Annotated in this window: 110 protein-coding genes, 2 tRNA genes and 3 pseudogenes (1 of these 115 cut by a window edge); 63 read left to right on the forward strand and 52 right to left on the reverse strand. The window is 68.8% G+C overall.

The window, feature by feature from the left end:
- The first annotated feature begins 1 nt into the window (after position 1).
- From LG380_RS13640 to LG380_RS13650, 3 genes are read left to right on the forward strand one after another with little or no spacing between them, the layout of a single operon-like run.
- A complete protein-coding gene (locus LG380_RS13640; protein WP_225765818.1) occupies positions 2 to 1,510 on the forward strand; it encodes an alpha/beta hydrolase in 1,509 nt (502 codons plus the stop codon).
- A 34-nt stretch (positions 1,511 to 1,544) separates the two neighbouring features.
- Positions 1,545 to 2,291: an ATP-binding cassette domain-containing protein gene (locus LG380_RS13645; RefSeq protein ID WP_225765819.1), complete on the forward strand. Its 747-nt coding sequence runs from the start codon at positions 1,545 to 1,547 to the stop codon at positions 2,289 to 2,291.
- Entirely contained in the window at positions 2,288 to 3,469 is a 1,182-nt protein-coding gene (locus LG380_RS13650) for an ABC transporter permease (RefSeq protein ID WP_225765820.1), read from the forward strand. Before LG380_RS13645 ends, LG380_RS13650 begins: the two co-directional genes overlap by 4 nt.
- 281 nt (positions 3,470 to 3,750) lie before the next feature.
- Here the strand turns inward: LG380_RS13650 and LG380_RS13655 are convergent, their stop codons facing one another.
- The gene (locus tag LG380_RS13655; protein WP_225766633.1) at positions 3,751 to 4,743 is read right to left on the reverse strand and encodes an energy transducer TonB; all 993 of its coding nucleotides are present in this window, start codon (positions 4,741 to 4,743) and stop codon (positions 3,751 to 3,753) included.
- A 186-nt stretch (positions 4,744 to 4,929) separates the two neighbouring features.
- Positions 4,930 to 5,541, reverse strand: coding sequence for a TIGR00645 family protein (locus LG380_RS13660; RefSeq protein ID WP_225765821.1), 612 nt, complete (start codon positions 5,539 to 5,541; stop codon positions 4,930 to 4,932).
- Between the two features lie 141 nt (positions 5,542 to 5,682).
- Between LG380_RS13660 and LG380_RS13665 the strand changes: the two genes are divergently transcribed.
- Together LG380_RS13665 and LG380_RS13670 are read left to right on the forward strand one after the other, a co-directional pair.
- Positions 5,683 to 6,378 (forward strand): glutathione binding-like protein, encoded by a 696-nt coding sequence (locus tag LG380_RS13665; RefSeq protein WP_225765822.1) that lies wholly within the window; start codon positions 5,683 to 5,685, stop codon positions 6,376 to 6,378.
- A gap of 81 nt (positions 6,379 to 6,459) precedes the next feature.
- Entirely contained in the window at positions 6,460 to 8,691 is a 2,232-nt protein-coding gene (locus LG380_RS13670; RefSeq protein WP_225765823.1) for a S9 family peptidase, read from the forward strand.
- A gap of 66 nt (positions 8,692 to 8,757) precedes the next feature.
- Here the strand turns inward: LG380_RS13670 and LG380_RS13675 are convergent, their stop codons facing one another.
- Positions 8,758 to 9,198: a hypothetical protein gene (locus LG380_RS13675; RefSeq protein WP_225765824.1), complete on the reverse strand. Its 441-nt coding sequence runs from the start codon at positions 9,196 to 9,198 to the stop codon at positions 8,758 to 8,760.
- Between the two features lie 179 nt (positions 9,199 to 9,377).
- On the opposite strand from LG380_RS13675, the gene LG380_RS13680 reads away from it, so the two are divergent.
- From LG380_RS13680 to LG380_RS13690, 3 genes are all read left to right on the forward strand, one after another.
- Complete coding sequence (locus LG380_RS13680) at positions 9,378 to 9,620, forward strand: hypothetical protein (RefSeq protein WP_225766635.1); 243 nt, start codon at positions 9,378 to 9,380, stop codon at positions 9,618 to 9,620.
- A 217-nt stretch (positions 9,621 to 9,837) separates the two neighbouring features.
- The gene (gene hemB / locus LG380_RS13685) at positions 9,838 to 10,827 is read left to right on the forward strand and encodes a porphobilinogen synthase (RefSeq protein ID WP_225765825.1); all 990 of its coding nucleotides are present in this window, start codon (positions 9,838 to 9,840) and stop codon (positions 10,825 to 10,827) included.
- A 2-nt stretch (positions 10,828 to 10,829) separates the two neighbouring features.
- A complete protein-coding gene (locus LG380_RS13690) occupies positions 10,830 to 11,102 on the forward strand; it encodes an SHOCT domain-containing protein (protein ID WP_225765826.1) in 273 nt (90 codons plus the stop codon).
- A gap of 2 nt (positions 11,103 to 11,104) precedes the next feature.
- On the opposite strand, the gene LG380_RS13695 is transcribed toward LG380_RS13690, so the two are convergent.
- Positions 11,105 to 11,989: a TolB-like protein gene (locus LG380_RS13695; protein ID WP_225765828.1), complete on the reverse strand. Its 885-nt coding sequence runs from the start codon at positions 11,987 to 11,989 to the stop codon at positions 11,105 to 11,107.
- A 52-nt stretch (positions 11,990 to 12,041) separates the two neighbouring features.
- Here LG380_RS13695 and aroE point away from each other — a divergent pair, with 52 nt between their 5' ends.
- The 4 genes from aroE to LG380_RS13715 all read left to right on the forward strand — a co-directional run bounded on the left by aroE (position 12,042) and on the right by LG380_RS13715 (position 15,945).
- Entirely contained in the window at positions 12,042 to 12,887 is an 846-nt protein-coding gene (gene aroE / locus LG380_RS13700; protein ID WP_225765830.1) for a shikimate dehydrogenase, read from the forward strand.
- A gap of 9 nt (positions 12,888 to 12,896) precedes the next feature.
- Positions 12,897 to 13,250: a hypothetical protein gene (locus LG380_RS13705; RefSeq protein WP_225765831.1), complete on the forward strand. Its 354-nt coding sequence runs from the start codon at positions 12,897 to 12,899 to the stop codon at positions 13,248 to 13,250.
- 35 nt (positions 13,251 to 13,285) lie between these two features.
- Positions 13,286 to 15,424, forward strand: coding sequence for an ATP-dependent DNA helicase DinG (dinG, locus tag LG380_RS13710; protein WP_225765833.1), 2,139 nt, complete (start codon positions 13,286 to 13,288; stop codon positions 15,422 to 15,424).
- A gap of 77 nt (positions 15,425 to 15,501) precedes the next feature.
- The gene (locus tag LG380_RS13715) at positions 15,502 to 15,945 is read left to right on the forward strand and encodes a hypothetical protein (RefSeq protein WP_225765834.1); all 444 of its coding nucleotides are present in this window, start codon (positions 15,502 to 15,504) and stop codon (positions 15,943 to 15,945) included.
- 8 nt (positions 15,946 to 15,953) lie between these two features.
- Here the strand turns inward: LG380_RS13715 and LG380_RS13720 are convergent, their stop codons facing one another.
- The 8 genes from LG380_RS13720 to LG380_RS13755 all read right to left on the reverse strand — a co-directional run bounded on the left by LG380_RS13720 (position 15,954) and on the right by LG380_RS13755 (position 26,932).
- Positions 15,954 to 16,403, reverse strand: a complete 450-nt coding sequence (locus LG380_RS13720) for a DUF1761 domain-containing protein (RefSeq protein ID WP_318780087.1) — start codon at positions 16,401 to 16,403, stop codon at positions 15,954 to 15,956.
- 43 nt (positions 16,404 to 16,446) lie between these two features.
- On the reverse strand, positions 16,447 to 17,631 hold the full coding sequence (hmpA, locus tag LG380_RS13725) for an NO-inducible flavohemoprotein (protein ID WP_225765838.1): 1,185 nt from the start codon (positions 17,629 to 17,631) through the stop codon (positions 16,447 to 16,449).
- A 146-nt stretch (positions 17,632 to 17,777) separates the two neighbouring features.
- Entirely contained in the window at positions 17,778 to 19,151 is a 1,374-nt protein-coding gene (locus LG380_RS13730) for an amino acid permease (protein ID WP_225765839.1), read from the reverse strand.
- A 156-nt stretch (positions 19,152 to 19,307) separates the two neighbouring features.
- Positions 19,308 to 20,699 carry a dihydrolipoamide acetyltransferase family protein gene (locus LG380_RS13735; protein ID WP_225765841.1) on the reverse strand — a complete coding sequence of 464 codons (1,392 nt, stop codon included), beginning with the start codon at positions 20,697 to 20,699 and terminating at the stop codon, positions 19,308 to 19,310.
- Entirely contained in the window at positions 20,696 to 21,049 is a 354-nt protein-coding gene (locus LG380_RS13740; RefSeq protein WP_225765843.1) for an SH3 domain-containing protein, read from the reverse strand. Before LG380_RS13740 ends, LG380_RS13735 begins: the two co-directional genes overlap by 4 nt.
- 1 nt (position 21,050) lies before the next feature.
- Positions 21,051 to 22,121, reverse strand: coding sequence for an alpha-ketoacid dehydrogenase subunit beta (locus LG380_RS13745; RefSeq protein ID WP_225765844.1), 1,071 nt, complete (start codon positions 22,119 to 22,121; stop codon positions 21,051 to 21,053).
- Positions 22,114 to 23,202, reverse strand: coding sequence for a pyruvate dehydrogenase (acetyl-transferring) E1 component subunit alpha (gene pdhA, locus LG380_RS13750; protein WP_225765845.1), 1,089 nt, complete (start codon positions 23,200 to 23,202; stop codon positions 22,114 to 22,116). Before pdhA ends, LG380_RS13745 begins: the two co-directional genes overlap by 8 nt.
- A gap of 154 nt (positions 23,203 to 23,356) precedes the next feature.
- On the reverse strand, positions 23,357 to 26,932 hold the full coding sequence (locus LG380_RS13755; RefSeq protein WP_225765846.1) for a lamin tail domain-containing protein: 3,576 nt from the start codon (positions 26,930 to 26,932) through the stop codon (positions 23,357 to 23,359).
- A 146-nt stretch (positions 26,933 to 27,078) separates the two neighbouring features.
- Here LG380_RS13755 and LG380_RS13760 point away from each other — a divergent pair, with 146 nt between their 5' ends.
- The 4 genes from LG380_RS13760 (at position 27,079) to LG380_RS13775 (ending at position 31,520) form a co-directional block, all read left to right on the forward strand.
- The gene (locus tag LG380_RS13760) at positions 27,079 to 27,945 is read left to right on the forward strand and encodes a tryptophan 2,3-dioxygenase family protein (RefSeq protein ID WP_225765847.1); all 867 of its coding nucleotides are present in this window, start codon (positions 27,079 to 27,081) and stop codon (positions 27,943 to 27,945) included.
- Between the two features lie 151 nt (positions 27,946 to 28,096).
- On the forward strand, positions 28,097 to 29,608 hold the full coding sequence (locus tag LG380_RS13765; protein ID WP_225765848.1) for an oligopeptide:H+ symporter: 1,512 nt from the start codon (positions 28,097 to 28,099) through the stop codon (positions 29,606 to 29,608).
- Between the two features lie 10 nt (positions 29,609 to 29,618).
- On the forward strand, positions 29,619 to 30,206 hold the full coding sequence (locus LG380_RS13770) for a thioredoxin family protein (RefSeq protein ID WP_225765849.1): 588 nt from the start codon (positions 29,619 to 29,621) through the stop codon (positions 30,204 to 30,206).
- 168 nt (positions 30,207 to 30,374) lie between these two features.
- Positions 30,375 to 31,520 carry a hypothetical protein gene (locus LG380_RS13775; protein WP_225765850.1) on the forward strand — a complete coding sequence of 382 codons (1,146 nt, stop codon included), beginning with the start codon at positions 30,375 to 30,377 and terminating at the stop codon, positions 31,518 to 31,520.
- A gap of 10 nt (positions 31,521 to 31,530) precedes the next feature.
- On the opposite strand, the gene LG380_RS13780 is transcribed toward LG380_RS13775, so the two are convergent.
- Positions 31,531 to 32,025, reverse strand: a complete 495-nt coding sequence (locus LG380_RS13780; RefSeq protein ID WP_225765851.1) for a MarR family transcriptional regulator — start codon at positions 32,023 to 32,025, stop codon at positions 31,531 to 31,533.
- Between the two features lie 134 nt (positions 32,026 to 32,159).
- On the opposite strand from LG380_RS13780, the gene hppD reads away from it, so the two are divergent.
- From hppD to LG380_RS13800, 4 genes are all read left to right on the forward strand, one after another.
- On the forward strand, positions 32,160 to 33,275 hold the full coding sequence (hppD, locus tag LG380_RS13785) for a 4-hydroxyphenylpyruvate dioxygenase (protein WP_225765853.1): 1,116 nt from the start codon (positions 32,160 to 32,162) through the stop codon (positions 33,273 to 33,275).
- Between the two features lie 34 nt (positions 33,276 to 33,309).
- The gene (gene hmgA / locus LG380_RS13790; RefSeq protein ID WP_225765854.1) at positions 33,310 to 34,608 is read left to right on the forward strand and encodes a homogentisate 1,2-dioxygenase; all 1,299 of its coding nucleotides are present in this window, start codon (positions 33,310 to 33,312) and stop codon (positions 34,606 to 34,608) included.
- Positions 34,609 to 34,717: 109 nt separating this feature from the next.
- A complete protein-coding gene (locus tag LG380_RS13795; protein ID WP_225765856.1) occupies positions 34,718 to 35,335 on the forward strand; it encodes a lectin in 618 nt (205 codons plus the stop codon).
- 48 nt (positions 35,336 to 35,383) lie between these two features.
- Complete coding sequence (locus LG380_RS13800; RefSeq protein WP_225765858.1) at positions 35,384 to 36,334, forward strand: calcium/sodium antiporter; 951 nt, start codon at positions 35,384 to 35,386, stop codon at positions 36,332 to 36,334.
- A gap of 19 nt (positions 36,335 to 36,353) precedes the next feature.
- On the opposite strand, the gene LG380_RS13805 is transcribed toward LG380_RS13800, so the two are convergent.
- From LG380_RS13805 to LG380_RS13835, 7 genes are all read right to left on the reverse strand, one after another.
- A complete protein-coding gene (locus tag LG380_RS13805) occupies positions 36,354 to 36,767 on the reverse strand; it encodes a Na+/H+ antiporter subunit G (protein ID WP_225765860.1) in 414 nt (137 codons plus the stop codon).
- Positions 36,764 to 37,048, reverse strand: coding sequence for a K+/H+ antiporter subunit F (locus LG380_RS13810; protein WP_225765862.1), 285 nt, complete (start codon positions 37,046 to 37,048; stop codon positions 36,764 to 36,766). The genes LG380_RS13805 and LG380_RS13810 overlap by 4 nt, the downstream gene beginning before the upstream one ends.
- On the reverse strand, positions 37,045 to 37,551 hold the full coding sequence (locus LG380_RS13815; protein WP_225765863.1) for a Na+/H+ antiporter subunit E: 507 nt from the start codon (positions 37,549 to 37,551) through the stop codon (positions 37,045 to 37,047). The genes LG380_RS13810 and LG380_RS13815 overlap by 4 nt, the downstream gene beginning before the upstream one ends.
- A complete protein-coding gene (locus tag LG380_RS13820; RefSeq protein WP_225765864.1) occupies positions 37,548 to 39,086 on the reverse strand; it encodes a monovalent cation/H+ antiporter subunit D in 1,539 nt (512 codons plus the stop codon). Before LG380_RS13820 ends, LG380_RS13815 begins: the two co-directional genes overlap by 4 nt.
- Complete coding sequence (locus tag LG380_RS13825; protein ID WP_225765865.1) at positions 39,083 to 39,460, reverse strand: Na+/H+ antiporter subunit C; 378 nt, start codon at positions 39,458 to 39,460, stop codon at positions 39,083 to 39,085. Before LG380_RS13825 ends, LG380_RS13820 begins: the two co-directional genes overlap by 4 nt.
- The gene (locus tag LG380_RS13830) at positions 39,460 to 42,288 is read right to left on the reverse strand and encodes a monovalent cation/H+ antiporter subunit A (RefSeq protein WP_225765866.1); all 2,829 of its coding nucleotides are present in this window, start codon (positions 42,286 to 42,288) and stop codon (positions 39,460 to 39,462) included. Before LG380_RS13830 ends, LG380_RS13825 begins: the two co-directional genes overlap by 1 nt.
- A gap of 101 nt (positions 42,289 to 42,389) precedes the next feature.
- Complete coding sequence (locus LG380_RS13835; RefSeq protein WP_225765867.1) at positions 42,390 to 43,292, reverse strand: universal stress protein; 903 nt, start codon at positions 43,290 to 43,292, stop codon at positions 42,390 to 42,392.
- A 127-nt stretch (positions 43,293 to 43,419) separates the two neighbouring features.
- Between LG380_RS13835 and LG380_RS13840 the strand changes: the two genes are divergently transcribed.
- Entirely contained in the window at positions 43,420 to 44,337 is a 918-nt protein-coding gene (locus LG380_RS13840) for an NAD-dependent epimerase/dehydratase family protein (RefSeq protein WP_225765868.1), read from the forward strand.
- On the opposite strand, the gene LG380_RS13845 is transcribed toward LG380_RS13840, so the two are convergent.
- Together LG380_RS13845 and LG380_RS13850 are read right to left on the reverse strand one after the other, a co-directional pair.
- A complete protein-coding gene (locus LG380_RS13845; RefSeq protein WP_225765869.1) occupies positions 44,331 to 44,810 on the reverse strand; it encodes an Mpo1-like protein in 480 nt (159 codons plus the stop codon). The genes LG380_RS13840 and LG380_RS13845 overlap by 7 nt on opposite strands.
- A 60-nt stretch (positions 44,811 to 44,870) precedes the next feature.
- A complete protein-coding gene (locus LG380_RS13850) occupies positions 44,871 to 45,797 on the reverse strand; it encodes a phosphoribosylaminoimidazolesuccinocarboxamide synthase (protein ID WP_225765870.1) in 927 nt (308 codons plus the stop codon).
- Positions 45,798 to 45,941: 144 nt separating this feature from the next.
- Here LG380_RS13850 and LG380_RS15910 point away from each other — a divergent pair, with 144 nt between their 5' ends.
- The 10 genes from LG380_RS15910 (at position 45,942) to LG380_RS13900 (ending at position 54,042) form a co-directional block, all read left to right on the forward strand.
- The gene (locus LG380_RS15910; protein ID WP_318780088.1) at positions 45,942 to 46,274 is read left to right on the forward strand and encodes a DnaJ domain-containing protein; all 333 of its coding nucleotides are present in this window, start codon (positions 45,942 to 45,944) and stop codon (positions 46,272 to 46,274) included.
- Between the two features lie 11 nt (positions 46,275 to 46,285).
- Entirely contained in the window at positions 46,286 to 46,960 is a 675-nt protein-coding gene (rpe, locus tag LG380_RS13860) for a ribulose-phosphate 3-epimerase (RefSeq protein WP_225765871.1), read from the forward strand.
- A 10-nt stretch (positions 46,961 to 46,970) separates the two neighbouring features.
- Positions 46,971 to 47,453 (forward strand): GNAT family N-acetyltransferase, encoded by a 483-nt coding sequence (locus LG380_RS13865; protein ID WP_225765872.1) that lies wholly within the window; start codon positions 46,971 to 46,973, stop codon positions 47,451 to 47,453.
- 186 nt (positions 47,454 to 47,639) lie between these two features.
- Positions 47,640 to 48,566: a lipid kinase YegS gene (gene yegS / locus LG380_RS13870; RefSeq protein ID WP_225765873.1), complete on the forward strand. Its 927-nt coding sequence runs from the start codon at positions 47,640 to 47,642 to the stop codon at positions 48,564 to 48,566.
- Positions 48,567 to 48,725: 159 nt separating this feature from the next.
- Positions 48,726 to 50,201: an anthranilate synthase component I gene (gene trpE, locus LG380_RS13875; RefSeq protein WP_225765874.1), complete on the forward strand. Its 1,476-nt coding sequence runs from the start codon at positions 48,726 to 48,728 to the stop codon at positions 50,199 to 50,201.
- A 98-nt stretch (positions 50,202 to 50,299) separates the two neighbouring features.
- The gene (locus tag LG380_RS13880; RefSeq protein WP_225765875.1) at positions 50,300 to 50,881 is read left to right on the forward strand and encodes an aminodeoxychorismate/anthranilate synthase component II; all 582 of its coding nucleotides are present in this window, start codon (positions 50,300 to 50,302) and stop codon (positions 50,879 to 50,881) included.
- Positions 50,878 to 51,414 (forward strand): DUF1543 domain-containing protein, encoded by a 537-nt coding sequence (locus LG380_RS13885; protein ID WP_225765876.1) that lies wholly within the window; start codon positions 50,878 to 50,880, stop codon positions 51,412 to 51,414. Before LG380_RS13880 ends, LG380_RS13885 begins: the two co-directional genes overlap by 4 nt.
- A gap of 20 nt (positions 51,415 to 51,434) precedes the next feature.
- Positions 51,435 to 52,472 (forward strand): anthranilate phosphoribosyltransferase, encoded by a 1,038-nt coding sequence (gene trpD, locus LG380_RS13890; protein ID WP_225765877.1) that lies wholly within the window; start codon positions 51,435 to 51,437, stop codon positions 52,470 to 52,472.
- A gap of 60 nt (positions 52,473 to 52,532) precedes the next feature.
- Entirely contained in the window at positions 52,533 to 53,330 is a 798-nt protein-coding gene (gene trpC, locus LG380_RS13895) for an indole-3-glycerol phosphate synthase TrpC (RefSeq protein WP_225765878.1), read from the forward strand.
- Entirely contained in the window at positions 53,323 to 54,042 is a 720-nt protein-coding gene (locus LG380_RS13900) for a haloacid dehalogenase-like hydrolase (RefSeq protein ID WP_225765879.1), read from the forward strand. The genes trpC and LG380_RS13900 overlap by 8 nt, the downstream gene beginning before the upstream one ends.
- A gap of 109 nt (positions 54,043 to 54,151) precedes the next feature.
- Here the strand turns inward: LG380_RS13900 and crp are convergent, their stop codons facing one another.
- The gene (crp, locus tag LG380_RS13905) at positions 54,152 to 54,841 is read right to left on the reverse strand and encodes a cAMP-activated global transcriptional regulator CRP (protein ID WP_225765881.1); all 690 of its coding nucleotides are present in this window, start codon (positions 54,839 to 54,841) and stop codon (positions 54,152 to 54,154) included.
- 135 nt (positions 54,842 to 54,976) lie between these two features.
- On the opposite strand from crp, the gene speD reads away from it, so the two are divergent.
- The gene (gene speD / locus LG380_RS13910; RefSeq protein WP_057638124.1) at positions 54,977 to 55,771 is read left to right on the forward strand and encodes an adenosylmethionine decarboxylase; all 795 of its coding nucleotides are present in this window, start codon (positions 54,977 to 54,979) and stop codon (positions 55,769 to 55,771) included.
- A gap of 152 nt (positions 55,772 to 55,923) precedes the next feature.
- Positions 55,924 to 56,238, forward strand: coding sequence for a quaternary ammonium compound efflux SMR transporter SugE (gene sugE, locus LG380_RS13915; protein WP_225765883.1), 315 nt, complete (start codon positions 55,924 to 55,926; stop codon positions 56,236 to 56,238).
- A gap of 22 nt (positions 56,239 to 56,260) precedes the next feature.
- Here sugE and coq7 read toward each other — a convergent pair whose 3' ends face one another.
- Entirely contained in the window at positions 56,261 to 56,905 is a 645-nt protein-coding gene (coq7, locus tag LG380_RS13920; protein WP_225765885.1) for a 2-polyprenyl-3-methyl-6-methoxy-1,4-benzoquinone monooxygenase, read from the reverse strand.
- A 191-nt stretch (positions 56,906 to 57,096) separates the two neighbouring features.
- Here coq7 and rplM point away from each other — a divergent pair, with 191 nt between their 5' ends.
- The gene (gene rplM / locus LG380_RS13925; protein ID WP_225765887.1) at positions 57,097 to 57,525 is read left to right on the forward strand and encodes a 50S ribosomal protein L13; all 429 of its coding nucleotides are present in this window, start codon (positions 57,097 to 57,099) and stop codon (positions 57,523 to 57,525) included.
- A 2-nt stretch (positions 57,526 to 57,527) separates the two neighbouring features.
- Entirely contained in the window at positions 57,528 to 57,920 is a 393-nt protein-coding gene (gene rpsI / locus LG380_RS13930; RefSeq protein WP_225765889.1) for a 30S ribosomal protein S9, read from the forward strand.
- Positions 57,921 to 58,142: 222 nt separating this feature from the next.
- Here rpsI and LG380_RS13935 read toward each other — a convergent pair.
- Together LG380_RS13935 and LG380_RS13940 are read right to left on the reverse strand one after the other, a co-directional pair.
- Positions 58,143 to 58,217: transfer RNA gene (locus LG380_RS13935), tRNA-Gln, on the reverse strand.
- Positions 58,218 to 58,248: 31 nt separating this feature from the next.
- Positions 58,249 to 58,325 (reverse strand) — tRNA-Met (locus LG380_RS13940).
- 119 nt (positions 58,326 to 58,444) lie between these two features.
- Between LG380_RS13940 and LG380_RS13945 the strand changes: the two genes are divergently transcribed.
- From LG380_RS13945 to bfr, 3 genes are all read left to right on the forward strand, one after another.
- The gene (locus LG380_RS13945; protein ID WP_225765891.1) at positions 58,445 to 59,065 is read left to right on the forward strand and encodes an RNA pyrophosphohydrolase; all 621 of its coding nucleotides are present in this window, start codon (positions 58,445 to 58,447) and stop codon (positions 59,063 to 59,065) included.
- A gap of 63 nt (positions 59,066 to 59,128) precedes the next feature.
- Complete coding sequence (locus tag LG380_RS13950) at positions 59,129 to 59,332, forward strand: (2Fe-2S)-binding protein (protein WP_225765893.1); 204 nt, start codon at positions 59,129 to 59,131, stop codon at positions 59,330 to 59,332.
- A 113-nt stretch (positions 59,333 to 59,445) separates the two neighbouring features.
- Entirely contained in the window at positions 59,446 to 59,916 is a 471-nt protein-coding gene (bfr, locus tag LG380_RS13955; RefSeq protein WP_225765894.1) for a bacterioferritin, read from the forward strand.
- A gap of 93 nt (positions 59,917 to 60,009) precedes the next feature.
- Here bfr and LG380_RS13960 read toward each other — a convergent pair whose 3' ends face one another.
- From LG380_RS13960 to LG380_RS13970, 3 genes are read right to left on the reverse strand one after another with little or no spacing between them, the layout of a single operon-like run.
- The gene (locus tag LG380_RS13960) at positions 60,010 to 62,397 is read right to left on the reverse strand and encodes a hybrid sensor histidine kinase/response regulator (RefSeq protein WP_225765896.1); all 2,388 of its coding nucleotides are present in this window, start codon (positions 62,395 to 62,397) and stop codon (positions 60,010 to 60,012) included.
- A 2-nt stretch (positions 62,398 to 62,399) separates the two neighbouring features.
- Positions 62,400 to 64,208: an EAL domain-containing response regulator gene (locus tag LG380_RS13965; protein ID WP_225765898.1), complete on the reverse strand. Its 1,809-nt coding sequence runs from the start codon at positions 64,206 to 64,208 to the stop codon at positions 62,400 to 62,402.
- Positions 64,209 to 64,245: 37 nt separating this feature from the next.
- Positions 64,246 to 64,872, reverse strand: a complete 627-nt coding sequence (locus tag LG380_RS13970) for a DUF4126 domain-containing protein (protein ID WP_225765900.1) — start codon at positions 64,870 to 64,872, stop codon at positions 64,246 to 64,248.
- 163 nt (positions 64,873 to 65,035) lie between these two features.
- Here LG380_RS13970 and LG380_RS13975 point away from each other — a divergent pair, with 163 nt between their 5' ends.
- From LG380_RS13975 to ampE, 5 genes and pseudogenes are all read left to right on the forward strand, one after another.
- Complete coding sequence (locus LG380_RS13975; protein WP_225765902.1) at positions 65,036 to 65,767, forward strand: DUF6776 family protein; 732 nt, start codon at positions 65,036 to 65,038, stop codon at positions 65,765 to 65,767.
- A 2-nt stretch (positions 65,768 to 65,769) separates the two neighbouring features.
- Positions 65,770 to 66,129, forward strand: a pseudogene (locus tag LG380_RS13980) (polymer-forming cytoskeletal protein); the annotation flags it as partial.
- Between the two features lie 112 nt (positions 66,130 to 66,241).
- On the forward strand, positions 66,242 to 66,631 hold the full coding sequence (gene erpA / locus LG380_RS13985; protein ID WP_225765905.1) for an iron-sulfur cluster insertion protein ErpA: 390 nt from the start codon (positions 66,242 to 66,244) through the stop codon (positions 66,629 to 66,631).
- 109 nt (positions 66,632 to 66,740) lie between these two features.
- Positions 66,741 to 67,646, forward strand: coding sequence for an NAD(+) diphosphatase (gene nudC, locus LG380_RS13990; protein ID WP_225765906.1), 906 nt, complete (start codon positions 66,741 to 66,743; stop codon positions 67,644 to 67,646).
- Between the two features lie 78 nt (positions 67,647 to 67,724).
- Entirely contained in the window at positions 67,725 to 68,618 is an 894-nt protein-coding gene (gene ampE / locus LG380_RS13995) for a regulatory signaling modulator protein AmpE (RefSeq protein ID WP_225765907.1), read from the forward strand.
- A gap of 39 nt (positions 68,619 to 68,657) precedes the next feature.
- On the opposite strand, the gene LG380_RS14000 is transcribed toward ampE, so the two are convergent.
- The 5 genes from LG380_RS14000 to yccS form a co-directional block, all read right to left on the reverse strand.
- On the reverse strand, positions 68,658 to 69,071 hold the full coding sequence (locus LG380_RS14000; RefSeq protein ID WP_225765908.1) for a DUF2752 domain-containing protein: 414 nt from the start codon (positions 69,069 to 69,071) through the stop codon (positions 68,658 to 68,660).
- Between the two features lie 4 nt (positions 69,072 to 69,075).
- Positions 69,076 to 69,396 carry a CD225/dispanin family protein gene (locus LG380_RS14005; protein WP_225765909.1) on the reverse strand — a complete coding sequence of 107 codons (321 nt, stop codon included), beginning with the start codon at positions 69,394 to 69,396 and terminating at the stop codon, positions 69,076 to 69,078.
- Positions 69,397 to 69,427: 31 nt separating this feature from the next.
- Positions 69,428 to 69,763 carry a hypothetical protein gene (locus LG380_RS14010; RefSeq protein WP_225765910.1) on the reverse strand — a complete coding sequence of 112 codons (336 nt, stop codon included), beginning with the start codon at positions 69,761 to 69,763 and terminating at the stop codon, positions 69,428 to 69,430.
- A 114-nt stretch (positions 69,764 to 69,877) separates the two neighbouring features.
- Positions 69,878 to 71,767, reverse strand: a complete 1,890-nt coding sequence (locus tag LG380_RS14015) for an MFS transporter (RefSeq protein ID WP_225765911.1) — start codon at positions 71,765 to 71,767, stop codon at positions 69,878 to 69,880.
- Positions 71,768 to 71,819: 52 nt separating this feature from the next.
- The gene (gene yccS, locus LG380_RS14020; RefSeq protein WP_225766641.1) at positions 71,820 to 74,024 is read right to left on the reverse strand and encodes a YccS family putative transporter; all 2,205 of its coding nucleotides are present in this window, start codon (positions 74,022 to 74,024) and stop codon (positions 71,820 to 71,822) included.
- Positions 74,025 to 74,147: 123 nt separating this feature from the next.
- Here yccS and LG380_RS14025 point away from each other — a divergent pair, with 123 nt between their 5' ends.
- From LG380_RS14025 to LG380_RS14045, 5 genes and pseudogenes are all read left to right on the forward strand, one after another.
- Positions 74,148 to 75,041 carry a pirin family protein gene (locus tag LG380_RS14025; protein WP_225765912.1) on the forward strand — a complete coding sequence of 298 codons (894 nt, stop codon included), beginning with the start codon at positions 74,148 to 74,150 and terminating at the stop codon, positions 75,039 to 75,041.
- 64 nt (positions 75,042 to 75,105) lie between these two features.
- Positions 75,106 to 76,406: pseudogene (locus LG380_RS14030) on the forward strand (amidohydrolase).
- Positions 76,407 to 77,052: 646 nt separating this feature from the next.
- Positions 77,053 to 77,364 (forward strand): helix-turn-helix transcriptional regulator, encoded by a 312-nt coding sequence (locus tag LG380_RS14035; protein ID WP_225765913.1) that lies wholly within the window; start codon positions 77,053 to 77,055, stop codon positions 77,362 to 77,364.
- Positions 77,330 to 78,334, forward strand: a complete 1,005-nt coding sequence (locus LG380_RS14040; protein WP_225765914.1) for a reverse transcriptase family protein — start codon at positions 77,330 to 77,332, stop codon at positions 78,332 to 78,334. The genes LG380_RS14035 and LG380_RS14040 overlap by 35 nt, the downstream gene beginning before the upstream one ends.
- 71 nt (positions 78,335 to 78,405) lie before the next feature.
- Positions 78,406 to 79,038: a DUF4145 domain-containing protein gene (locus tag LG380_RS14045; protein WP_225765915.1), complete on the forward strand. Its 633-nt coding sequence runs from the start codon at positions 78,406 to 78,408 to the stop codon at positions 79,036 to 79,038.
- 200 nt (positions 79,039 to 79,238) lie between these two features.
- Here LG380_RS14045 and purD read toward each other — a convergent pair whose 3' ends face one another.
- The 6 genes from purD to prmA all read right to left on the reverse strand — a co-directional run bounded on the left by purD (position 79,239) and on the right by prmA (position 84,936).
- On the reverse strand, positions 79,239 to 80,543 hold the full coding sequence (purD, locus tag LG380_RS14050; RefSeq protein WP_225765917.1) for a phosphoribosylamine--glycine ligase: 1,305 nt from the start codon (positions 80,541 to 80,543) through the stop codon (positions 79,239 to 79,241).
- Positions 80,544 to 80,564: 21 nt separating this feature from the next.
- Entirely contained in the window at positions 80,565 to 80,936 is a 372-nt protein-coding gene (locus LG380_RS14055; protein WP_225765918.1) for a hypothetical protein, read from the reverse strand.
- 112 nt (positions 80,937 to 81,048) lie between these two features.
- Positions 81,049 to 82,629 carry a bifunctional phosphoribosylaminoimidazolecarboxamide formyltransferase/IMP cyclohydrolase gene (gene purH, locus LG380_RS14060; RefSeq protein WP_225765920.1) on the reverse strand — a complete coding sequence of 527 codons (1,581 nt, stop codon included), beginning with the start codon at positions 82,627 to 82,629 and terminating at the stop codon, positions 81,049 to 81,051.
- Positions 82,630 to 82,729: 100 nt separating this feature from the next.
- Positions 82,730 to 83,002, reverse strand: coding sequence for a DNA-binding transcriptional regulator Fis (gene fis, locus LG380_RS14065; RefSeq protein WP_225765922.1), 273 nt, complete (start codon positions 83,000 to 83,002; stop codon positions 82,730 to 82,732).
- A 99-nt stretch (positions 83,003 to 83,101) separates the two neighbouring features.
- Positions 83,102 to 83,992, reverse strand: a complete 891-nt coding sequence (locus tag LG380_RS14070) for a DUF3426 domain-containing protein (protein ID WP_225765924.1) — start codon at positions 83,990 to 83,992, stop codon at positions 83,102 to 83,104.
- 29 nt (positions 83,993 to 84,021) lie between these two features.
- Complete coding sequence (prmA, locus tag LG380_RS14075) at positions 84,022 to 84,936, reverse strand: 50S ribosomal protein L11 methyltransferase (protein WP_225765926.1); 915 nt, start codon at positions 84,934 to 84,936, stop codon at positions 84,022 to 84,024.
- A 130-nt stretch (positions 84,937 to 85,066) separates the two neighbouring features.
- Between prmA and LG380_RS14080 the strand changes: the two genes are divergently transcribed.
- Complete coding sequence (locus LG380_RS14080) at positions 85,067 to 86,023, forward strand: hypothetical protein (RefSeq protein ID WP_225765928.1); 957 nt, start codon at positions 85,067 to 85,069, stop codon at positions 86,021 to 86,023.
- Entirely contained in the window at positions 86,020 to 86,376 is a 357-nt protein-coding gene (locus LG380_RS14085) for a hypothetical protein (RefSeq protein ID WP_225765930.1), read from the forward strand. Before LG380_RS14080 ends, LG380_RS14085 begins: the two co-directional genes overlap by 4 nt.
- Positions 86,377 to 86,477: 101 nt before the next feature.
- Here the strand turns inward: LG380_RS14085 and accC are convergent, their stop codons facing one another.
- The 3 genes from accC to aroQ form a co-directional block, all read right to left on the reverse strand.
- On the reverse strand, positions 86,478 to 87,845 hold the full coding sequence (accC, locus tag LG380_RS14090; protein WP_225765932.1) for an acetyl-CoA carboxylase biotin carboxylase subunit: 1,368 nt from the start codon (positions 87,843 to 87,845) through the stop codon (positions 86,478 to 86,480).
- Between the two features lie 11 nt (positions 87,846 to 87,856).
- The gene (gene accB / locus LG380_RS14095; RefSeq protein WP_225765934.1) at positions 87,857 to 88,336 is read right to left on the reverse strand and encodes an acetyl-CoA carboxylase biotin carboxyl carrier protein; all 480 of its coding nucleotides are present in this window, start codon (positions 88,334 to 88,336) and stop codon (positions 87,857 to 87,859) included.
- A 67-nt stretch (positions 88,337 to 88,403) separates the two neighbouring features.
- Positions 88,404 to 88,853: a type II 3-dehydroquinate dehydratase gene (gene aroQ, locus LG380_RS14100; protein ID WP_225765936.1), complete on the reverse strand. Its 450-nt coding sequence runs from the start codon at positions 88,851 to 88,853 to the stop codon at positions 88,404 to 88,406.
- Between aroQ and LG380_RS14105 the strand changes: the two genes are divergently transcribed.
- From LG380_RS14105 to LG380_RS14115, 3 genes are read left to right on the forward strand one after another with little or no spacing between them, the layout of a single operon-like run.
- Complete coding sequence (locus LG380_RS14105) at positions 88,830 to 89,123, forward strand: hypothetical protein (protein ID WP_225765937.1); 294 nt, start codon at positions 88,830 to 88,832, stop codon at positions 89,121 to 89,123. The two genes, aroQ and LG380_RS14105, sit on opposite strands and share 24 nt — an antisense overlap.
- Positions 89,124 to 89,163: 40 nt before the next feature.
- Positions 89,164 to 89,577 (forward strand): response regulator, encoded by a 414-nt coding sequence (locus LG380_RS14110; protein ID WP_225765938.1) that lies wholly within the window; start codon positions 89,164 to 89,166, stop codon positions 89,575 to 89,577.
- A 20-nt stretch (positions 89,578 to 89,597) separates the two neighbouring features.
- Complete coding sequence (locus LG380_RS14115) at positions 89,598 to 92,003, forward strand: PAS domain S-box protein (protein WP_318780089.1); 2,406 nt, start codon at positions 89,598 to 89,600, stop codon at positions 92,001 to 92,003.
- Between the two features lie 6 nt (positions 92,004 to 92,009).
- Here the strand turns inward: LG380_RS14115 and LG380_RS14120 are convergent, their stop codons facing one another.
- The 3 genes from LG380_RS14120 to cutA are packed head-to-tail and all read right to left on the reverse strand — an operon-like array spanning position 92,010 to position 95,252.
- Positions 92,010 to 92,570 (reverse strand): TlpA disulfide reductase family protein, encoded by a 561-nt coding sequence (locus LG380_RS14120; protein WP_225765939.1) that lies wholly within the window; start codon positions 92,568 to 92,570, stop codon positions 92,010 to 92,012.
- Positions 92,567 to 94,912, reverse strand: coding sequence for a protein-disulfide reductase DsbD (locus LG380_RS14125; RefSeq protein ID WP_225765940.1), 2,346 nt, complete (start codon positions 94,910 to 94,912; stop codon positions 92,567 to 92,569). Before LG380_RS14125 ends, LG380_RS14120 begins: the two co-directional genes overlap by 4 nt.
- A gap of 7 nt (positions 94,913 to 94,919) precedes the next feature.
- Positions 94,920 to 95,252 carry a divalent-cation tolerance protein CutA gene (gene cutA, locus LG380_RS14130; protein ID WP_225765941.1) on the reverse strand — a complete coding sequence of 111 codons (333 nt, stop codon included), beginning with the start codon at positions 95,250 to 95,252 and terminating at the stop codon, positions 94,920 to 94,922.
- A gap of 264 nt (positions 95,253 to 95,516) precedes the next feature.
- Between cutA and LG380_RS14135 the strand changes: the two genes are divergently transcribed.
- The 5 genes from LG380_RS14135 to LG380_RS14155 all read left to right on the forward strand — a co-directional run bounded on the left by LG380_RS14135 (position 95,517) and on the right by LG380_RS14155 (position 100,473).
- Complete coding sequence (locus LG380_RS14135) at positions 95,517 to 95,804, forward strand: co-chaperone GroES (RefSeq protein WP_225765942.1); 288 nt, start codon at positions 95,517 to 95,519, stop codon at positions 95,802 to 95,804.
- 55 nt (positions 95,805 to 95,859) lie between these two features.
- Positions 95,860 to 97,506 (forward strand): chaperonin GroEL, encoded by a 1,647-nt coding sequence (gene groL, locus LG380_RS14140; RefSeq protein ID WP_225765943.1) that lies wholly within the window; start codon positions 95,860 to 95,862, stop codon positions 97,504 to 97,506.
- A 719-nt stretch (positions 97,507 to 98,225) separates the two neighbouring features.
- The gene (locus LG380_RS14145) at positions 98,226 to 98,762 is read left to right on the forward strand and encodes a hypothetical protein (RefSeq protein ID WP_225765944.1); all 537 of its coding nucleotides are present in this window, start codon (positions 98,226 to 98,228) and stop codon (positions 98,760 to 98,762) included.
- 335 nt (positions 98,763 to 99,097) lie between these two features.
- The gene (locus LG380_RS14150; RefSeq protein ID WP_225765945.1) at positions 99,098 to 100,171 is read left to right on the forward strand and encodes a 3-deoxy-7-phosphoheptulonate synthase; all 1,074 of its coding nucleotides are present in this window, start codon (positions 99,098 to 99,100) and stop codon (positions 100,169 to 100,171) included.
- A 26-nt stretch (positions 100,172 to 100,197) separates the two neighbouring features.
- Entirely contained in the window at positions 100,198 to 100,473 is a 276-nt protein-coding gene (locus LG380_RS14155; protein WP_225765946.1) for a GIY-YIG nuclease family protein, read from the forward strand.
- Here the strand turns inward: LG380_RS14155 and LG380_RS14160 are convergent.
- Positions 100,458 to 100,817: a carboxymuconolactone decarboxylase family protein gene (locus tag LG380_RS14160; protein WP_225765948.1), complete on the reverse strand. Its 360-nt coding sequence runs from the start codon at positions 100,815 to 100,817 to the stop codon at positions 100,458 to 100,460. The two genes, LG380_RS14155 and LG380_RS14160, sit on opposite strands and share 16 nt — an antisense overlap.
- A 97-nt stretch (positions 100,818 to 100,914) precedes the next feature.
- On the opposite strand from LG380_RS14160, the gene LG380_RS14165 reads away from it, so the two are divergent.
- Together LG380_RS14165 and LG380_RS14170 are read left to right on the forward strand one after the other, a co-directional pair.
- Positions 100,915 to 101,220: a metalloregulator ArsR/SmtB family transcription factor gene (locus LG380_RS14165; RefSeq protein ID WP_225765949.1), complete on the forward strand. Its 306-nt coding sequence runs from the start codon at positions 100,915 to 100,917 to the stop codon at positions 101,218 to 101,220.
- Positions 101,217 to 101,750, forward strand: a complete 534-nt coding sequence (locus LG380_RS14170; protein ID WP_343237795.1) for a rhodanese family protein — start codon at positions 101,217 to 101,219, stop codon at positions 101,748 to 101,750. The genes LG380_RS14165 and LG380_RS14170 overlap by 4 nt, the downstream gene beginning before the upstream one ends.
- Positions 101,751 to 101,817: 67 nt before the next feature.
- On the opposite strand, the gene LG380_RS14175 is transcribed toward LG380_RS14170, so the two are convergent.
- Complete coding sequence (locus LG380_RS14175) at positions 101,818 to 103,332, reverse strand: acetyl-CoA hydrolase/transferase family protein (protein ID WP_225765952.1); 1,515 nt, start codon at positions 103,330 to 103,332, stop codon at positions 101,818 to 101,820.
- A 294-nt stretch (positions 103,333 to 103,626) separates the two neighbouring features.
- On the opposite strand from LG380_RS14175, the gene glnE reads away from it, so the two are divergent.
- On the forward strand, positions 103,627 to 106,452 hold the full coding sequence (gene glnE / locus LG380_RS14180) for a bifunctional [glutamate--ammonia ligase]-adenylyl-L-tyrosine phosphorylase/[glutamate--ammonia-ligase] adenylyltransferase (RefSeq protein WP_225765953.1): 2,826 nt from the start codon (positions 103,627 to 103,629) through the stop codon (positions 106,450 to 106,452).
- Positions 106,453 to 106,494: 42 nt separating this feature from the next.
- On the opposite strand, the gene LG380_RS14185 is transcribed toward glnE, so the two are convergent.
- On the reverse strand, positions 106,495 to 107,055 hold the full coding sequence (locus LG380_RS14185) for a VUT family protein (RefSeq protein WP_225765954.1): 561 nt from the start codon (positions 107,053 to 107,055) through the stop codon (positions 106,495 to 106,497).
- Positions 107,056 to 107,152: 97 nt separating this feature from the next.
- Positions 107,153 to 108,124 (reverse strand): mitochondrial fission ELM1 family protein, encoded by a 972-nt coding sequence (locus LG380_RS14190; RefSeq protein WP_225765955.1) that lies wholly within the window; start codon positions 108,122 to 108,124, stop codon positions 107,153 to 107,155.
- Between the two features lie 129 nt (positions 108,125 to 108,253).
- On the opposite strand from LG380_RS14190, the gene LG380_RS14195 reads away from it, so the two are divergent.
- A complete protein-coding gene (locus tag LG380_RS14195) occupies positions 108,254 to 108,844 on the forward strand; it encodes a malonic semialdehyde reductase (RefSeq protein ID WP_225765956.1) in 591 nt (196 codons plus the stop codon).
- A gap of 80 nt (positions 108,845 to 108,924) precedes the next feature.
- A complete protein-coding gene (locus tag LG380_RS14200) occupies positions 108,925 to 109,623 on the forward strand; it encodes a YceI family protein (protein ID WP_225765957.1) in 699 nt (232 codons plus the stop codon).
- A gap of 79 nt (positions 109,624 to 109,702) precedes the next feature.
- Here the strand turns inward: LG380_RS14200 and LG380_RS14205 are convergent.
- Positions 109,703 to 110,492, reverse strand: a pseudogene (locus LG380_RS14205) (siderophore-interacting protein).
- Between the two features lie 65 nt (positions 110,493 to 110,557).
- Positions 110,558 to 110,828, reverse strand: the 3' portion of a protein-coding gene (locus LG380_RS14210) for a PadR family transcriptional regulator (RefSeq protein WP_225765958.1). 155 nt of this gene lie beyond the right edge of the window; 271 of the gene's 426 nt are visible here — the last part of the coding sequence; the start codon falls outside the window, past its right edge; the stop codon is at positions 110,558 to 110,560.

Here is a 110,828-nt window from a genome sequence, read left to right on the forward strand (position 1 = left end):
CATGATCTCCGGCATTACCCGAAAACTACTGGCCGTCTCCGCGGCGGCCGCCCTGCTGGGCGGCTGCCACGCCGAGCCGGAAACGCCCGCCGCTGCCGACGCGACCCGTCACTACGGCAGCATCGGTTTCGAGCCGTGCACCCTGTCCAGCGCCATGGGCGGCAACGTGCAGGCGCAGTGCGCCACCTTCGAGGTGCCGGAGAACCGTGCCGAACCCGAAGGCCGCAGGATCAGCCTCAACCTGGCCTGGCTGCCGGCCGGCAACGAGGCCGCGGCCGACGAGGATCCGGTGTTCTTCCTGGCCGGCGGCCCGGGGCAGTCGGCGGTGGACGTGTGGCCGCAGCTCGATGCCGCCTTCTCCCAGGTCCGCAGGCAACGCCATGTGGTGCTGGTCGACCAGCGTGGCACCGGCAAGTCCAACCTGCTGCAGTGCGAGCCGCCGGAGGACTTCGACGAATCGGCCGCCCCGGCTGCGGAGCAGATCGCCGCGTTTGCCGCCGCCTGCGCCGCGCAGGTGGCCGATCGCGCCGATACCCGCCACTACACCACCGCCGAGGCCATCGCTGATCTGGACGACGTGCGCCAGGCGCTGGGCGTGGAGAAGATCGACCTGGTCGGTGGCTCCTACGGCACCCGCGTCGCCCAGCAGTACGCCGGGAAGTATCCGCAGCACGTGCGCGCCATCGTGCTCGATGGGGTGGCGCCCAACGACCTGGTGGTCGGTGGCGAGTTCGCGCACACCTTCGAGGACGCGCTGAAACTGCAGTCCGAGGGTTGCCGTGCGCTGCCGGCCTGTGCCCGGCGTTTCCCGCAGGATCCACGCGCGCAGCTGGAAACGCTGGTGACGCGCCTGCGCCAGGCGCCGGTGGAAGTCGAGTACCGGCATCCGGTCAGCGGCGAGAGCCGCACCGGCAAGGTCAGCGCCGACACCGTCACCAGCCTGGCCTTCATGTTCTCGTACATGCCGCAGACCGCCTCGCTGCTGCCGCTGGTGCTCGACGAGGCCGCGCAGGGCCGCTATGCACCGCTGATGTCGCTGCATGAACTGATCGGCGGCAGCATGGGCGCGTCGATGGCGCGCGGCATGCAGTGGTCGGTGATCTGCGCCGAGGATGCCGACCGCTACCAGGAGGACGCGGCCACCGCCAACACCCTGCTCGGCGCCGAGGTCGCGCGCATGTTCTTCGCCGCCTGCCCGGGCTGGCCGCATGGCAGCCGTGCCGCCGACTTCACCGCGCCGCTGCGCAGCGACGTGCCGGTGCTGCTGCTGTCCGGCGAGCTGGATCCGGTGACCCCGCCGCGTTACGCCGAGCGCGTCCTAGAGGGCCTGCCCAACGGCCGCCACCTGGTCCTGCGCGGGCAGGGCCACGGCACCCTGGGCCGCGGCTGCATGCCGCGCCTGCTGGCCCAGTTCCTCGAGTCAGCCGATGCCAAGGCGCTCGATGCCACCTGCCTGGATTCGATGGCCTACGTGCCGCCCTTCACCAGTTTCAACGGATGGGAACCCTGATGCGCCCTGCCTACTTCGCGAACGGAGCCGCGCCATGATCCGCGCCCACGACCTGCACAAGACATTCAAGACCAAGACCGGCGTGGTCAACGCCGTGTCCGGGGTCAGCTTCGAGGCCCATGACGGCCAGATCACCGGCCTGCTCGGGCCCAACGGTGCCGGCAAGACCACCACGCTGCGCATGCTCTACACCCTGATGCGACCGGAACGCGGCCACATCGAGGTCGACGGCATCGATCCGGGCAACGACCCGATGGCGGTGCGCCGCGCGCTCGGCGTGTTGCCCGACGCCCGCGGCGTGTACAAGCGCCTGACCGCACGCGAGAACATCGAGTACTTCGCGCGTCTGCACGGCATGCCCGCCGGGCTGACCCGGCAGCGCATCGCCGCGCTGTCCGAGGCACTGGACATGGGCGAGATCCTCGATCGCCAGACCGAAGGCTTCTCGCAGGGGCAGCGCACCAAGACCGCGATTGCCCGCGCGCTGGTGCACGACCCGCGCAACGTGATCCTGGACGAGCCGACCAACGGCCTGGACGTGATGACCACCCGCGCGATGCGCGAATTCCTGCGCAGGCTGCGCGACGAGGGCCGCTGCGTGATCTTCTCCAGCCACATCATGCAGGAGGTGGCCGCGCTGTGTGACCGCATCGTCATCATCGCCAAGGGCCAGGTGGTTGCCTCGGGCAGCGCCGACCAGCTGCGCGAGCAGACCGGCGAGGCGAACCTGGAAGACGCCTTCGTCAAGGCGATCGGCTCGGAGGAGGGCCTGCACGCATGAGCACACTGGCAACGATGTGGACCGTGCTGTGCAAGGAGCTTCGCGACATCAGCCGCGACCGCCGTACCTTGGCACTGACCCTGTTCCTGGGGCCGATCCTGTTCCCGGCCCTGATCCTGGGCTCCGGCTCGCTGGCCGAGAAACGCGCACGTACCCAGCAGCAACAGGTGCTGGAAGTGCCGACCATCGGTCGCGAGCACGCGCCCAACCTGGTGGGTTACCTGGCCACCCGCGGGATCAAGGTGGTCGAGGCACCGGAGGACCTGGCCGATGCGCTGCGCGAGCAGCGCGTGGACGTGGGCCTGCGCATTTCCGACAGCTACGCCGAGGACTGGCGCAATGGTCGCCCGGCCCTGGTCGAGGTGATGCTCGACAGCAGCCAGCGCGATGCCAGCATCCCGGCCGGGCGCCTGACCTCGGCCCTGGCCGCCTACGGCGGCGAGGTCGGCTCGCTGCGCCTGCTGGCCCGCGGCATCGACGCCTCGGTCGCCTCGCCGCTGAGCATCGGCTCGCTGGACGTGGTCACGCCCGATGCCAAGCGCGGCCTGATGCTGTCGCTGCTGCTGCCGTACTTCCTGATCATTACCGCCTTCCTTGGCGGCGCGGCGCTGGTGCTCGATGCCACCGCCGGCGAGCGCGAGCGGCAATCGCTGGAGCCGTTGCTGGCCACGCCGGCACCGCGCGGCGCCATCGTCAGCGGCAAGATCGCCGCGGCCTGCGCGCTGGGCCTGGTCAGCCTGCTGCTGTCGCTGCTGGCGATCAAGTTCAGCGCCATGCTCGGCCCGGCCTCGGCACGCAACCTGGACATCTCGATGCTGACCATCGGCAAGCTGCTGTTCGTGCTGCTGCCGATGCTGTTCATCGGCACCGCACTGCTCACGCTGCTGGCCGCCTCGGCCAAGAGCCTGAAGGAAGCCCAGAGCCACATGTCCTGGCTGATGCTGCTGCCGATGGTGCCGACCATCATGCTGATGGTGAGCCCGGTGAAGACCCAGCTGTGGCAGTTCTCGGTGCCGTTCCTGGCGCAGAACCAGCTGCTGCTGAAGGTGATCCGCCACGAGCCGATCAGCGCCCAGGTGTGGGCGGTCTACCTCGGCGCGGGCCTGGGCCTGGCGGCGCTGCTGTGGTTCGGCGCGGTACGCCGCTACCACCAGGAGAAGCTGGCGATCTCGGGCTGAGTCCCGGCATCGATCAGAGTCGTGCAACAGGCGCCCTCCGGGGCGCTTGTTGTTTGTGGAGCCCGGAAGCCGGCGGTCAGGGTGATGCCGGCGATGCGTCCAGAGCACCAGCGTATGGCGACGTCGACGACTGTGGCTGCAGGGAGACCGGCTGCCATCGGCTTCTGGACTAACGCGTGCGCCGCCGCAGCCCTTGCCCGCCCGCGGTGGATGACCGGTCGGCATCCACGCAAAAAAAAGCCCCGGACCATGCCGGGGCTTTCCGTATGCGTTGGATCGGATCAGCTGCCCGGGGCGAAGGCCAGGGTGCGGCGGGTGGTGACCGACTCGCTGACCGGCTCGAACTTCCAGCGCTTGACCGCGGCCAGGGCCTCGCGGTCGAACACGCGGGCCGGGGTGGCACGCAGCACGCGGGCATTGACCACCGAGCCGTCGGTGCCGACGGTGATCTCCACCAGCACCTCGCCCGAGATGCCGGCGCGCAGGGCTTCGGCCGGGTAACGCGGGGCCGGGGTGCTGACCGGACGCAGGCTCGGGGCGGTCGCGGCCGGGCGTGCGGCGGCCTGCTGGGCAGCTTGCTGCGCGGCGCGCTGCTCGGCCTCGCGGCGGGCGGCGGCCTGGCGCTCGGCTTCCTGGCGCTCGGATTCGCGGCGGGCCGCTTCCTGCTGCGCGGCGATCTGCTGCGCGGCCTGGCGCTCGGCTTCCTGCTGCTGGGCCAGGCGCTGCTGGTCGGCCAGCTGCTTGGCGCGGGTCTCGGCTTCCTTCTTGACCTTGTCGGTCTCTTCCTGGGTCCGCTTGACCACGGCCTGCATGCCGTTGGTGATGCCCGACTTCAGGCGCGGCAGGGCCGGGGCGGTGTCGTCGACCTTCTCGATCAGGGCGACCAGGCGCTGGGCTTCGTTGAAGTCCTCGCGGGCCAGGCCCTGCTCGGCGGCGATCAGGGTGTAGGGCAGCAGGTCGGTCAGCGCCTGGCGCACCGACGCGTCTTCGGGCAGCTTGTCGCGCAGGGCCAGGTAATACTCCATCGCGTTGTCGCCGGCCGGCGCGTACATGCGGTTGTCGCGCAGGGCCGCCGAGGCCATGTCGCGCAGCTCGCCGGTATCCATGGACTGGACCTTGGCCGAGACCGCCGGTTCGGCCGGCGCTGCCGGTGCGGCGGCGTTGTTGGCGGCGCCCGGCGCGGCGGCCGGTGCGGCCGGCTCGTCCTTCGAGCAGGCGGCCAGCAGGCCCAGCAGCAATGCGGGCGCGAGCAGGTGCACCCTTCCCTTGGTCATGACGTGCGACATCTAACTCCCCCTTGGAACCGAAGATGCGTGTGGAATTTGCGACCAGGCCGTTTCCGGCGACGTTTCCCGACGACGCCGGGGCCTGGGGGCAGGAGGGCAATCTAGCATTGCCACCCCTGCATGGACGAGGTGCCAGCGCCATCAACCTTGAAAGGTGATGGCGGTCACGATTCGTCAGTGGTGGGCGTGGTGCGCCTTGTGCGAACCGTTGGCCATCAGCTTGTCGGTCCAGGCGATGCCGATGGCCGAGGCGATGAACACCACATGGATGATGGTCTGCCACAGCACGCCGTCGGTGGTCAGCGCCGAACAGCGGGCCGCGCCGATGTTGGAGGCGGCCGTGGCGATCAGTTCCGGCGGGCAGAACGGCAGGCCGGTGAGGGTGCCGGCGGCAATGAAGGTCTTGAGCAGGTGGATCGAGGAGATGCCGATGATCGCCATCGCCAGCTTGACCTTGAGCACCGAGGCGTTGACGTGGCTCAGCCACTCCGGCTGGTCCGGGTGGCCTTCCAGGCCCAGGCGCGAGACGAAGGTCTCATAGCCACCGACGATCACCATCACCAGCAGGTTGGAGATCATCACCACGTCGATCAGGCCCAGCACGATCAGCATGATCTGCTGCTCGCCCATCGCCGGGGCGTCGTGGATCAGGTGCCACAGTTCCTTGCCGAACAGGAACACGTAGACGCACTGCGCCAGGATCAGGCCCAGGTACAGCGGCAGCTGCAGCCAGCGCGAGGCGAAGATCAGGGTGGACAGCGGGCTCAGGGGCTTGGGTAGGGACATGGGGATGCTGCGCTGCGAAAGGGTGCGCGCAGGGTAACGGCCGGCCGGGGGCCTGCCAAGAAGCACCGTTCCAGCAACCGGGCATGGGACCCGGGACGGCTCGCATACACTGCAATACCGTGTCTGGACGGAGCGTTCCTGATGATCGACCTGTACTACTGGCCCACCCCCAATGGCCACAAGATCACCCTGTTCCTTGAGGAAACCGGGCTGCCCTACACGCTCAAGCCGGTGAACATCGGCAAGGGCGACCAGTTCGAGCCCGGCTTCCTGTCCATCGCCCCGAACAACAAGATGCCGGCCATCGTCGACCACGCCCCGGCCGATGGCGGCGAGCCGATCAGCGTGTTCGAGTCCGGCGCGATCCTGGTCTACCTGGCCAACAAGACCGGGCGCTTCTTCGGCAGCGACCTGCGGCAGAAGGTGCAGGTCAACCAGTGGCTGATGTGGCAGATGGCCGGGCTGGGGCCGATGAGCGGGCAGATGGGCCATTTCAACGTCTACGCGCCCGAGCGCATTCCCTATGCCATCGAGCGCTACGACAGCGAGGTGCGGCGCCTGCACCGGGTGATGGACAAGCGCCTGTCCGAGGCAGAGTTCCTGGGCGGCGACGAATACAGCATCGCCGACATGGCCAGCTATCCGTGGATCGGCGCCTACGACAAGCTGCCGGTGGACTTCGACGCCTTCCCGCACCTCAGGCGCTGGCACCAGGCCATCGCCGCGCGTCCGGCCACCCAGCGCGCGTATGCGCTGACCAGGCAGGTCAATCCCAACGCCGGCAAGCCGCTGACCGAGGAAGAGCGCAGGCAGCTGTTCGGCACCGGCAAGCGCTGAGCGCGGCTGTACCGCGCGGCTGGCTTGGTTAGGATGGCGGGCCCCGGCACGGCCGGGTCCGCGTCCTCGCCGGGAGTTTCCATGCGCCACCTGTTTGCCTCGATCCTGCTCATGCTCGCCACCAGTACCGCCGCCCACGCCGAGAAACTCACGCTCGAGGCCATCACCGGCAGCGCGCCGCTGTCCGGCCCGACCCTGATGAAGCCCAAGGTGGCGCCCGACGGTTCGCGGGTGACCTTCCTGCGTGGCAAGGACGCCGACCGCAACCAGCTGGACCTGTGGGAATACGACATCGCCAGCGGCCAGACGCGGGTGCTGGTCGACTCCAAGGTGGTGATGCCGGGCGAGGAAACCCTCAGCGACGAGGAGAAGGCGCGGCGCGAGCGCCAGCGCATTGCCGCGCTCAGCGGCATCGTCGATTACCAGTGGGCGCCGGACGCGCGCCGCCTGCTGTTCCCGCTCGGCGGCGAGTTGTACCTGTATGACCTGGACAGGAGCGGCCGTGAGGCAGTGCGCCAGCTCACCCACGGCGAGGGCTTTGCCACCGACGCCAAGCTCTCGCCCAAGGGCGGTTTCGTCAGCTTCGTGCGCGGCCGCAACCTGTGGGTGATCGAGCTGGCCAGCGGCCGGCAACTGCAGCTGACCGACGACGGCAGCGCGACCATCGGCAACGGCGTGGCCGAGTTCGTCGCCGACGAGGAGATGGACCGCCACACCGGCTACTGGTGGGCGCCGGATGATTCGGCCATCGCCTTTGCCCGCATCGACGAATCGCCGGTGCCGGTGCAGAAGCGCTACGAGATGTATGCCGACCGCGTCGAGGTGATCGAACAGCGGTACCCCGCTGCCGGCGATGCGAACGTACTGGTGAAGCTGGGCGTGATCGCCCCGCGCGAGGGTGCGACCCCGGCCTGGATCGATCTGGGCAAGGAAACCGACATCTACCTGGCCCGCGTCGACTGGCGCGGCCCGCAGCGGCTGACCTTCCAGCGCCAGAGCCGCGACCAGAAGCGCCTGGAACTGGTGGAAACCAGCCTGGCCACTGGCGCCCAGCGCGTGCTGGCCACCGAGACCAGCAGGACCTGGGTGCCGCTGCACAACAGCCTGCGCTTCCTCGACGATGGCCGCTTCGTCTGGTCGTCCGAGCGCAGCGGCTTCCAGCACCTGTACCTGGCCAGCGAGGACGGCCGCAAGCTGGTGCCGCTGACCTCGGGCAACTGGCCGGTGGACGAACTGCTGGCCGTGGACGAGGCCGCGGGCAAGGTCTACTTCCGCGCCGGCATCGATACCCCGCTGGAGAGCCAGATCCTGGCCGTGGACCTGTCCGGCAAGGGCGGCATCCAGCGCCTGTCCACGCAGCCGGGCATGCATTCGGCCAGCTTCGCGCGCAACGCCAGCGTCTACGTCGACAGCTGGTCCAACGCGACCACGCCGCCGCAGATCGAGCTGTACCGCGCCAATGGCGAAAAGATCGCCACCCTCGTCGACAATGACCTGGCCGATCCCAAGCACCCGTATGCGCGCTACCGCGACGCGCAGCGCCCGGTCGAGTTCGGCACCCTCACCGCCGCCGATGGCCGCACCGAACTGCACTACAGCCTGACCCGCCCGGCCGGCTTCGACCCGGCGCGCAAGTACCCGGTGGTGGTCTATGTCTACGGCGGCCCGGCCTCGCAGACCGTGAGCAATGCCTGGCCCGGCCGTGGCGACCACCTGTTCAACCAGTACCTGGCGCAGCAGGGCTACGTGGTGTTCTCGCTGGACAACCGCGGCACGCCGCGCCGCGGCCGTGACTTCGGCGGCGCGCTGTACGGCGTGCAGGGCACGGTGGAGGTGGCCGACCAGCTCAAGGGCGTGGAATGGCTCAAGGGCCAGCCGTGGGTGGACCCGGCGCGGATCGGCGTGCACGGCTGGTCCAACGGCGGCTACATGACCCTGATGCTGCTGGCCAAGGCCTCGGACCACTACGCCTGCGGCGTGGCCGGCGCACCGGTCACCGACTGGGGGCTGTACGACACCCATTACACCGAGCGCTACATGGGCCTGCCGGCCGGCAACGAGGCCGGCTACCGCGAGGCGCGCATCGAGACCCACTTGGACGGCCTGCGCAGCCGCCTGCTGCTGATCCACGGCATGGCCGACGACAACGTGCTGTTCTCCAACTCCACCGCGCTGATGAGCGGGCTGCAGAAGCGCGGCCACCCGTTCGAGCTGATGACCTACCCGGGCGCCAAGCACGGCCTGTCCGGCGCCAACGCGCTGCACCGCTACCGCGTGGCCGAGGAATTCCTGGGGCGCTGCCTCAAGCCCTGAGCCGGTGCTGTCACCACGGAAGAAGAAAGGGCGCCCGCGGGCGCCCTTTCACTTTTCCTGTCCGGCTCAGTCGGCCGGCTGGGGTTCGGCCCGTGCGCCCGGCGGCACCCAGATCGCGATGCCGGCCGCGCGCTTCTGCTGGGTCGGGATACCCACGCTGAGCCCGCCGCCGCCGTGGCGGCCATAGCTGCCACCGCCCACGCCGAGGCTGACGGGAGAGCCGCCCGAGCCCACGCCCATCAGCACCACGCCATTGGCGCCCAGTGCGGCGGCCTCGCGCTTGAGCCGCGCCACCGCGGCATCGGTCTGGCCCTGGGTGCCAAAGCCCACGCCGCTGGCCGATTCGAGCTGGGCAATCTCGATGCTGCCGGCCGGCGGCGTCGAATAGACCTGCACCACGGCCGGGTCGACCGGCGCACGCGCCTGCCCGAGCATGACCTTGGAGGTACTGGCACACCCGCTGGCGACCAGCGCCAGTCCCAGGACAGCTGCAATTCGGAACTCCATGGCACACCCCTCGCCAGCGGACGGAAGCGGATCATCCCGGGTGGCCACTGAATCGCCGGCCAACCCGCGCGGCGATGGTAGCGCGGGCCTCCGTGATGGCGATGCCGTGAAACCGCGTGCACACCGTGACGGGCAAGCTGTGCGGCATTTCGACAAGGACAGGGAGACACGTCATGGGGCTGATCAGCCTGTTGTGGGGCATCGTGGCACTGCTGTGGATGGTGCTGGCCTTCATCCCGTTGCTGGGCTGGGGCAACTGGTTCCTGATTCCGTTTGCCGCGGTCGGCGCGCTGCTGGGCGCCATCGCCATGCTGTTCACCCACGAGCAGCGTCGTGGCCGCGCCAAGGCAGGCCTGCTGCTCAACGTGGTGGTGATCGTGGTCGGCGTGATCCGCCTGAGCCTGGGCGGCGGCATCATCTGAGCCCTGACCGGCAGGCGGGAGGACTGCCTTGCCGGCGGCACGATCAGGGATGGTTTCGCCCCGGGGCGTAGAATGGCCGGGTCGGGATGACCTCCCGTTGGCCTGCACCGCCGCCCTGATCCGTCCTGCTGGCACCACGCTCCCGCTCCGCGGGCCGGGCCGCCGCTCCGGCCGGGAGAGGCGCCGCTGGCCGCCCTTCCCGAATCCGGAGCGTTCCATGATCCATCCCCACTACCGTCCGCGGCGCATGCGCCATGACGAGTTCTCGCGCCGGCTGATGCGCGAGAACACCTTCACCACCGACGACCTGATCTGGCCGGTGTTCGTCCACGAGCTGCCTGGCCGCACGCCGGTGGCCTCGATGCCGGGCGTGGACCGCATGTCAATCGACGAGCTGCTGCGCGAGGCCGAGCAGGCGCTGGAACTGGGCGTGCCGGTGATCGACCTGTTCCCGGTGATCGACCCGACCGGAAAGTCGCTCGACGCCGCCGCGGCCTGGGACGACAACGGTCTGGCGCAGCGTGCGGTGCGCGCGCTGAAGTCGCGCTTCCCCGAGCTGGGGGTGATGACCGACGTGGCGCTGGATCCTTACACCACCCACGGCCAGGACGGGATCATCGACGAGCGCGGCTACGTGCTCAACGACATCACCGTCGAGGCGCTGGTCAGGCAGTCGCTGAGCCATGCCGCCGCCGGCGTGGACATCGTCTCGCCCTCGGACATGATGGACGGCCGTATCGGCGCCATCCGCCAGGCGCTGGATGACGCCGGCCACATCAACGTGCGGATCATGGCCTACTCGGCCAAGTACGCCTCGGCGTTCTACGGCCCGTTCCGCGATGCGGTGGGCAGCGCCGGCAACCTCGGCAAGGCCGACAAGAAGACCTACCAGATGGATCCGGCCAACTCCGACGAGGCGATGCGCGAGATCGCGCTGGACCTGGAGGAGGGCGCGGACATGGTCATGGTCAAGCCGGGCATGCCGTACCTGGACGTGGTGCGCCGGGTGAAGACCGAGTTCGGCGTACCGACCTTCGCCTACCACGTCAGTGGCGAGTACGCGATGCTCAAGGCCGCGGCCGCCAATGGCTGGCTGGACGAGAAGAAGTGCGTGATGGAAACCATGATCGGTTTCAAGCGGGCCGGTGCCGATGGCGTGCTGACCTACTACGCACCGCAGATCGCGCGCTGGCTGCGCGGGGGCTGAGCGTGGGCAGCCTGAGCCTGTACCACTTCACCGTGGTGGTGATCGGCCTGTCGGCCTTCGTGATCGTGGTCGGCGGCGTGATCTACGCCATCGTCCGTGCCTCGCGCCGTCCTGCGCCGCTGCATTCGGCCGCGGCGCGGCTGCGCGAGCAGTCGCCGCTGCCGCCCCAGGTCGAGGCCGCGCTGCACGAGCTGGACCAGCTCAAGGGCCGCGGCGTGGTCAGCGAGGCCGAATACGCGCAGCGCCGCCAGGCGCTGCTGCAGTCCCAGCGCTGAGCTCAGCGGCAGTCGTCACTGCCGCTGGCAGCCGGGGCCCGCATCCGGTACAGGTCCAGCCCGCCGGCCCTGGGCGCGCGGGCACTGCCGGCGACCAGCAGCTCGGTTGGCCTGGAGGCATCGACCACGGGGCCGGTGGTGCGGCCTTCGGCGGTGTTGAACGACAGCGCCAGCGGCTGCGCCCCGGCGTACCCGCCGTCGGCGCACTGCGCCAGCCACAGCTGCGGGGCCGCCTGCTGCCCGCCGGTGGCGCGGGCCACGACCAGCGCCCGGCCGTTGCCCAACCATGCCGCATCAATCTCGTCGTCGGCGGTATTGATCCCGGCGACGGCCACCGGCGCGGCGAAGGCCGTGCCCTGCCAGCGTGACTGGAGCAGGTCATGGCCGCCTGCGCCGCCGTGGCCATTGCTGGCGAACAGCAGACGCTGGCCGTCCAGGTCCAGGCTCGGCGCGCGTTCGTCGCCGCGGCTGTTGACCGCCCTCCCCAGTGACTGCACCGGCCCGTAGTCGCGGCCATCGAACGCGGCGCGGTACAGGTCGCTGCCGCCCTGGCCGCCACGGCGGTTGGAGGCGAAGTACAGCCAGCGGCCATCGGCACTGAGGAACGGGTCGAACTCGTCGGCGGCCGAATTCAACGGCAACGCCCTGGGCTCGCTCCAGCGGCCATCGCGCAGCGTGGCTTGCCACAGGTCCCAGCCGCCGGCACCGCCCTCGCGGTCGCTGGCCCAGACAATGCGCTGGCCGTCGGCCGAAATGCTGGCGCGGCTTTCGTTGGCACGGGTGGAAACCACGCCCATGCCCTCGATGCCGTACTCGGACAGCGCCGAGGCCACCGGGGCAGGGAGTAGACTCGCTGAAAGCGCGAGCAGCAGCGATGGGGTCCGCATCCGGGGCTCCATTGGCGGGAGCGCGTCAGTCTAGGACATGCGGAGGAGCAACATGAGTGCAGCACGCCATGCGGTGTTTGGCCAGCCGATCGCCCATTCGCAATCGCCGCGGATCCACGCCGCGTTCGGCGCCGCCGAAGGCATCGCGGTGGACTACCGCGCCATCGAGGTGGCGCCGGACGGTTTCGCCGCCGCGCTCGAGGCGTTTGCCGCCGATGGTGGGGTCGGTGCCAACGTGACCCTGCCGCACAAGCAGGCCGCCTTCGCCCTGTGTTCGAGCACCACTTCGCGCGCGCAGCGGGCCGGTGCGGTCAACACCCTGCTGCGCAAGGGCGACCGCTGGCACGGCGACAACACCGATGGCGCCGGCCTGGTACGCGACCTCACTGGCCGCCACGGCCTGGACCTGCGCGGGCGCCGCGTGCTGCTGCTGGGCGCCGGTGGTGCCGCGCGCGGCGTGGCCCCGGCCCTGCTCGATGCCGGCATCCTGGAGATGGTCGTGGTCAACCGCACGCCGGAAAAGGCCGACGCGCTGGTCGATGCGATGGGCGAGCCGGGCCGCGTCACCTCGCAGTACTGGGATGACCTGCGCAACCAGGGCGACTTTGAGCTGATCGTCAACGCCACCTCCAGCGCTCGCCAGGGGGGTGCATTCAACCTGCCGCTGTCGCTGGTCAACAGCATGACCACGGCGGTGGACCTGAATTACGGCGACGCGGCGATCCCGTTCCTGGCCTGGGCGCGCGCGGCCAGCTGCCGCAACAGCGTCGATGGCCTGGGCATGCTGGTCGAGCAGGCCGCCGAGAGCTTCCAGCAGTGGCACGGCGTGCGCCCGCAGACCGATGCGGTCTACGCGATGCTGCGCGAGCGCGACGCGGTGCTGGTCGGCGCGGACTGAGGCGGATCGATGGGCAATACGACGACGGTGAGCCTGCTGGTGGCAGTGGGCTACCACCTGCCGACGATGATCGCGCTGGCAATCGCGCTGGCCATGCTGATGGGCGGACCGCGCAGCCGGCCGCGCAGCGTGGCGATGGCCGGGCTGGCGATCCTGATGCTGTGCACCGTGCTGGACGCGGTGATGACCGTGCTGCCGGTGCTGTTCGTGGGCACCGGCCGGATGGAGATGCTGCGTACGCTCAACAGCGCGGTGCTGGGCGTGCACGCCATGGTGGCGCTGGGCCGGGCGCTGGCCTTCGTGATGCTGGGCTGGGCGCTGGTGCGTGCGCTGCGGGCCGTGCCGGGCGATCGCCCTGTCTGAACCGGTTGCCGTGAAGGCGCGGCGGGCATGAGAAAATGGCCGCCGATGAACGATGCAGGCAGTACACCGGCGTGACCGAGAAAGTCGAAGCACCGCGGCAGCTGGATGACGCGCTCAAGGCCGGCATCCGCGAGGCCTACGCCGCCCTGCAGGCAAACACGCCCGGTTTCAGCACCCGCCGCTCGCAGAGCCAGATGATCGGCGTGGTCTCGCGCGCGCTGGCCCGCAGCGGCGGCGTCGGTGTGGTCGAGGCACCGACCGGCGTCGGCAAGAGCCTGGGCTACCTGACCGCCGGCGTGCCGATCGCGCTGGCGACGAAGAAGAAGCTGTTGATCAGCACCGGCACCGTGGCCCTGCAGTCGCAGCTGTTCGAGCGCGACATCCCCAACTTCCTCAAGGCCACCGGGCTGCAGGCCACCGTGGCCCTGGCCAAGGGCCGCACCCGCTACCTGTGCACGCGCAACGCCGCCGAGGCGCAGGGCGAGGGCGCGCAGGGCGGCATGTTCGAGGACGAGGCGCCGCTGTACGACCGCCCGCTGGCGCCGATCGAGATGGACGTCGCCCAGCGCCTGAGCCAGGCCTTCACCTCGGGCAAGTGGGATGGCGACCTGGACAACGCCCCGGAGCAGGTGAGCCCGGCCCTGCGCAGTCGCATCACCACCCCGGCCTCGGGCTGTGCCGGCCGCCGCTGCGCATACTCGGCGCAGTGCGCGGTGCTGCGCTCGCGCAACAGCGTGCGCGATGCGCAGATCGTGGTGACCAACCACGCGCTGCTGCTGTCGGCCCTGTCGATCGGCGACAGCGACAACGGCCAGCCGCTGATCGCCCCGCCCGGGGACATGCTGGTGGTGCTGGACGAAGGCCACCACATTGGCAACGTCGCCATCGACCAGGGCGCGGCCAGCCTGGCGCTGGACGAGATGGCCAAGCGCACCGGGCGCCTGCAGATCCTGATCGCCGGCGCCTACCGCGCGGTGGACAAGGAGCGCATCGGCAACCTGCATCCGAACGAGGCGATCGACTGCGCGACGCGAATCAGCAAGCTGCTCAAGGCGTTCCGCCTGGAAATCGAGCGGGCATGGCGACCGGACCCTTCCGAGCGCGAGCCGCTGTGGCGCGCCGCCAACGGCCGCCTGCCCGACGACTGGATGCCGGCGATCGAGGAACTGGGCGAGGAAACCCGCACCCTGCTCAACTGGGCCACCGCCGCGGCCTCGGCCGTGGCCAAGGGCAAGCCGGACGATCCGGCGCGCGAGCGGCTGCAGCGCAACCTCGGCATGGCGCTGGAAATGATCGAGCAGCAGTACGCGCTGTGGGCCGGCTGGCGGCGCGAGGACAAGGAGGGGCAGCCGCCGATGGCGCGCTGGATCACCCTCTCGCGCGACGGCGACCTGGTGCTGCACTGCTCGCCGGTGTCGGCCGCACAGGTGCTGCGCAGGCTGCTGTGGGACGAGGTCGACTCGGTGGTGATGACCTCGGCCACGCTGACCGGCGGTGGTGACTTCCAGTCGCTGGCCATCGACAACGGCCTGCCCGACGACGCGGAGATGGTATCGCTGGCCTCGCCGTTCGACCTGCCCAACCAGGCCGAGCTGGTGGTGCCGCCATTCCCGGTGACGCCGGACGACCGCGAGCGCCATCCGCTCGAGGTGGCCAAGTACCTCGAGCGCGAGCTGGACTGGGACAAGGGCTCGATGGTGCTGTTCACCTCGCGCTGGAAGATGGAGAAGGTGGCCTCGCTGCTGCCCTCGCGCCGGCGCGAGCGCGTGCTGGTGCAGGGCGAGGGGGCGAAGCAGAGGATGATCGACGAGCACATCCGCCGCACCACGGCGGGCGAGGGCTCGGTGCTGTTCGGGCTCAACTCCTTCGGCGAGGGCCTGGACCTGCCGGGCGAGGCCTGCACCACCGTGGTCATCACCCAGGTGCCGTTCGCGGTGCCGACCGATCCGCAGACCTCGACCCTGAGCGAATGGTTCGAAAGCCGCGGACTGAACCCGTTCAACCTGATCGCGATCCCGCACGCGCTGCGCACGCTGACCCAGTTCGCCGGGCGCCTGATCCGCACCTCCACCGATACCGGGCGGGTGGTGATCCTGGACTCGCGCCTGCTCACCCGCCGCTACGGCAAGCGCATCATCGACGCGCTGCCACCGTTCAAGCGGGTCATTGGCTGAGAGCACCTCGGCGGGACTAGGTGACGCGGCCCGGGTCGCCGCGTACAGTGCGCGGCCTCCTTCCCGTGGTGCCCGACATGCAGACTCCTGCCGCTTTCGCCCATGCCGGCTTCCTGGCGCAGCTGCAGGCCGCCGATCCGGCGGCGTCGACGCTGGCCGGGCTGGAACTGCTGCAGACGGCGGGCGGTGGTCATGCACCTACAGCTGCCGGCAATGCATTGCTGGCCCTGCTGCAGGCGCGGCAACGGGTCGATGCGACCAGCGTGGACGTGGGCCTGGTGGCCGACGAGCTGCGCCGTTACCAGAAGTTCGCGGCGCCCGGCCGGCCGTCACTGCAGATCGTGCAGCTGCGCCGCCAGCAGTCCACGGTGCAGCAGGCCCAGCGCGTGGCACGGCAGGAGTTCATCCGCTGCGCCGACGCCTTTGCCCGCGCGGCGGCCTTGACCGTGCCGGCCAGGCTGGGCGTGACCACGACGGTCGAGCGCTGGCTGGCGGCGAACCTGCCGGCCGATCCGGCCTGACCGTCAGCTCAGTGCCACAGGCCCAGGACCAGGCCGAACAGCAGGAACTGCACCGTGTGGTACCCGCCGTCGATCAGCCACAGCACGATGCTGCGCTGGGCGAACTGGTAGTTGATGCCGAAGCTGGCGGCGACCAGGCCGAAGCCGGCCACCGCGCCGCTGGCCAGCGCCGTGGGCAGTGAGGGTGCCGGACCCAGCCACCAGGCAAAGGAAAACGCGGCCACCAGCGAGAACACGAGGCTAACCCGAACACCCGCGCCGGGTGGCCTTGCTGGATCGCGCCGCCGTTTTCGGCCACCCAGTGCGGACCGAACAGGGCCGGTGAATACCAAAGCCCGCCGAGCAGGAAGCTGCAGACGGCGGCGGCGAGGACGGCAAGGATGTTCATGGGGGATGGGGCCCGGTCCGGGTGCGGCGAGTATCCGTACATGGAGCACGGCCCGCCAGTGGCGCCGCACACGAAGATGCCGGCGCGGTTGCCCGCGCCGGCATCGTCAGGACTCAGGCCGCGTCCAGCGCCGCGGCCGGGCCGAAGAACTCGTAGCGGCTCTGCGCCTCGGGCACGCCCAGTTCGCGCAGCAGCCTCCTGGTCGCGGCCATGAACGGCTTGGGACCGAGGAAGTAGGCGTCGACGTCGCGCGTGGCCGGCAGCCACTGTTCCAGCAGCTCGCGACGGATGAAGCCGGTGGCCGGGGCGTCGTCATTGCCGGCCGGCTCGCTGTAGCACACGTGGCTGCGCAACTGCGGGTGGGCCTGCTGGTGGCGCTCGATCAGCTCGCGGAAGGCGTGCACCTGGCCGTTGCGGGCGAAGTGGATGAAGTGCACCGGGCGACCGCTGGCCAGCGCGTGGTCGAGCATCGGCAGGGTCGGGGTTATGCCGACGCCGGCGCTGATCAGCACCAGCGGCTTGTCGCCGGGCTGCAGCACGAAATCGCCGGCCGGGGCGAACAGCTCCAGCGTATCGCCGACCTGGACCTGGTCATGCAGGTGGTTGGAGACGCGGCCACCGGCTTCGCGCTTGACGCTGATGCGGTAGCTGCGGCCGTTGGGCGCCTGCGACAGCGAATAGTTGCGGCGCTCCTCCTTGCCATCGAGCACCAGCCGCAGGCCGATGTACTGGCCGGGGAGGAAGTCCACCACCGCGCCGCCATCGGCCGGGCGCAGGTGGAAGGAGATGATCTCCGCGCTCTCGCGCACCTTGTCGCTGACCAGGAATTCGCGGCCGCCGCGCCAGCCGCCCGGCGCGCGCTCATTGGCGGCGTAGACCTGTTCCTCGGCGCCGATCAGCAGGTCGGCCAGCATCTGGTAGGCGGCGGCCCAGGCATCGATGATCTCGTCGGTGGCCACGTCCGGGCCCAGTACCTCGCGGATCGCACGTAGCAGGCAACTGCCGACGATCGGATAATGCTCGGGCAGCACCTGCAGGGCGACGTGCTTGGCCACGATCTGGCCGACCAGCGGGCCCAAGGCCTCCAGCCGGTCGATGTGCTTGGCGTACATCAGCACCGCATTGGCCAGCGCCCGGGCCTGGTTGCCGCTGGCCTGGTGGGCCTGGTTGAACAGCGCCCGCACCTCGGCGTGCTCGCCGAGCATGATCCCGTAGAAATGCCGGGTGAGAGTCTCGCCGCCGGTTTCCAGCAGCGGAATGGTGGCCTTGACCAGGTCGCGTTGTGCAGCAGTCAACATCGTGGGGTTCCTCGCAGCATCGTGTTTCGACACGGCGATGGTCCGGCAGCGCCCACGTGGACGACATGACATAGGTCAAGCGCGGCGCAGAAAGCCCCTGCGCCCGGGTATTTCCGTGACCGCGGGCCGGTTTCCCGGCCGCCGGCTCAGGGCCTGCGCAGGCGGCGGGCGACGGCGCTGATGGTGGCGATCACCGCGGTCAGCGCGGCCATCGACAGGAACTGCAGGCGGGTCTCCGGCGCGGACAGCAGCAGGGCGAAGATCAGGCCCAGGATCGCCAGCGCGATCACCGTCAGGTACGGATAGCCGGCCATCCGGAACGGCAGCGGGGTGCCGTCGCGGTTCGCGCGGTTGCGCAGGATCAGCTGCGCCAGCAGCGAGATCGTCCACACCAGCAGGCAGGTCGAGCCGACGATGTTCAGCAGCACCGGCAGCACGCGGTTGGGGAAGCGCAGCTCCAGCGCGGTGGCGACGAAGCCGAACAGCACGCTGGCCAGCACCGCCATCACCGGCACCAGGTGGCGGTTGGTGGCGCCGAGCAGGCGCGGCGCCTCGCCGCGCTGGGCCAGCGAGAAGATCATGCGCGAGGCGCCGTACAGGTTGGCATTGAGCGCCGAGAGCAGGGCGATGACCGCCACCAGGGTGATCGCGGTGGCCGCGCCGGGGATGTTGGCCACCTGCAGCACCGCGGCGAACGGCGACTTCAGCGCCTCGCTGGTCCACGGCACCACGGCGATGATCACGCTGATCGAACCGATGTAGAACACCAGGATGCGCCAGGCCACGGTGCGGATCGCGCGGGCGATGCTGCGCTCCGGGTCCTGGGTTTCGGCCGCGGCCACGGCCACGATCTCGGTGCCACCGAACGCGAACACCACCACCAGCAGCGCCGCGCCGATGCCGGCCAGCCCCTTGGGCGCGAAGCCGCCGTGGTCGAACACGTTGGACAGGCCCGGCGAGGTCACGTTGGGCAGCAGGCCCAGCAGCAGCGCGATGCCGATCAGGATGAAGGCAATGATCGCCACCACCTTGAGGATGGCGAACCAGAACTCGAACTCGCCGAAGTTGCGCACGCCCAGCAGGTTGATCGCGGTGAACACGACCATGAAGGTCAGCGAGATCGCCGGCACCGAGAGCTGCGGCCACACCGTGGCCAGCAACCCGGCCGCGCCCACCGCCTCGGCGGCGATCACGATCACCAGCTGTACCCACCACAGCCAGCCGACGGTGGCGCCGGCAGTCGGGCCCATCGCATCGGCGGCGTACACCGAGAACGCGCCGCTGGCCGGCTTGGCCGCGGCCATTTCGCCCAGGGCATTCATCACGATGATCACCAGCGCGCCGGCGACCAGGTAGGAAATGAGCACCGCCGGACCGGCGGCCTGCACCCCCACGCCCGAGCCCAGGAACAGGCCGGCGCCGATCGCGCTGCCCAGGCCCATCATGATCAGCTGGCGGGGCTTGAGCGCGTGGCCGAGCTGGGTGGCCGATGGATCTGGAGCGATGGGATTGGCGGGCATCGGTGCGGTCAATGCGGAGCGGGCCAACACAATAACCCGTCAGTGAAGGCGAGGGTTACGGGTCGGGCGCAGGTGGCGGGGAGGCGTGCCGCTGCCGGCGCGCACGAACAAAAAAGGCCCGGCCTTCAATCGAAAGCCGGGCCCGGTGCGGGTCGATCAGCGCGCCAGCGCGAGGTCGTCGAGCATCGCGCGCAGGAAGCGCGCGGCCTCGCCGCCGGTGCAGGCGCGGTGGTCGAAGGTCACCGAAAGCGGGATCACCTTGTGCGTTTCCACCCCGCCCATCACCGGCGTGAGCTGGAAGCGCGCACGCCCGGCGCCAACGATGGCCACGCACGGCGGGACCACCACCGGGGTGGCGTAGCGGCCGGCGAACATGCCGAAGTTGGACAGGCTGATGGTGTAGCCGGCCAGTTCGGACGGGGCGATCGAGCGGTCCTCGACCTGCTGGCGCAGGCGATTGACCCCCTCGCGCACGCCGCGGGCATCGAGCATGTCGGCATTGCGCAGCGCCGGCACGAACAGGCCATCGTCGGTGTCCACGGCGATGCCCACGTCGACCTGCGCGTGCAGGGTGCGGGTGAGGTTGTCGCCGTCGAACCAGGCGTTCATCGCCGGTACCGCCTGGCAGGCGCGCACGATGGCACGGACCAGGCGCGCGGTGACGTCGTTGCCCGGTTCCCAGGCATGGATGTCGGCATCGTCGTTGAGCGTGGTCGGCACCACCTTGCTGTGCGCATCGGCCATCACCCGTGCCATGTTGCGGCGCACGCCCTTGAGCGCTTCCGGCTGGCCCTTGGCGACCACGCCCGGCGGCTGGGTGCGCATCGGCTTGCCGGCGGCCGACAGCGGCGTACGCGTGGCTTCCTGGCGGGCTGATGCTGGTGCCGGTGCGGCGGCAACGCTGGCCGCGGCCGGGGCGGTAGCACGCGCCGGGGCACTGCCAATGCGGGCGCTGCCATTGGCGGCGGCCTGCTTGACGTCGTTCATGGTCACCGCGCCGTCGGCGCCGGTGGCGCGCACCAGTGCCAGGTCCACGCCGAGCTTGCGCGCCATCGCACGCACCGCCGGCATCGCCTTGACCCCGCCCACGGCGACGGCCTGTTCGGCGTGCACGGCGTTGGAGCTGACCATCGCCCCGACCACGGTGCCTTCATCCTCGCGCTCGCCGGCCGGCTTGGCGATCTCGCCGCCCTCGTCCGAAGCAACAACCTTCTCCGGTTGCGCGGCGGCCGTCTCACCGGTGCTCGGGGTGGCGCCGTGGTGGTGGCCGGTGTCCTGGCCCTCGGCGCGCTGCGGCAGGTTCGGGTCGATCTCGAACTGCGCCAGCATGTGCCCGGTGACGACGATGTCGCCCGCCGCGCCGGCCAGTTTCAGCACCTTGCCCGAGACCGGCGAGGGCACCTCGACCACGGCCTTGGCCGTTTCCATCGACACCAGCGGCTCGTCGAGCCTGATCACATCGCCTTCCTTGACGAACCACTCGACGATGGTCGCGTCCGGCAGGCCTTCGCCCAGGTCGGGCAGGTTGAAGTTCTTGGTCTGGCTCATTTGCAGTTCTCTTCCAGCAATTCAAGGTCGCGTGCCGGCAGCCAGCCCTGCGCCCCATCGGCGCGTTCGGACCACCACCAGCCGCCATGTTCATGGTGCAGCTTGACCATCTCGCCACTGTCCACGTCCAGCTCGCGCGCGGTGTAGTCGCGCAGTGCCTCGGCGCGGCCGTCGTCGAGCAGGCGCAGCCAGGCCACCGGGGCCCAGCCGGCGCTGTTGTCGGCGGTGCGTACCCAGGCGAAGGCCGGCCATTCCTCGTCGCGCACGCCCAGCTCGACGATCTGGCCGGTGCGGAAGTGGAGCGGGTTGGGGTACTGGCTGCGGTAGGGACTCAGCAGTCGTGCACGCATCTCAGCCCGCCGCCACCGCACGCCTGGCCGCCGCGACGATCCGCTCCACGCTGGGCAGGTACTTCATTTCCAGGCGGAACAGCGGGATGTGGGTGTCGTAGCCGGTGACGCGCTCGACCGGGGCGACCAGGTCGTACATCGACTGTTCGGCCAGGCGCGCGGCGATCTCGGCCCCGAAACCAGCGGTCTTGGGCGCTTCCTGCACGATCACGCAGCGGCCGGTCTTGGCCACCGACTCGGCAATGGTGTCGAAGTCCAGCGGACGCAGCGTGGCCACGTCGATGACTTCGGCGCTGATGCCTTCGCCGGCCAGCTTGTCGGCCGCTTCCAGTGCTTCCTTCACCTGCGCGCCCCAGGTCACCAGGGTCACGTCGGTGCCGTCGCGCAGCACGAAGCACACGTCCAGCGGCAGTGCCTCGCCGTCATTGGCGACCACTTCCTTGTACTGGCGGTAGATGCGCTTGGGCTCCATGTAGATCACCGGATCCGGTTCGCGGATCGCGGCCAGCAGCAGGCCGTAGGCGCGCTGCGGGCTGGACGGCAGCACCACGCGCAGGCCCGGGACGTTGGTGAAGATCGCCTCGTTGGCCTCGCTGTGGTGTTCCGGCGCACGGATGCCACCACCCCACGGCACGCGCAGCACCATCGGGCAGTGCAGGCGGCCACGGGTGCGGTAACGCAGGCGCGCGGCGTGGCAGATGATGTGGTCGACCATCGGGTAGACGAAGCCGTCGAACTGCGCTTCGGCCACCGGCTTCATGCCCTGCGCGGCCAGGCCGATGGTCAGGCCGGCGATGGTCGTTTCATCCAGCGGGGTATCGAGCACGCGCTGCGCCCCGAACTTCTGCTGCAGGCCGGCGGTGGCGCGGAACACGCCGCCGTTGACGCCGACGTCCTCGCCCAGCACCAGCACCGACGGGTCGTGTTCCATTTCCCAGGCCAGGGCCTGGGTCACGGCTTCGATCAGGGTGATGGGCGTAGCGGTCATGGTTTCTTCTCCGCGCGCATGGGCGGCGTGGTGGGCCGCGTCCACGGCCTGCGGTTCGGTATTGCTGCGCTTGATGTCATCCATGGCGCTGCTCCAGGGCAAGGGCCTCGGCGCGCTGGGCCAGCAGGTCCGGCGGCGGGTCGGCGTAGAGGAAGTCGAACATCGCTTCGACCGGCTGCACCGGCGTGTTGAGGTAGGCGTTGACCTCCTCGTCCACGCGCGCGGAGCACTCGGCGTTCCACGCCTTCTCCTCGTCCTCGCTCCACACGCCCTGGTCGACCAGGTACTTGCGCAGGCGCAGCATCGGCTCGCGCTGCCAGGCGTCCTTGACCTCGGCATCGTCGCGGTAGCGGCGCGCGTCGTCGGCGGTGGTGTGGTCGCTCAGGCGGTAGGTCAGCAGTTCCAGCACGGTGCCGCCGTTGCCGGCCAGGGCGCGCTCGCGCGCCTCGTTCATGGCCGCCAGTACCGCGACCAGGTCGTTGCCGTCGACCTGCAGGCAGTGCAGGCCGCCGGCCAGGCCCTTCTGGGCCAGGGTTTCGGCACCGGTCTGGGCCGAACGCGGCACCGAGATCGCCCAGCCGTTGTTCACCACGCACAGGATCAGCGGCAGTTTGTAGGCGCCGGCCGAGTTCACTGCGGCGTAGAAGTCGGTCTTGGAGCTGCCGCCGTCGCCGCAAACGGCCACGGCCACCTGGTCCATGCCGCGCAGCTTGAATGACAGCGCCGAACCGGCCGCATGCAGGCACTGGGTGGAGATCGGCACGCAGATCGGGAAATCGTTGGCGGCATCGCTGGCGCGGTCGTAGTCGCTGCCGCGCTCGTCGCCGCCCCAGTACATCAGCACGTCACGCGGGCGCACCCCGCGCATGAACATCGCACCGTACTCGCGATAGCTGGGGGCCAGCACGTCGCCGTGCTTCATCGCCGCGCCGATGCCGACGTGGGCGGCCTCGTGGCCGAGGCAGGAGGCGAAGGTGCCGAGCTTGCCGGTGCGCTGCAGGGCCACGGCCTTGCTGTCGAAAACGCGGGTCAGCAGCATCTGCTTGAACATCGGCAGCAGGGCGCGCGGATCGCGCAGCGCCTGCGGCAGGTCATCGCGTACGAGGGTGCCGCCGGGCCCCAGGTACTGCAGGTATTCGATTTGGAACTGAGCGGAAACCGTCATTGCCGACTGCACCTTCTACAGATGGTTTCAAATGATAAGAATTGGCATGGTAAGTAACCTCGCCCGAAAAGCCGTCCTGCGCCGCAACACGAAAACGCGCAAAAAAGGACGCGGCCGAAGCCGCGTCCCGGTTGAAGCCAGTAACTGTACGTATTCAGCAACCGCGGCCGGTGCATGCCGCCTGCGTCCTGAAGCTGGCCTGGTTGTCGCTGGGGTCGGCGTCGGCGCTGGCCGAGCCGGCCGCCGCCTCGACCACGATCACCCCGCCGGCCGGGGCCGGACGGGTGTTGGCCCTGAGCGCGAACACCGCCTGGCCCCCGGCGGCCAGCGGCTGGCGGCTGCTGCAGGTGAAGCCGACCTCGCGCGCACCGCCATTGGCCGCCTGCTTCCGGCACTGCCAGCCGTCCGGGGCGGTGACGCTGGCGGTCGCGGCCAGGGTGTTGCCGTCCAGCCGCACCACCGGCGAGAGCGCGGCCGCGTTGCCGCGGTTGGCCACGGTGACCTGGTACTGGGCGCTGATCTGGGTGGCCGGCACGCTGGCCGGGCCGTCGATCGCCACGGCCAGGTTGGCTGCCGGCACGGCGGTGATGACCACCTCGGCTTCGGCGGTGTCGTTGCCCGGCTGCGGATCGTCGGTCTGCGAACGCACCGACACCGCCAGCGGCAGCTCGCTGCCGGCCAGCGCCACGTCGGTCGGCACGCGCAGGGTGAAGCGCGCGCTGCCGCCACTGGCCAGGCCGGGCGTGGTGCAGCTGAACACCGTGCGGGTATCGACCTGCGGCGCTTCGCAATCCCAGCCCGCCGCGGCGGCCACTTCCACGTCCACCACTGCGTCCAGCGCAAAGCCCACGGCTGCATGGGCGGCGGCATCCGGGCCGTGGTTGTCCACGTCCACCACGAACACCGCATCCTGCCCGGCCGCCACTTCGTACACGTCGGCATTGGCGGCCACGCCGAGGTCGGCCAGGCGGCGCACCTGCAGCTTCAGGAGCACCACGGTCGGATCATGGTCGGACAGGCGGTTCGGGGTGCTGGCATCGTTGCGCGCGATCTCCGGGAAGTCGGCGTTGATGCGGGCATGGCCAATGGCCAGGTCCTGCAGCAGCGGCGAGCGCATCAGCGCCTGGCTGGCCAGGATGTGGTCCAGCGACTGCACGTTGCCGTCGTAGGCGTAGGAGTAGCTCTGGTCCGGCGGCAGCAGCCAGGTCAGGTTGTCGTAGTCCGGATCGACCCGGTCCACGCCGTCGCCGGCGACCACGGTCTGCGCGTCGGGGCTGGGCAGGCCGGTGACCGTGCCCATCGCATCGACGTAGCCGTCGTTGAACTCGAAGGCATTGAAGTCGCCCATCACCAGCACGTGCTCGCCCGGATTGGCGAGCTGGCGCTGCTGCAGCACGCCGGCCAGGAAATCGGCCTGGGCCTGGCGCTTGGCGCGGATGCGGGCGCCGGAGGCGTCGTCGGTCTCGGCACCGTTGAGCGAGCGCTGGTGCACGACGATGGCGGTCAGCGGCAGCTGGCGACCGTCGGCGAAGTTCACCACCACCTCGGCCAGCAGCGGTGGGCGGTCGTTGAGCAGGCTGGTGCCGCCACCCGGCTCGGTCCAGGTGGTGGCCTTGCCGATCTGCTGGGCCTGCTGCACCTGCACGCGCGGCAGCCCGGCGCCGACCTCGGCGCTCTTGATCAGGAAGCCGACGTCGATGCCGCCCACGTCATTGCCCTCGACCAGGAAGGCGGCGTAGGCCGGATCCGGCTGGCCGTTGGCTACCGCATCGGTGCTGATGCGCGCGGCCAGGGTCTGCAGCACCGCCAGGTTCTCGATCTCGACCACGCCGAGGATGTCGGGCAGGTGCAGGTAGTCGCGCACCGCCAGCGAGGCCTTGTTGAGGCGGGCCTGGTAGGCGGCGCTGGTCAGCACCGGCTCGCCGATGGCCGGATCGTTCTGGTCATCGAAGAAGCGCTGCAGGTTGTAGGTGGCCACGCTCACGTCGTCGGCCTGCGGCACCGGTGCCGGGCGCGGCGCGGTGGAGGCATCGCATTCCACCTGCGGGGCGGCTTCGGGATAGATGGTGTAGCGGCGGAAGCTGTAGTCCAGCGGGCCGGTGACGCCGCGCACCACGCAGCCGGCGGCCACGTCGATGCGCTCGCCACCGAGTCCGGCGCTGCCCACGGCCAGCACCTGCGGGTTGGTGTTCCAGCGCGGCACGTCGCTGGGCGAGCCGGCCGGCAGCGGGTCGGGCATCTGCACGCCGGGGCGGCGGTAGCCACGGTCCACGCCGGTCACCACCACGTGGAACACGCCGTTGCTGCTGCCCGTGCCGCTGGCCTCGCTGACGTTGCCCAGGGTGGGCGTGTTGACGGTCAGGCTGTCGGCGGTGACGCGCATGCCTTCCAGTGCCTCGAGCTGGTCGTAGGCCCCGTCCGGATCCGGGAACTGCGGGGTCAGCAGCACCGGGGCGGGCAGCGGATTGCCGGTGGATTCCAGGTTCACCACCGGGGAGACGATTTCGGTCAGCGGCGGCTGGGCCGGATCGGCGCTGGGCACGTATTCGGCCACGGTGCCGCGCACGGTGACGCGGTTGCCGACCGCGGCCACCGCCGGCGGCGCGCTGCCGGTATAGACGTAGATGCCCTCGGAGGTGCGCGGATCGCCATCGGCCTCGGCATCGGGCATCTGCACGAAGAAGCCTGCGCTGCGGCGTGCGGTGACGATGCCGCTGGTGGCCACGACCTGGTCCACATACGGCGAGCGCGCACCACTGCCCTGGATGGCATGGATCGGCAGCACGTTGAAGTCGTCATCGACGATGGTCACCGTTGCCCGGGTGGTGCCGAGGATCGCCCCGCGCACATTGCTGAAATCAACGTGGAAGGTCTCGTTGCCCTCGGCCGCGGCATCGTCGACCAGGCTGACCTGCAACAGGAAGCCGGCCACGCCTTCGGGCAGGGTCAGCGTGCCGGAGCGGGCCACGTAGTCGCTGCCGGCGGTGGCCGTGCCATCGACCGTGGTGTAGTCGACGCTGACGCCCCCCGGGCCGGCCGGCTGGGTCAGCGAGACCTGCAGCAGCACGGCGGGCGAGCGCTCGTCCGCTGAACCATCGGCCACGCTCAGCACCGGCTGGCCGTTGCCGCCGCAGACGAACGCCGCGGACGCGCTGTTGCGCGGCGCCGGCTGGGCGGTGGCGAAGTCGGCCCCGTTGTTGTTGCTGTCGGTGCAGCCGCTGTCCTTGCGCAGCACTGCCAGGGTGTTGCTCGGCGCCGGCGTCGGCGCGTTGCCCTCGGCGCAGTTGGCGCTGCTGCCGAAACCGACCAAGTCCACCACCGTGGCGGTGGGGCAGGTGCCGGTGAGCGCGGTGGTGCTGTTGCTCAGCGCGACCTTGCCGGCGGTACCGCTCATGGCGATGGTGCCGTTGGCATCGGGCGTGGGCAGGTCGACCGTGCCGCCGCTGCCGTCGGCCTGCTTGACCAGGTAATAGCCACCGGGCGCGATGCTGCCGCCCAGTGGCGTCACCTGCCAGCTGCTGCCGGCGGCCGAGGCGTACTGCACCGACCAGCCGGACAGGCTGACGGCGCTGGTACCGTTGTTGTGCAGTTCGATGAAATCACTGCGGTAGGCGGCGCCGGAATTGCCGCCGCCTCCGTACACCTGGCTGACGACGACCTGGGCCCGGGCCTGCCCGGTCAACACCAGCGCCAAGGAAACCACTGCACCTGCAAGCTGCAAGACGCGCATAGGAAGAACTCCCCAGTCCTGTGGTTGAGCGCCCCCCTGGGCCGGCAGTGGTGCCGGCAGCGCGACCCGATTCTGCCGCAGATCCGCGTCCGCCGCGTGACACGGGTGCGCTACCCTTGCCGCCCTCGCCACAGCGGCCCTGGCCCATGACCGTCGAAAAGAACCAGCGCGAACTCGAAGCCGGCATCCATACCGACCTGCAGGGACGGCTGACCTATGGCGGCTACCTGCGGCTGGACCAGCTGCTGACCGCACAGCAGCCGCTGTCCAGTCCGCCGCACCACGACGAGATGCTGTTCATCATCCAGCACCAGACCTCGGAGCTGTGGCTGAAGCTGCTGGCCCACGAGCTGCGCGCGGCGATCGTGCACCTGCGCGCCGACGAGGTCTGGCAGTGCCGCAAGGTGCTGGCCCGCAGCAAGCAGGTGCTGCGCCTGCTCACCGAGCAGTGGGCGGTGCTGGAAACGCTGACCCCGTCCGAATACATGGGCTTCCGCGACGTGCTCGGTCCGGCCTCGGGCTTCCAGTCGCTGCAGTACCGCTACATCGAGTTCCTGATGGGCAACAAGAACGCGGACATGCTCAAGGTGTTCGGCCACGACCCGCAGGGCCAGGCCACGCTGCAGTCCACGCTGGAGGCGCCGAGCCTGTACGAGGAGTTCCTGCTGTACCTGTCGCGCTTTGGCCACGCGATCCCCGGGCACTATGCCGGCCGCGACTGGACCCAGCCGCACGTGTCCGATGCCGCGCTGCGCCCGGTGTTCGAGCGTATCTACGAGAACACCGATCGCTACTGGCGCGAGTACGCGCTGGCCGAGGACCTGGTGGACCTGGAGACCCAGTTCCAGCTGTGGCGCTTCCGCCACATGCGCACGGTGATGCGGGTGATCGGATTCAAGCGCGGCACCGGCGGCTCCAGCGGCGTGGGCTTCCTGCGGCAGGCGCTGGAGCTGACCTTCTTCCCCGAGCTGTTCGAGGTGCGCACCAGCATCGGCCTGCCGCCGGCCGGCTGAGCGCGCAGGGCCCCGCGCATGAACAGGGCGCGCGCAGGCTGCTGAAAAATAGTGGGATTTGACGCCGGCGGCGGCCGTCGGTAATCCTCCCCCGGCCCCGGCTTCCGCCGGGGTCCGTCTTTCCACGAATGATTCCCAGGGGGATTCCCGCATGAGCGCTGCTGCGCCGAACTCCGAACCCACTCCGGCGCACGTGCCCGAGTTCAAGACCCTGCTCGGCCATCCCAAGCCGTTGTGGATGCTGTTCATGACCGAGTTCTGGGAACGCTTCGCGTTCTACGGCATGCGCTGGGCCCTGGCCCTGTACATCGTCGCCCAGTTCTACAACGGTGACGCCGCCGGCGAGGCGCCGGCCAGCAAGCTCTACGGTGCCTACCTGGCCCTGGTGTACGCCGCGGCGCTGTTCGGCGGCTATGTCGCCGACAAGGTGATCGGTTACCAGCGCTCGATCCTGCTCGGGGCGGTGATCATGGCCGCCGGCCTGTTCATGATCGTCCTGCCCAACGAGGCCCTGTTCAAGCTGGGCCTGGCCACGATCGTGGTCGGCAACGGCCTGTTCAAGCCCAACATCTCGACCATGGTCGGCCAGCTCTACCGGCAGGGCGACGAGCGCCGTGATTCGGGCTTCACCCTGTTCTACATGGGCATCAATGCCGGTGCGATGGTCGCCCCGATCATCACTGGCTGGCTGGCCGAGCGCATGTTCGGCGGCTCGCCGGAAATGCCGGCCTACAAGGTCGTGTTCATCGCCTCGGGCGTGGGCATGCTGGTGTCCCTGGTGTGGTTCTGGTTCGGCCGCGCCCAGCTGCAGAGCGTTGGCCGTCCGGCCGCCGGCACCGAAGGCAAGGCGCGCGTGCTGTACACCCTGCTCGGCGCGCTGGTGATGATCCCGGTGGTCTACGCGCTGCTGGCCATCGACGCCAGCACCCTGGGCTGGCTGCTGGGCGCGCTGTTCGTCGGCCTGTGCGTGCTGATCCTGCGCGAAGGCTTCAAGGACGGCGCGGTGCGTCGCGACATGGCCATCGCCATGTTGATCATCTTCGCCTTCAATGTGCTGTTCTGGTGCTTCTTCGAGCAGGCCGGCAGCTCGTTCAACTTCCTGGCGCAGAACATCGTCAACCGCGACTTCGGCGGCTGGGTGTTCCCGGTGGGCTGGTTCCAGTCGGTGAACTCGATCGCCATCATCACCATGGCCCCGATCATTGCCTGGCTGTGGGTCAAGATGGGCAGCGCCAATCCGTCGATCCCGCGCAAGTTCGGCCTGGGCCTGTTGTTCAACGCGCTGGCGTTCCTGCTGCTGATGTTCGCCCTGTCCTCGCTGGTCGACCCGCAGAGCCTGAAGATCCCGTTCTGGACCCTGTTCGCGGTGTACTGGATCCAGTCCATCGGTGAGCTGTGCCTGTCGCCGATTGGCCTGTCGATGGTGACCAAGCTGGCCCCGGTGCGCCTGGTCGGCTTCGGCATGGGCGGCTGGTTCCTGTCCACGGCCATCGGCAACAACCTGTCGGGCATCTTCGCCAGCCATGTCAGCGGCGAAGGCGGCATGACCGTGGCCTCGGCGCAGAGCGGCTATACCTTCGGCTTCTGGGCGCTACTGATCCCGGGCGTGCTGCTGTTCGTGATCGCCCCGCTGATCCAGAAGCTGATGCACGGCGTGAAGTGAGGAAAGCACGATGAAGCGACTGTTCGGGGGATGGCTGGTCGGCGTGGCACTGGTGGCCTGCACCCAGCAGCAGGCGCAGGCACCGCAGCCGGTGCAGCCACTGGACACCTCCGAACAGAAGGCGCCGGTGGCTGATCCCAGCCAGCCGGTCGCCTCGGGCAACACCCCCACCGCGGCGGACATCGCCGCGGTGGCCGGGCTCAACGCCCGCTTCGATCCGTCGCGCAACCCGGCCGATGACCTGGAAACGGCCATGGTCGAGGCCCAGCGCGGCGGCAAGCGCATCGTCCTGCACGTCGGCAGCGAAGGCTGCGAGCCGTGCGCGGCACTGGACGGGGTGATTGCCGGCGATGCCGACATCCGTCGCTTACGCGATGCCAACTACGTCTGGATCAAGGTCAACGCCAGCCCGGAGAACGACAACGCCGGCTTCCTGGCCGCCTATCCGGAAGTGACCGGGCAACCGCAGTTGTTCGTGCTCGACGCCCGGGGCGAGCTGCTGCATTCGCAGCCGGCCGACGGGCTGGACGCTGGCCGTGGCATCGACCGGGCCCGGGTGAAGGCCTTCCTCGAACAATGGGCGCCGCCGCAGTCCTGAGCGGCCTCCACGGTCAAACCCACGACGGCGCCCACGGGCGCCGCCGTGCTGTCCGGGCCCGGGTGGGGATCGGGCGGCTTCATTTCCCGGCCTGGCGGCCGCTATTTCCAGACAGGACGACCGTGGCAACTGCCGCGGCCGGCCCCTCCCTTTCCCCGCGTGATTCCCATGGCCGCCCAGGACAGTCCCTCCACCGCCCCGCAGACCGACCTCCAGCAGGTGACCCTGCCCACGGTCGAGGAACTGATGGACGAGAACGCGCCGGCCGACCCGGAAGCCGCCGACGCTGACGCCGACGCGGCTGCCGAGGAACTGCTCAGGCAGCGTTACCGGCTGCCGATGGCCGCCATCCCCGACAACGCGATGCTGCAGTCCGCCGCGGTAAGCCTGGTGGTGCAGAAGGAAAAGATCGACCTGCTGGTGCGCGACGGCGGCCTGCTCGGGCTGCTGCCGGACGAGTGGTCCGTGGGCAGCCGCCCGGTGGACCTGAAGGCCTTCGTGCTGGCGGTGGTGCCGTTCGTGCCCAGCGTGTCGCAGGCCGAAGCCGCGCCGGCGCGGGTGCCGCTGAAGTACCTGCTGGGCGATTCCACCCGCTGGCGCGTGGACGATGTCGCCGTGCCCAAGGCCAGCGCGGCCTACCTGGCCAGCGACGACCGCGGCCTGGTGGGCAGCGCCGACCACGCCGAGGTATTCCTGCTCACGCCGCTGGGCGTGTGCTGGGCACACGAGGGCAAGAGCCGGGTCGGCTTCCTGCGCTCGATGCAGGTCGAGACCATGGCCGCACGGGTCACCGCGCTGCCGTACCCGCCAGCCGCGCAGCTGGCGCTGTACAACGTGGTGATCGATGGCGTGGCCCGGGTCTGGTGCGTGCTGGAGGGGCGCAAGCTGCGCCAGCTGGTCGCACCGTGGCTGACCCTGCCGCTGCTGTCGGCCTACGGCGTGGCCAGCCCGCAGGCGTGGCCGGCGCGCTGGCCGCCGGTGGAGGAAGTGGCCGCAGAGCTGGCATCCCAGCGCGGTGGCGGCGCGATGCCGGAGGCCGACCTGGTCAAGGTCGCGGCCAAGGTCGCCCGCGATACCTCGGCCGAGGGCTGGCTCAGCACCAACCTGCTGCAGATGAACACCTGGGTGCCGCGCTGGCGGTTCTTCCTGGGTTCGTTCATCGGCCTGCCGGCCGGCCTGCTGATCCTGGCCGCGCTGGCCCTGCCCGGGAACGTGGAAGCCGCGGCGGTGGCCGCGGCGCTCGGGTTTGCCGGCGGCGCGATCGCCGCGCTGGCCGCGCCGTGGGTCTACGTACGGCGCAAGCACCTGAACTGAGCCGACCGGCTCAGTCGGGCATCGTCATCTGCGGCAGTCCCGCCTCGGCCAGGCGGGTGATCAGCCGCTCGAGCGTCTGCTCCTCTTCCTCGGTCAGTACCGACATCAGCTTGCGGGTGATCTCCATCACCAGCGGCGCGATCGTCTCGTAGACCTCGAAGCCGGCCGCCGACAGCGCCAGCACCGAACGCCGGCGGTCATCGCCGTGGGTTTCGCGGCGGATGAAGCCGCGCTCCAGCAGCCGGGCCACGGCGCGGCTCACCGCCACCTTGTCCATCGCCGTGCGCTCGGACACCTCGCTGGCCGACGAGCCCGGGTACAGCGCCAGGATCGTGATCACCCGCCACTCGGGGATCGACAGGCCATAGCGCTCGCCATAGAGCCGGGCGATGTTGCCGCTGACGCGGTTGGACAACACGCTGATGCGGTAGGGCAGGAACTGCTCCAGATCGAGCAGGACGTGCGAGGCGCGGATGCTGGTCGAACGCGGGCCGTGCGAGCTCATGTTGCAGTGCACCTTGATGGTGGTTTCATATGTAACTATAACCCTCGATCCTGGCCCGGTCATTCTCGCGGGTCTTTCTTCCGGCCGCACCTGGTTCTGGATCCCTGGGTGCGGCATCGCTGCTGGAGGCGCTCATGAACACCCAACCCCATTCCGTATCGCACGCACCCGATCCGGGCATGCAGGTCACGACCTTCGAGAACCCGATGGGCATCGATGGTTTCGAGTTCGTGGAATTCGCCGCCCCGGCCGGCCGCGGCGGCGAACTGCACGACTACTTCCGCAAGATGGGCTTTACCGCGGTGCTGCGCCACAAGTCGCGCGCGATCACCGTCTACCGCCAGGGCGGGGTGAACTTCCTGGTCAACGAGGAACCGGACTCCTTCGCCGCCGAATTCGCCGCCAAGCATGGCCCGTGCGCCTGCGGCTTTGCGATCCGCTTCCAGAAGCCGGCGGCCGAGGTGCTGGCCGCCGCGGTGTCCAATGGCGCCGAGGAAGCCAGCCACCTTGCCGATACCCGCGCGGTGCAGGCGCCGGTGATCAAGGGCATCGGCGACTGCATGCTGTACCTGGTCGACCGCTATGGCGCCAGCGGCAGTGTCTACGACGCCGACTACGAGGCCATCGAGGGTGCTGACCAGAACCCGGCCGGCTTCGGCCTGACCTTCATCGACCACCTGACCCACAACCTGTACCTGGGCAACATGCAGCAGTGGTCGGACTACTACGAGCGGCTGTTCAACTTCCGCGAGATCCGCTACTTCGACATCAAGGGCGCCAAGACCGGCCTGAAGTCCAAGGCGATGACCGCCCCGGACGGCATCGTGCGCATCCCGCTCAACGAGTCCTCCGACCCGAAGAGCCAGATCAACGAGTACCTGGAGGCCTACAACGGCGAAGGCATCCAGCACATCGCCTGCTTCACCAACAACATCTACGACACGGTCGAGGCGATGCGCGCGCAGGGCATCGAGTTCCTGGATACGCCGGACACCTACTTCGACGTGGTCGATGCGCGCATCCCCGGCAACGGCGAGGACGTGGAGCGGCTGCGCCGCAACAAGATCCTGATCGACGCCGACCCGGAGACCAAGCAGCGCAAGCTGCTGCAGATCTTCACCCAGAACTGCATTGGCCCGATCTTCTTCGAGATCATCCAGCGCAAGGGCAACGAGGGCTTCGGCGAAGGCAACTTCCAGGCGCTGTTCGAGTCGATCGAGCGCGACCAGATGAAGCGCGGCGTGCTGTAAGCACGCCTGCAACCGAGCACAAACGGGGCCCGCCATGCGCAGCAACGGATACCAGACTGGTTTCGGCAACGAATTCGCCACCGAGGCGCTTCCCGGCACGCTACCGGTCGGGCGCAATTCGCCACAGCGCGTGGCGCACGGGCTGTACGCCGAACAGCTCACCGGCACCGCCTTCACCGCGCCGCGCGGTGCCAACCGCCGCAGCTGGCTGTACCGCATCCGCCCGGCGGTGGCACATGGTGGGTTCACTCCGTTCAACGGGGCGCCGGCCTTCCACAACGATTTCGGCACCGGCCCGGTGGCCCCGGAGCAGCTGCGCTGGAATCCGCTGCCGCTGCCCGGATCGCCCACCGACTTCGTGCAGGGCCTGTACACGATGGGCGGCAACGGTGGCCCGGACGCACATGCCGGCGTGGCCATCCACCTGTACACGGCCAATGCCGACATGCAGGGCCGCTACTTCTACGACGCCGACGGCGAGCTGGTGATCGTGCCGCAGCAGGGCCGCCTGTGCCTGCTCACCGAGCTGGGCGTGGTCGAGGTCGAGCCGCAGCAGATCGCGGTGGTGCCGCGTGGCGTGCGCTTCCGCGTCGAGCTGCCCGATGGGCCCTCGCGCGGTTACGTGTGCGAGAACTTCGGTGCGCTGCTCAAGCTGCCGGACCTGGGCCCGATCGGCAGCAACGGCCTGGCCAACCCGCGCGATTTCGAAACCCCGCACGCCGCGTTCGAGGACCTCGCTGGCCAGTTCGAGCTGGTCGCAAAGTTCCAGGGTCATCTGTGGCGCGCCGACATCGACCACTCGCCGCTGGATGTGGTCGGCTGGCACGGCAACTACGCGCCGTACCGCTACGACCTGCGCCGCTTCAACACCATCGGCTCGATCAGCTTCGACCACCCCGACCCGTCGATCTTCCTGGTGCTGCATTCGCCCAGCGACACCCCGGGCACCAGCAACATGGACTTTGCGATCTTCCCGCCGCGCTGGCTGGTGGCACAGGACACGTTCCGTCCGCCGTGGTTCCACCGCAACATCGCCAGCGAGTTCATGGGCCTGGTGCACGGTGCCTACGACGCCAAGGCCGAGGGCTTCGTGCCCGGCGGTGCCTCGCTGCACAACTGCATGAGCGGGCATGGTCCGGATGCGGCCACGTTCGAGAAGGCCTCGGCCGCTGACCTGTCCAGGCCCGACGTCATCGCCGACACCATGGCCTTCATGTTCGAGACCCGCGGCGTGATCCGCCCGACCGCACAGGCGCTGGACGCCGCGCACCGCCAGCGCGACTACCGGCAGTGCTGGCACGGTCTGGCCGCGCACTTCCAGCCGCCGGCCTGACCGGGCAATGGCGATGGCCACGGCCATCGCCACGCCTGTGGTGACCCGTGTACTGGAGCCAACGGGCCGCCGGTTAGACTCGGCCCCTTGTCCGCCACGAGGAGTGCCCATGGACCGCAAGTTCTGCACATTGCTGGCAATGTCCATTGCCCTGGCCGGCTGCACCCGGCCCGCCGAGCCGGAAGGCCCGGCCACCGCCGCGGCCGACGCCGCTGCGGCACTGGCGAATGATCTGGCAACACCGTCCAGTGACCCCCGCGCTGCCGCCGAAGCGACCGAACAGGCGCCGGCACGGCTGGACGGCTACGGCCCGCTGCAACTGGGCGATGACGTGGCGCAGCTGCGCAGTGCCTGGCCGGGCACGCTCAAGGGCGCGGACGACCTGGGACAGGAATGCGTGCACCTGATCCCGGACGGCGTCGGCATGCCGCGCGACCTGGCCTTCATGGTCGAGGGTGGGCGCTTCGTGCGCTACGACGTCGACCTGCCACAGCCTGCAGCACCGGGTGGCGGCCGCGTGGGCATGGACCTGCAGGAACTGCAGGCGCTGTATCCCACCGCCGAACTGCAGCCGCACAAGTACGTCGAAGGCGGCCACAACCTGCGGGTGGCGCCGGCGGTGTCCTCCGATGCCACGCTGGTGTTCGAGATCGACGCCGATGGCCGCGTCACCGCGTGGCGTGCGGGCCTGCCGCCGCAGGTGGACTACGTCGAAGGCTGCTCGTAACCTCACCGGCTCGCGCCGAACGCGCACCCGCACCTGAAGGAAACCCGCATGCTCGCTGCCACCGGTATGTTCCTGCTGGGCCTGTTGCTGCTGGCACTGGGCGGTGACTCCATCGTCAAGGCCGCTTCCGGCCTGGCCCAGCGCCTTGGCGCCTCGCCCTTCGTCGCGGGCCTGCTGCTGGTGGCCTTCGGTACCTCGCTGCCGGAACTGGTGGTCAACGCACGCGCGTTTGCCATCGGCAATCCGGAACTGGCGCTGGGCAATGCGATCGGCAGCAACATCGCCAACCTGGGCCTGACCCTGGGCGTGGCCGCGCTGTTCGCGCCGCTGCTGGTGCGCGCGCGCCTGCTGTCGCCGTTGCTGGTGCTGCTGGCGGTGGCCACGCTGGCGCTGATCGTGTTCGGTCTCGATGGCCAGGTCAGCCGCGTGGAAGGCGGCGTGCTGCTGCTGGGCTTCATCGCCGCGGTGGCGTGGCTGCTGCGCGGCGGTCGGGGCGAGATCGATGCGGTGCGCGCGGAGATCGCCGATTTCGCCATCACCCCCACCGGACTGGGCCTGAACCTGATCCGCGTGGTCATTGCCGGTGCGCTGCTGTACTACGGCGCGCGCTGGGTGGTCGACGGCGCACTGGTGATCGGCCAGGGCCTGGGCATGAGCGCGCTGCTGGCCGGCCTGCTGCCGGTGGCCATCGGTACCGCATTGCCGGAAGTGGCCGCGGCGATGGCCGCTGCGCGCCGTGGCCAGGGCGACATGGTGCTGGGCCATGTCATCGGCTCGAGCCTGTTCAACCTGCTGGTGATCGTCGGCGGCATGGCGGTGCTGCAGCCGCAGGCGCTGCCGGCCTCCTTCGTGCGGCTGGAGCTGCCGGCGGCGATTGCCTTCGTGATGGTGCTGTACCCGATGCTGCGCGGAGACCTGCGCATCAGCCGCCGCGAGGGTGGCTTCCTGCTGGCCGCGTTCGCCGGCTGGGTGGTGCTGGAACTGGCGCTGCTGCGCTGATCGTTCTCGCTCCGGCGCCTCAGCGCACCGGATCCCCGCTGCCGTCTTCCGGGGTGCGGATTTCCCGGTCCTCGCGCTCGTCCGGCGGCGGCTGCACGGTGGCGCCGTCGCCGTCTTCCTGCGGCAGCTTTGGCCGGCTTTCCATCATCAGCGACAACGCCGCCTTGGCCATCAGGTGGGCACTGATCGGCGCGGTGATGAACAGGAACACGGTGATCAGCAGCTCGCGCGGCTGCGGATCCTCGCCCAGGCCGATGTGGTAGCCCACCGAGCCCAGCAGCACGCAGCCCACGCCCAGGGTGCTGGCCTTGGTCGGCGCATGCAGGCGCTTGAAGAACTCCGACAGCCGCACCAGGCCGATGGCGCCGACCAGGATGAAGAAGCAGCCCACCAGCAGCAACACGGCGAGGGCAATCTGGAAGGCGGCGATCATTCGACGATGTCCCGGCGCAGCACGTACTTGCTCAGCACCACGGTGCTGACGAAGCCGAGCATGGCGATGATCAGCGCCGCCTCGAAGTAGATCGGCGAATCCAGGTGCATGCCGAACAGCATCAGCTGCGCGATGGCGGTGACCGAGAGCGTGTCCAGCGCGAGGATGCGGTCGGGCACGGTCGGCCCGCGCAGCAGCCGCCATATCGCCAGCAGCATGGCCACGCCGACCATGTGCATGCACACGACGATGCTGGTTTCGATGAGCATGTTTCCGGTCACGGGAAGATCTCCATCAGCGGTGCCTCGTAGCGCGTCTTGATCTCGTCGACCAGCGCGGCTTCATCGGCCAGGTTGAGCACGTGCACCAGCAGGTAGCGACGGTCGTCCGACAGTGCGGCCGACACCGTGCCCGGGGTGAGGGTGATCAGGCTGGTCAGCGCGGCGATGCCGTGGATGTTGCCGATGTCCAGCGGCACCCAGATGAAGCCGGGATGCAGGCGCTTCTCCGGCCCCAGCACCTGGATGGCCACGCGCACGTTGGACACCAGGATGTCCCACAGCACGGTGGCAATCAGCTTCGGCAGCGGCCGCAACGAGCCGATACGGGCGAACTCGCGGTCCAGCCGTGCGGCGAACAGCGGCACCACCAGGCCCAGCAGCAGGCCGAGCAGGGCCTGGCCGAGGTTGAAGCTGTCGGTCATCAACAGCCAGAACACGATGATGGTGAGCGTCAGCGGCAGCGAAGGAATCACGCGGCGCAGGAAATTGCGGTTCTGGCTCATGGCTGGCGGATCTCCGGCGGCGTGGCGCGCAGGCCGTCGACGTATTGACCCGGCTGCAGCAGCTGCGCGGCGGTGGCGGTGGTGTGCTGCATGAGTGGGCCGGCGAACACCGTCATCAGCACGCCCCAGGCCAGCAGCATCGCGACCGCGGCCACCTCGGCCGGGCGCGTCGGCGCACGGCGCGGCGGCGGCAGCACTTCCTCCTCGGCCCCGGGCACGCGCCAGAACAGGCGGATGCCGGCGCGGGTCACGCCCATGATCACTATGAAGCCGCTGCCGAGTACCGCCGCCCACACCACGCCGGTGGAGGCGTCGGGCACCGCGGCCAGCAGCGCGGCCTTGGCGAGGAAGCCCGACAGCGGCGGCAGCGCGGTGATGGACACCGCGGCAACGAGGAACAGCACGCCCGGCACGGTCTTGCCGGGCATCGGCGCGATCACTTTCTTGCGGTCGGACGCGCCGCCCCGGCGGCGGCGGATGAGGTCGGCGATCAGGAACAGCGCCGCGGCCACGAAGGTGCTGTGCGGCAGGTAGTACAGGCCGGCGGAAACCACGCCTTCATTGCCCAGCGCGAAGGCCACGAACAGCGTCGCCGCCGAGACCACCACCAGGTAGGAGATCAGCACCCGCAGGCGGGTGGCGGCAAGCACGCCGAAGCCGCCCAGCACCAGGGTGGCGATGCCGGCCCACAGCAGCCAGTCGCGGCCGTAGCCGGCCAGCGCGCCGGCATCGTCGCCGAACCACAGCATCTGCACCCGCAGCAGCGCGTACAGGCCGACCTTGGTCATGATCGCGAACAGCGCGGCCACCGCCGCCGGCGCGCGTGCGTAGGCCTCGGGCAGCCACAGGTACAGCGGCAGCAGCGCGGCCTTGGAGCAGAACACCAGCATCAGCAGGCCCAGGGTGGCCTTGACCAGCGCCTGGTGCGAGTCGGGCACCTCGGCGATGCGCTGCGCCAGCTCGGCCATGTTGAGCGAACCCAGGCTGGCGTAGAGCAGGCCGAGCGCGACCAGGAACAGGGTCGAGGCGGTGACGTTGAACACCACGTAATGCAGGCCGATGCGCATGCGCAGGCCACGGCCGCCGGACAGCAGCAGGCCGTAGGAGGCGATCAGCATCACCTCGAAGAACACGAACAGGTTGAAGATGTCGCCGGTCAGGAACGCGCCGTTGAGGCCGACCAGCTGGAACTGGTAGAGCGCATGGAAGTGCGGGGCGCGGCGGTCCCAGCCCGAGCAGGCGTGCAGCAGGCACGGCCCGGCCAGCAGCACCGTGGTCACCAGCATCCACACCGACAGGCGGTCGGCGACCAGCGCGATGCCCAGCCGCGAGGGCCAGTCGCCGAGCAGGTAGGCCAGCGTGGCGCCGTCGCGGGTTTCCGCGAACAGCTGGGCCACGGCGCAAGCCAGCAGCACCAGTGCGGAGAACGAGACCGTGCGCTGCACCCGCGGCCCGTAGCGGCGGTGCTCGACGAACAGCGACAGGGCGGCGCCGACCAGTGGGATCAGGATCGGCAGGATCACCAGGTGGTTCATGCGCGGTCCTCGTCACTGCCCTGGCCCGGCACCGGGTCGGGATCGTGCGCATCGACATGGTCGCTGTGGTTGTCGCTGCGGCTGCGCATGGCCAGCACGATCGACACGGCGGTCATCGCGAAGGCGATCACGATCGCGGTCAGCACCAGCGCCTGCGGCAGCGGATCGGCGTAGTTGGCCAGCTCGGCCTCCACGCCCTCGCGCAGCACCGGCGCCTTGCCGTGCACCAGCCGGCCGCCGGCGAAGATCAGCAGGTTGGTGGCATAGGACAGGAAGGTCATGCCGAGGATCACATCGAAGCTGCGCGCACGCAGCAGCAGGTACACGCCAATGGCGGTGAGCACGCCGATCGCGCTTGCCAGGGCCAGTTCCATCAGTGCATCTCCCCTGTCCTGGTCGAGCGGCGGTTGGGATCGATCTCGCCGTGGCGGGCGTTGCGGGTTCGCGAGGGCTTGATCGTGCCCATCATCGACAGGATCAGCATCACGCCGCCGAACACCACCAGGTACACGCCGGTGTCAAAGCCCATCGCACTGGCCAGCGGCACCTCGCCGACCAGCGGCAGGTGCAGGTCCAGGTGGCCGGAGGTCAGGAACGGCACCCCGAACAGCATCGACGCCGCGCCGCTGAGGATGGCCACCAGCAGGCCGATGCCGATGCAGCGGATGTAGTCGAAGCCAAAGCGCGACTCCACCGACGCGGTGCCCTGGATCACGTACTGGATCAGCAGCGGCACCGCCAGCACCAGCCCGGCGATGAAGCCTCCTCCGGGCGCGTTGTGGCCGCGCAGGAACATGAAGAGCGAAACCGTCACGGTCAGCGGGAACATCATCTGCGCCAGGTCGGCCGGCACCGGCAGCTTGATTGGCGGGCCGGGCATGATCTGTTCCGGCGCCATCCGCGAGCGGCGCAGCAGCGCATGCACCACCAGCGCGGCGATGCCGAACACGGTGATCTCGCCGAAGGTATCGAAGCCGCGGAAGTCCACCAGGATCACGTTGACCACGTTGCGGCCGTAGGCCTCGGGCAGCGAGCGCAGCAGCAGGTCGCCGGAAATCGTGTTCGACGGCAGGGTCATCGCGGTGTAGGCCAGCGCGGCCAGGCCGGCGCCGGCGGCAATGGCGATCACCGCGTCACGGCGCTTGCGCCATTGCGAACGCTCCGGCGGCGACTGCGCCGGCAGGTAGTTCATGCCCAGCAGCATCAGCGCCAGCGTCACCAGTTCCACCAGCAGCTGGGTCAGGGCCAGGTCGGGCGCGGACAGGAACACGAAGGTCATGCTGACCATGAGGCCGACGCCGCCCATCACCAGCACCGCCAGCAGGCGCTGCTGGTACAGGAACAGCCCGGCCAGCGCGCAGGCCATCATCACCAGCCACAGGCCCCAGCCCAGCAGCGGGATCGGCTGCGGTGCCGGCCAGTCCGGCAGGTGGCTGCCGGCCAGGAACGGCGCCGAGCCGACCACCACCGCGCTCAGCACCAGGGCCAGCAGCATGCGCTGCAGGCTGCCGTTGGCGAGGCGCTGGGTGAGGCGTACGGACAGCCCGAACAGCGAGTCCAGCTGCCAGCGGAACACGCGCCGGCCCAGCGACTGGCTGGTCGGCGAATGCAGGCCAGTCAGCCGGCGCAGGCCGAAGTACAGCAGCACGCCGCCGACCACGCCGGCCAGGCTCATCGCCAGCGGCAGGTTCCAGCCGTGCCACACGGCCAGGCTGTACTGCGGCATCGACTCACCCAGGATCGAGCCGGCGGCCACCGACAGCAGCGGGGCGATGGTCAGCGCCGGGGCGATGCCCACCGCCACGCACAGCACCACCAGCACCTCGACGGGGATCTTCATCCAGCGCGGCGGCTCGTGCGGGGTGGTGTCCAGCTGCCGCGGGCCGGTGCCGAAGAAGGTCTCGTAGACGAAGCGCAGGCTGTAGGCGACGCCGAAGATGCCGGCCAGCAGCGCCGCGGCGGCCATGGCCATGCGCATCAGGCCCGGGTCACCGGCCTCCAGCGCCTCGGCAAAGAACATCTCCTTGGACAGGAAGCCGTTGAGCAGCGGGATGCCGGCCATCGCCAGCGAGGCGATGATCGCCAGTGCGCTGGTGAAGGGCATCAGCCGCCGCAGGTTGCCGAGCCGGCGCATGTCGCGGGTGCCGGTCTCGTGGTCGATGATGCCGGCGGCCATGAACAGCGAAGCCTTGAACGTGGCGTGGTTGAGGATGTGGAACACGCCGGCCACCACCGCCATCGGCGTGGACAGGCCGAACAGCATGGTGATCAGGCCGAGGTGCGAGATCGTGGAATAGGCCAGCAGGCCCTTGAGGTCGTGCTGGAAGATCGCGTGCCACGCGCCGACCAGCAGGGTGATCGCGCCGATGCCGCTGACCACGTAGAAGAACAGCTCGCTGCCGGCCAGCGCCGGATGCAGGCGCGCCAGCAGGAACACGCCGGCCTTCACCATGGTGGCCGAGTGCAGGTAGGCCGACACCGGGGTGGGCGCGGCCATCGCGTGCGGCAGCCAGAAATGGAACGGGAACTGCGCGCTCTTGGTGAAGATGCCGGCCAGTACCAGCAGCAGCGCCCACGGATACAGCGCGTGGGCGCGGATGACATCGCCGGCGGCGAGCACCACGTCCAGGTCGTAGCTGCCGACGATGCGGCCGATCAGCAGCACGCCGCCGAGCAGGGCCAGGCCGCCGCCACCGGTGATGATCAGCGCCATGCGTGCACCTTCGCGCGCGTCCTGGCGGTGTGACCAGAAGCCGATCAGCAGGAACGAGCTGATGCTGGTCAGTTCCCAGAACACCATCAGCAGCAGCAGGTTGCCGGCAAGCACCATGCCCAGCATCGCGCCCATGAACAGCAGCAGGTAGCAGAAGAAGCGCCGCGCGCTGTCACGCTCGCTCAGGTAGTAGTGCGCATACAGCACCACCAGCCCGCCGATCCCCAGCACCATGGTGGCGAACATCCAGGCCAGCCCGTCCACGCGCATCGAGAACGCCAGGTCCAGCTGTGGCACCCAGGCGTGGCTGCTGCGGATCACCTGCCCGCCGAACACGTCGCTGGCCATCAGGCCGAGCAGGATCAGGCCGAGCAGCGGCGCCGCACCGGCGATCCAGGCGATGGTGGAGCGTGGCAGGCGCAGGGGCAGGGCGATGGCCGCGGCCATCAGGAATGGCAACGCCAGCAGGATTTCAGGTTGCGGGGTCATGCAGGGAATACGTGATTCGCGAGCAAGGTCGTGCAGTCTAACAGGCTGGATCTGCACGTAATGTCGACGATATGCGCATTGCCAGGCGCATCGGCGTCAGCTCAGGCCGGACGTTGCTGCACCAGCAGCGTGTCGGTCTCCCCCGTCTCCAGGACGCGGTTGGCCACGCTGCCAAGGAGGATTTCACTCAATGCTCCGCGCCCCTGCGAGCCGACCACCACCAGGTCGACGGGGTGGTCGCGGGCGTGGTCACGCACCAGTCGCGCCGGGTCGCCGGGTTGCACCACCAGCGGGGCGGCTTCGGCCTGCGCCGGGTCGAGCCCGCAGTCCCTCAACCAGGCGCGCGCCTGGCTGCGCGCCTTGTCACAGGCAGCGTCCAGGGCGGCGTCGCGCCCGGCCGACAGCAGGCCCGCCTTCGGCACGTGCACTCCGTGCACCAGCGACAGCAGCGGGGCCGGACCGAACAGGCGCTGCGCGGCCTGCAGCGCATGCCGCGCGGCGTCGGAGAAGTCACTGGCCACGGCGATGCCGCGATAGGGCGCACGTGCGCGACCGTGCACCACGAGCAACGGGATGCCGGCATTGCGTGCCAGCCAGGCCACGCTGGAACCGAGCACCTGCGGCTCGAACAGGGTGTCCCGTGCCAGGCCGGTCACGATCAGGCCGCAGCCTTCCTCGCGCGCGACCTCCAGCAGCGTGCGGCCGACCTGTCCGCGTTCGACGCGCACGGTCAGCGGCGGCGGATCCTGCAGCTCGCCCAGGTCGCGCAGCAGGCGGCGTTCGGCCAGCTGGCGGGCGGAAGGGCGCTGGTTTTCGGACGTACCCAGCACGCCGTCCACCAGCGATTGCCCGGGATCGTTCTCCACCACCGTGGCCACCACCAGTCGCGCCTGCCATTGCCTTGCCAGCAGCAGGGCGCGATCCAGTGCACGGTCGCAGCGGGCGCTGAGGTCGGTGGCCAGAAGGACCGCATGCGGAGGCGAAGCAAGGGTGTCGGGGTTCATGGGATGCGCAGAGCGGGTGATGGCCCGAGTCTAGCCAAGCCGACGCGGAGGCACGACCGCAACCAACATCGCAGCGGGCGGCAGACGCCTGCGGCACCTGCAGGGTCGATCCCCGTATCCTTGCGCGATGACGCTTGATGACCTCGCTCCTCCCCGTCCTGGCGTGCCGCCGCGCGCACTGCTGTTTGGCGGCAGTGGCCAGATCGGCGAGCGCGTGCTGCACAACCTGCTGCGTGCCGGTTGGCAGGTGGTGGCGACCTCGCGGCGACCACGAGCGGTCGTCGCCGGCGTTGAATGGCGCGTGGCCGACCTGCTGCAGCCGTGGGCCGCGCCGGAAGCTTTCGATGCAATCGTCAGTTGCGGCCCGCTGGATCATTTTGCCACCTGGTACCAGGCCAGCGCGGTGCAGGCGCCGCGGGTGGTCGCATTCGGTTCGACCAGCGGCCAGGTCAAGCAGGATTCGGGCGATGCCGCCGAGCGCGACCTGTCGCGCCGCCTGCGCGAGGCCGAGGCGACGGTGTTGCAGGCGGCGGCTGCACGAAATGCGGCGGCTACGGTGCTGCGTCCGACCCTGGTGTACGGCGCCGGCCGCGATCGCACCCTGACCGAAATGGCCTCGCTGGCCCGGCGCGCCGGCGTGTTCGTGCTGCCGCGCAGCGCGTGTGGCCTGCGCCAGCCGGTGCACGTGCAGGACCTGGCCGATGCCGCGCTGGCGGTGCTGGCCGCGCCGGCCACCGCCGGGCGCAGCTATGACCTGGGGGGCGGCGAGATCCTGGATTACACCGCGATGGTGCGTCGGGTGCTGGCGGCGCTGGTGCCCCGGCCGCGGCTGCTGCGCGTGCCGCACGCGGCGTTCGTCCTTGCCCTTGCGCTGGCTCACAGGGCCGGGCGGTTGCGCGGCATGGGTAGCGGGGCGCTGCAGCGGATGGCCGAGGACCTGGTGTTCGACCTGGAGCCGGCCCGGCGTGATTTCGGCTATGCGCCGCGTGCGTTCGTGATCACGCCGGCGATGGTGTCAGCGCCGGCGACGACGTCGGCTCAGTAGCGCCAGCCGAGCTGGCGGTAGCCCTTGGCCATGACCCACAGCGGGCCGATGAGCAGGTAGACCAGGTCGGTGAGGAAGCTCGGGCGGCGGCCTTCGATCCTGTGGCCGATGAACTGCGCGATCCACGCCACCACGAACAGGCCGAGCGCCAGCCAGGCCAGGTTGCGCAGGCCGATTTCCGCCTCCAGCAGCCGGCACAGGCAGCCGCTGACGAAGAAGAACGCCAGCATGCCCAGGCCGAGCCGGCGCGAGAGGCGGTTGTAGTACGACCACGCGCCGAACATCGCCAGGGCGGCCCAGATCCCGTTCTGGAACCAGGTGATCAGCGGCGGCAGGCACCACAGCAGGGCGATCACCGACCACAGGATCACCGGTACCGCGACCACGTGGATGGCCTGGTTGGTGTCGTTGCGGTGGTCGTCCGAATAGCTGGCGAAGTAGCGGTCGAGTGGCCGCGCGCTGCCCATGTCCATGATTCCCTCCCAGGAAACACCCCCGCCCGCAACTGCAGCCAGGTCACGCACGGAGCCGGATCAGTCGATCACGATGCCGGCCAGCTTCTGCAGCGCCTCGGTGTACTTGGCGCGGGTGCGCTCGATCACCTCGGCCGGCAGCGTCGGGCCCGGCGCGGTCTTGCCCCAGTCCAGTGTCTCCAGGTAATCGCGCACGAACTGCTTGTCGTAGCTCGGCGGGCTGGTGCCGACCTGGTACTGGTCGGCCGGCCAGTAGCGCGAGGAATCCGGGGTCAGCATCTCGTCCATGATGTACAGCCGGCCATCGGCGTCGGTGCCGAACTCGAACTTGGTGTCGGCCAGCAGGATGCCGCGCTCGGCCGCGTAGTCGGCGGCGAACTTGTAGATGCGCAGCGTCGCATCGCGCACCTTCTCTGCCAGGTCGGCGCCCACCGCCTTGACCATCGCGTCGAAGTCGATGTTCTCGTCGTGGTCGCCGACGGCGGCCTTGGTCGACGGGGTGAAGATCGGTTCGGGCAGCTTCTGCGCCTGCTGCAGGCCGTCGGGCAGGGCAATGCCGCTGACCTTGCCGGTGCGCTGGTAGTCCTTCCAGCCGCTGCCGATCAGGTAGCCGCGGGCGATCGCCTCCACCGGCACCGGCTTGAGCTTCTTGGTCACCACCGCGCGCTTTTCGTACAGCGCCGCGTCCACGCCCTCGGGCAGCACGTCGGCGACCTTGATGCCGGTCAGGTGGTTGGGCATCAGGTGGGCGGTCTTTTCAAACCAGAAGTTGGAGACCTGGCACAGCATCTCGCCCTTGCCCGGGATCGGGTCCGGCAGGACCACGTCGAACGCGGACAGGCGGTCGGTGGCGACCATCAACAGGTATTCCCCGGGCGGCGCATCGGCGGGCAGGCGCTCGCGCGGGATATCGAACACATCACGCACCTTGCCGCGATGGCGCAAGGGCAGGCCTGGAAGATCGGATTGCAACAGCGTGGTCGGCACGGGCACTCCTGGAACTTGGCGTTGATGGCCGTCGATCAGGGACCCGGGGGGCCCGCAGCTGGACGGCGGGCGGCCTAGTGTAAAGCGGTCCGGGCCGGCTGTGACGTAAAATGTGCGCCTTTGTTGCCCAGGCTGCCAACGACCATGCGCTGGTACGGAAAACTGCTCGGACTGATCGCCGGGGCCCTGCTGTTCCGGCCCAATCCCCTGTTCGGCGCCCTGGTGGGCCTGCTGCTGGGCCATGCCTTCGACGCCAACTGGTTCGGGATCGGCCACAGCGCGCCGTACCGGGTGCTGGGGGTGGACCCGGCCGCCAGCCAGGCCGAGATCGATAGCGCCTACCGCCGGCTGATTTCGCAGTACCACCCCGACAAGGTCGCCGGCGCCGCCCCCGAGCTGCGCGAGGCCGCCGACCGCAAGGCGCGCGAGATCAACGCCGCCTACGACCGCATCCAGAAACTGCGCCGCAAGCGCTGAAGGCCACCGCCATGTCCAACTGCATCATCGCCCCCTCCATCCTGTCGGCCAACTTCGCCAAGCTGGGCGAAGAGGTGGACAACGTCCTGGCCGCCGGCGCCGACTGGGTGCACTTCGACGTGATGGACAACCACTACGTGCCCAACCTGACCATCGGCCCGATGGTGTGCGAGGCACTGCGCAAGCACGGCGTCACCGCGCCGATCGACGTGCACCTGATGGTCGAGCCGGTGGACCGGATCATCCCGGACTTCGCCACGGCCGGCGCCAGCATCATCAGCTTCCATCCCGAGGCCAGCCGCCACGTCCACCGCACCGTCCAGCTGATCAAGTCGCTCGGATGCCAGGCCGGCCTGGTGCTGAACCCGGCCACCCCGATCGAGGTGCTGGACTGGGTGCTCGATGAACTGGACCTGGTGCTGCTGATGTCGGTCAACCCGGGCTTCGGCGGCCAGGCCTTCATCCCGTCCACGCTGGACAAGCTGCGTGCGGTGCGCGCGTTGATCGACAAGCGCGGCAAGCCGGTGCGGCTGGAAGTCGACGGCGGCGTGAAGGCCGACAACATCGGCGAGATCGCCGCCGCCGGTGCCGACGCCTTCGTCGCCGGCTCGGCCATCTTTAACGCCCCGGACTACGCGCAGGTGATCGCGGCGATGCGCGCCAACGTCGCTTCCGCGCGCGGCTGAGGAAGCGCCGATGGCTGCACTGGACATCCGCCCGGCCACCGTCGATGACGCCGCACTGATCCTGCGCTTCATCCGCGAGCTGGCGATCTACGAGAAGGCCGAATCCTCGGTGCAGACCGACGAGGCCGGGATCCGCGACAGCCTGTTCGGCGCCGGTGCCAACGCACGCGCACTGGTCTGCGAACGGGACGGCACGCCCATCGGTTACGCGGTCTACTTCTACAACTACTCCACCTGGCTGGGCCGTAAGGGCATCTACTTGGAAGACCTGTACATCAGCCCGGAGCACCGCGGCCATGGCGCCGGCAAGGCGCTGCTGCAGCACATCGCCCGTCTGGCGGTGGAGCAGGGCTGTGGTCGCTTCGAATGGTCGGTGCTGGACTGGAACACGCCGGCGATCGAGTTCTACACCGCCGCTGGCGCCCGTCCGCAGGACGAGTGGACCGTGTACCGGCTCGAGGGCGAGGCCCTGCGCCGTTTCGCCCAGCGCTAACTACGCGCAGTGGGGGCGCGGCTTCCCTGCCGCGCCCCGGAAGAAGTCGGAGGCTGATCCTGCCTCCATCCGTCGTCCCTGTAATGGCCTCCCATGGTCCACGGGGTTGATGACCGCGCGATGACATTCACCGGATCCCCGCAGGCGCATTGCTAGCCTGCGCCGTCCTTCAAGACGGAGTGGTGCATGGCGCTGGAGCAGGTATGGCTGGTCCTCAATGGCAAGGCTGCCGGTGACGAGGCAATGCGCGAAGCGGTGGGAACCCTGCGTGGGCAGGGCCACCCGCTGCAGGTGCGCGTGACCTGGGAGCACGGTGACGCCAGTCGTTACGTGGACGAAGCCATTGCCCATGGCGCCCAAGCGGTGGTCGCCGCGGGCGGTGACGGCACCGTCAGCGAGGTGGCCGCCGCCCTCGCCCAGCGCGATGGACCCGCCGACCGCTTGCCGGCGCTGGCGGTGCTGCCGCTGGGCACGGCCAATGACCTGGCCACCGCGGCAGAGTTGCCGCGGGCCCCGCTGGACGCACTGCGCGCGCTGGACCAGTACCCCGCGGTGCCCGTGGACCTGCTGCGGGTGGAGGCCAACGGCCAGGCACGGTGGTGCGTGAACCTGGCCAGTGGCGGCTTCGGCACCGAGGTCACCGTGGAGACCGCCGAAGGGCTCAAGAGCATGCTCGGCGGCCTGGCCTACGTGATCACCGGCATCGCCAAACTGGGTCGCATCGATACCGTGCAGGCCCGCTTCGAGGGTCCCGGCTTCAGCTGGAATGGCAGCTTCATCGCGCTGGGCATCGGCAACGGCCGCCAGGCGGGCGGCGGCCAGGTGCTGTGCCCGGACGCGCGGCTGGATGACGGCCTGCTTGACCTGACCATCGTTCCCGAGCTGTCCGGCGAGGTGAAGGCCACGCTGGGTGCGCTGGTCGGCGGCGGCAAGGAGGCGGCGCTGGAACGCATCGCGGTGCGTGCGCAGATGCGCTCGCTGCACATCGAGGGTGACGACCCGTTGACCCTGAACCTGGACGGCGAACCGCTGCAGTCCCGGCGCTTCGACATCAGCTGCGTGCCCGGTCGCATCCGCATGCACCTGCCCGCCGGCTGCCCGCTGCTGGCCTGAGTACCGCAGGGTTTCGCCGCGCCGGAAGCTGCGGTACATTCCTTCGGGTGTCCCTCCTGACGACCCCGCATACCCTTTCTTCCGCTCGCCGCTGGTGGCGATGGTGGCCTGTTGCCGTCGTCCGTACCGCCACCGCCGTTTCCCGGAAGGAAAGTCGTCTTGATCACGCAAGCGCAGTTCAACCAGCAGGCCGCTGAAGGCCACACCCGCATCCCTGTCGTCCGTGAAGTGCTGTCCGACCTGGACACGCCGCTCTCGGTCTATCTCAAGCTCGCCGACCAGCCGCACACCTACCTGTTCGAATCGGTGGAAGGTGGCGAACGCTTTGGCCGCTACTCGATCATCGGCCTGCCCGCGCGCCGGGTGTACAGCTTCCGCGGCAACACGCTGAGCGTCAGCGAGCGTGGCCAGCTGGTCGAAACCCGGCAGGTCGCCGATCCGTTCGCCGAAGTGGAGGCGCTGCGCAGCGCGCATTCGGTACCGAAGCTGGACGGCCTGCCCGGTTTCACCGGTGGCCTGGTCGGCTGGTTCGGTTTCGAGTGCATCGGCTACATCGAGCCACGACTGGCGCCGCCACGCGGCCGCGACGAACTCGGCACCCCGGACATCCTGCTGATGCTCTCCGAAGAGCTGGCGGTGTTCGACAACCTCAAGGGCCGGCTGTACCTGGTCGTGCATGCCGACCCGCGCGAAGACGGCGCCTGGGAGAACGCGCAGGCGCGGCTGGATGCACTGGTTTCGCAGCTGCGTGCACCGGGCGCCGGCTATCCCGCGCCGATCACCTCGGACGTGCTGGACGAGGACGACTTCGTCTCCGGATTCACCCGCGAGGGCTTCATCGCCGCGGTGGAGAAGTCCAAGGAATACATCCGCGCCGGCGACATCTTCCAGGTGGTGCTGAGCCAGCGCCTGAGCGTGCCGTTCAAGGCGCGACCGGTGGATGTCTACCGCGCGCTGCGTGCGCTCAACCCCTCGCCGTACATGTACTTCCTCGACGTGGGCGACGTGCAGGTGGTCGGCTCCTCGCCGGAGATCCTGGTGCGCCTGCAGGACGGCGAGGTCACCGTGCGCCCGATCGCCGGTACCCGCCCGCGTGGCGCCACGCCCGAACAGGACGTGGCGCTGGAAGCCGAGCTGCTGGCCGATCCCAAGGAACGCGCCGAGCACCTGATGCTGATCGACCTTGGCCGCAACGACGCCGGGCGCGTGTCGCGCGCCGGTACCGTGGAAGTGGGTGAGCAGTTCGTGATCGAGCGTTACAGCCACGTCATGCATATCGTCAGCGAGGTCACCGGCCAGCTGCAGGACGGGCTGAGCTACGCCGACGTGCTGCGCGCGACCTTCCCGGCCGGCACCGTATCCGGCGCGCCGAAGATCCGTGCGCTGGAAGTGATCCGTGAGCTGGAGCCGATCAAGCGCAACGTCTACGCCGGCTCCATCGGCTACATCGGCTGGCACGGCGATGCCGACACCGCCATCGCCATCCGCACCGCGGTGATCAAGGACGAGCGCCTGTACGTGCAGGCCGGCGCTGGCATCGTCTACGACTCGGACCCGGCAAAGGAATGGGACGAGACGATGAACAAGGGCCGCGCGCTGTTCCGTGCGGTGGCCCAGGCGGCCAAGGGGCTGTGATCCGATCGGATGCGGCGGCATTTGCCGGCGCGCCACTTACTTTCCTGGGCCGCGCTGCGGGCGCGTCACCACTCTGCTGACAGGCAACGGTACCAACCATGCTGTGGATGATCGACAACTACGACAGCTTCACCTACAACCTCGTGCAGTACCTGCAGACGCTGGGCGCCGAGGTCAAGGTGGTGCGCAATGACGCGATGAGCGTGGACGAGATTGCCGCGCAGCGGCCCGCGGGCATCGTCATTTCGCCCGGTCCGTGCACGCCGAACGAGGCCGGTGTTTCGCTGGAACTGATCGAGCGGCTGGGCCCGACCACGCCGATCCTCGGCGTGTGCCTGGGCCATCAGGGCATCGGCCAGGTCTATGGCGGCAAGGTGATCCGCGCCGGCAACATCATGCACGGCAAGACCTCGCCGATCCGCCATGAAGGCAAGGGCGTGTTCGCCGGCCTGCCGGACCGCTACCAGGCCACGCGCTACCACTCGCTGGTGGTGGACAAGGACAGCCTGCCGGAGGACCTGGAAATCACCGCCTGGACCGAGAACGAGGACGGTTCGATGGAGGAGATCATGGGCCTGCGCCACCGCCGGTTCCCGGTGGAGGGCGTGCAGTTCCATCCCGAGTCCATCCTCACCGAGCACGGCCACGCCCTGCTGAAGAACTTCCTGGAGCGCACGTGAGCGCGACTGCGTCCGCAACTGGCGCCGAGGACAGCCTGAAGCTGTTCGTGGTGATGCTGGGCGGGCGCGCCGCACGCGCCAATACCGAAGTGCACGACGTGGTGTTCGCGGTGGCTCCGTCGCTGCAGAAGGCCTACCCGCAGCTGCGCCAGCAGTGGTTCGGCGAGAAGGCCGGGCTGCACATCGATTCGTGGATGGAAGTCGATGGCGTGGACGAATGGCAGGTCAGGCTGGGCGAACAGCCGCCACCTGCCGATGCGTCGCACCTGTACTTCGTCAACCTCGGTGGTTACGCGCCCGGGGAGTTCGGCGAAGCCCATCGTTATCTGCTGGTCGTCGCCGGTGATCCGGCACAGGCCAAGCGCCTTGCCCTGCAGCAGGCCGACCGGCAGTGGCTCAAGCCGCATCGCGATGCGCTGTTCGAGGTCGACACCTGCCTGCCGCTGGGGCCGGTCGGCGGCCTGCACGTGCAGCTGCAGCGCGGCCCGCACGCGGGCATCCGCAGCCACAGCGACTACATCGTCATTTCCTGATTTCCCGGAGTTCCCCGCTCATGTCCATTACCCCCCACGAAGCGCTGCAACGCACGATCGAGCACCGCGAGATCTTCTTCGACGAAATGGTCGACCTGATGCGCCAGGTGATGCGCGGCGAGGTGTCGCCGGTGATGACCTCGGCCATCCTCACCGGCCTGCGCGTGAAGAAGGAGACCGTCGGCGAGATCGCCGGCGCCGCTGCGGTGATGCGCGAGTTCGCGCTGCCGGTGCAGGTGCCGGACAAGACCCATCTGGTCGACATCGTCGGCACCGGTGGCGATGGCTCGCACACCTTCAACATCTCCACCTGCGCGATGTTCGTGGCCGCTGCCGCCGGTGCGCGCGTGGCCAAGCACGGCAACCGTAGCGTGTCGTCCAAGTCCGGCAGCGCCGATGCGGTCGAAGCGCTGGGCGCGGTGATCGAACTGCAACCCAGCCAGGTGGCCGAGGCGATCGACCAGACCGGCATCGGCTTCATGTTCGCGCCCATCCACCACCCGGCGATGAAGGTGGTCGCGCCGATCCGCCGCGAGATGGGCGTGCGCACCATCTTCAACATCCTCGGTCCGCTGACCAATCCGGTTGGCGCCACTGCGGTGCTGATGGGCGTGTTCCATCCCGACCTGGTCGGCATCCAGGCGCGCGTGCTGCGCGAGCTGGGCGCCGAGCGGGCGCTGGTGGTGTGGGGCCGCGACAACATGGACGAGATCTCGCTTGGCGCCGGCACCCTGGTCGGCGAACTGCGTGATGGCCAGGTGCGCGAGTACGAGATCCACCCGGAGGACTTCGGCATTGCCATGTCGGCCAGCCGCAACCTCAAGGTGTCCAGCCCGGAGGAGTCGATCGCGATGCTGCGCGCCGTGCTCGACAACCAGCCCGGCCCGGCCACGGACATCGTCGCGCTCAACGCCGGTGCCGCCCTGTACGTGGCCGGCGTGGCCGACAGCATCGCCGATGGCCTGGCCCGCGCCCGCGCGGTGATCGCCGATGGCAGTGCCCGTGCGCGACTGCAGCAGTACGTGGACGCCACCCGCCGCATCGCCGGCCTCGGCTGAGACCTCCACGCCGGTTCCCGGCCTGGCCGATAATGGCCGACCTTCAGGAAGCAAGTGACGATGAGCGACATCCTCAACACCATCCTTGCGCGCAAAGCCCAGGAAGTGGCCGAACGCAGCGCCCGCATGCCGCTGGCCGAGCTTGCCGCCCGCGTGGCCGACGCCTCGCCGGTACGCGGCTTTGCCCGCGCCCTTGAGGCCAGCATCGCCGCCGGCGATCCGGCGGTGATTGCCGAGGTCAAGAAGGCCAGTCCGTCCAAGGGCGTGATCCGTCCTGACTTCAACCCGGCCGACATCGCCGTCAGCTACGAGTTCGGCGGCGCCAGCTGCCTGTCGGTGCTGACCGATGTGGACTTCTTCCGGGGGGCCGACGCCTACCTGCAGCAGGCGCGTGAGGCCTGCACGCTGCCGGTGCTGCGCAAGGACTTCGTCATCGATCCCTACCAGGTGTACGAAGCGCGCGTGCTCGGCGCCGACTGCATCCTGCTGATCGTCTCGGCGCTGGAGGACCGCCAGCTGGCCGAGCTGTCCGACCTGGCGATGAAACTCGGCATGGACGTGCTGGTGGAAGTGCACGACATCGACGAACTCGAGCGTGCCATCCAGGTGCCGGTGCCGCTGGTCGGCATCAACAACCGCAACCTGCGGACCTTCGAGGTCTCGCTGCAGACCACATTGGACATGCGCCTGGCGGTGCCGCGTGACCGCCTGCTGGTCACCGAGAGCGGCATCCTCGCCCCGGCCGACGTGCAACTGATGCGCCAGGCCGGGGTCAACGCCTTCCTCGTCGGCGAGGCCTTCATGCGCGCCGAGGAACCGGGCGAGTCGCTGCGTCAGCTATTCTTTTCCCATGACTGAGCCCTATCCCAAGCCGCGCGACGACGCGCCCCTGGTGGTCTTCGACTTCGACTACACCCTGTACGACGGTGATTCCGGCAGCCATCTTTTCGCCTCGCTGATCAAGGGCAATCCGCTGCGCATGCTCGCCGCGCTGCTGGCCACGCCGATCCTCGGCCCGCTGGTGGCGATGCTGCCGACGCGGCGCACCGGCATTTCCGGCTACGTGTGGATCGCCACTTTCGGCATGCACCGGGTGCGCGAGTTCAACATCGTCATCGATCGCTACGTGCTGCGCCATGAGGCGGAGCTGCGCGCCAGGCTGCTGCCGCAGGCGCTGGAAGTGTTCGCCGCCCACCGCGCGCAGGGTGACCGCGTGGTGGTGGCCACCGGCGCGCCGCCGGAGCTGGCCCGCGCCATCCTTGCCTTCGTCGCCCACCAGGACGTGCCGGTGATCGGCAGCGAGGTCGGCCCGCGCCTTGGCGCGGTGGCGGCCACCCGCCACTGCCACAACGAGGAAAAGATGCGCATGCTGCGCGAGCGCGGCTATGGCGACATCGACATCGCCTATTCGGACAGCACCGCCGACCTGCCGCTGCTGCTGGCCGCCAGGGCGCCGGTGGTGGTCAACCCGAAGCGCGCCAAGGTGGACTTCTTCCGCCGCGTGCTGCCGGGCGGCACCCGCATCCTCAACTGGGGCTGCGTCGACCGCGGCGGCGAAAGGGCCGCCTGAGTCGCGGCGGAGCAGTGCCCCGGCCGGAGGGCAGGGCACTGCCAGGTAAAACAAAAAACGCCCGGCAATGCCGGGCGCTTTCATATCTGCGGATATCGCGTTGTCGGGCTCAGCGGGTGCCGTACAGCACCACGGTCTTGCCGCGTGCATGCAGCAGGCCATCGGCCTGCAGCTTCTTGAGCACGCGCCCGGCCATCTCGCGCGAGCAGCCGACCAGGCGCGCCAGTTCCTGTCGCGACACGCGCAGCTGCGTGCCCTGCGGATGGCTCATCGACTCCGGCTCCTTGGCCAGGTCGTGCAGGGTACGCACGATGCGGTCGGTGACATCCAGGAACGCCAGGCGGCTGGCCTTGCGGCTGGTGTGCAGCAGGCGCCGCGAGATCTGCGTGCCAATTGCATACAGGATGCGCGGCGCATCGGCCGACAGCGGGCCGGCGAACAGCTGGTGCAGGCGCTCGTAGCTGATCTCGGCCAGCTCGCAGGGCGTACGCGTGCGCAGGATCACCTCGCGCTTGTCCGACTCGATGAACAGGCCCATCTCGCCGACGAACTCGCCACTGCCGAAGTAACCCAGCACCAGTTCACGTTCGTCCACTTCCTCGGCAATGATGCTGACCGAACCGCTGATCACGTAATACAGCGTGCCGGCCGGATCACCCGGGCGGAAAACGTCGGTGCGGGTGGGATAACGGCGCCGGTGACTGTGGGCCAGAAAGCGGTCGATGGTTGCGATGTCCAGCGTGAGCGGACTCGTTGCGAGGCGCACGGAAGACACGGTGTGGGCATTCCCTGGAGTCATGGCGGCTTCACTGCTGGGTTGAAGAAGCTTAACGAGGCCGCCCCCCACGGGCAAACATGTGCCCCGGCGCACGTTTCGCGGGGGGGCGCTTTGCCCCATAATCCCACCTTTCCACTATTCACAGGAACCACCGCCGTGGTCAAGCCGTTGCCTCGCCTGAGGTTGCAGGGTTTCAACAACCTCACCAAGGCGCTGAGCTTCAACATCTATGACGTCTGCTATGCACGCACGGAAGAAGAGCGTCAGCGCTACATCGAGTACATCGACGAGGAATACAACGCCGATCGACTCACGCAGATCCTCACCGATGTGGCCGAGATCATCGGCGCCAACATCCTGAACATCGCCCGCCAGGACTACGACCCGCAAGGTGCGTCGGTGACCATCCTCATTTCCGAGGAACCGGTGATCGACAAGAAGGCCGCCGGCAAGGAGCTGATTTCCGACGCCGTGGTTGCGCACATGGACAAGTCGCACATCACCGTGCACACCTATCCGGAAACGCATCCGCAGGAAGGCATTGCGACCTTCCGTGCCGATATCGACGTGGCCACCTGTGGCGTGATCTCGCCGCTGAAGGCGCTGAACTACCTGATCGAGAGCTTTGACTCGGACATCGTGGTGATGGACTACCGCGTGCGCGGCTTTACCCGCGACGTGAAGGGCAAGAAGCACTTCATCGACCACAAGATCAACTCGATCCAGAACTTCCTGGCCAAGAACATCAAGTCCCGCTACGAGATGTTCGACGTCAACGTCTACCAGGAAAACATCTTCCACACCAAGATGCACCTGAAGGACTTCGACCTGGACCAGTACCTGTTCGAGGAAAAGGCCAAGAACATCTCGTTCAAGGAACGCATGAAGATCGAGGCGCTGCTCAAGCGCGAGATCGAGGAGCTGTTCCACGGTCGCAACCTGAGCGAGTGACGGGCGCGGGCGATCCGGCCGGTGCCGGATCAGCCCTCCCTGGGAGACATGGGCGGGACGACCCGCCACCCGGGGCAATCCGGGGATCAAGACCGACGGCGGTCCGGTGTGCATACACCGGGCCGCTTTCTTTTTTGCAGAGGAGAAAACCGATGCCGTGGATCTATTTGTTGCTGGCCGGGCTGTTCGAAATCGGCTTCGCGCTGGGCCTGAAGTACAGCGAAGGCTTCACCCGGCTGTGGCCCAGCGTGGCCACCGTGATTGCCGCCGGCATCAGCCTGTGGCTGCTGACCCAGGCGCTGCGCACCGTCCCGGTCGGCACCGGGTACGCGATCTGGACCGGCATCGGCGCGCTGGGCGTGGCGGTGCTGGGCATCTTCCTGTTCGGCGACAGCGCGTCGCCGGCACGGCTGGCGTGCATCGCGCTGATCGTCAGCGGCGTGGTCGGGCTGAAGCTGGTGTCCTGACCCGAAAAGATGCGTTGGCCGGTCAGATCCGGTAGGCGATGGACTTCATCAGCTTCGAGGCCAGTGCCATCACCGTCGGGATCGGCGGCGGCAGGATCCGCGCGCCGGCATGTTCGGCATGGTCGGCGTGGCGGGCCTCGTCGATCTTCATCACCCGCAGGATCTCGCGGCTGCGCAGGTCCGGCGGCGGCAGCGTTTCCAGGTGTTCGTCCAGGTGCGCCTCGACCTGGCGCTCGGTTTCCACCACGAACCCCAGGTTCCAGCCATCACCACGCAGCCCGGCCAGGGTGCCGATGGTGTAGCTGCCGGCGTACCAGAGGGGGTTGAACAGGCTGGGCCGGCTGTCCAGCTCGCGCAGGCGCTCGGCGCACCACGCCAGGTGGTCGGTCTCCTCCTGGGCAGCCTCGAGCAGGTGTTCGCGGGTGGCCGGGTCGCGGGCCACGGCTGCCTGGCCGAAGTACAGGCCCTGCGCGCAGACCTCGCCGACATGGTTGATCCGCATCAGCCCGGCGGCATGGCGCCGTTCCTGCTCGTCCAGGGCAACGTCCGGGGTGGCTGCAGCCGGATAGGGCCGGGCCGCCGGCGGATTGCCGAAGACGGTGTCCAGGGCCCGCTGGGCCTCGGTCAGGAAGTGGTCGAGCGGGGTGGTCTGGCGGAGCGCGCTCATGGCTGGGGGTGCCGGAGTAGGGGGTCCCTGATTCTCGCCGCGCCCGGCGACCCTGCCAACCCGGGCAGTGCCGACTTGCAAGCAGGGCGCCGGATGCCTACAATCTCGCCTCTTGTGTTTCACCTTCACAACGCGTGGCAGAGTTCCGGCAGTTCCATCGCCGCAATGAGCCCGACCTACCTGAGTTCTTTATGAGCACTTTCACTGCAAAGTCCGAGACCGTCCAGCGCGACTGGTACCTCGTTGACGCTTCTGGCAAGACGCTTGGCCGTCTGGCCTCCGAGCTGGCCCGCCGCCTGCGTGGCAAGCACAAGCCGGTCTACACCCCGCACGTCGATACCGGCGACTACCTGGTTGTCATCAACGCAGACAAGATTGTCGTCACCGGCAAGAAGCTGCAGGACAAGATGTACCACCGTTTCACGGGCTACATCGGCAACCTGAAGACCGAATCCCTGGCCCAGGCGCTTGAGCGCCACCCGGAGCGCGTGATCGAGATCGCGGTCAAGGGCATGCTGCCGAAGGGTCCGCTGGGTCGCCAGATGTACCGCAAGCTCAAGGTCTACGCCGGCACCGAGCATCCGCACGCCGCCCAGCAGCCGCAAGTTCTGGATATCTAATCATGGCTATCACGCAAAACTACGGCACTGGCCGCCGCAAGTCCTCCACCGCCCGCGTGTTCCTGCGCAAGGGCACCGGCAACATCACCGTCAACGACCGTCCGCTGGACGAGTTCTTCGGCCGTGAGACCGCGCGCATGATCGTGCGCCAGCCGCTGGAGCTGACCAACCATACCGAAACCTTCGACATCAAGGTCACCGCCGCTGGCGGCGGCACCACCGGTCAGGCCGGTGCGATCCGCCTGGGCATCGCCCGTGCGCTGGTCGAGTACGACGAGTCGCTGAAGACCGAGCTGCGCAAGGCTGGCTTCATGACCCGCGACGCCCGTGAGGTCGAGCGTAAGAAGGTCGGTCTGCACAAGGCCCGCCGCGCCACCCAGTTCTCCAAGCGTTAATCGACTGGAGGCTGGCCCACTCCGGTGGGCTGGCTGGCGAATCAAAGAACCCGGCTACGGCCGGGTTTTTTGTGCCTGCTCACCGGACGGGGCTGTCCCGCACAGGGTTGGGCGGTGCCCGGGTCAATGCCTGTCGGTCGGGCCCGGCCGTCTGGTCTTCCGCATTGGTGGCCGGCGATGACGCAAAAAAAGACCAGATCGTGAGATCTGGTCTTTCGTGTTTGGCAGCCCCGGAAGGATTCGAACCTCCGAATGTCTGAGTCAGAGTCAGATGCCTTACCGCTTGGCGACGGGGCTGTAGGCGGGCAATTATGCCCTAGTTTCCCTGTGGTGGCTATGGGTGGACTCGAACCACCGACCCCAGCATTATGAGTGCTGTGCTCTAACCGGCTGAGCTACATAGCCTAGGGAGCCGGTAATTCTGGGGATGCCGGGCGTAGTTGTCAACACTTTTGCATGAAGCTTGTCGCCCAGCGGCAGGCATGGCAGAGTCCCTGACAGTAGATTTTTCAGGAGTCCGCATCGTGATCGATCCGGACGGCTATCGACCCAACGTCGGCATCGTGTTGATGCGGCAGGACGGGCAGGTGTTCTGGGCACGTCGTGTGCGCCGGGACGGCTGGCAGTTCCCGCAAGGTGGCATGAACACCGACGAGACCCCGGTCGAGGCCATGTATCGCGAACTGCAGGAAGAGACCGGCCTGTTGCCTGAGCACGTGGAAGTGCTGGGGGCAACGCCCGGCTGGCTGCGTTACCGCCTGCCGGCCCGCGCAATCCGCCGCAACGAGCGGCAACTGTGCATCGGCCAGAAGCAGGTCTGGTTCCTGTTGCGGCTCACCGGTGACGAATCCCACGTCAGCCTGGACCACTCCGACAGCCCGGAATTCGACCACTGGCGCTGGGTGGACTTCTGGTACCCGGTCGAGCATGTGGTCACCTTCAAGCGCGGTGTGTATGCCCGGGCGCTGCGGCACTTGGCCCCGCTGGCGCGCGGGGTGGCCGGGCCGGGGGTGCAGGCCATGCCCAAGTCGGCCCAGGAGGCCTGGCTGCCGGGCAGCAGCGCCGGCCACGACCGCCCGCGCAAGCGCAGCCGGCGCAACGGGCCGGGCCGCGGCGGATCAACAACGATTAACGTTGGAAATTGACAACCATTCGCATTTGCGATGCAATACGCGTCGGCCAGTTCCGGCCCGCCAGGTTGATCGCACGTGTACGTCTGCATCTGCAATGGGGTTACCGACCACCAGATCCGCGAAGCGGCCGAGAGCGGCTGCCAGAGCGTGACTGAACTCACCATGCGCACCGGCTGCGGTGCCAACTGCGGCTCCTGTCTGGACATGGCAGCTGACCTGCTCGAAAAAGCCCGGCTGACCCGCAGCCTGGCCCTGCCGGTATTGGCGCAGGCCGCCTGACCGTCCGCCGCGCCGGCCCGCGGCTGGCGATCCGGCAATGAACACGATTCGCGTTACTTCATGGGGAGGCACAAGGCGCTAGAGTGCGCCGGTCCCCATCGAGGTTGTTGCGCATGAAAGGCGACGCGAAGGTCATCGAGTTTCTAAACAAGGCGCTCTACAACGAGCTGACCTCCATCAACCAGTACTTCCTGCACGCCAAGATGCTGAAGAACTGGGGGCTGATGGAGCTGTCCCAGCACGAGTACAAGGAATCGATCGACGAGATGAAGCACGCCGACGTGCTCTCCGATCGCATCCTGTTCCTCGAGGGGCTGCCGAACTTCCAGGCGCTGGGCAAGCTGCGCATCGGCGAGAACCCGACCGAGATCCTCAAGTGTGACTTGGCGCTGGAGCGCGAGGGCGTGGTGGTGCTGCGCGACGCCGTGGCCTATTGCGACTCGGTGGGCGACTACGTCAGCCGGCAGTTGTTCGTGAGCATCCTCGAGTCCGAGGAAGAGCACATCGACTGGCTGGAAACCCAGCTGGACCTGATCGACCGCATCGGCGAGCCGAACTACCTGCTGACCAAGCTGGAAGACTGATCGGCTTGCTGGAAGCCCCGTCGGTGCCTGCCGACCGGGCCGGGTAGTGCATGGCGCAGCGCAGGCCGTTTTGCCGGCGCTGCGGCTGCATCCTCAGCCGTCGACGCCGGCCTCGTTGCGGATGGCGTTCTGGTAGCCGCTGAGCGCCAGGCGCGCCCGGGCGAACTCGGCAATCACCAGGGCGACCGCCACGGCCGGGCGTTCAAGGGTGCCGGCACGTGCGCCCAGTTCCACGCGCCGCGCCGTGGCCGACAGCGCCATCGCGCCGACGTTGGCCGCCGCTGACTTCAGGCTGTGGGCCAGTTCGCGCAGCTGGCCCATGTCCTCGTGCAGCGAGGCTTCCTGCAACTGGCGGATCACCCCGGGGGTGTCGTCGAGGAATACGCCGACGATGCGGGCGGTCTCGGCGCCGATCACTTCCTGCAGCTCGTCCAGCACGCTGGTATCCAGCACCGGCAGCCCGCTGCTGCCCTGGTTGGCCATGGCGGCGGTCTCTGCACCGTCGCTGTCGCCCTTGCCCCGCGCTGTTGCTTGGACAGGATCGGGCGGGGGCGACATGGATGGCGGGGCGGTCGCCTTGGCCGAGGCCGAGACCTGGCTCCAGTGCAGCAGCCGCGCTTCCAGCTGGTCGCGCGAGACCGGCTTGGACAGGTAGTCGTCCATGCCGGCGTCAAGGCAGCGCTGGCGGTCATCGGCCATGGCATTGGCGGTCATCGCGATCACCGGAGTGCGCGCCAGGCCCCGGGCCGCTTCGCGTTCGCGCAACCGACCGGTGGCGGCATAGCCGTCGAGCACCGGCATCTGGCAATCCATCAGCACTAGCGAGTAGCGTTCGGCTTCGAGCTGCTGCAGGGCGATCTCGCCGTTGCCGGCGGTATCGACCTCGCAGCCGAGCATGCCCAGCAGCTTCTGCGCAACCAGGAGGTTGACCGGATTGTCCTCGACCAGCAGCACGCGCACCCCGGCCAGTGGCGCGGTGCCCGCCTCCTCCGGCGCCGGGGTGGCGGCAGGCTCGGGAACGGGATGGTCGAAGAACAGGTCGTGGGTGGTGGGTTCGGGATGGGCCACCGGCGGCGGCGCGACCAGGTGCCGCAGTTCGGCCTCGCCGGCCTGGCGCGGCAGCAGGCTGCCGTGGCTGCGCAGTTCTTCCGGCACCGGGTCGTCGCCGTACAGCCACACTGCACGCACACCCTGGTAGGCGGGCGTGCGGGCCAGCGCACGATGCAATGCGTGCACGCTCTGGCGCAGCGGCTCGAGGTCGGCGATCACCACCTCGAACGGCGGCGGCGCACCCGGCGAGGTGCCCGAACGCAGTCGCTCGAGCGCCTCCTGCACCGTGTCCACTGCGTGCAGCGATACCCCCCAGTTGGCCAGCAGCAGGTCCAGGCGCTGGGTCAGGCGCCGCTCCGGACTCACCAGCAGCGCGCGGCTGCCGAGCTGGCCGTTGGCGGGCAGCCGCAGGTCGCCGATGACCTTGAGCAGCGGGATCTCGAACCAGAACGTTGAGCCCTTGCCCACATTGGATTCCACGCCGATGCGCCCGCCCATCAGGTCGATGATGCGCTTGCAGATCGCCAGGCCCAGGCCGGTGCCGCCGTACAGGCGGGTGGTCGAGGCGTCGGCCTGGGTGAAGGAGTTGAACAGGCGTGCCTGCTGGGCCTCGTCGATGCCGATGCCGGTATCGCGCACCTCGAACCGCAGCTGGTGCTGGGTACTGCTTTCGCCCAGGCGGCGCACGACCAGCTGGATCTCGCCGCGCTCGGTGAACTTGATCGCGTTGACCAGCAGGTTGCCCAGCACCTGGCGCAGCCGCACCGGGTCGCCCCGCACCGACAGGCGCACGGCCGGATCCAGCTGCAGCGACATGCGCAGGCCCTTGTGCTCGGCCGAGCGCTGCATCAGCAGCTGCACGCCGTCAAGCAGTTCGCGCAGGTTGAAGGTGGTGATCTCCAGCTCCAGGCGGTTGGCCTCCAGCTTGGAGTAGTCGAGGATGTCGTCGACGATGCGCAGCAGCTGGCGCGAGCTGTCGCTGGCGGTGTGCAGCATCTCGCGCTGTTCGACGGTGAGCTGACCGCGGGCAATCATCTCCAGCATCGGGATGATGCCGTTGAGCGGGGTACGGATCTCGTGGCTCATCGTGGCCAGGAACTCGCCCTTGGCCATCACCGCGGCCTCGGCGGCCTGCTTGGCCTGCAGCAGTTGCTGCTCCAGCCGGCCGTGGCGCAGCAGCTCGCGCTGCATCTCGTTGCGCTCGGCCGTCATGGCCTCGATGCGTTCGGTGGCGGCGCAGTGCGCCTCCTCCAGTTGCCCGGCCGTGCGCCGGGCATGAAGCCCGGCCAGGGTCATGGCCACCGCCGTCACCGCGGCGATCCCGGCCCAGGGGCCGGCCAGTCCGCGCCAGGCCAGCACCGCGGCCAGGGCGGTCAGCCCGGCCAGTGCCAGTGCCACTCCCGATGCCAGCGCCGCCCCCCGGAGGCGCATGGTTACAGCACCGCTGTCTGGAAGTCGAAGTTGAGTTCGGTGCCGGCCGACTGCACCACGTTGCCCTGGATGAAGTCCACGCCGCCCATCCACATTGCCGCCGCGGCCTGCGGATCCTCGATCTGCTGGCCAATGATCTGCAGCCCGGCGCGATGGGCCATCTCGATCACCTCGCGCAGCTCATCGCGTACCGAGGGCTGGTGGTGCGCGCCGGCAAAGCGCGAGGACATGCGCACGAAGCCCAGCGGCAGCTGGGTCAGCAGGGCGTTGGCTTCCGGGCCCGGTTCGAACTGGCTCAGGCAGAACTGCACGCCGGCCGGCATCAGCCGTGCGCAGAACTGCTGGATGGTGACCGCGTGGATCAGCGCATCGGGCAGGCGCATGTCGACGACCAGCCGGGTGCCGGGCACGTTGCGCTCGGCCAGGCTCTTGAGCAGCCAGTCGGCGAACACGTCGCGGGCCAGGGTGCGCATCGACTGCGACACGAACAGGCGCAGCGGCGGGGTGGCGTGCTGGTACAGCTGCAGCAGGCCCAGCGCGTAGTCCATCACCTGCTGGTCAAGGTCGCTGATGCGGCCGGCGGCTTCGGCCGCCGGGATCACCTGGCCGGCCGAGAGCAGGGTGCCGTCGTTCTTGCGCAGGCGCAGCAGCACCTGGTACTGCGCGGTGTCGCTGCCGGATACCGCCACGATCGGCTGGTAGGCCAGTTCGAGCTGGCCGTCGAGCAGGGCCAGGTGTTCCTGCGAGGTGGTGTCCTCGCGCGAGACGTAGGCGGCGACACCCTCGGGCAGCAGGCGTGCCTGCAGCGCGGTGCGTTCGACCGCTTCCAGCGCCGAGCCGGCATCCTCGAAGCCGGCATCCAGCGAGGCATGGCCGATGGTGGCGCGCAGGTGGACGTGCTCCTCGTCGCGCACCAGCAGCGGTTGGGACGAGAGATGGCCGCGCAGCGTCTGCGCCAGCTCGGGGAGCTGGGCTTCGGCCACGCCGGGAGCGAACAGCAGGAAGCTGTTGTCGTTGAGCCGGGCCAGCGGATGCGGCCTGGCGGCCTCGGCCAGGCGCTGGCCTGCCTGCACCATCAGCCGTTCGAAGGCGGCATAGCCATAGCGCTCGCGCAGGCCCAGGGCGCTGGCGATCTCGATGAACAGCACGCCGCCGGTAGCGTGCTCCTGCAGCGCGGTGCCGAGTTGCTGCATCACGTTGTGGCGCGTGGGCAGGCCGGTCTCGGGATTGTTCAGTGCCGGGCCGACCGCAGACACGTGCTGGGCCTGCTGGCGCGAACGGCGGATGCGGTTGGATACCGCGGCGATCAGGTGGCGCGGGCGGATCGGCTTGGTGAGGAAGTCGTCGGCGCCGCTGTCGAGCACCTCGAACTGGCGCTCCGGATCCGGGTCGCCGGTCAGGAACACGATCGGCAGCAGGGCCTGCTGCGGCTGCTGGCGGATCATCGCGGTCAGGCGCATGCCGTCAAGCCCGGGCATGTGCAGGTCCATCAGGATCAGGTCCGGGCGGTGCTCGGTGATCGCCTGCTGCACGCCTTCGGCTTCCATCTGCACGATGGCCTGCATGCCGGCGCCGTGCAGCACGCTCTGTGCGAACAGGGCCTGGGAGCGGTCGTCCTCGACGATCAGCACCCGGTACGGGGCCTCGACCACGGCGGCGGTGGCGTCACCGGCCGAAGGCGCGGCGATCACCTCGGCCGGGCTTGGCTGCGGCGCGGCCGGCGCGGTGCTGCCCCAGCGCTCCCAGTAGTTCGCCGGCGGGGTTTCCGCGCCGGAGACGCGGGCATTGGGGGGGGTCTCGTTGGCGGCCATCTGTACTCCCTGTATCTGGCGCATTATGCGATGAAGCTCACGGTGGCAGCGAGTCGGCGCCGGGGGCCGGAGGCGGCTGCGCCCGGCCGCCAAACAGCCTGCGCACCCCGCCGGACAGCACCCGCCAGACCAGCCACAACATCAGCACCCCGGCCACGGTGGCGACAATCACCAAGGCCAGCGCCAGCCACGGATGCGCCAGCGCCAGCGCCAGTGCGCCCACCACCAGCGTGTCCTCGGCCAGCGAGGCGACCCAGTTGCTGGCCGGTTCGGGCGAGGTGTTGAGCAGGGCGCGACTGCCGGCCTTCAGTCCGTGGCTGGCCAGCGCGACGCCAGCCCCGGCGACCACCATGCCGGTGCCCAGGTCGCCGTCCGGGGAAAGGGTCGCGGCCGCGAGGAAGGCGCCGGCAGGCACCCGCGCCAGGGTCTGCAGCAGGTCCCAGATCGAATCCACGCCCGGGATCTTGTCGGCGAAGAATTCCACCACTGCCAGTGCGCCGGAAGTACCCAGAACCCACCACGACTGGGTGGCGGCCAGCGCCGGAGGCAGCTCGACCCAGCCGAGCAGGCCGGCCAGGCCCACGCCGAACACGGTCAGGTACACGCGGATGCCGGCCAGCCAGGCCAGCAGGATGCCGATGACGAACAGATGGGCTTCGGTCATGTCCGCAGTGAAGGCGCGGCGGGAGATCGACACTATCGAACATGACCGGCGCGAATGCCAGCCGGTCGCCAACGCGGCACGGACGGCCGCCAACATCCGCTGACGTATATTGGTCCGTCTTCATCCTCAGGAGCCGGTGGCGCTGCCGCCTACGACCCCGATCATGAACAAGCAAACTTCATCGCGATTCCAGATCGTCCGACGCGGCGAGCAGCGCAGCCAGCGCTGGTGGATCCTCGGCATCGGCCTTCCGTGGCTGCTTTCGCTGGTACTCGTGGCCATCATCGCCCGGCTCACTGCCGCCGATGCCGGCGACCTTGGCGTGCGCCTGCGCCAGGCCGAGCGCGCGCTCGGGGAGCAGACCAGGCTGGTGGAGGAGCTCCGCCAGCGCGAGGCCACCCTGGTCGCCTCGGACCGGATCAGCCGCGCCGCCAATGCCGAGGTGCAGGCATCGCTGGCCGAGCGCGACGAGGAAATCGCCGGCCTGCGCGCGGACGTGGCCTTCTACGAGCGGCTGGTGGGCGCCACCAGCCAGCGCAAGGGCCTGAATGCGCATTCGGTCGAGTTCTCGCCCGAGGCGGCCGGCACCTGGCAGTACCGCGTCGTGCTTACCCAGAACCTCAACCGCGGCGCGATCAGCCAGGGTCAGATGCGCTTCTCGGTGGAGGGGGTCAGGGACGGCAAGCTGACCACGGTCAGCTGGGACGAGCTGCACCAGCGCAAGGGCGTGCCGGGGCAGGACTATTCCTTCCGGTATTTCCAGCAACTGGACGGCAGTGTGATGCTGCCCAAGGACTTTACCCCCCAACGTGTGAGAGTCTCCCTCAGTGGCCCGGGAGGGGGCACGACCCAGAATTTCGATTGGAAACTCGCCGGCAACGGCAGAGGGGAATGAATATGTTTGGAAGCAAATCCAGCCGTGACGGCCATCTGGTCGTGGACGCGCTGATCGGCCCGCAGGTGGTCATCCGCGGCGACATCGTGTTCAGCGGCGGCCTGTACGTGGAAGGCCGGATCGAGGGCAAGATCCTTGCCGAGGAAGGGGCCACCGCCACCCTGACCCTGGCCGAGCAGGGCAGCATCGAGGGGGAGATCCGTGCTTCCACCGTGGTCATCAGCGGCCGCCTGGAAGGCGACGTGCACGCCAGCGAGCGGGTGGAGCTGACCTCCACGGCGCGCGTCACCGGCAACGTCCACTACCAAGTGGTGGAAATGGCCGCCGGCGCCCAGCTGACCGGCCGCCTGCTGCACGCCGCGCCGTCGCTGGCGGTGCTGAACGCCGGTGCCGGCGAGGAAAAGGCCGGGCTGAAGCTGGCTGCTTCCAACGGCTGAGCTTGAATCGGATGGCAGCCGCCCCCATGCTGGGCGCATGAGTACGCTTGTTTCCCTGCCGGGTGCCCCGGCTGCCGCCCTCGATTACCAGTCGATCGAGCGCCCGCTGAACTTCACCGCGGCCGCTGCGGCCAAGGTCCGCGAACTGATCCAGGACGAGGGCAACGATGCGCTCGCCCTGCGCGTCTACATCCAGGGCGGCGGTTGCTCGGGCTTCCAGTACGGCTTCGAGTTCGACGAGAACCGGGCCGAGGACGACCTGGCGGTGACCACCGACGGGGTGACCCTGCTGGTCGATCCGCTGAGCCTGCAGTACCTGATGGGCGCCGAGGTCGACTACAGCGAAAGCCTGACCGGCGCGCAGTTCGTCATCCGCAATCCCAACGCACGCACCACCTGCGGCTGCGGCAGCAGCTTCTCGGTCTGATCCCGGCCGCCGGTCCGCCCGGCGGTTGCTGCATCGCCCCGCCGGTTCTGCCCGACCCACGCCAGCCCGGCGGTTGCGGTAACCGGGCTTTGCCGGCAGGCTCTGGGCGATGTCCAGTCCTGATACCGAATTTTCCGGATACGCCTTCACCAGCGAACCGCTGGATCGCGCCGATCCGATGCGCACCGACGCCGAAGCGCTGGCCGCGCTGTGGCCGCAGGCCCACGTCCTTGTGCTCGACCAGGACGGTACCGCCTGCACCGACGAGGACGGCAACCTGCTGCAGCTGACCGGCGTGCAGATTGGTGGCGGCCCGGGTGCGGCGATCTTCCTCGGCGTGCGCGAGGGGCGTGGCCATTTCGCCGTGGACGGCACCACCATCGCGGTGCAGGCGCCGGGCCGGATGGACCTGCGCCAGGCTGCAGCGCGCTGGCCGGCGGCCGATGCCACCCTGTTTTCCTATGCACGCGGTATGTCCTACTGGCAGTCGCGCACGCGCTTCTGCGGCGTCTGCGGCGCGGCGATCCGGTTTGGCCGCGGCGGCTTCATCGGCCACTGCGATGGATGCGGCACCGAGCACTATCCGCGCGTGGACCCGGCGGTAATCGTGGCGGTGGAGAACAACCGCCGGCTGCTGCTGGGCCGCCAGGCGAGCTGGGTGCCGCGACGCTGGTCGGTGCTGGCCGGCTTCGTAGAACCGGGCGAATCGCTGGAGCAGACCGTGGTGCGCGAGGTGTTCGAGGAAAGCAAGGTCCGCGTGCGCCAGTGCCGTTACCTGGGCACCCAGCCGTGGCCGTTCCCCGGTGCACTGATGGTGGGCTTTGCCGCGACGGCCGAGGACGACGTGCCCACGGTGGATGGCGAGCTGGAGGACGCGCGCTGGTTCAGCGTCGAGGACATCGGCGCGGCGATCGCACGCGATGCCAATGACGATGGCCAGGGCATCCTGCTGCCACCGCGGATCTCCATCGCCCGCAGCCTGATCGAGCATTGGTACCATCGCACGCGTTCCTGAGCCGCATGCGCAGGCATGGCGGACGGCATCGGCAAGCACGATGACGGCCACGATCCAGACCCCACCCCGGAGGCTTTGATGTTCACGACCCTGGTCGCGGTGCTCGTCGCGCTGGTGGTGGGCCATGTCGCCCCCGCACTGGTGGCCAGGCTGCGCCGGTTCGACTGGTACGGACAGTGGGTGCGGTGGCTGGATGCGCACGGCGGTGACGGCAGTTTCTGGCGTGGCCCGTATGGCGTGGGGCTGGCCGTGGTGCCGGTGCTGCTGCCGGTGATCGTGCTGCAGTGGTTGCTGTCGGGCTGGTGGCTGGGCCTGCCGTCGCTGTTGTTCGGCGTGCTCGTGCTGGTGCTGTGCTGGGGTCCGCGCGATCTGGATCGCGACGTGGAAGCAGTGCTCGATGCCGATGACGCCGATGAGCGTCGTGCCGCCGTCGCCAACCTGCAGGCGGCCGGCGGCAGCCTGCATGCCGATCGCGCCTCGCTGGTCGAGGCGACCATGTACAACGCGCTGCGGCGCTGGTTCGCCGCCCTGTTCTGGTTCCTGCTGCTTGGCCCCTGGGGCGCGGCGCTGTATCGCCTGCTCGCACTGGTCGTGGCCGGTCCGTTTGCCGCGTTGCTGCCGGTGGCCAATGCCCAGGGCGCGCGCCGTGCGCTGCAGGTCATGGAGTGGCCGGTGGCGCAGCTGATGGTGCTGTCGCTGGCGCTGGTGGGCAACTTCAACAGCGTGGCCGGGGCCTGGCGCTTGGCGCCGGGCGGGCGCTGGTCGTTGTCGGCGCGGTTCCTCGGCGCGGCGGCGCGGGCCAGCGTGAGCGCCGAGCTGTCCGAGGAAGCCTACGACTATGCCGAGGCGGGGATCGTGCCGGTCTGGCAGCGCATGCCAGAGCTGCGCGACGTGATGAGCCTGGTCTGGCGGATGCTGCTGTTGTGGCTGGTATTGCTGGCGCTGCTGATCATCGCCGGCTGGGTGAGCTGAGCCGCACGGGCCAGCTGCATTGATGTCGGTGGCCGGCGCTCAGCCCGGCGCGAGCAGGGTGAAGGGAAACCACGGCAGGTTGCGGGCTACCCAGTAGGTGGGCAGCAGGACCAGCCACAGCTTGGGCTCCATCACCACCTTCATCAGCGGCTGCAGCCAGCGTGGCTGCCAGCCCCATGACCATGCCGTCAGCAGCGGGATCAGCGCCAGGGTGATGATCCCCAGCGGGTTCATCGAGAACGCGCGCAACACATCGCCGTGCGCCAGTGCGTGCAGGGCCCGGGTCAGGCCGCAGCCGATGCAGAACCAGCCGGTAAAGGCGCGGAACATGCACGGCGGGAACGGATTTCCTTCGGCATTGGGATCGAAATTCCACAACAGCCAAATGCCAGCGGGGATCGCGATCGCGATCCCCACCAGCAGGGCCACCCGCAATGTCCGGGAAGCAGTCATGCGCTTACTGGTACTGCTGCAGCATTTCCATGTAGCCGGCGGCACCGACCGTGGTCAGGTAGATCACGTTGATCAGCAGGCCGATGATGGCCAGGGCGGTGGCGACCCAGCACCAGGTCTTGGCGGTGTTGGACGCGCGCTGCGCGCCGGCGACGTCGCCCTGGGCCAGCAGCGAGTTGACCTTCGACGAGAACACGATGGCAACGATGCCGACCAGGCCCAGCGGGCAGCACAGGCAGGTGGCCAGCACGGTGGCGATGATCGACCAGGCCAGATGGTTGGGAACGCTGCCCGGTGCGGCGCCGACGGGTGGGATGGTGCTCATGGTTTTCTCCTGGAAGTAACGGTAGGGCGGGTCAGCGGGAACTGCACGAGTTGGCAGCGGTAAGCGGCGAGATGATCATCATCAGCAGCCAGCACAGCGGGCCGGTGAGGAAGCCGATGAAGACGAACGCCAGGGCGATGTTGGCCAGCAGCAGCGCCCAGTAACCGAACATCAGCAGCAGGCCGGTGCCGACGTTGCCGGCGTACATATGGCCGATGCCGAAGGTCTGGAAGAACAGGCCGGGGAGCACCTCCAGCAATGCCGCTACCCCGCGCGACTTGAGCGGGTGGTAGTGGTGGTGGACGTGGGTAGCAGCCGGTGCAACGGATTCCACCACGGCCAGCGGTGGTGGCGTTGGATTGGACATCGATCTCCCCTGGTCGATTCGCCGGCCGCATCCGTGGAAATCCACGCCGCCTGCAGCCGATGCTGGCACTAGCCTAGCGACAGCATTGGTATTCCGTAAAGCTTTCGTGAAGCTTCAGGCGTCGTCGCCGCGCAGGGCGCGCACCGCGGCTTCCAGCGCGGGCGCGTCGGTGGCTGCGCCGTCGACCGGTGGGGCGGCTATCACCTCGATGTGCGCGCGGAAGCGGCGCGGCACGCGCATGCGGCCCAGCCGGCTGTCGCGGCGGCTCCACATGCTCGACCACATGCCACGCAGCGCCATCGGCACCACCGGCACAGGCCGGCGCTTGAGGATCTTCTCCACGCCGGACTTGAACGGGGCGATTTCCCCCTCGCGGGTCAACGCGCCCTCGGGGAAGATGCATACCAGCTCGCCTTCGGCCAGCGCCGCGTCGATCTGGTCGAACGCGCGCTGCATCAGCTCCGCATCCTCCTTCGGGCTGGCGATGGGAATGGCCTTGGCGGTGCGGAAGATCCAGCGCATCACGGGGATGTTGAAGATCCGGTAGTACATGACGAAGCGCACTGGACGCGGGATGGTCGCCGCCAGGATCAGCGCGTCCATGTAGCTGACGTGGTTGCACACCAGCAGCGCCGGGCCCTCGTCGGGCACGTGCGCCTCGACCCCGCGCACCCGCAGCCGGTACAGCGTGCGCACCATCAGCCAGCTGAGGAAGCGCATCAGGAATTCGGGGACGATGCTGAAGATCCAGATCGCCACCAGCGCGTTGGCAATGGCCAGCGCCAGGAACAACTGCGGGATGGTGATGCCCAGCAGCTGTTGCGCGCCAAGGCCCAGCAGCGCGGCCAGCACGATGAAGCCGGAGTTCTGGATGTTGAGCGCGGCGAACACACGCGACATCTCCGAGCGCGGCGTGCGGCTCTGGATCAGCGCGAACAGCGGCACCACGAAGAAGCCGGTGAACAGGCCGATGCCGAGCAGGTCGACGATGATGCGGATGCTGCCGGCCTGCGCGACGAACTGCGATAGCGTCAGCCCGGCCACGGTGGCCTCGCCGGCGCGGGCGAAGTACAGGTCCAGCAGGAAGCCGGTCATGCCGAACGCGCCCAGCGGCACCAGGCCGATCTCCACCGTGCGCGCGGACAGCTTCTCGCACAGCAGCGAGCCGACGCCGGTGCCGATGGAGAACAGCGCCAGCGCGAAGATGTACAGCGTCGGGCTGCCGCCGAGGTTGACCACCGCGTAGGTCGGCAGCTGCGAGGTCAGCATGGTGCCGACGAACCAGAACCAGGACACGCCGAGGATCGCGTTGCGCACTGCCAGCTGCTTCTTGGCCATGCGCAGCACTGCCAGCGACTCGGGCAGCGGGTTCCAGTTGATCTTCAGCTCCGGCGCGCCAGCGTCCACCTTCGGAATCCGGCGCGCGACGAGGTTGCCGATCACCGCCAGCAGCACCACCGCGGTGGCGGCGGTGGCCGGGCCGTGGCTGCCGGCGATCTGGAAGATCAGCCCGCCGAAGATCATGCCGCACAGGATCGAGATCGAGGTGCCCATCTCGACCAGGCCGTTGCCGCCAGTCAGTTCCTCGGGCTTGAGGATCGAGGGCAGCACCGAGTACTTCACCGGCCCGAACAGGGTGGATTGCATGCCGGTGCCGAACAGCGCCAGCAGCAGCACCGGCAGGCTCTGGGTGAGGAAGCCGATCGCCGCCAGCGACATGATCGCGATCTCCATCCAGGTGGTGATCACGATCAGCCGCTGCTTCTCCAGCTTCTCGGCGACCTGGCCGGCGATGGCCGAGAACAGGAAGTACGGCAGGATGAAAAGCGCCGGGGCCAGGTTGGTGTAGATCGAGCGCTGCTCGTCGCTGACCCCGAGGAAGAACAGCAGGCCGATGATCGCCTGGCGGTATACGTTGTCGTTGAAGGCGCCCAGCGCCTGGACCACGAAGAACGGCAGGAAGCGGCGCTGCCGCAGCAGGGAAAACTGGCTATGGCCCGACATCGGTCCTCCTTGGTTGCGCCGCAGCCTAGCAGAGGCGCGGGTCTGCTAGCTGCTAGCGATCAGTGGGGACCGGCGCGGTTGTTGCGGCCGGCTGCAGCGCCATCGCCGCGTTGGCCGCCTCGCGCAGGCGCGGTAGCAGCTGCAGCATCAGCGCCAGCTGGGTGTGGATCAGCTGCAGGCGGCTGTCGCCATCGACGACCGGCTGCTCCAGTGCCCTGGCGAGCGCGGCGTCGCCACTTTCATCCAGTGTCGGCAGTGGCTGGCGTGCAGCCAGCGCATCGGCAATCTGCTGCAGCGCCTGCTGCAGGCGCGCCCCACCCTGGCCGAGCAGGGTGTCGGCGTCGTAGCCGTCTACCGCCTCGCGGTGCGCGCCCAGCGTGGACAGGTGGCCAAGCAGGGTGTTGGACAGGGCCAGGAAACGGAACCCGGCCTCGAGGTTGCGACGCAGGTAGCCCGGCTCGCGCAGCATGTTGCCCAGCGCGGTCGACAGCGCCGCATCGGCGTTGTGCATGTCGCGCCGCGCGATGCGGTAGGGCAGGTCATCGCGCATGCCGGTGCGGTACTGGCCCAGCACTTCCTCCAGGTAACGCGCGCAGCGGGCGACCACCGTGGCCATGACCTGGTGCAGGCGCCGGCCCTGCCAGTCGGGCAGGATCGCGAACGAGGCCGCCGCGGCGATCGCGCAGCCAAGCAGGGTGTCGAGCAGGCGCGGCCAGATCATCACGAAGCCATCGCCGAGCAGGTTGAAGCAGGTCAGCGCCATCACCGTGATGCCGGCGGTGGCGGCCACGTAGCGGTCGTGGCGGCAGATGAAGAACAGCAGCGCGGCGGCCAGGGCCAGCAGCAGCTGGGCCTCGGTGCCGGGGAACACCTGCAGCAGCGCCCAGGTCGCCCCCAGGCCCACCAGGGTGCCGGCAATGCGCTGTACCAGCCGCAGCTTGGTCGCGCCGAAATGCGGGCGGCACACGAATACCGCCGTCAGCAGCACCCAGTAGCCATTGCGCAGGTCCAGCAGCTGGATCAGCGCGTACCCGACCACCAGCGCGATAGCGATGCGCACGCCGTGGCGGAACAGCACCGAGGTCGGGCTGAGCTGCTGGCGCAGGCGCACGCCCATCTCGCGCAGCGTGCGCGGGTTGGAGTCGCGCAGCCGCGTATCCACGCCATCGAGCGAGGCCTCGCCGTGGTCGACGTGCTGCAGCTGGCGGGCAATGGCGTGCAGGTTGCGTGCGAGCAGGCGCAGCGAACCAAGCAGGGCGGTCCACTGCGGATTGCGCTGGCCCTCGAGCCAGGCCAGCGCGCCGTCCAGATCCTCCATCGCCCGTTGCGGCCGCTGGCCGTAGTCGAACGGGGCGCGCAGCCGCACCGCCTCGCCCAGCGCCTGACAGGCCTGGGCCTGCAGCGACAGCACGCGGTGGCAGCGATACAGCACGTCGGAATGGAAGAACGCCGCGGCCAGCGCCTGGTAGGGGTAGTGCGAGGAACTGGCGCGCTCGTGGAAGTCCTGCGCCATGTAGTACAGCCGCAGGTAGGTGCCCGACTGCACGCCCGGTCGGCCGGAGCGGCCAAAGCGCGCCAGGATCGCGTTCTTGGCCACGTTCAGGGCGGCCACCACCTGCCGGTTCTGCTCGGCCAGGGCCAGCTGCCGGGCCTGGTGGTCGGCCTCGCGCACCGGCTCGAACATCTCCGCCTTCAGCTGCAGGTAGCGCCCCAGTTCGGCATACAGCCGCGCCAGCGCCTCGCGCACCGGGCGGTTGGCGAACAGCGCGGTCCACAGGATCGACAGCAGGCCGTAGCCGGTCGCACCCGCCAGCAGGTGGGCCACCTCGTTCCAGCCGTCGCGCGGGTCGGGGAGCTGGTCCAGCGCGATCATCGTGTACAGCGCCAGGGTGACCGTGGCCTGGCCGATGGAGCCGTAGCGCTCGCCGAGCGCGCCGAGCAGGGTCAGGCCAAATGCGGTCAGTGCCAGGCCGGCGGCAAAGGCGAACGGGTACGGGAACAGCGCCAGCACCGCGGTGCCGGCGATGCTGAAGCACAGCAGCGACAGCAGCACCGACTTGATGCGTCCCCACCAGTTGTCATCGGTCTCGGCGATGGCGCTGGCGATGATGCCCAGGAACAGCCCCGGCACCGCGCCGACCTGCCCCGTACCCCAGCCAAACCCGATCGCGCAGGCCAGGGCAATGAACACGCGCAAGCCGTAGCTGGATTTTTCGTGGGCCCAGAGGCGGGCAAGCCGTGAACCGTGGTTGGCCATGGAGATGCAACGGTGGGAAGCGGGCATTATCGCCCCTGCAGCGTCCACGTCGCCTGACACCCGCATCCGGCATGCTTGCCCGGCAAGGGCCGGAGTGCGCAGGCCCGCCCGCCCGGAGGATCCATGATCGAGCTCATCATCCCGCAGCGCCGCCGCGACCTGGGCGCATTCGAGGTCGGCCGCGTGCTGCCCTACGCCAAGCGCCGCATGGTCGGGCCCTACGTGTTCTTCGACCGCATGGGGCCGAAGGACATCGCCCCGGGCCTGCCGCGCGAGGCCGACGTGCGCCCGCATCCGCACATCGGGCTGTCGACCATCACCTACCTCTACAAGGGCGAGATCACCCATCGCGACAGCCTGGGCATCGAGCAGGCGATCCGCCCGGGCGAGGTCAACTGGATGACCGCCGGGCGCGGCATCACCCATTCCGAGCGCTTCGAGCGTCTGCGCAGCGAAGGCGGCCCGTTCGATGGCCTGCAGCTGTGGGTGGCACTGCCCGAGGAGCGCGAGGAAATCGATCCGGGTTTCTGGCACTACCCCAGCGAGGTGCTGCCGGCGTTCGATGGCGACGGCATCGCCGGGCGCATGATCGCCGGCCGGCTGGCCGGGGTGGAGTCGCCGGTGCAGGTGGATTCGCCGCAGTTCTACGTGCACTGGCAGCTGCGTGCCGGCGCGCGGGCCTCGCTGCCGCCCGAGTACAGCGAACGCGCGGTCTACATCGCCAGCGGCAGGGTCGAGGCCGATGGCCGCGCGGTGGAGAGCGGCAACATGGTTGTGTTCGCCCCGGGCAAGGCGGTGACCATCGCCGCGCTGACCGATGCCGAGGTGATGGCGCTGGGCGGCGAGCCGGTGGGCACACGCTACGTCGACTGGAACTTCGTATCCTCCTCGAAGGAGCGCATCGACCAGGCGCGTGCCGACTGGGCCGCCGGACGGATGAAGCTGCCCGACCTGGACAGTGGTGAGTTCATCCCGTTGCCGCCGAAGCTGGGCGAAGCCCCCGAGCCGATGTCGTGAGGTTCCCGGCGCACGCCTGCGCCGGCCGCTAAGATCGGCTGACCCCCGACTGCAGACACCCGACATGGCGCGCAATTCCTGGATCGCATTGCTGCTGGCCGCGGCCACCGCGCCGGCCAGCGCGCAACCCGCCTTCGATGCGCGTGAACTGGCCCAGTCCGCGTCATCGCAACTGGTCGAATGGCGGCGCGACCTGCACCAGCATCCCGAGCTTGGCGGACAGGAAGCGCGCACCGCGAAGGTGGTTGCCGATCACCTGCGAGCGCTGGGCCTGCAACCGCGCACCGGCATCGCGGGTACCGGCGTGGCCGCAGTGCTCAAGGGCGGCAGGCCGGGTCCGAAGCTGCTGATCCGTGCAGACATGGATGCGCTGCCGGTCACCGAGGCCACCGGCCTGCCGTTCGCCTCGAACGTCACCAGCAGTTACCGCGGCCAGCCGGTCGGGGTGATGCATGCCTGCGGCCACGACGCGCACGTGGCGATCCTGATGGGCGTGGCGCAGGCGCTGGTCGCGCGCAAGGACACGCTGCCAGGCGAGGTGATGTTCGTGTTCCAGCCCTCCGAGGAAGGCCCGGCCAATCCGGATGAGGACTTCGGTGCACGCCGCATGCTGGCCGAAGGCTGCTTGCCGACTTCCAGCCGGACGCCGCGTTCGGCCTGCACGTCTGGGCCGGCCTGCAGGTGGGCCAGATCGGCTGGAAGGCCGGGCCGCTGCTGGCTTCGGCCGACGAGTGGCTGCTGACCATCACCGGTCGCCAGACCCACGGTTCGCGGCCGTGGGAGGGCGTGGACCCGATCACCGTCGGCGCGCAGGTGCTGCTCGGCACCCAGAGCATGATTGCCCGCCAGATCAACATCGCGCAGACCCCGGTGGTGCTCACCGCCGGCCAGTTCAACAGCGGCGTGCGCTTCAACATCATCCCGGACCAGGCGCAGCTGGTCGGCACGCTGCGCACCTTCGATCCGGCCGTGCGCGAGGACGTGATCGCGCGCTTCGGGCGCATCGCCAGCGACTACGCCCACGCCGCCGGCGCCAGTGCCGAGCTGAAGGTGATCAACCAGGCCCCGGCCACGATCAACGATGCCGCGCTGGCGCAGCGCCTGCGCCCGTCACTGGAAAAGGTGGCGGGTGCCGGGCGCGTGGTCGACATGCCACTGCAGACCATCGCCGAGGATTTCTCGCACTTCGCCAACACCGTTCCCGGCTTCTATTTCCTGGTCGGCGCGACGAGCGAGGGCATCGACCCGGCCAAGGCACCGGCCAACCACTCACCGAAGTTCATGCTCGACGAAGCCGCACTGGCCAACGGCATGGCGGCGATGCTGCAGGTGGCCGATGATTTCCTCGAGGCCGGTGCGCGCTGAGTCTTTTCAGCCAGTTGGGACACACACAGGGCGGCTCATGGCCGGCCTGATGTGTCCAGCCCCCGGAAGAAGTGGACTGACCGCTCGCGTTCCAGTGCAAGAAAGAGGATGAACAAACCATAAATTCAGAAATGGACATGATGTCGCTCTAAGCGACATTTTGGCAGGGCTTTTGTTACCCTGATTCCGTCATCGCGGGGAGTAACAATCCGTGCCATGGTGTGAGTAGGCGACTACTCGAGGGCGAACAGCCCAAAACACCCCGAGCGACGCGTCAACGGCCGGTAGCGGTCGGGACGATCGGGAAGGGGCAGGTGGCTGCGGCAACGGCTCGCAGCCATAGATTGGAGGAGGGTAGTAACTGGCGTTTCCCCATTCTCGATGTAGCAACGGAGCCTTTCCAATCCCGGAGAGGTGCATCGAGGACACCAACATGGTTTCACCTGTTGATAGGAAAGATGACAAGCGCCAGCTGCTGCTGAAATGGTTCAAACGAGTTTTTGGTGGTCCGTGGTTGTTCCGGCTCTTGATGGTCGTGTGGAAGTTGTATGACCACTTTGATCGCTAAGCGCGGCACAGGACATTCGGACTCTAAGACTCATCAGTAGCACCCTCCTTTTTATCTACACATGCAGGAAGAGAGGAAATGCTCCACAAGGCTTTAAAGACGGTCCGCGAGGTTCATCGAATGCAACAAGGTGAGCTGGCGGAGCGCTTGGGCATATCCCGCTCTCATCTATCTGAGATCGAGTCAGGAAAGAAGGCTGCGTCAGTCGAGCTTCTACACAAGTTCGCAGATGTATTCGATGTGCCGCCTTCAACGTTCCTAAGCTTCGCCGAAGCGATCGAGGGTCCCTCGGCGCGCCGACAAAGGAACGGCAAGAGGCTGCTGAAAGTTCTGGAATGGACCCTGGACACCGACCATGACGCTTCCTCGGAAAAGCGCCAATCGCTATGACGTCAGTCGTTCTGCCCTCTATCGGCTGCCGACGCTAAAGGCACTCGCAAGATTTCTCGAATGGAAGGGCTCCCCGAGTGCCCTTCGCGCCCTGTGCAAACGTCCGGACAACTTCAGCGAGTTTTATCAGGCTCATCCAAAGACTGGGAAGATGCGCCTGATTCAAGCACCGAGTGAGGTTATCAAGCCGCTTCAGAAGCGGCTTAACGTGTTGCTCAAGCAAGTCCGCGTACCAGACTATCTTCACTCGGGAATTCCCAAGCGATCTCACCTCTCCAACTCTGAGCAGCACATGCTCGCGGCGGGGGCAACCGTAACGGTTGATGTGTCCGACTTCTATCCCAGCATCACACGTCAACGTGTCTTCAGGCTTTTCAGAAACGTCTTTCAATGCCCCGGTGATGTCGCAGATGCGATGGCCGACTTGGTCTGTTATCAAGGGAAGCTGGCAACTGGATCTCCGGCTAGCGTGCTCGTCTCTTTTTGGGCCTGCCGGGATATGTTTGACCTAATCGCCCAGCGTGTGGCCACTCAGGGAGGCACATTCACGCTTTACGTGGATGATGTGGCCATCACTGGGGACACAATCGGGCACGGCGATATCCAATGGCTGGATCGTTTGCTGAGAAGGTTCGGTTTTAGCTCGAAAGTTGAGAAGGCAAAGCTGTTTCGGAAGGCCCGTGCCAAAGTTGTCACGGGCCGAGCGTTTCGGCATGGCATCAGTCGAGCGCCAAACAAGAAGCACGAGGAGATGCATGAGGCGCGGGCTGAGATTGAGAGCGGTCGAGCAACTATCAAGGCCAAACGTGGATTGGTAGGTCAGCTCGAAAACATAGGAAATCTTGATCAAGAACGCGGGACAAGATTGAAGGCGGAGGCCAAGAAGCTCCGAAGCACGCTACCTCCTCCAAGGCGTCGACGTCGAGCCATCCCCAGGTCAGCGCATACCGGGCAGGAGGTGGCAACGTGAGTTACCAAAGTATCGTCCGAACTCCCTGTCCACGATGCGACGGAATACGCTCTTGTGATCTTTTGCATAACTTGACCGAAGAGAGCGACGACCATAGGCATCCGGAGCATCCAATGTGGGGAGGTGCGAGTCATCAACTTCTCCGCTGTCGTGGATGCGAGACAGTTTTCTACAAGATTGAGAGCTGGCACTCAGAAGACTGGGACGTAAGGCGTGATCCAGAATCCGGTCAAGATGAGATGTTCTACCCGAAGACAGTCTCCGTGTACCCACCACCAGAGCCCAAGTCTGAAAAGCCTGACTGGACCTGGGATCTACATCGGAAGGACAGCGTGCTCTCGCAAGTTGTCCATGAGATGTATGCTGCCAAGGCAAGCAACCTGAATGTGCTCACAGCTATCGGCCTGCGAATCGCCTTTGACAGGACAACGTTCTTGCTTGGGGTCGACGAGAGCTTAGATCTCAACAAAAAAATAGAGAAGCTCGTAGACGATGGGCGGCTAGGAAAGATAGAAGCCGAACACATGCAGGTAGCCGTAAACGCGGGTAACGCTGCCGCCCACCGTGGTTGGAGTCCGAATGATGAGGACCTCACGGTCCTTCTTCATGTCCTCGAGCAGTTTCTAAAAAGAAGCTTTTTTGAACCGCCGATAGGTCAAATAGGCGCAGCTATCCCTCCTCGCCCCAAGAAGAAGCGAACTTAAGTCACGCCTATTAAGGAGTCCTTCTTTTGCGGATGAGATAACGGATGTGTGGCTTGCCGAAGCGCTAATACCAGCTTGGATGGAGATATCTTTCATTACTCCAAAGACGGCTATGTCATCCCTCCAATTCGAATGTCGTCTAGGCTTGCTGGATGTCTGCTTGTCTTCCTGCCATGTCCAGCGCTTTCGCGCCGTAGCGCTTAGGCCTGCTGTTCGCGTTCGATCGCGCGCCAGCCGATGTCGCTGCGGTGGAACTCGTTGGCCCAGCTGACCTTCGCGACGCCGGCGTAGGCGTTGGCCTGGGCGTCGGCGACGGTGTTGCCGAGGGCGGCGACGCAGAGCACGCGGCCGCCGGCGCTGACCACATTGCCATCGGCATCGGTGGCGGTGCCGGCGTGGAAGACCTTGGCGCCGCCTTCGTTGATGTCACCCGGCACGTCGGCCAGGCCGGAGATCACGTCACCGGTGACCGGCGATTCCGGGTACGGCCTGGCGGCCATGACCACGCCCAAGCTCGGGCGCTGGTCCCACTGCGCGCTGGTGTCGGCGAGCTTTCCGTCGATCGCGGCTTCGACCAGGTCGACCAGGTCGGAGCGCAGGCGCAGCATCACCGGCTGGGTTTCCGGATCGCCGAAGCGCACGTTGAACTCGATGACCTTGGGCGCGCCGCTGGCATCGATCATCAGCCCGGCATAGAGGAAGCCGGTGAACGGCATGCCGTCTGCGATCATGCCCTGCACGGTCGGGTTGACCACTTCGCGCATCACGCGCTCGTGCACTTCCGGCGTCACCACCGGGGCCGGCGAGTAGGCACCCATGCCACCGGTGTTCGGGCCGGTGTCGCCATCGCCGACGCGCTTGTGGTCCTGGCTGGTGGCCATCGGCAGCGCGGTGGCGCCATCGACCATCGAGATGAAGCTCGCTTCCTCGCCTTCGAGGAATTCCTCGATCACCACGCGCGCGCCGGCATCACCGAAGGCGTTGCCGCTGAGCATGTCGCGCACGGCGTCTTCGGCCTCAGTCAGGGTCATCGCCACGATCACGCCCTTGCCGGCGGCCAGGCCATCGGCCTTGATCACGATCGGCGCGCCCTTCTCGCGCACGTAGGCCAGCGCGGCATCGACGTCGGTGTGGACGGCGTAGAACGCGGTGGGAATGCCGTGGCGGGCGAGGAAGTCCTTGGCGAAGGCCTTGCTGCCTTCCAGCTGCGCGGCGGCGGCGGTCGGCCCGAAGATGCGCAGCCCGGCGGCGCGGAAGCGGTCGACCACGCCGGCCACCAGCGGCACTTCCGGGCCGACCACGGTCAGCGACACGCCTTCGTCCTGGGCCAGCTTGAGCAGGCCGTCGAGGTCGGTGACCTTGACCGCGACGTTGCGGCAACCGGCTTCGGTGGCGGTGCCGGCATTGCCGGGGGCGACGATCACTTCGCTGACGCGCGGGGACTGGGCGAGCTTCCAGGCCAGGGCGTGTTCGCGGCCGCCGGAACCAATGACAAGGACTTTCATGGAGGGTGTTTTCCGTGGAGGTCAGGAGTGGGGGCAGTCGGCCGGCGTCAGCCGGACTTCGAAGAACAGTTCGCCATTGGCATCGATGAAGCGGCGGCGCACGCTGCCGCCGGCAGCGATGAAGGGCTTGAGCGCCGCATCGCCGCACAGCTCGGGCATGGCCTGGGCCTCGTCGGCCTGCAGGGCATCACGCAACTGCGGCTTGGCCGCGAGCTGGGCCACGCGGGCCTCGGCAAAGCGGATATCCAGCACCACGTCCTTGCCGTCGGCGCGGGCGAGCTCGGTCACCAGGCCGTCGCGGTAGGGGGCAGGCAGCGTTGCGTTGGTTGCAGCGATGGCGGCCTCACGCTGCTGTTCCAGCGAGCCGCCCTGGCAGGCGGCGAGCAGCAGCACGCCAGCGACAGCGAGGCAGCGCAGCGGCGACGCGTGCCCGCGGCGGGCACGCGTGGATCGCGGGAAAGGCAGCGTCGGCCGGAGCGTGTGCGGTTGGCGCTGCATGTGGGCCTCAGTGCCTGAAGTGGCGCACGCCGGTGAACACCATGGCGATGCCGTGCTCGTCGGCTGCGGCGATCACCTCGGCGTCGCGCATCGAACCGCCCGGCTGGATCACCGCGGTGATGCCGGCCTCGGCAGCGGCGTCCAGGCCATCGCGGAACGGGAAGAAGGCATCCGATGCCATCACCGAACCCGGCACGACCAGGCTGGCGTCGTTGGCCTTGATGCCGGCGATGCGCGCCGAGTAGACGCGGCTCATCTGGCCGGCGCCAACACCGATGGTGCGCTCGTCCTTGGCATAGACGATGGCGTTGGACTTGACGTACTTGGCCACGCGCCAGGCAAACAGCAGGTCGCGCAGTTCGGCCTCGCTCGGTGCGCGCTGGGTGACGGTCTTCAGCTCGCCCAGGCTCATGCCGCGGTTGTCGGCACTCTGCACCAGCAGGCCCGAACCAATGCGCTTGGTGTCGTAGTTGTTGCGGCCATCGCCATCGGGAATCCGCAGCACGCGCACGTTGGCCTTCTTGGTGGCATAGGCCAGTGCGTCGTCGCTGTAGTCCGGGGCGATCAGCACCTCGACGAACTGGCGATCAAGGATGCCCTGCATGGTCGCCGCATCGATCGCGCGGTTGAAGGCGATGATGCCGCCGAAGGCGCTGGTCGGGTCAGTGTTGTAGGCCAGCTCGTAGGCGGCGCCGGCATCGGCGGCCACGGCCACGCCGCACGGGTTGGCGTGCTTGACGATGACGCAGGCCGGCACGTCGAACTGGCGCACGCATTCCAGCGCGGCGTCGGCGTCGGCCAGGTTGTTGTAGCTGAGCTCCTTGCCCTGCAGTTGCTCAAAGGTGGCCAGCGTGCCCGGCACCGGGTACAGGTCGCGGTAGAACGCGCCGGTCTGGTGCGGGTTCTCGCCGTAGCGCAGGTCCATCACCTTGACGAAGGAGGAATTCATCTGCGCCGGGTATTCGCTGCGCACCGGCACTTCGGAGGTTTCGGTCACGGCCGAGAGGTAATTGCTGATCGACGCGTCGTACTGGGCGACGCGGTTGAACGCGGCCACCGACAGTGCAAAGCGCTTGGCGGCCGACAGCTGGCCGTCGTTGGCGTCCAGCTCGGCGAGCAGGCCGGCGTACTGGTCCGGGCTGGTGGCCACGGCCACGCGGGCGAAGTTCTTGGCCGCGCTGCGCAGCATCGCCGGGCCGCCGATGTCGATGTTCTCCACCGCGTCCTCGAGCTTGCAGTCGGCTTTGGCGGTGACCGATTCGAACGGATACAGGTTCAGCACCAGCAGGTCGATCGGGGCGATGCCATGTTCAGCCATCACCGCGTCATCGAGGCCGGCGCGGCCGAGCAGGCCGCCGTGGACCATCGGGTGCAGGGTCTTGACCCGGCCGTCCATCATTTCCGGGAAGCCGGTGACATCTGCCACGTCCCTGACCGGCAGGCCGGCCTCGCGGATCGCCTTGGCGGTGCCGCCGGTGGACAGCAGCTCGACCCCACGGGCGGCCAGCGCGGTGGCCAGTTCGATCAGGCCGGTCTTGTCGGAAACGGACAGCAGGGCCCGGCGCACGGGCAGCAAATCGGAGGACATGGGGCGTGGGGTCACGGCAGAGCGGGGCCGGTATTGTAGGCCGGCGTGACCGATGGCGTCCCGTGACCACGGACGCGGAAGCGCGGCACGCGCCGCGGGCTTACGCCAGCCCGTATTCCTTGAGCTTCTTGCGCAGTGTGGCGCGGTGGATGCCCAGCATTGCCGCCGCGCGGCTCTGGTTGCCTTCGCAGTGGTTGAGTACTTCCACGAACAGCGGGATTTCCATCTCGCGCAGCACGATCTCGTACACGTCGTCGGCCTCGACACCGTCCAGGTCGCGCAGGTAACGACGAACCGATTGGGCGACGTGTTCGCGCAACGGCGGTTTCGGCGCGCCACGACTGTTGTCAGGACGGGTGGGGGCTGCGTTCAAGGGTGCTTCCGGATGACGAGGCCGCCAGCTGTAGCGGCGGCGTGAGGGGGCGAGTCTAGCGCGTGGCCGTGACCGGTGCCACGGCGCGGTGCTGCCGTCTCAGCGGAATTCGAAGTTGTAGGCCACGGTGCTGGCGGCCGGTTCGCGCAGGCGGAAGGTGACCTGGGCGCTCTGCTGCGGCTGCAGCAGTTGCGCCGCGGCGGCCTCGCTGCCGAGGTAGTCGGCGGGCTCGAACACCCGGCTGCCGATGATCCGGCCGTCGGCATCGGACAGGGACAGCTGCAGCCCCGGCCAGGCCTGGGCCCAGCGCGCGTCGTTGCGGAAGCTGGCGTGGACCTGCAGCGCGCCGGCCTGGCCTGGCACCGGGCGGACCTCGCGGCTGAGCATGGTGAAGGCGGCCGGTTCGCGCCAGGCCGGCAACGAGCAGCGCAGCACGGTGCACAGGCCCTCGACCAGTGGTCGGGTGCCGGCGTCGGCGGCCAGCCGGGCGCGGTCGGCGACCAGGATCTGCAGCGTCAGCAACACCGCCAGGCCGGCGGCCACGCCCCATTGCCAGCGCGCCACCGGGACCGGCGCGCGGACGGCCGTGGCCGGTCGCAGGAAGCTCGGCGCGGCGATGGCCTCTCGCCTGGCGGCTTCGGGATCGATCCAGGCGCGGGCCTGCTCGTCCAGCGGCGCGGGTTCGATGGCGTCGGCCACTTCCACGGTTTCGGGCTCGACGACGATCTCCGCGTCCGCCGGCCCGGGGGCGGGCAGGTCGTGGCGGACCACGTCGGCTTCAGCACCTTCCACCATCTCGTCCGCCACTTCGGTCTCGACCACGGCCGGTGCTGCCAGGGCGTCGTGCGACAGGCTGCCAGCGGCGTCGATCTGCTCCACTGGCGGGGCCGCAGGTGTGGCCACCGGGGCGTCGGTGGGCGAGGTCGCAGGACCGGGCCCGCGCAGGAAGGTCGCCAGCGAAGGACGCGGCGTGGCGTTTTCGTCGGTCATGTGGAATCAGGGCCGAAGGACGGGATCATTCAAGCACGGCGCACGCCGTCGATGCGCATCCAGTCGCCATCCTGGGTGACGTTGAGCTGTTCGAACCACGGCGCGTAACGCACCAGCAGCTCGTCCTCCTGGCCATGCAGGATGCCCGACAGCGCGATGCGGCCACCGACGGCGACGCGTTCGGCCAGCACTTCGGCCAGCGCATCCAGCGCCGAGGCCAGGATGTTGGCCACCACCACCGGGTAGCTGTGCACCGGCTCGTCCTCGGGCAGGTAGCAGGCGATGGACACGCCGTTGCGCTCGGCATTGTCACTGGTGGCGATGATGGCCTGCGGGTCGTTGTCCACGCCCACCGCGGCGGCGGCGCCGAGCTTGAGCGCGGCCAGGGCGAGGATGCCCGAGCCGCAGCCGAAGTCGAGCACGGTCTGGCCGGCCAGCCGGCCCTCGTCGGCCAGCTGGTCGAGCCAGCGCAGGCACAGCGCGGTGGTCGGGTGGGTGCCCGAGCCGAAGGCCAGGCCCGGGTCCAGGCGCACGATGGCGGCGTCAGCGCCCTGCGCATCCTCGGGCAGCTCATGGTTCCACGGCACGATCCAGGTGCGGCGGCCGAAGGACATCGGCTTGAAGGTGTCCAGCCAGGCGCGTTCCCAGTCCTCGTCCTCGACCTTGCGGAAGCTGGCATCGGACCAGTCCAGGCCTTCATCGAAGGCTTCCAGCGCGGCCAGCAGCACCAGCGGGTTGGCATCGGCCGGGAACAGCGCGCTGAGCACCAGCTCGTTCCACAGCGGAGTCTCGCCCACGCCCGGCTCCAGGATCGCGCGCTCGTTGCTGGTGTCGGCCTCGGCGTCGAGCATCGTGACCGCCAGCGCGCCCACGTCCTCCAGTGCGTTCTCGTAGCGGGGCTGGGTGGTTTCGGAACAGCGCAGGGTGAGTTCGAGGTAAGGCATGGGGGCAGGCGACAGCAACGGGAAAGCGGGCATCGTAGACGAGCTGCCCGCCGCCTGCCCGTCCGGGCATGCCCGGATCATGCTTGCTAGACTCCGCCCCGGCCCGAACCGCCGTGGATGTCCGCCCGCAATGCCTGCTGCACTGCCACGCAAGAGATGGTTGCCTGCCGCGGCCCTGGGGCTGCTGGTGGTGGCCTGCCCGCTGGGTAGCGGCCAGGCAGGCCTGTACGGCCTGCGCGAGAGCGGGCGCGAGACGGTCGAGGCACCGGCCCGGCTGTCCCTGCCGCCACAGCGGACGCTCACCACCGCCATGCCGGCGCGCGAGCGCACCCGCGCCGTGGCTACCGGCCTGCCGCTGGACCTGCGTGCCGCGCTGGAGCGCGATACCGACCTGTACCGCTATGCCCAGCAGTTGCGGCACGCCGGCGAGGACGGCAATCCCGAAGCGCGCTGGGTGGCCAGCCGCATCTACGACTACTGCGCCGGCTACGCGCTGGATCCGGGCGGTTATGCCCTGGACGACCAGCTGCTGGCCAGCCTGGAGCTGGAGGTCGCCCCCGGCCTGCGCGCGGCCCGCGAACGCGTGGGCCAGCGCTGTGCCGGCTTCCTCGCCAGCGACGGTCTCGGTCGCGGGCTTGTGCTCACCCAGCGCCGGCTGGCGGCCGAAACCGGCCACCTTGCCGCCGAGGCCTCGCTGCTGGCCCTGGGCGAGCCGCTGCAGGACGATCCCGGCTACCGCCGCGCGCTGGTGGAGCGGGTGCTGGCCTCGCGCGACCCCGAGGCCTACCTCGCGCTGTCCCCGGCCATGGGCGTGGCCGCCAGTGGCGACGATGCGATGCGCGGCCTGGTGGCCGGCAGCCAGTTCGCCGAACTGGCCTGGCAGGTGGCCGCCTGCCAGCTCGGACTGGCCTGCGGGCCGGACAGCGTGCTGATGGACAGTTACTGCGCCAACGCCGGCATCTGCTCCAGCGAGCGTGGCCAGGATTTCGTTTCCTTCGTGTATGACGCCGCCGTGCCGCGGCAGGGTGCTGGAAAGATGAGCAAGTGGGTAGACAGCCTGCGCAACGGGCAGGGAGTGGAACCATGAACTATCGCCGGATTCTCCACGGTGCCAAGTTCTGGATCTGGGTGCTGCTGTTCGTGGCCTATTCGGTCGGCGCCGTCGGCGTGCTGCTGATCGACACCTACGAGGACCGCTACCGAGGCCTGTCGCAGGTCACCCTGACCACGGTGGACAGCGAGGCGGACGTGCGCCGCGCCGGTGCCGGCCAGGTGGCCGCGGTGTACCGCGCGCAGAGTGGCATGCCGTTCTCGACCCTGCCGCCGGGCAGCACCTTCCAGATCGTGTGGCCCGATGGCTCCACCGAGTCGGTACGCGTGGTCGATCCGCGCTCGCCGGTCGGCACCGAGCCGGTGGAAGGATCGCAGCAGCCTCGCTGACTGCGCGGGCGCGGCCAGCAGCGCGCCTGCCGGCTGTCGGCACGCTCCAAAGAAAAAGGCGGGGAAATCCCCGCCTTTTTTCTTGCCATCGGCCGTGTTGCTCAGGTCAGCGCGATGGACTTGTTCTTGCGTTCGGCCAGGCGCTTTTCCAGGTAGTGGATGTTCTGGCCACCGGCCTGGAAGCCCTTGTCGCGCATGATCCGCTGCTGCAGCGCGATGTTGGTCTTGATCCCGTCCACCACCATCTCGCTCAGCGCCACGCGCATGCGGCAGATCGCGGTCTCGCGGTCCGGGCCATGCACGATCAGCTTGCCGATCATCGAGTCGTAGTTCGGCGGGACCTTGTAGCCGGCGTAGATGTGGGTATCCACGCGCACGCCCGGGCCGCCCGGCGGGTAGAAGCCGGAGATCAGGCCGGGGCTGGGGACGAAGGTCTCCGCATCCTCGGCATTGATGCGGCATTCGATGGCGTGGCCGTTGAGCACGACGTCGCTCTGCTTGATCGACAGCTTCTGCCCGGCGGCGATGCGCAGCTGCTCGCAGACCAGGTCGATGCCGGTGACCATCTCGGTGACCGGGTGTTCGACCTGTACGCGGGTGTTCATTTCAATGAAGTAGAACTTGCCGTCCTCGAACAGGAACTCGAAGGTGCCGGCGCCGCGGTAGCCGATGCGGATGCAGGCATCGACGCAGACCTTGCCGATCTGCTCGCGCAGTTCCGGGGTGATGCCCGGGGCCGGCGCTTCCTCGACCACCTTCTGGTGGCGGCGCTGCATCGAGCAGTCGCGCTCGCCCAGGTGGATGGCATTGCCCTGGCCGTCGGCCAGCACCTGGATCTCCACGTGGCGCGGGTTCTCCAGGAACTTCTCCATGTAGACCTCGCCATTGCCGAAGGCCGCCTTGGCCTCGGACTTGGTGGTCTCGATGGCGGCCTTGAGCGCGGCCTCGGCGTGCACCACGCGCATGCCGCGGCCGCCGCCGCCGCCGGCCGCCTTGATGATCACCGGGTAGCCGATCTCGCGGGCGATCTTGGTGTTGGTGACGATGTCATCGCCCAGCGGGCCGCCCGAGCCGGGCACGCACGGCACGCCGGCGGCCTTCATCGCGCGGATCGCCTCGACCTTGTCGCCCATCAGGCGGATGGTGTCGGCCTTGGGGCCGATGAAGATGAAGCCGGACTGCTCCACGCGTTCGGCGAAGTCGGCGTTCTCGCTCAGGAAGCCGTAGCCGGGGTGGATGGCCTGGGCGTCGGTGACCTCGGCCGCGGCGATCAGTGCCGGGATGTTGAGGTAGCTCTCCGACGACGGCGCCGGGCCGATGCACACCGACTCGTCGGCCATGGCCACGTGCTTGAGGTTGCGGTCCACGGTGGAATGCACCGCGACCGTGCGGATACCCAGGGTGTGGCACGCGCGCAGGATGCGCAGCGCGATCTCACCCCGGTTGGCGATTACGACCTTGTCGAGCATGGAGTGCTCCTTCAGCCGATCACGAACAGCGGCTGGTCGAATTCGACCGGCTGGCCGTTCTCGCCCAGGATCGCCACGATGGTGCCGCCGACGTCGGCTTCGATCGGGTTGAACATCTTCATCGCCTCGATGATCGCCAGCGTCTCACCGGCCTTGACCTGCTGGCCGACGGTGACGAACGGCGGCTTGTCCGGGGCCGAGGAGGCATAGAAGGTGCCGACCATCGGCGCGCGCAGCACGTGGCCGTCGGGCAGGGCATTGGCCGGCTTGGCGCTGCCGCCGGTGGACGCCTCGGTCGGCGAGCTCATCGGCATGGCCGGAGCGGCCGGAGCCGCGGCCTGCACGGCGACGGGAGCTGCGGCCGGGGCGGCATAGCCTGCCACCGGGGTACGCGACAGACGCACGGACTCCTCGCCTTCCTTGATCTCGATCTCGGCCAGGTTGGATTCTTCCAGCAGGTCGATGAGCTTCTTGATTTTGCGCAGATCCATCAGGGGCCTCTTTGGTTGGGCATGGGGTGCCGGCCGGGCCGGCGAAACGGGTGGGGCAGGGCTGCCGTCAGGCGGCAATGCCGGCCAGGCGCCGCAGCGCGGCATCCATGGCGTATCGGTAGCTGTTCGCGCCGAACCCGCAGACCACGCCGACCGCCTTGTCACTGAAATAGCTGTGGTGGCGGAACGGTTCGCGGCTGTGCGGGTTGGACAGGTGGATTTCGATGAAGGGAATGGCCACGGCCGCCAGCGCATCGCGCAGGGCCACCGAGGTGTGGGTGAAGGCGGCGGGGTTGACCAGGATGAAGGCGGTGCCGTCAGCGGCAGCGGCCTGCACGCGGTCCACCAGCACATGCTCGGCATTGGACTGCAGGCTCTCGACCTCGTGCCCGGCGTCCTGCGCCTGGGCCACCAGCGCGGCGTCGATCTGCGCCAGCGTGGCTTGCCCGTAGACCGCCGGTTCGCGGCTGCCTAGCAGGTTGAGGTTGGGGCCGTGCAGGACCAGCAGCTTTGCCATGTGCATGCGCAGGAAGGAAAGGGCGGCAGTCTGGCGGATGCCGGCAATGCTGTCCAGTTCGCCGAAGTTCGCCGCGTTTTAAGCGTTCATTTGAATTTCGCCGGCAGCCCGGGCAGTTTCGGGGGCGGCGCGGGCGTGTTGGCGTCCCGTGGAGCGGCTGGTCGCCTGTTCGACGCCGATACCAGCGCGATGGGTTCCGTCTGCAGGAAAACAGGGAACGCGGCCTTCCACCGCCTTTATCACGCGGTCTTGTTACTGACCCGGACATGATCCGCACATTGCGGCACGAACGCCCGCGCCGGGGAGCGGCATGGAGAAAGGCAGCACAATCGACGGCAGCAAAGGGCCTACCCAGCTCAAGGGTGCCCGCGTCCTGATCGCCGAAGATGAGTACACGATCGCCATGTTCCTGGCCGATTACCTGGAGTTGCAGGGGGCCCAGGTCGTCGGCCCGGCCGGCAACCTCGAGGCGCTGGCGGCGCTGGTGGACCAGCAGCAGATCGACGCGGCGCTGCTGGACATCAACCTGGGCGGAGAGCTGGTGTATCCACTGGCCGACCGTCTGGCCGAGGCCGGGGTGCCGTTCCTGCTGACCTCCGGATATGACGACAACATCCCGGCGCGTTTTGCCGACAATCCCCGCTGCAGCAAACCCTATCGCCTGGAAGCGTTGAGCCAGGCCCTGCAGGACACCCTGGCTCGTCGCCCCGGCGGCTCGCGCTGAAGGTCCCGCCCGGAGTCACCATGTCCAGCCCCAAACCCAGCGTCACGCCCCTGCACCCGGCCCCCTCCCCGGGCTTCAGCCATCCCACCAGCGCGCAAGGCGATGCCAGCGTCCTTGGCGAGATGGCCACCCGCATCCGCCAGTTCGACTGGTCGACCACCCCGCTGGGCCCATCGTCGCAATGGCCCTCGCATCTGGCCGCCACCGTGGACCTGATGCTCGGCCACGGCTTTCCGATGATCGTGCTGTGGGGGCCGGAGCTGATCCAGCTCTACAACGACAGCTATGCCGAGGTGATGGGCGACAAGCACCCCGAGGGTCTGGGCATGCCCACCCGCGAGTGCTGGCCGGAGGTGTGGCACATCAACGGCCCGATCTACGACCGCGTGTGGCAGGGCGAGACCCTGACCTACGCCGACAAGCTGTACCCGCTGGCGCGGCGCAACGGGCAGGTCGAGAACACGTGGCTGACCCTGACCTACAACCCGCTGCGCGGCCCCGATGGCCGCATCGATGGCGTGGTGGTCAAGCTGTTCGAGACCACGGCCGCGCACCTGGCCCGCGCCGAGCGCGAGCGCGCCGAACGCGAGCGCCGGGAAAGCGAGGAGCGCCTGGCGCTGGCCTTCCAGGTGTTGCCGGTGGGGGTGTGCCTGGTCGACCCGGAGGGCAGGGTGCAGATGGCCAACGAGGTCATGCGCAGATACCTGCCGGGCCCGCTCGCCTCGCTGCAGGATCCGGGCAACACCGCGCGCTGGCAGGGCTTCGACGAGGAAGGCCAGTTGCTGGCGCCCGACCAGTTCCCCGCGGCGCGCGCGCTGCGCGGCGAGACCGTGGTCCCGGGCCGGGAATTCCTGCACCTGCACGAGGACGGACGGCAGTCGTGGACCCGGGTCGCCTCGGCGCCGCTGCGTGATGCCAGTGGCGAGGTCACCGCGGTGTTCTCCACTGTGGTGGATATCGATGGGCTCAAGCGCTCGGCCGAGGCGCTGCGGGCCAACGAGGAACGCTTCCAGCAGTTCGCCGCCGCGTCCTCGGACGTGCTGTGGATCCGCGAAGCGCAGCTGTTCGATGCGGAGATGGTCACCGCCGGCTTCGACGCCATGTTCGGCCTGCCGCGCGAAGAGGTGATGGGCCCGCTGCGGGCCTGGGCCTCGCTGGTGGTGCCCGAGGACCGCGATGCGCTGTTCGAGCACCTGGAGCAGGTGCGCAATGGCCAGTCCGGCGTGCTGGAGTACCGCATCCAGCGCCGCAGCGACGGCGTGTTCCGCTGGATCCGCGATACCGCCTTCCCGCTGTACGACGGCGAAGGCCAGCTCAGCCGCGTGGCCGGCATTGCCAGCGACATCACCGAGACCCGCCGGCTGGCCGAGCACCAGGGCGTGCTGGGGGCCGAACTGCAGCATCGCGTGCGCAACCTAATGGCGATGATCAGCTCGATCGTGTGGCGCACCCAGGCCACGGTGGACAGCGTCAGCGACTACGCCCAGCGCCTGTCCGGCCGGCTGATGTCACTGGCGCGCACCCAGGCCCTGCTGACCCGCGCGGCCAATGTCGGCGTGGACCTGCGCAAGCTGGTGGAGGAGGAGCTGGGGGCCGTTGCGCCGCAGCCGGGCGCGTTCTCGCTGGAGGGCCCGGAGGTGACGATGCCGCCCAAGGCGGCCGAGGTGCTGTCGCTGGCCCTGCACGAACTGGCGACCAACGCGCTCAAGCATGGCGCCTTTGCCCGTGCCGACGGCCATATCACCGTGCGCTGGACGCGCGAACTGCAGGCCGAGCAGCCGTGGTTGAGGCTGCACTGGGACGAGCGTCATCCACCAGTGCCGGGCTGGACGCCGCCGGCACGCCGCGGCTTCGGCAGTGCGCTGGTCGAGGAGCGGGTGCCGTACGAGCTGGCCGGGCAGGGTCGGATCGAACACGGCCCGGGCGGCGTGTCGGCGCTCATCGCCTTCCCACTGCGTGGCCGCGACAGCATCCTGCAGACCGATGCGCCGCGACAGGCCGGCATCCACGGTGGCGAACTGGACCTGGGCGGTGAGGTGCAGTGGCAGGGCCTGACCGTACTGGTGGTCGATGACGACTACTACCAGGCGCAGGACCTGGCCACCGCGCTGCGCAGCACCGGGGCCACGGTCATGGGACCGTACGGCGACCTGGCGCAGACCCGGCAGGCACTGGACCGGCACCGCCCGGACATGGCTGTCGTCGACGTCAACCTCGGCCAGGGCGCGACCGGCGAACTGATGACCGCGCTGGCGGCGACCGGCATCCCCTTCGTGGTGGTGACCGGTTACGACGCCAGTGCGCTGCCGGTCGGGGTGCATCCGCGCTGGCGCCTGCAGAAGCCGGTCAGTCCGCGCGAGGTGCTGCGTGCCCTGGCCGGCGCGTGGGACGAAGCGCTGGCCGAGGCGCCGCACACCCTGCTCTGAGGCAGGTCAGGGCGCCGGCTGGCCGGTCCAGCGGTCGATCTCGCCGGCGGCGAACGGCCCCAGCTTCTGCCGGACGATGCGGCCATCAGCGCCGACCAGCACGCTGTAGGGCAGCAGGCCCTGGGTGTTGCCCAGGCGCACGCTGGCATCGGCCGGGCCGGGGGTGTCGAGCACGATCGGATAGTCCACCGGCACCCGGGCCAGGAAGTCGCGCACGCCCTCGGCCGTATCCAGCGCCAGTCCCAGCACCTGCACGCCGCTGTCGCCCTGGGCGCGGGCAAAGCGGGCCAGCTCCGGCATCTCCTCCACGCACGGGCCGCACCAGCTGGCCCAGACATTGACCAGCAGCGGACGGCCGCCGAAGCGGGCCAGGTCGACCGGATTGCCGTCGATGTCGGGCAGCACCAGCGCCGGCATCGGGTCACCCGGGCGGGCTGCTTCCACCGGCGGCGTGGTCGTTGCAGCGGGCGTGGGAGCCACCGGCCGGCCGAACCACAGCAGGCCGCTGGCCATGCCGGCCACGGCGGCCACCGCGACGGCCAGCAGTAGCGGACGTGGCCTGCTCATCGCGCCGCGCGCAGCAGCGCGTCCTCGACGATGGCCTGGGTCAGCACCGTCGGCAGCACCGTCGGCGGCACGCCCGGGCCGTAGACCACGTACAGCGGCACGCCTACGGCCTTGTGTTCTTCCAGGAAGGCGCTGATCTGCGGGTCGACATTGGTCCAGTCACCGCGCATGTACACCGCATCCACCCGCCGCAGCAGGTCGGCGAAGGCATCGCTGTGCAGTACGTTGCGCTCGTTGGCCTTGCAGGTGACGCACCAGTCGGCGGTCATGTTGACGAACACCACGCGGTTGTCGGCGCGCAGGCGGTCCAGCATCTGCGGCGAGTACGCCACCGTGCTGCCGGTGGCCGCCACCGTGGTGGCCGGCGCCATCCGGGTCACGCCCCACAGCGGCACCAGCGCCAGCAGGGCGACCACCGCCGCCAGTGCCATGCCACGGCGGTGGCTGCGCCAGCGGTGGTGCTCGAACCACCACAGGCCCAGTGCCAGCAGGGTGGCGCCGACGAGCAGCATCGCCATCGCATCGACGCCGCGCTGCTTGCCCAGCACCCACAGCAGCCAGATCGCGGTCAGGTACATCGGGAACGCCAGCGCGTGCTTGAGCGTCTCCATCCACGGGCCCGGCCGCGGCAGGCGCCGCGCCAGCGCCGGCATGAAGCCGATCAGCAGGAACGGCAGCGCCAGGCCCAGGCCCAGCGTCAGGAACACCAGCATTGCGAGCACCGTCGGCGCGGTGAACGCGTAGGCCAGCGCCGGGCCCATGAACGGGGCGATGCAGGGGCTGGCGACCACGCAGGCCAGCACGCCGGTGAAGAAGTCGCCGACCGGGCCGTGGCGGCTGGCCAGCGACTGCCCGGCACCGCCGAGGTTGCCTCCCAGGGTGAACACCCCCGACAGGCTCAGGCCGACGGTGAACATCAGGTACACCAGCGCGGCGATGAACCACGGCTGCTGCAGCTGGAAGCCCCAGCCGGCGGCCTGGCCGGCCGCGCGCAGGGCGATCACCAGTGCGCCGATCGCGGCAAAGGCCAGCAGCACGCCCAGCGTGTACCAGAGCGCATGGCTGCGCGCGCGCTGGCGGCTCTCGCCGCTCTGCGCCAGGCCCAGCACCTTCAGCGACAGGATCGGCAGCACGCAGGGCATCAGGTTCAGCACCAGGCCGCCCAGCAGGGCCAGCACCAGCACCACCGGCAGCGCGGGCCCGGCGATGACCGGTGCCGGCGGCTGGCTGCGCTGCGCGTTGTCGGCCGAGGCGTCGGCGGTGGGCGGTACCGGGACCTGCGTGTCCGGCTCGATAGCAGTGGCAGGGGCGGGGTTTACGGCGGCCGGCGCGGTGGCCTTCGCGGAGGCCCTGGCGTCCCGGGCGCTACGCGGCAGCGGCGGGATCACCAGCGGCGCGACCGAGGCCTCGCCGTCGGGCGAGACCCGTCCGGCCGGCAGCGACAGCTTCACCCGTCGGGTCATCGGCGGATAGCAGATGCCGTCGGTCTGGCAGCCCTGGAAGGTCGCCACCAGGGTCACCTTGCTGGCGGCGGCATTCTCGCGGCGCAGCGGTACCGGCACCTCGACCTGGTCGAAGTAGACGACCACGTCGCCGAAGTGCTCGTCGCGGTGCGAGCGGCCCTGCGGCCAGCGCGGGCTGCCGGTGCGGATGGCGGCATTGCCCTCCAGCGCCAGCGAGGTCCGGTCGCGGTACAGGTAATAGCCGGTGGCCGGGCTGAAGCGCAGCAGCAGGTTGTTGCCATCGGTGACGATGGCCTCGAAGCCGAACGCCTGCTCCGAGGGCAGCGGCAGGTTGCGGGCCGTCTCCATGCCCGGCAGGCGCAGCCCGCCCGTGGCGTCGGCACGCGGCAGCACGCCCGGCAGGCCGGCCGGTGCACCGGTGCTTGGCAGGGCCGGGGCGCCGGCCTCGTCTGCCGGCAGCCGCACCTGCAGGGTGCGCTTTTGCGGCGGATAGCACACACCCACGTCGGCACATCCCTGGTAACGCACTTCCAGCATCAGCGTGTCCACCGAGCCGGATGCCGTGCCCGGGAGCACGGCGGTCACGTGCGTGCGGTAGACCTGCACGTCGCCGAAGAACTCGTCATGCTTCTTCTCGCCCTCGGGCAGCTGCAGCGGCTGCGCGGCAAAGCCCTGGCCGGTGGTGACCGAGGTGCGGTGGCGGTACAGGTAGTAGCCCCGGGCGATCGCCCAGCGCAACTCGATGCGCTCTCGGCTGGGCGCGCTGGCTTCCAGCACGAAGGCCTGGTCCACGGGCAGCAGGTCCTTCTCGCTCAGCGCAAGCGCCGGCAGCGCGGTCAGGCCCGCCAGGCACACGGCGGCGATACGACGGAACAACATCTTCAAATCAGGATTCCTCGCGGGTTTCGCTGGCGACCCAGTCCAGGTAGGCCGGCAGCCCGGCGCTGGCGGCAACGGCGACCAGCTCCGGCAACTCATAGGGGTGCAGCTCGCGGATCCGCTCCATGGCCGCGTGCAGACGGGCGCCGGTGGTCTTGACCAGCAGCTGGACCTCGCTGTCCTCGGTGACCTCGCCCTGCCAGCGGTAGGTCGAGGTGCCGGCCGGCAGCCGGGTCACGCAGCCCGCCAGGCGCTCGCCGACCAGCGCACGGGCGATGGCCGAGGCGCTTTCCGCGTCCGGGCAGGTGGTGAACAGCAGATGGACGGTATCGCCGGGCATGAGCCGCTCGAGTATAGGGCCTGTGCCGCTCGCGGCCTTGGAAGCGACGGCGTCCGGCCCCATCCGTGGACCGCGTTTCCAGCGCTTAGCCGGGTGGGGGGCAAAAAATTTTTGCATCCGGGCCTTGAAAGCCGCCGGGCCAGCTCCATCTCCGTAACATCCCGGTCTACCGGGTTTTTTCGCAAGCAAAGCTGGCAGTCTTTCGGGTAGAGTGCCAACTGAGCTGGACTTTTTAGAACAATCAATCACTTAAGAGGTCTCACAATGAGCATCAAGCCGCTTCACGACCGCGTTGTGGTCAAGCCGATCGAAGCTGACGAAATCTCCGCGGGCGGCATCGTGATTCCGGATTCCGCAAAGGAAAAGTCCACCAAGGGTGAAGTCGTGGCAGTGGGCCCGGGCAAGCCGCTGGACAACGGCAGCGTTCGTGCGCCGTCGCTGAAGGTCGGTGACAAGGTCATCTACGGCCAGTACGCCGGTTCGACCTACAAGGCCGAAGGCGTCGAGTACAAGGTCCTGCGCGAAGACGACGTGCTCGCCGTCATCGGCTGAGCCACCGCGCGACCTGCTTTCCCAAAGACCAAATTCCCAATTGAGGTAAACAGCAATGGCTGCCAAGGATATTCGTTTCGGTGAAGACGCCCGCACCAAGATGGTTCGCGGTGTGAACGTGCTCGCCAATGCCGTCAAGGCAACCCTGGGTCCGAAGGGCCGCAACGTCGTTCTGCAGAAGAGCTTCGGCGCCCCGACCATCACCAAGGACGGCGTCTCCGTCGCCAAGGAAATCGAACTGGCTGATGCGTTCGAGAACATGGGCGCGCAGATGGTGAAGGAAGTCGCTTCCCGCACCAACGACGACGCCGGTGACGGCACCACCACCGCCACCGTGCTGGCCCAGGCCCTGATCCGCGAAGGTGCCAAGGCCGTTGCCGCCGGCATGAACCCGATGGACCTCAAGCGCGGTATCGACAAGGCCGTGACCGCCGCCGTCGCCGAGCTGAAGAACCTGTCCAAGCCGACCGCTGACGACAAGGCCATCGCCCAGGTCGGCACCATCTCGGCCAACGCCGACGAGTCGATCGGCAACATCATCGCCGAAGCGATGAAGAAGGTCGGCAAGGAAGGCGTGATCACCGTCGAGGAAGGCTCGGGCCTGGAGAACGAGCTGGACGTGGTCGAGGGCATGCAGTTCGACCGCGGCTACCTGTCGCCGTACTTCATCAACAACCAGCAGTCGCAGACCGCCGACCTGGATGACCCGTTCATCCTGCTGCACGACAAGAAGATCTCCAACGTGCGCGACCTGCTGCCGGTGCTGGAAGGCGTCGCCAAGGCTGGCAAGCCGCTGCTGATCGTGGCCGAGGAAGTCGAGGGCGAAGCCCTGGCGACCCTGGTGGTCAACACCATCCGCGGCATCGTCAAGGTTGTGGCCGTCAAGGCCCCGGGCTTCGGCGACCGTCGCAAGGCGATGCTGGAAGACATGGCCGTGCTGACCGGCGGCACCGTGATCTCCGAGGAAGTGGGCCTGTCGCTGGAGAAGGCCACCATCAAGGACCTGGGCCGCGCCAAGAAGGTGCAGGTCTCCAAGGAGAACACCACCATCATCGACGGCGCCGGCGATACCGCTGCCATCGAGGCCCGCGTCACCCAGATCAAGACCCAGATCGCCGACACCTCCTCGGACTACGACCGCGAGAAGCTGCAGGAACGCGTGGCCAAGCTGGCCGGCGGCGTGGCCGTGATCAAGGTCGGTGCCTCGACCGAAATCGAAATGAAGGAAAAGAAGGATCGCGTCGACGACGCCCTGCACGCTACCCGTGCTGCCGTCGAGGAAGGCGTGGTCCCGGGCGGCGGCGTGGCCCTGGTGCGCGCGGTTGCCGCACTGCGTGACCTGAAGGGTGCCAACGAAGACCAGAACCACGGCATCAAGATCGCCCTGCGTGCGATGGAAGCCCCGCTGCGCGAGATCGTTGCCAACGCCGGTGAAGAGCCGTCGGTCATCGTCAACAAGGTCAAGGAAGGCACCGGCAGCTTCGGTTACAACGCGGCCAACGGCGAGTTCGGCGACATGGTCGAGCTGGGCATCCTGGACCCGACCAAGGTGACCCGTTCGGCGCTGCAGAACGCCGCTTCGATCGCCGGCCTGATGATCACCACCGAAGCCATGGTGGCCGACGCCCCGAAGAAGGACGAGCCGGCCATGGGCGCCGGTGGCATGGGCGGCATGGGTGGCATGGGCGGCATGGACTTCTAAGTCCTCCCGCAGCCACCGCTGCCTGGGCTGTACGGAAAACCCCGCCGCAAGGCGGGGTTTTTCTTTGCGCGCTGCCTTGTGGCTGCCTGCATGCGTCGCTAGGCTCGCTGCCCATGCCTGGTTCTTCCGCAGCCACCGCACCGATATCGGGCGGCTGGTGCTGGACCTGGCCGAGCTTGCCTGCCCCGGTTACGCCCGCGGCGCGGAAATGCTGGGCGACCTCAGCGAGAGGGACAGCAATGACGACAGCGCATGGGAGATGACCATGCGCGTGCCGATGCGTTTCAACCGTCTGGTGCAGCGGCGCCCGTGGCTGTGCATACCGCCGGGAAAGCCTTCGGCGACGCCCCCCGCGAACGGCCGGCAGGTGTACCTGATGTTCTTCGGATCCGCCCGAGCCTTGCCGTCGAGGTGCCCGTGCGGTGGCTCGCCGGAACCGCTGCGGTTCCCGCGCGCGGGATCCGGCCCGCGCCCCTTCTTGGCGGCCCAATACGTGATCGCGCCAGCGAAAGCGCAGGCCCGGGGTCAATTGTGCGCAGCGGTGGCCGATACCGCAGCGGGGCTTCCGTCCCGTCTCCCCCTTTCCGGAAATCGCCGTACATGTTCAAGCACAAACTGGCTCTCCTGGCCGTGGCCCTGCCGGCGATCCTGACCGCTCCCGCCGCCCTGGCCGCCGACGACTCAGCACCGGTGCCGGTGCTTCCACCCTCGGCTACGGCGTGGACCTCAACGCCCGCCTGGGCGAGCGCTTCTCTGCCACCGTCGGCTACAGCAAGTTCGACATCGATGGCGATGAGGAAACCGACGAGGTCCGTTACGACGGTGACGTGAAGTTCTCCAACACCACCGTCAAGCTCAACTGGCATCCGTTTGCCGGCGGCTTCCACGTGGCCGTCGGTGCAGTGATCGGCGACATCAACGCCGTGGTGACCGGCTCGCCGCGCGCCGGCGGCAGCTACGAGTTCAACGGCGTCACCTACAGCGCGCAGGACGTCGGCACGCTGACCGGTCGCGTCGAGATCAAGGACAGTGTCGCCCCGTACGCGGGCATCGGGTTCCGCTCGCGCGGCAAGCTCGGCCTGTACGTCGACTCGGGCGTGGTCGCGGCCAAGACCTCGGTGCAGCTCTCGGCCACCGGCCTGGCCAACGACCCGCGCTTCCTGGCCGACCTGGAAGCCGAACGCCGCGAGCTGGAGGACAGCGTCGACCTGGACCTGTACCCGTTGCTGGGCGCGGGCCTGGTCTACCGCTTCTGATAGACGCGTGGGTGATGGCTGGCGTCGGCCATCGCCTCGCGCGTACCACGGACCACCAGCGCAGCCGGCGGCTTCTTCCCGCTCCGCGTAGCCACGGCGATGCGGTTGCCAATGAAACTGTCGCACTGCACAAAAAGCCGTGGTATCACTACGTCCCATGACCGCAACCCGCGCCAGCTTTTACTTCTGGTACTACTTTATGAAGCCGCTGGCGGAGGAAGGATTGCGCTCACCCTGAAGAAGCTTTCAGACGCACTCCCGAAAAGCCGCCAGCGAACCTGGCGGCTTTTTTCATGCCGCCTCGCTGGGGCCCAGACACGAACAGGAACACCCACATGGCCCCCCACACCGACGACCTCCGCATCCGCAACCTCGAACCGCTGACCCCGCCAGCCGAACTGCTGGCACTGCTGCCCTGCGACGAGCAGGCCTCGCAGACCGTGGCCGGCGCCCGCGCCGCCCTGCACGACATCCTGCACGGCCGCGATGACCGCCTGGCCGTGGTGATCGGCCCGTGCTCGATCCACGATCCGGTCGCGGCGATGGAATACGCCCAGCGCCTGCGTCCGTTGCGCGAGGAGCTGGGCGATGCGCTGGAGATCGTGATGCGCGTGTACTTCGAGAAGCCGCGCACCACCGTCGGCTGGAAGGGGCTGATCAACGATCCCGACCTGGACGGCAGCTTCAACATCAACAAGGGCCTGCGCATCGCCCGTGGCCTGCTGCGCGACATCAACAGGCTCGGCCTGCCGGCGGGCGTGGAATTCCTCGACGTGATCAGCCCGCAGTACATCGCCGACCTGGTGGCCTGGGGCGCGATCGGCGCGCGCACCACCGAAAGCCAGGTGCACCGCGAGCTGGCCTCGGGCCTGTCGTGCCCGGTCGGCTTCAAGAACGGCACTGGCGGTGACATCAAGATCGCTGCCGACGCGGTGGGTGCGGCCTCGCATCCGCACCATTTCCTCTCCGTGACCAAGCAGGGCGGCACCGCCATCGTCTCCACTGCCGGCAATCCGGATTGCCACGTGATCCTGCGCGGCGGCAAGGCGCCCAATTTCGATGCGGCCAGCGTGCAGGAGGCCTGCGCGGTGCTGGAAAAGTCGCAGCTGGCGCCGCGCCTGATGATCGATGCCAGCCACGCCAACTCGGCCAAGAAGCCGGAAAACCAGCCGGCGGTGGTCGATGATATTGCCGCGCAGCTGCGCGCCGGCGAGCAGCGCATCGTCGGGGTGATGGTCGAAAGCCACCTGGTTGCCGGCCGCCAGGACCTGGTCGAGGGCCAGCCTCTGGTCTACGGCCAGTCCATCACCGATGGCTGCATCGACTGGGACAGCTCGGTGCAGGTGCTGCGCGCGCTGGCCGATGCGGTGCGCGCGCGCCGCCAGCAGGCGCTGGAGCAGGCCGCCTGATCGCGGGGGCGGCGATAATGGGCGGCATGGATGCCGCTCCCGCCCGCTGGTTCCTCTACCTGCTCGAATGCCGCAACGGCAGCTACTACGCCGGCATCAGCACCGACGTGCAGGCGCGCTTCGCCGCGCACCTGGCCGGCAAGGGCGCGCGCTACACCCGCGCTAACCCGCCGCTGCGGGTGCTGGCCAGCCGCGAATTTCCTGATCGCGCCAGCGCCTCGCGCGCCGAGTGGCAGCTCAAGCAGCTGCCACGCCACCGCAAGCTGGCGTTCCTGGCCGATCCAGCTCAGCCGGCCGCCTGAGCCTGGCGGAACTGTTCAAACGAGGCCAGCGCGTTGGCCGCGTACATCAACGACGGGCCGCCGCCCATGTAGACCGCCACGCCGAGCATTTCCTGCAGCTCGGCCTCGCTGGTGCCCATCTGCACCAGCGCCTTGGTGTGGAAGCCGATGCAGCCGTCGCAGCGCTGCGCCACGCCGATGGCCAGCGCGATCAGCTCCTTGGTTTTGGCGTCCAGCGCGCCCGGCGCCATTGCTGCGCGGCTGAGTGCGCCGAATCCCTTCATGACCTCGCCCCGGCCGGCGCGCAGCGGCGCCAGGTGGCTGGAGATCGAAGCGGTGAGTTCGAGGAAGGAGGGCATTGCCATGGAGGTGCTCCGTTTTTGGTTTAGAAACATCTAAATTAGATTGTGCTAAATTTAAGCCCATGGCAAGAACGACCCATGACAAGAGCTGGGGGGATTGATGGATGCACGTGATCGCGCCTTCCTGCGCGAAGGCGCCGGCCAGGCCGCCGCGCTGCTGCGCGCGGTGGGCAACGAGAACCGGCTGCTGGTGCTGTGCCTGCTGATCGAGCACGGCGAGCTGAGCGTGGGCCAGCTGCTGGAGCACCTGGAACTGAGCCCGTCCGCCCTGTCCCAGCACCTGGCGCGCATGCGCGAGGAAGGCCTGGTGGCGAACCGCCGCGAGGCGCAGACCCTGTACTACCGGATCGACGATCCGGCCGTGGTCACGCTGGTGACCAGCCTGAAGAAGATTTTCTGCCCGTGAGCGCAAAGACAATGGAAAAGATGGATCCCCGCGCCGCGCAGGCGCTGATCGCAGAGGGTGCGCTGCTGGTCGACATCCGCGAGGCGGACGAGCACGCGCGCGAACACATTGCCGGTGCGCGCTGCGTGCCGCTGTCGCAACTGCAGGCCGGCACCGCGACGCTGCCTGCGTCCAGTTGCGTGGTGTTCCACTGCGCCAGCGGCATGCGTACCCAGGCCAATGCGGCCCTGCTTGAACGTTGTCGCGGCGGGGCAAGGGCGATAGTGCTCGACGGCGGCCTGCAGGCGTGGAAGAACGCGGGCCTGGCCACGGTGGCCGATGCGCGCGCGCCGTTGCCGCTGGTGCGCCAGGTGCAGCTGGCCGCGGGCACGCTCGCGCTGGCCGGCGCGGTGCTCGGCGCGACCGTGTCGCCTTGGTTCCACCTGCTGTCCGGCTTCGTCGGTGCCGGGCTGATGGTGGCCGGCGCCACCGGTTTCTGCGGCATGGCCAGGCTGCTGCTGAAGATGCCCTGGAACCGCCAGGCCGCCTGAGCGTCACCGCTCCGGCAACAAAAAAGCCCGGGAATTCCCGGGCTTTTCATTCCTGCATGCGGCAGGCTCAGGCCTTCATCGTGCCGTGGTCCAGCCAGCGCTGGTGCCAGGACAGGGCTTCGGGCAGCAGGTGCGGGGTGTGCTTGCCGTAGCTGTCGCGGCTGGCGCGGTCGAAGTAGTCCTGCAGCTGCGGACGGAAGTCCGGATGCGCGCACTTGTCGATCAGCACCTGCGCACGCTTGCGCGGCGGCAGGCCACGCAGGTCGGCCAGGCCCTGCTCGGTGACAATGATCGCCACGTCGTGCTCGGTGTGGTCGACGTGGCTGACCATCGGCACGATCGCCGAGATGGTGCCGTTCTTGGCCGTGGACGGGCTCAGGAAGGTCGACAGGAAACCGTTGCGGGCGAAGTCACCCGAACCGCCGATGCCATTCATGATCCGCGTGCCCATGACGTGGGTGGAGTTGACGTTGCCGTACAGGTCCACCTCGATCATCCCGTTCATGCCGATGCAGCCCAGGCGGCGCACCAGTTCCGGATGGTTGGAGATCTCCTGCGTGCGCATGATGATGCGCTCGCGGTAGAAGTCGATGTTGTTCTTGAACTCCTCGTTGGCCTGCGGGCTGAGCGCAAAACCGGTGCACGAGGCATAGCTCAGCACGCCGCTCCTGAGCAGGTCGAGCATGCCGTCCTGGATCACCTCGGTGAAGGCGGTCAGGTCCTGGAAGCCGCTGCGCGCCAGGCCGGCGAGCACGGCGTTGGGGATGTTGCCCACGCCAGACTGCAGCGGCAGCAGGTTCTTCGGCAGGCGGCCCCTGTCCACCTCGTGCTTGAGGAAGTCGATCAGGTGGCCGGCGATCATCTCGCTGGCGGCATCGGCCGGGGTGAACGGGCTGTTGCGGTCCGGGCCGTGGGTGCGCACCACGGCCACGATCTTGTCCGGATCGCAGCGCAGCGCGGTCTCGCCGATGCGGTCGCCGGCGCTTTCCAGCGGGATCGGCTTGCGGAACGGCGGCAGCGCGGTGCCGTAGTAGATGTCGTGCATGCCGTCCACGCCGGCCGGCTGCCAGTCGTTGACCTCGACGATCACCTTCCTGGCCAGATCCAGCCAGGTCTTGTTGTTGCCCACCGAGGTGGAGGGCACCAGCGAGCCGTCCTCGCGGATCGCCGAGACCTCGACCACCGCGGTGTCGATGTCGCCGTAGAAGCCAAACCACACGTGCTGGGCAACGTGGCTCAGGTGGATGTCGATGTAGTCCAGCTTGCCCTCGTTGATGCGGTTGCGCGCATCCGGGTCGCTCTGGAACGGCATGCGCATGGCGATGCCATCGGCCTTGGCCAGCGCGCCGTCCAGTTCCGGGGCGGTGGAGGCGCCGGTCAGCAGCTTGATCTGGAAGTGCTCGCCGCGGCCGTGCGCCGCCTCGATGTGCCTGGCCAGCGCCATCGGTACCGCCTTGGGGTAACCGGACCCGGTGAAGCCGCTCATGGCGACGGTCTCGCCGGGCTGGATCAGCGCGGCGGCGGCCTCCGCGGAGACGACGCGGTCCCGCAGGCGTGCGTTGGCAATGCGATCGACGGACATGACGACAGGTACTTCGTGGGGGAATGGTCAATTATCGGCCATCCCGCCCGGGTCCGTGTTCTACCTTGGTGGGATGGATTTCCGCGCCCGGATGGTATCCATACCCGCCGGTTCTGTTTTGCACTGCAGCGTGCATGTTTCCCGATCAACCCGCACGATCGCCCTGCATCCCGACGTGGGGGAGGGAGCAAAGCCCGCTGGCAGTTCGCTGCAAGCGGGCTTTTTTATTGCCTGATCGCCGGCGTTCGGCGTGATTGGCGCGCCGTGCGTCGCCGTCGGATGCCAGAATTCGGCATGGTCAATGCCCCCGCCCCCTTGCCCGAAACCCTCTCCCCGCTGGTCGACCGCGCCTTCGCGCGGCTGCGCTTGGCCAACGCCGACACGGACCACTGGCCACCGGCGCCCGAAGTCGAAGCGGTGATCCGCCAGCTGGCCGTGGCCAGCGACTTCGCCATCGACACCCTGTGCCGGCAGCCGGCGCTGCTGGCCGTACTGGCCCAGCCGGATCCACCGCCCCTGCCGCTACCCGTGCTCGACCCGCTCCAGCCCAGCGCCTGGCAGGCCCAGCTGCGCCGCTACCGGGCCGCGGCCTCGGCCCGGCTGGTCTGGCGCGACCTCACCGGCCTGGACGATGTCGACGCCACCCTGGCCGGGGCCACGACCCTGGCCGAGGACTGCCTGCGCCTGGCCCTGGAAGCGCTCGAGGCCGAATTCGCCCAGCGCCACGGCGTGGTCCGCGCCGAGGACGGCAGCGTGCAGCGGCTGGTGGTGTTCGGGCTGGGCAAGCTCGGCGGTGGCGAGCTGAACTTCTCCTCCGACGTGGACCTGGTCTACGCCTACCCGCAGGGCGGCGAGTCCGACGGCAAGCGCCCGCTGGCGGCCGAGGAATACTTTGCCCGGCTCGGCCAGCGCCTGGCCGGGCTGCTGGACGAAACCACCGCCGACGGCTTCTGCCACCGCGTGGACCTGCGCCTGCGCCCGTTCGGCACTGCCGGCCGCATTGCCCTGTCCTTTGCCGGCATGGACCAGTACTTCCAGCGTGAGGGCCGCGACTGGGAGCGTTATGCCTGGCAGAAGGCGCGCGCGGTGGCCGGCGACATCGCCGCCGGCGAGGCCTGGCTGCAGACCCTGCGCCCGTTCGTCTACCGCCGCTACCTGGATTTCACCGCGCTCGATGGCCTGCGCGAGATGAAGGCGGCCATCGCCGCGGAGGTCGCGCGCAGCGACCGCTTCGACGACATCAAGCGCGGCCCGGGCGGCATCCGCGAGATCGAATTCCTGGCCCAGGCGCTGCAGCTGATCCGCGGTGGTCGCGAACCGGCGCTGCGCGAACGTCGCCTGCTGCCGGCCCTGCGCGCGCTGGTGGAGGCCGACCAGATCGCACCCGCCGACGGCAAGGCGCTGGTCGATGCCTACCGCTTCCTGCGCCGGCTGGAGAACCGCCTGCAGATGCTGCGCGATGCGCAGACCCACATGCTGCCCGGCGATCCGCTGGACCGCACCCGCATTGCCGTGGGACTGGGTTATCCGGACTGGGAGGTCCTGCGCGCCGAGGTCGCGGCCCAGCGCCAGCGCGTGTCCACCGAGTTCGCCGCGCTGCTGGCGCCGCGCAAGGGCCAGGCCGCGCCTGACGCGCTGGCCAACTACTGGCGCGTGCTGCACGAAGGCGGGGAAGCCAGCGTGCTGGCCGACGCCGGCTTTGGCGATGCCGCCAGCGCCGACCAGGGGCTGCGTGACTTCGCCCAGTCGCTGGGCGTGCGTTCGCTGTCCGATGCCGCACGCGCGCGGCTGGACCGGGTGGTGCCGGCACTGCTGCACGCGGCCACCGGCTCGCCGCAGCCCGACGCCGCGCTGCGTCGTGTGCTCGGCCTGCTGCAGGCGATCATGCGCCGCACCAGCTACCTGGCCCTGCTCGACGAGCAGCCCAGCGCGCTGCAGCGGCTGGTCAACGTGCTGGCGCGCAGCGCGCTGCTGTCCGAACGGCTGGTCGCCTATCCGCTGCTGCTGGACGAACTGCTCGACACCCGCGTCGCCGGGCCGCTGCCCGAAGCCGATGACATGCGCCAGGCCTGTACCGCGGCGCTGGCCATCGACGATCCGGAAGCCGCGCTGCGCGTGCTCAACGAAACCCGGCTCGCCTTGAGCTTCCGCATGGCGCTGGCCGTGCACGATGGCCGCCAGCACGCGGTGGACAGCACCCGCCAGCTCGCGCAGCTGGCCGAGGCGGTGGTGCGGACGGTGCTGGAGATGGCGTGCAGCGAGGTCGTGGCCGCGCACGGCCAGGTGCCGGGCGGGCGCTTTGCGATCATCGGTTACGGCAGCCTCGGTGGGCTGGAGCTGGGCTTCGGCTCGGACCTGGACCTGGTGTTCCTGTACGACCACCCGGCCGGGATAGAGGCTTCCGATGGTCCACGACCCCTGGAGAGCGGACGCTGGTTCGCGCGTCTGGCACAGAAGGTGATGGCCCTGCTCGGCGCGGTCACCGCCGCCGGCCGCCTGTACGACATCGACGTGCGCCTGCGCCCCGATGGCGGCAAGGGCGCGCTGGTGTCCTCGCTGGCCAGCTACACCGAGTACCAGCGCGAGCGTGCCTGGACCTGGGAACACCAGGCCTTGGTGCGCGCGCGTGGCGTGGCCGGCGATGACAGCCTGCTGGCCGACTTCGAGCGCGTGCGTGCCGGCACCCTGGGCCGGGCGCGCGACCGCGACACGCTGTACGCGGATGTGATCAGGATGCGCGGGCGCATGCGCGCCGAACTGGACCGCAGCGACGCGGCGCGGCTGGACCTCAAGCAGGGCGATGGCGGCCTGGTCGACCTGGAGTTCCTGCTGCAGACCGGCGTGCTGGAGCGCGCGGTCGAGGTGCCGGAACTCCTGCAGCCGCGCGACACGCCTTCGCTGATCGATGCGCTGGCCGCGGCCGGCTGGCTGCCGGCCGATACCGCCAAAGCCCTGCACGCCGCCCATGCCGAGCTGGTCGACGTCGGCCTGGCCTGCACCCTGGACCGGCGTCCGCGGTTGGCCACGCCAACCCCGGCACTGGAAGCGGCCTGTGCGGCGATCCGCAGCGCCACGGTTGCCCGCGGCCTGCCGTTCGAGCCGGGCAGGCAGGCGAACTGATTGCGAGGGAGGCCCGGGCGGCAGGGACGCCGCCCGTGGTCATTATCTGGCGCCGGGCAGCGGCGCCATCTTCCACAGCAGGGCGCGGAACGGTGCCAGCAGGCACACCGCGATGCCCAGCTTCACCGCCAGGTCGCCCAGCGCCCAGCTCACCCACGGCAACGGCTCGCCGGCGAAGGACACACTCCAGAAGATCGCCGTATCCAGCGTCGCCGAGCAGGCGCTGGCCACCAGCGGCGCGCGCCACCAGTGGCCGTGGCGCAGACGGTCGAACACGCCGATGTCCAGCAGTTGCGCGGCGATGAAGGCGCTGCACGAGCCGGCAGCGATCCGCGGGCTGGCCAGCCATACCGACATCAGCACCGCGAGCGCGAAACCCACCCACGCCACCTTGCGCGCGGCCTGCGGGCCGAAGCGGCGGTTGACCAGGTTGGAGACCAGGAAGGCCACCGGGTAGCTGAAGGCGCCCCAGGTCAGCCAGTCGTTGATCGGATACATCACCAGGATGTTGGAACCCAGCACCACCACGCCCATGGCCAGCACCGCCAGCAGCAGGTCGCGGTGGCGGAGCGGGGCAAACAGCGGGGCAGGACGCGCGGTCATGGCGAGCCGGTGGGTGGTAGACGGGGGAGGCGGCATTATCGCCGCTGCCGGCTTTACCGCGCCCGAAACGCTCCATGCAGACGGTGGAACGCCGCGCTCACAGCCCCAGGCGCTGGCGCAACTCGGTGGCGATGCGCGCGGTCTCGCGCAGCGGTTCGATGGCCGGGGCATCGTCGCCGGGCCACTGATCGAATCCGGCCTGCAGCCGGCCGCGTTCGCGCAGCGACTGCTGGAAGTGCTGCAGCCGGCCGCGGGCGCGATCGGCCATCAGCACCGCCACCGGCACCCGCGTGGCGCAGGCCTCGGACAGCAGGTTGACCGAATCGGGCGTGCACACCACCCGCGCCGCCCAGCCCAGCAGACCGGCATAGGGATTGGTGCCGTCGCCGCCATCGCTCCAGATCACTCCTGGCACGTCGTGGAAGGCGCGCAGCAGGGCGCGGCCGACCTCCGGCGGCGTGCGCCGCGAGGTGGTGGCCAGGATGCTGCCGCCGTCGGCGCGGACCTGCGCGGCCAGCTGCTCGAACAGCGGCACGATGCTGTCGGCCGTCCACGGTGCATGCTCGGTCGGCCCGCCGACGAGCAGCGCGGTGCGCGGCCCGGGCAGTGCCTCGAATGCCGCAAACGCCGCGCGTCCGGCTGCCAGCCAGTTGTCGTCGACCGGATTGAGGCTGCCCAGCAGGGTCAGCACGTTGGCCCCGCGCAGGCGGTCGTGTTCGGGCACCACCACCAGGTCCCAGTGGCGCGGATCGATGCGCGGATCGAGGATCTGCACGGTACGGGTGCCGCGCGGGCGCAGCCGGCGCAGCGCCGCGGCGGCCTGGCGGCCACAGCCAATCGCCAGCGCCGGCGGCATCTGCAGCAGGTTGGAAAAAGCAGGACCGTAGCCGTCATCCATGCCCGGCAGTTGCCGCGGCGCGGCCCAGCGCCACGGCGCGCGCGGCTCCAGCTGCAGGCGGCGCACGCCCCCCAGGCGCAGCGCCGAGGCCAGTGCAACGGCCTGGCGGACGTTGCCGGCACGGCCGTCGGTAATCGTCCAGGGCAGGGTGGATTGTTTCGGGTGTGGCATTAATTCGTTTCAGTCAGGCCGTGTGTTGCCGCTGACGCGACACTCTACACTGCGGGCTCGTTCCACCGTGGCCATTGTCCGGGGCTTTGCCCGCCGGCGCCACGGTCCGATCCACTGCCAGGAGATTCCATGTCCGACGTGCTCAACGACGCTGCGCTCGACCAGCTGTTCCGTACCGCCCGCACCCAGAACGCCTTCCTCGACAAGCCGGTGGAAGACAGCCAGCTGCGCACGTTGTACGACCTGCTCAAGTGGGGCCCGACCGCGGCCAACTCCACGCCGGCCCGCTTCGTGTTCGTGAAGTCGGCCGAGGCCAAGCAGAAGCTGGCACCGGCACTGTCCGAGGGCAACCTGGCCAAGACCCTGGCCGCGCCGGTCACCGTGATCGTCGGCCACGACGAGGATTTCCACGAGAAGCTGCCGTACCTGTTCCCGCACACCGACGCCAAGAGCTGGTTCGACGGTCCGCGCGAAGGCCGCCGCGAATCGGCGTTCCGCAACGGCTCGCTGCAGGGCGCCTATCTGATCCTGGCCGCGCGCGCGCTGGGCCTGGATGCCGGCCCGATGTCCGGTTTCGACAACGCCAAGGTCGACGAGGCCTTCTTCGCCGGCACCGCGATCAAGTCCAACTTCCTGGTCAACCTCGGCTACGGCGATCCGTCGGGCCTGTTCCCGCGCCTGCCGCGCCTGTCCTTCGACGAGGCCGCACGCATCGAGTGATCGCGCCGCTCCATCACGCGATCCAAAGCTGCCTGGCCACACCCTCCGTTCCGCCCACCCAACCCGGGAGAGAGAAACCGATGAATACCACCGCCAAACTGCTGCTGCCGCTGGCCCTGACCCTGGCCATCAGCGCCTGTTCCAACCCGGCCGACGAGGCCGACCGCGCCGCCGAGGCTGCCCCGGCGACCACCGAACAGGCTCCGGTTGCCAGCGAGCAAGCCCCGGCCGAGGCCATCCAGGTCGCCTCGGGCACCTACAAGCTCGACGCCGGCCACACCATCGTGCTGGCGCAGTGGAACCACATGGGCTTCTCCAACCCGAGCGCCAACTTCGGCCAGGTCGAAGGCACCCTGGTCTACAACGCCGACGACGTGTCGCAGTCCAGCGTGGAGGTGACCCTGCCGCTGGCCGGCCTGAACAGCTTCACCGCCAAGTTCGACGAACACCTGCGCAGCGCCGATTTCTTCGACGCGGCCAAGTTCCCGTCGGCCACCTTCAAGAGCACCAAGGTGGAATCGGCCGGCACCAACAAGCTGACCGTCACCGGTGACCTGACCATCAAGGACATCATCAAGCCGGTGGTGCTGGATGTGACCATCAACGCCGCCGGCGAGCACCCGATGATGAAGGTGCCGGCGGTCGGCTTCGATGCGACCACCACCCTCAAGCGCAGCGACTTCGGCGTCGGCGCCTACGCCCCGGCGGTGAGCGACGAGGTCAAGGTGCGCATCACCACCGAGGCCACCGGCGAGAAGGCCGACACCCCGGCCACCTGATCCAAGTGGTAACGCGATACGAAAAGGCCCGCCAATGGCGGGCCTTTTCCTTGCCGGGCCGGCCGGTGCAGCGGCCCGCTCAGCCCTCGTCGTCGGGATGGGCCTTCCAGTAACCGGTGGCACGCACCCAGTCGCGCGGCACCTGCAGGTGGTCTTCAAGGAACAGGCGCATGTTGCGCGCGCCGCGACTCGGTGGCGATCCAGTAGAACGCATCGCCATCGGGCTGCTCGAAATCGACCAGTGCGTCCTCCAGCAGCGTGCTGCTGGCCGCATCGAACCCGTTGCGTTCCAGCCACGAGATGCGGATGCGCGCGTCCTCCGGCAGCGGCTGCCGGTCGCCCTGTTCGGGAATCTCGATGAACACCTCGGCCTGCGCGTGGTCGGGCAGGTTCTCCAGCCAGCGGCCAATGGCCGGCAATGCGGTTTCGTCGCCGATCAGCACGTAGCAGTCGTAGTCCTCGGCAACCACGTGCGAGCCGCGCGGCCCGGCCACCACCAGCGCATCGCCTGGCTGCGCACGCATTGCCCAGGTCGAGGCCACGCCGTCGCCGTGCAGCACGAAATCCAGCGCCAGCTCGCCGGCTTCCAGGTCCCACGCACGCGGGGTGTAGTCGCGCGCCGGCGAGGGCAGCTGGCCTTCGGGATAGCGCGGACCCTCCGGCCCCAGGAGCGGGACAACGAACGCGCCCTCGGCATTCGGGAAGAACAGCTTGACGTGGTCGTCGGGCGAGGGCGATTCAAACCCCTGCAGCGCCTCGCCACCGACCACTACCCGGCGCAGGTGCGGGCCCAGGGTCTCGGTGCGCAGCACGCTCAGCTCACGCAGACGTGGCTGCAGGCGCAGGCGGCGGTTTTCATGTTGGGACATCGGCAATCCTGTAGTCGGGCGCTCGCGGCGCCGTTTGAAGTGGAAATAAGTGGGAGGCCGCGCGCTCAGGCGCGGCCGGCTTCGATCGCCGCGCTCGCCCGGGCCAGCAGCCCGGCCACACGCTGCGCTTCGTCGTCGTCCCAGTGGTCCTGGTGCTGCAGCAGGGTGTGTTTGAGTGCCTGCATCGCCTCGCGCACCGGCGCCGGCAGGCTCGCCTTGGCCAGCCGGTTGGCAGCGATGTGGGTGCGCGCCTGTACCGCGTCGATCGTCGCGCGCTCGGCGTCGACCTGGGCGCGGCCGGCGTCGGTGATGTGGTAGCGCTTGCGGCCGCCTTCG

This window comes from Stenotrophomonas sp. Marseille-Q4652 (assembly GCF_916618915.1).
In the GTDB taxonomy this organism is placed as follows: domain Bacteria; phylum Pseudomonadota; class Gammaproteobacteria; order Xanthomonadales; family Xanthomonadaceae; genus Stenotrophomonas.

Coding starts and splice junctions, on each gene's coding strand:
- accC (WP_225765932.1), bottom strand. CDS start 87,845: ATGCTCGACAAGGTCGTAATCGCCAACCGGGGTGAGATCGCGCTGCGC.
- LG380_RS13715 (WP_225765834.1), top strand. CDS start 15,502: ATGCAGACTCCTGCCGCTTTCGCCCATGCCGGCTTCCTGGCGCAGCTG.
- LG380_RS14185 (WP_225765954.1), bottom strand. CDS start 107,055: ATGACCGCGCGTCCTGCCCCGCTGTTTGCCCCGCTCCGCCACCGCGAC.
- bfr (WP_225765894.1), top strand. CDS start 59,446: ATGAAAGGCGACGCGAAGGTCATCGAGTTTCTAAACAAGGCGCTCTAC.
- LG380_RS14015 (WP_225765911.1), bottom strand. CDS start 71,767: ATGTCGGGCCATAGCCAGTTTTCCCTGCTGCGGCAGCGCCGCTTCCTG.
- LG380_RS13660 (WP_225765821.1), bottom strand. CDS start 5,541: ATGTCCCTACCCAAGCCCCTGAGCCCGCTGTCCACCCTGATCTTCGCC.
- LG380_RS14165 (WP_225765949.1), top strand. CDS start 100,915: ATGGATGCACGTGATCGCGCCTTCCTGCGCGAAGGCGCCGGCCAGGCC.
- sugE (WP_225765883.1), top strand. CDS start 55,924: ATGCCGTGGATCTATTTGTTGCTGGCCGGGCTGTTCGAAATCGGCTTC.
- purH (WP_225765920.1), bottom strand. CDS start 82,629: ATGTCCTCCGATTTGCTGCCCGTGCGCCGGGCCCTGCTGTCCGTTTCC.
- LG380_RS13840 (WP_225765868.1), top strand. CDS start 43,420: ATGACGCTTGATGACCTCGCTCCTCCCCGTCCTGGCGTGCCGCCGCGC.
- LG380_RS13730 (WP_225765839.1), bottom strand. CDS start 19,151: ATGCCCGCCAATCCCATCGCTCCAGATCCATCGGCCACCCAGCTCGGC.
- hemB (WP_225765825.1), top strand. CDS start 9,838: ATGATCCATCCCCACTACCGTCCGCGGCGCATGCGCCATGACGAGTTC.
- LG380_RS13705 (WP_225765831.1), top strand. CDS start 12,897: ATGGGCAATACGACGACGGTGAGCCTGCTGGTGGCAGTGGGCTACCAC.
- LG380_RS13965 (WP_225765898.1), bottom strand. CDS start 64,208: ATGGCCGCCAACGAGACCCCCCCCAATGCCCGCGTCTCCGGCGCGGAA.
- LG380_RS13820 (WP_225765864.1), bottom strand. CDS start 39,086: ATGAACCACCTGGTGATCCTGCCGATCCTGATCCCACTGGTCGGCGCC.
- LG380_RS14000 (WP_225765908.1), bottom strand. CDS start 69,071: ATGACTGCTTCCCGGACATTGCGGGTGGCCCTGCTGGTGGGGATCGCG.
- groL (WP_225765943.1), top strand. CDS start 95,860: ATGGCTGCCAAGGATATTCGTTTCGGTGAAGACGCCCGCACCAAGATG.
- LG380_RS14135 (WP_225765942.1), top strand. CDS start 95,517: ATGAGCATCAAGCCGCTTCACGACCGCGTTGTGGTCAAGCCGATCGAA.
- nudC (WP_225765906.1), top strand. CDS start 66,741: ATGTCCAGTCCTGATACCGAATTTTCCGGATACGCCTTCACCAGCGAA.
- rpe (WP_225765871.1), top strand. CDS start 46,286: ATGTCCAACTGCATCATCGCCCCCTCCATCCTGTCGGCCAACTTCGCC.
- ampE (WP_225765907.1), top strand. CDS start 67,725: ATGTTCACGACCCTGGTCGCGGTGCTCGTCGCGCTGGTGGTGGGCCAT.
- yegS (WP_225765873.1), top strand. CDS start 47,640: ATGGCGCTGGAGCAGGTATGGCTGGTCCTCAATGGCAAGGCTGCCGGT.
- LG380_RS13825 (WP_225765865.1), bottom strand. CDS start 39,460: ATGGAACTGGCCCTGGCAAGCGCGATCGGCGTGCTCACCGCCATTGGC.
- LG380_RS14110 (WP_225765938.1), top strand. CDS start 89,164: ATGGAGAAAGGCAGCACAATCGACGGCAGCAAAGGGCCTACCCAGCTC.
- LG380_RS15910 (WP_318780088.1), top strand. CDS start 45,942: ATGCGCTGGTACGGAAAACTGCTCGGACTGATCGCCGGGGCCCTGCTG.
- LG380_RS14080 (WP_225765928.1), top strand. CDS start 85,067: ATGCCTGCTGCACTGCCACGCAAGAGATGGTTGCCTGCCGCGGCCCTG.
- LG380_RS14195 (WP_225765956.1), top strand. CDS start 108,254: ATGTCCGACGTGCTCAACGACGCTGCGCTCGACCAGCTGTTCCGTACC.
- LG380_RS13775 (WP_225765850.1), top strand. CDS start 30,375: ATGGCCGCCCAGGACAGTCCCTCCACCGCCCCGCAGACCGACCTCCAG.
- LG380_RS14155 (WP_225765946.1), top strand. CDS start 100,198: ATGGATGCCGCTCCCGCCCGCTGGTTCCTCTACCTGCTCGAATGCCGC.
- aroE (WP_225765830.1), top strand. CDS start 12,042: ATGAGTGCAGCACGCCATGCGGTGTTTGGCCAGCCGATCGCCCATTCG.
- glnE (WP_225765953.1), top strand. CDS start 103,627: ATGGTCAATGCCCCCGCCCCCTTGCCCGAAACCCTCTCCCCGCTGGTC.
- LG380_RS14200 (WP_225765957.1), top strand. CDS start 108,925: ATGAATACCACCGCCAAACTGCTGCTGCCGCTGGCCCTGACCCTGGCC.
- LG380_RS14190 (WP_225765955.1), bottom strand. CDS start 108,124: ATGCCACACCCGAAACAATCCACCCTGCCCTGGACGATTACCGACGGC.
- LG380_RS13665 (WP_225765822.1), top strand. CDS start 5,683: ATGATCGACCTGTACTACTGGCCCACCCCCAATGGCCACAAGATCACC.
- LG380_RS13640 (WP_225765818.1), top strand. CDS start 2: ATGATCTCCGGCATTACCCGAAAACTACTGGCCGTCTCCGCGGCGGCC.
- LG380_RS13805 (WP_225765860.1), bottom strand. CDS start 36,767: ATGATCGCCGCCTTCCAGATTGCCCTCGCCGTGTTGCTGCTGGTGGGC.
- LG380_RS13815 (WP_225765863.1), bottom strand. CDS start 37,551: ATGAGCCAGAACCGCAATTTCCTGCGCCGCGTGATTCCTTCGCTGCCG.
- rplM (WP_225765887.1), top strand. CDS start 57,097: ATGAGCACTTTCACTGCAAAGTCCGAGACCGTCCAGCGCGACTGGTAC.
- LG380_RS13735 (WP_225765841.1), bottom strand. CDS start 20,699: ATGAGCCAGACCAAGAACTTCAACCTGCCCGACCTGGGCGAAGGCCTG.
- dinG (WP_225765833.1), top strand. CDS start 13,286: ATGGCCGCCGATGAACGATGCAGGCAGTACACCGGCGTGACCGAGAAA.
- LG380_RS14125 (WP_225765940.1), bottom strand. CDS start 94,912: ATGTTGTTCCGTCGTATCGCCGCCGTGTGCCTGGCGGGCCTGACCGCG.
- LG380_RS14085 (WP_225765930.1), top strand. CDS start 86,020: ATGAACTATCGCCGGATTCTCCACGGTGCCAAGTTCTGGATCTGGGTG.
- LG380_RS13835 (WP_225765867.1), bottom strand. CDS start 43,292: ATGAACCCCGACACCCTTGCTTCGCCTCCGCATGCGGTCCTTCTGGCC.
- LG380_RS13650 (WP_225765820.1), top strand. CDS start 2,288: ATGAGCACACTGGCAACGATGTGGACCGTGCTGTGCAAGGAGCTTCGC.
- LG380_RS13970 (WP_225765900.1), bottom strand. CDS start 64,872: ATGACCGAAGCCCATCTGTTCGTCATCGGCATCCTGCTGGCCTGGCTG.
- LG380_RS14035 (WP_225765913.1), top strand. CDS start 77,053: ATGCTCCACAAGGCTTTAAAGACGGTCCGCGAGGTTCATCGAATGCAA.
- LG380_RS14040 (WP_225765914.1), top strand. CDS start 77,330: ATGACGCTTCCTCGGAAAAGCGCCAATCGCTATGACGTCAGTCGTTCT.
- LG380_RS13900 (WP_225765879.1), top strand. CDS start 53,323: ATGACTGAGCCCTATCCCAAGCCGCGCGACGACGCGCCCCTGGTGGTC.
- LG380_RS14025 (WP_225765912.1), top strand. CDS start 74,148: ATGATCGAGCTCATCATCCCGCAGCGCCGCCGCGACCTGGGCGCATTC.
- erpA (WP_225765905.1), top strand. CDS start 66,242: ATGAGTACGCTTGTTTCCCTGCCGGGTGCCCCGGCTGCCGCCCTCGAT.
- trpD (WP_225765877.1), top strand. CDS start 51,435: ATGTCCATTACCCCCCACGAAGCGCTGCAACGCACGATCGAGCACCGC.
- LG380_RS13960 (WP_225765896.1), bottom strand. CDS start 62,397: ATGCGCCTCCGGGGGGCGGCGCTGGCATCGGGAGTGGCACTGGCACTG.
- hmpA (WP_225765838.1), bottom strand. CDS start 17,631: ATGTTGACTGCTGCACAACGCGACCTGGTCAAGGCCACCATTCCGCTG.
- LG380_RS13675 (WP_225765824.1), bottom strand. CDS start 9,198: ATGGAGTTCCGAATTGCAGCTGTCCTGGGACTGGCGCTGGTCGCCAGC.
- LG380_RS13845 (WP_225765869.1), bottom strand. CDS start 44,810: ATGGACATGGGCAGCGCGCGGCCACTCGACCGCTACTTCGCCAGCTAT.
- trpC (WP_225765878.1), top strand. CDS start 52,533: ATGAGCGACATCCTCAACACCATCCTTGCGCGCAAAGCCCAGGAAGTG.
- cutA (WP_225765941.1), bottom strand. CDS start 95,252: ATGCCCGGCGATACCGTCCATCTGCTGTTCACCACCTGCCCGGACGCG.
- accB (WP_225765934.1), bottom strand. CDS start 88,336: ATGGATCTGCGCAAAATCAAGAAGCTCATCGACCTGCTGGAAGAATCC.
- LG380_RS13670 (WP_225765823.1), top strand. CDS start 6,460: ATGCGCCACCTGTTTGCCTCGATCCTGCTCATGCTCGCCACCAGTACC.
- LG380_RS13755 (WP_225765846.1), bottom strand. CDS start 26,932: ATGCGCGTCTTGCAGCTTGCAGGTGCAGTGGTTTCCTTGGCGCTGGTG.
- rpsI (WP_225765889.1), top strand. CDS start 57,528: ATGGCTATCACGCAAAACTACGGCACTGGCCGCCGCAAGTCCTCCACC.
- LG380_RS13975 (WP_225765902.1), top strand. CDS start 65,036: ATGAACAAGCAAACTTCATCGCGATTCCAGATCGTCCGACGCGGCGAG.
- LG380_RS13740 (WP_225765843.1), bottom strand. CDS start 21,049: ATGCGTGCACGACTGCTGAGTCCCTACCGCAGCCAGTACCCCAACCCG.
- LG380_RS14160 (WP_225765948.1), bottom strand. CDS start 100,817: ATGGCAATGCCCTCCTTCCTCGAACTCACCGCTTCGATCTCCAGCCAC.
- hppD (WP_225765853.1), top strand. CDS start 32,160: ATGAACACCCAACCCCATTCCGTATCGCACGCACCCGATCCGGGCATG.
- LG380_RS14070 (WP_225765924.1), bottom strand. CDS start 83,992: ATGACCGACGAAAACGCCACGCCGCGTCCTTCGCTGGCGACCTTCCTG.
- LG380_RS13830 (WP_225765866.1), bottom strand. CDS start 42,288: ATGACCCCGCAACCTGAAATCCTGCTGGCGTTGCCATTCCTGATGGCC.
- LG380_RS13745 (WP_225765844.1), bottom strand. CDS start 22,121: ATGGATGACATCAAGCGCAGCAATACCGAACCGCAGGCCGTGGACGCG.
- LG380_RS14150 (WP_225765945.1), top strand. CDS start 99,098: ATGGCCCCCCACACCGACGACCTCCGCATCCGCAACCTCGAACCGCTG.
- LG380_RS13655 (WP_225766633.1), bottom strand. CDS start 4,743: ATGACCAAGGGAAGGGTGCACCTGCTCGCGCCCGCATTGCTGCTGGGC.
- yccS (WP_225766641.1), bottom strand. CDS start 74,024: ATGGCCAACCACGGTTCACGGCTTGCCCGCCTCTGGGCCCACGAAAAA.
- LG380_RS14115 (WP_318780089.1), top strand. CDS start 89,598: ATGTCCAGCCCCAAACCCAGCGTCACGCCCCTGCACCCGGCCCCCTCC.
- LG380_RS13880 (WP_225765875.1), top strand. CDS start 50,300: ATGCTGTGGATGATCGACAACTACGACAGCTTCACCTACAACCTCGTG.
- crp (WP_225765881.1), bottom strand. CDS start 54,841: ATGACTCCAGGGAATGCCCACACCGTGTCTTCCGTGCGCCTCGCAACG.
- LG380_RS14005 (WP_225765909.1), bottom strand. CDS start 69,396: ATGAGCACCATCCCACCCGTCGGCGCCGCACCGGGCAGCGTTCCCAAC.
- LG380_RS13770 (WP_225765849.1), top strand. CDS start 29,619: ATGAAGCGACTGTTCGGGGGATGGCTGGTCGGCGTGGCACTGGTGGCC.
- pdhA (WP_225765845.1), bottom strand. CDS start 23,202: ATGACGGTTTCCGCTCAGTTCCAAATCGAATACCTGCAGTACCTGGGG.
- hmgA (WP_225765854.1), top strand. CDS start 33,310: ATGCGCAGCAACGGATACCAGACTGGTTTCGGCAACGAATTCGCCACC.
- LG380_RS13780 (WP_225765851.1), bottom strand. CDS start 32,025: ATGAGCTCGCACGGCCCGCGTTCGACCAGCATCCGCGCCTCGCACGTC.
- LG380_RS14010 (WP_225765910.1), bottom strand. CDS start 69,763: ATGTCCAATCCAACGCCACCACCGCTGGCCGTGGTGGAATCCGTTGCA.
- LG380_RS13695 (WP_225765828.1), bottom strand. CDS start 11,989: ATGCGGACCCCATCGCTGCTGCTCGCGCTTTCAGCGAGTCTACTCCCT.
- LG380_RS13645 (WP_225765819.1), top strand. CDS start 1,545: ATGATCCGCGCCCACGACCTGCACAAGACATTCAAGACCAAGACCGGC.
- LG380_RS14120 (WP_225765939.1), bottom strand. CDS start 92,570: ATGAGCAGGCCACGTCCGCTACTGCTGGCCGTCGCGGTGGCCGCCGTG.
- LG380_RS13760 (WP_225765847.1), top strand. CDS start 27,079: ATGACCGTCGAAAAGAACCAGCGCGAACTCGAAGCCGGCATCCATACC.
- purD (WP_225765917.1), bottom strand. CDS start 80,543: ATGAAAGTCCTTGTCATTGGTTCCGGCGGCCGCGAACACGCCCTGGCC.
- LG380_RS14175 (WP_225765952.1), bottom strand. CDS start 103,332: ATGTCCGTCGATCGCATTGCCAACGCACGCCTGCGGGACCGCGTCGTC.
- LG380_RS13795 (WP_225765856.1), top strand. CDS start 34,718: ATGGACCGCAAGTTCTGCACATTGCTGGCAATGTCCATTGCCCTGGCC.
- LG380_RS13765 (WP_225765848.1), top strand. CDS start 28,097: ATGAGCGCTGCTGCGCCGAACTCCGAACCCACTCCGGCGCACGTGCCC.
- LG380_RS13800 (WP_225765858.1), top strand. CDS start 35,384: ATGCTCGCTGCCACCGGTATGTTCCTGCTGGGCCTGTTGCTGCTGGCA.
- LG380_RS13865 (WP_225765872.1), top strand. CDS start 46,971: ATGGCTGCACTGGACATCCGCCCGGCCACCGTCGATGACGCCGCACTG.
- aroQ (WP_225765936.1), bottom strand. CDS start 88,853: ATGGCAAAGCTGCTGGTCCTGCACGGCCCCAACCTCAACCTGCTAGGC.
- coq7 (WP_225765885.1), bottom strand. CDS start 56,905: ATGAGCGCGCTCCGCCAGACCACCCCGCTCGACCACTTCCTGACCGAG.
- prmA (WP_225765926.1), bottom strand. CDS start 84,936: ATGCCTTACCTCGAACTCACCCTGCGCTGTTCCGAAACCACCCAGCCC.